102 protein-coding genes and 1 pseudogene (1 of these 103 running past the window's edge) are annotated in these 115,343 nt (G+C 48.3%); 47 read left to right on the top strand and 56 right to left on the bottom strand.

Features of this window, described 5'->3' with window-relative positions; translation table 11 throughout:
• The 3 genes in view from JYJ62_RS00515 to JYJ62_RS00505 are tightly spaced (at most 45 nt apart) and all read left to right on the top strand, a layout consistent with a single transcriptional unit that may run on beyond the window.
• Window positions 1–249 carry the 3' portion of a phage holin family protein gene (locus JYJ62_RS00515; protein WP_205340231.1) on the top strand. The gene continues 120 nt to the left of window position 1, outside the view, so only the last 249 of its 369 coding nucleotides appear in the window; its start codon lies off the left edge, out of view; it ends in the stop codon at window positions 247–249.
• The gene (locus JYJ62_RS00510) at window positions 246–599 is read left to right on the top strand and encodes a hypothetical protein (RefSeq protein ID WP_205340230.1); all 354 of its coding nucleotides are present in this window, start codon (window positions 246–248) and stop codon (window positions 597–599) included. The genes JYJ62_RS00515 and JYJ62_RS00510 overlap by 4 nt, the downstream gene beginning before the upstream one ends.
• A gap of 45 nt (window positions 600–644) precedes the next feature.
• Window positions 645–1,976: a deoxyguanosinetriphosphate triphosphohydrolase gene (locus tag JYJ62_RS00505; protein ID WP_205340229.1), complete on the top strand. Its 1,332-nt coding sequence runs from the start codon at window positions 645–647 to the stop codon at window positions 1,974–1,976.
• Window positions 1,977–2,026: 50 nt separating this feature from the next.
• Here JYJ62_RS00505 and JYJ62_RS00500 read toward each other — a convergent pair whose 3' ends face one another.
• The 8 genes from JYJ62_RS00500 to aroC all read right to left on the bottom strand — a co-directional run bounded on the left by JYJ62_RS00500 (window position 2,027) and on the right by aroC (window position 7,997).
• Window positions 2,027–2,368 carry a LapA family protein gene (locus JYJ62_RS00500; RefSeq protein ID WP_205340228.1) on the bottom strand — a complete coding sequence of 114 codons (342 nt, stop codon included), beginning with the start codon at window positions 2,366–2,368 and terminating at the stop codon, window positions 2,027–2,029.
• 38 nt (window positions 2,369–2,406) lie between these two features.
• Window positions 2,407–2,688: an integration host factor subunit beta gene (gene ihfB, locus JYJ62_RS00495; RefSeq protein WP_205340227.1), complete on the bottom strand. Its 282-nt coding sequence runs from the start codon at window positions 2,686–2,688 to the stop codon at window positions 2,407–2,409.
• Between the two features lie 351 nt (window positions 2,689–3,039).
• Window positions 3,040–3,621: a Fe-S biogenesis protein NfuA gene (nfuA, locus tag JYJ62_RS00490; RefSeq protein ID WP_205340226.1), complete on the bottom strand. Its 582-nt coding sequence runs from the start codon at window positions 3,619–3,621 to the stop codon at window positions 3,040–3,042.
• A 129-nt stretch (window positions 3,622–3,750) separates the two neighbouring features.
• Complete coding sequence (gene mtnC / locus JYJ62_RS00485) at window positions 3,751–4,434, bottom strand: acireductone synthase (protein WP_205340225.1); 684 nt, start codon at window positions 4,432–4,434, stop codon at window positions 3,751–3,753.
• On the bottom strand, window positions 4,431–4,982 hold the full coding sequence (locus JYJ62_RS00480) for a 1,2-dihydroxy-3-keto-5-methylthiopentene dioxygenase (protein ID WP_205340224.1): 552 nt from the start codon (window positions 4,980–4,982) through the stop codon (window positions 4,431–4,433). Before JYJ62_RS00480 ends, mtnC begins: the two co-directional genes overlap by 4 nt.
• 52 nt (window positions 4,983–5,034) lie before the next feature.
• Complete coding sequence (locus tag JYJ62_RS00475; RefSeq protein ID WP_205340803.1) at window positions 5,035–5,655, bottom strand: methylthioribulose 1-phosphate dehydratase; 621 nt, start codon at window positions 5,653–5,655, stop codon at window positions 5,035–5,037.
• Window positions 5,639–6,844, bottom strand: coding sequence for an MFS transporter (locus JYJ62_RS00470; RefSeq protein ID WP_205340223.1), 1,206 nt, complete (start codon window positions 6,842–6,844; stop codon window positions 5,639–5,641). Before JYJ62_RS00470 ends, JYJ62_RS00475 begins: the two co-directional genes overlap by 17 nt.
• Before the next feature lie 61 nt (window positions 6,845–6,905).
• Window positions 6,906–7,997 carry a chorismate synthase gene (gene aroC, locus JYJ62_RS00465; protein WP_205340222.1) on the bottom strand — a complete coding sequence of 364 codons (1,092 nt, stop codon included), beginning with the start codon at window positions 7,995–7,997 and terminating at the stop codon, window positions 6,906–6,908.
• Between the two features lie 159 nt (window positions 7,998–8,156).
• Between aroC and JYJ62_RS00460 the strand changes: the two genes are divergently transcribed.
• Window positions 8,157–8,948 (top strand): hypothetical protein, encoded by a 792-nt coding sequence (locus tag JYJ62_RS00460; protein WP_232365681.1) that lies wholly within the window; start codon window positions 8,157–8,159, stop codon window positions 8,946–8,948.
• Between the two features lie 37 nt (window positions 8,949–8,985).
• Here JYJ62_RS00460 and prmB read toward each other — a convergent pair whose 3' ends face one another.
• From prmB to icd, 3 genes are all read right to left on the bottom strand, one after another.
• On the bottom strand, window positions 8,986–9,873 hold the full coding sequence (gene prmB / locus JYJ62_RS00455) for a 50S ribosomal protein L3 N(5)-glutamine methyltransferase (RefSeq protein ID WP_232365680.1): 888 nt from the start codon (window positions 9,871–9,873) through the stop codon (window positions 8,986–8,988).
• 56 nt (window positions 9,874–9,929) lie between these two features.
• Complete coding sequence (locus JYJ62_RS00450; protein ID WP_205340221.1) at window positions 9,930–10,490, bottom strand: Smr/MutS family protein; 561 nt, start codon at window positions 10,488–10,490, stop codon at window positions 9,930–9,932.
• Window positions 10,491–10,587: 97 nt separating this feature from the next.
• Window positions 10,588–11,841 carry an NADP-dependent isocitrate dehydrogenase gene (gene icd, locus JYJ62_RS00445; RefSeq protein WP_205340220.1) on the bottom strand — a complete coding sequence of 418 codons (1,254 nt, stop codon included), beginning with the start codon at window positions 11,839–11,841 and terminating at the stop codon, window positions 10,588–10,590.
• Between the two features lie 334 nt (window positions 11,842–12,175).
• Here icd and JYJ62_RS00440 point away from each other — a divergent pair, with 334 nt between their 5' ends.
• The 9 genes from JYJ62_RS00440 to JYJ62_RS00400 all read left to right on the top strand — a co-directional run bounded on the left by JYJ62_RS00440 (window position 12,176) and on the right by JYJ62_RS00400 (window position 21,464).
• Complete coding sequence (locus tag JYJ62_RS00440) at window positions 12,176–12,619, top strand: NUDIX hydrolase (protein WP_205340219.1); 444 nt, start codon at window positions 12,176–12,178, stop codon at window positions 12,617–12,619.
• A gap of 79 nt (window positions 12,620–12,698) precedes the next feature.
• Window positions 12,699–13,817: a tRNA 2-thiouridine(34) synthase MnmA gene (mnmA, locus tag JYJ62_RS00435; RefSeq protein WP_205340218.1), complete on the top strand. Its 1,119-nt coding sequence runs from the start codon at window positions 12,699–12,701 to the stop codon at window positions 13,815–13,817.
• Window positions 13,814–14,431: a high frequency lysogenization protein HflD gene (gene hflD, locus JYJ62_RS00430; RefSeq protein ID WP_205340217.1), complete on the top strand. Its 618-nt coding sequence runs from the start codon at window positions 13,814–13,816 to the stop codon at window positions 14,429–14,431. The genes mnmA and hflD overlap by 4 nt, the downstream gene beginning before the upstream one ends.
• Complete coding sequence (locus JYJ62_RS00425; RefSeq protein ID WP_205340216.1) at window positions 14,428–15,285, top strand: DMT family transporter; 858 nt, start codon at window positions 14,428–14,430, stop codon at window positions 15,283–15,285. The genes hflD and JYJ62_RS00425 overlap by 4 nt, the downstream gene beginning before the upstream one ends.
• A gap of 66 nt (window positions 15,286–15,351) precedes the next feature.
• Complete coding sequence (gene purB, locus JYJ62_RS00420) at window positions 15,352–16,722, top strand: adenylosuccinate lyase (protein WP_205340215.1); 1,371 nt, start codon at window positions 15,352–15,354, stop codon at window positions 16,720–16,722.
• A gap of 82 nt (window positions 16,723–16,804) precedes the next feature.
• Window positions 16,805–17,989 carry a cupin domain-containing protein gene (locus JYJ62_RS00415; protein WP_205340214.1) on the top strand — a complete coding sequence of 395 codons (1,185 nt, stop codon included), beginning with the start codon at window positions 16,805–16,807 and terminating at the stop codon, window positions 17,987–17,989.
• The gene (locus tag JYJ62_RS00410) at window positions 17,982–18,407 is read left to right on the top strand and encodes a GNAT family N-acetyltransferase (protein ID WP_205340213.1); all 426 of its coding nucleotides are present in this window, start codon (window positions 17,982–17,984) and stop codon (window positions 18,405–18,407) included. Before JYJ62_RS00415 ends, JYJ62_RS00410 begins: the two co-directional genes overlap by 8 nt.
• Window positions 18,408–18,553: 146 nt before the next feature.
• The gene (locus JYJ62_RS00405; RefSeq protein WP_205340212.1) at window positions 18,554–19,369 is read left to right on the top strand and encodes a secretin N-terminal domain-containing protein; all 816 of its coding nucleotides are present in this window, start codon (window positions 18,554–18,556) and stop codon (window positions 19,367–19,369) included.
• Window positions 19,370–19,859: 490 nt separating this feature from the next.
• Window positions 19,860–21,464 carry an isocitrate lyase gene (locus JYJ62_RS00400; protein ID WP_205340211.1) on the top strand — a complete coding sequence of 535 codons (1,605 nt, stop codon included), beginning with the start codon at window positions 19,860–19,862 and terminating at the stop codon, window positions 21,462–21,464.
• A gap of 320 nt (window positions 21,465–21,784) precedes the next feature.
• Here the strand turns inward: JYJ62_RS00400 and JYJ62_RS00395 are convergent, their stop codons facing one another.
• Genes JYJ62_RS00395 through JYJ62_RS00370 form a run of 6 tightly spaced genes read right to left on the bottom strand, consistent with a single transcriptional unit; the run spans window position 21,785 to window position 26,654 of the window.
• The gene (locus JYJ62_RS00395; RefSeq protein WP_205340210.1) at window positions 21,785–22,879 is read right to left on the bottom strand and encodes a tetratricopeptide repeat protein; all 1,095 of its coding nucleotides are present in this window, start codon (window positions 22,877–22,879) and stop codon (window positions 21,785–21,787) included.
• A gap of 1 nt (window position 22,880) precedes the next feature.
• Entirely contained in the window at window positions 22,881–23,573 is a 693-nt protein-coding gene (locus tag JYJ62_RS00390) for an energy transducer TonB (protein ID WP_205340209.1), read from the bottom strand.
• The gene (locus tag JYJ62_RS00385; protein ID WP_205340208.1) at window positions 23,573–23,986 is read right to left on the bottom strand and encodes an ExbD/TolR family protein; all 414 of its coding nucleotides are present in this window, start codon (window positions 23,984–23,986) and stop codon (window positions 23,573–23,575) included. Before JYJ62_RS00385 ends, JYJ62_RS00390 begins: the two co-directional genes overlap by 1 nt.
• 10 nt (window positions 23,987–23,996) lie before the next feature.
• Window positions 23,997–24,551, bottom strand: coding sequence for a MotA/TolQ/ExbB proton channel family protein (locus JYJ62_RS00380; RefSeq protein WP_205340207.1), 555 nt, complete (start codon window positions 24,549–24,551; stop codon window positions 23,997–23,999).
• Window positions 24,544–25,887 (bottom strand): MotA/TolQ/ExbB proton channel family protein, encoded by a 1,344-nt coding sequence (locus JYJ62_RS00375; protein WP_205340206.1) that lies wholly within the window; start codon window positions 25,885–25,887, stop codon window positions 24,544–24,546. The genes JYJ62_RS00380 and JYJ62_RS00375 overlap by 8 nt, the downstream gene beginning before the upstream one ends.
• Complete coding sequence (locus JYJ62_RS00370) at window positions 25,884–26,654, bottom strand: DUF3450 domain-containing protein (protein WP_205340205.1); 771 nt, start codon at window positions 26,652–26,654, stop codon at window positions 25,884–25,886. Before JYJ62_RS00370 ends, JYJ62_RS00375 begins: the two co-directional genes overlap by 4 nt.
• 334 nt (window positions 26,655–26,988) lie before the next feature.
• Here JYJ62_RS00370 and cydD point away from each other — a divergent pair, with 334 nt between their 5' ends.
• Window positions 26,989–28,728 (top strand): thiol reductant ABC exporter subunit CydD, encoded by a 1,740-nt coding sequence (cydD, locus tag JYJ62_RS00365; protein ID WP_205340204.1) that lies wholly within the window; start codon window positions 26,989–26,991, stop codon window positions 28,726–28,728.
• Entirely contained in the window at window positions 28,722–30,368 is a 1,647-nt protein-coding gene (gene cydC, locus JYJ62_RS00360; protein WP_205340203.1) for a thiol reductant ABC exporter subunit CydC, read from the top strand. Before cydD ends, cydC begins: the two co-directional genes overlap by 7 nt.
• A gap of 36 nt (window positions 30,369–30,404) precedes the next feature.
• Here cydC and JYJ62_RS00355 read toward each other — a convergent pair whose 3' ends face one another.
• Window positions 30,405–30,659, bottom strand: a complete 255-nt coding sequence (locus JYJ62_RS00355; RefSeq protein WP_205340202.1) for a DUF1289 domain-containing protein — start codon at window positions 30,657–30,659, stop codon at window positions 30,405–30,407.
• 361 nt (window positions 30,660–31,020) lie between these two features.
• Here JYJ62_RS00355 and nrdA point away from each other — a divergent pair, with 361 nt between their 5' ends.
• From nrdA to tal, 5 genes are all read left to right on the top strand, one after another.
• Entirely contained in the window at window positions 31,021–33,297 is a 2,277-nt protein-coding gene (nrdA, locus tag JYJ62_RS00350) for a class 1a ribonucleoside-diphosphate reductase subunit alpha (protein WP_205340201.1), read from the top strand.
• Window positions 33,298–33,303: 6 nt separating this feature from the next.
• Window positions 33,304–34,443, top strand: coding sequence for a class Ia ribonucleoside-diphosphate reductase subunit beta (gene nrdB / locus JYJ62_RS00345; protein ID WP_232365679.1), 1,140 nt, complete (start codon window positions 33,304–33,306; stop codon window positions 34,441–34,443).
• Window positions 34,444–34,455: 12 nt separating this feature from the next.
• Window positions 34,456–34,722 (top strand): class I ribonucleotide reductase maintenance protein YfaE, encoded by a 267-nt coding sequence (gene yfaE / locus JYJ62_RS00340; RefSeq protein ID WP_205340199.1) that lies wholly within the window; start codon window positions 34,456–34,458, stop codon window positions 34,720–34,722.
• A gap of 342 nt (window positions 34,723–35,064) precedes the next feature.
• Window positions 35,065–36,039 (top strand): tRNA dihydrouridine(20/20a) synthase DusA, encoded by a 975-nt coding sequence (gene dusA / locus JYJ62_RS00335; protein ID WP_205340198.1) that lies wholly within the window; start codon window positions 35,065–35,067, stop codon window positions 36,037–36,039.
• Between the two features lie 83 nt (window positions 36,040–36,122).
• Entirely contained in the window at window positions 36,123–37,040 is a 918-nt protein-coding gene (gene tal, locus JYJ62_RS00330; RefSeq protein ID WP_205340197.1) for a transaldolase, read from the top strand.
• A 64-nt stretch (window positions 37,041–37,104) separates the two neighbouring features.
• Here the strand turns inward: tal and rssC are convergent, their stop codons facing one another.
• From rssC to JYJ62_RS00305, 5 genes are all read right to left on the bottom strand, one after another.
• Complete coding sequence (gene rssC / locus JYJ62_RS00325) at window positions 37,105–37,593, bottom strand: anti-sigma factor antagonist RssC (RefSeq protein ID WP_205340196.1); 489 nt, start codon at window positions 37,591–37,593, stop codon at window positions 37,105–37,107.
• Window positions 37,590–38,399, bottom strand: a complete 810-nt coding sequence (locus JYJ62_RS00320) for a PP2C family protein-serine/threonine phosphatase (protein ID WP_205340195.1) — start codon at window positions 38,397–38,399, stop codon at window positions 37,590–37,592. The genes rssC and JYJ62_RS00320 overlap by 4 nt, the downstream gene beginning before the upstream one ends.
• A gap of 150 nt (window positions 38,400–38,549) precedes the next feature.
• Window positions 38,550–39,299, bottom strand: a complete 750-nt coding sequence (locus JYJ62_RS00315; protein ID WP_232365678.1) for a VacJ family lipoprotein — start codon at window positions 39,297–39,299, stop codon at window positions 38,550–38,552.
• Window positions 39,300–39,382: 83 nt separating this feature from the next.
• Complete coding sequence (cysS, locus tag JYJ62_RS00310; RefSeq protein WP_205340194.1) at window positions 39,383–40,771, bottom strand: cysteine--tRNA ligase; 1,389 nt, start codon at window positions 40,769–40,771, stop codon at window positions 39,383–39,385.
• A 2-nt stretch (window positions 40,772–40,773) separates the two neighbouring features.
• Window positions 40,774–42,453, bottom strand: a complete 1,680-nt coding sequence (locus JYJ62_RS00305) for a glutamine--tRNA ligase/YqeY domain fusion protein (RefSeq protein WP_205340193.1) — start codon at window positions 42,451–42,453, stop codon at window positions 40,774–40,776.
• Between the two features lie 123 nt (window positions 42,454–42,576).
• On the opposite strand from JYJ62_RS00305, the gene JYJ62_RS00300 reads away from it, so the two are divergent.
• Both JYJ62_RS00300 and JYJ62_RS00295 read left to right on the top strand, forming a co-directional pair.
• Complete coding sequence (locus JYJ62_RS00300; RefSeq protein ID WP_205340192.1) at window positions 42,577–43,071, top strand: peptidylprolyl isomerase; 495 nt, start codon at window positions 42,577–42,579, stop codon at window positions 43,069–43,071.
• On the top strand, window positions 43,068–43,799 hold the full coding sequence (locus JYJ62_RS00295; protein ID WP_205340191.1) for a UDP-2,3-diacylglucosamine diphosphatase: 732 nt from the start codon (window positions 43,068–43,070) through the stop codon (window positions 43,797–43,799). Before JYJ62_RS00300 ends, JYJ62_RS00295 begins: the two co-directional genes overlap by 4 nt.
• On the opposite strand, the gene JYJ62_RS00290 is transcribed toward JYJ62_RS00295, so the two are convergent.
• Complete coding sequence (locus JYJ62_RS00290; protein WP_205340190.1) at window positions 43,796–44,437, bottom strand: tRNA-(ms[2]io[6]A)-hydroxylase; 642 nt, start codon at window positions 44,435–44,437, stop codon at window positions 43,796–43,798. The two genes, JYJ62_RS00295 and JYJ62_RS00290, sit on opposite strands and share 4 nt — an antisense overlap.
• Window positions 44,438–44,594: 157 nt before the next feature.
• Here JYJ62_RS00290 and JYJ62_RS00285 point away from each other — a divergent pair, with 157 nt between their 5' ends.
• From JYJ62_RS00285 to JYJ62_RS00275, 3 genes are all read left to right on the top strand, one after another.
• Window positions 44,595–45,455 carry a universal stress protein gene (locus JYJ62_RS00285; protein ID WP_205340189.1) on the top strand — a complete coding sequence of 287 codons (861 nt, stop codon included), beginning with the start codon at window positions 44,595–44,597 and terminating at the stop codon, window positions 45,453–45,455.
• 374 nt (window positions 45,456–45,829) lie between these two features.
• Window positions 45,830–48,439 carry a bifunctional aconitate hydratase 2/2-methylisocitrate dehydratase gene (gene acnB, locus JYJ62_RS00280; RefSeq protein ID WP_205340188.1) on the top strand — a complete coding sequence of 870 codons (2,610 nt, stop codon included), beginning with the start codon at window positions 45,830–45,832 and terminating at the stop codon, window positions 48,437–48,439.
• Between the two features lie 156 nt (window positions 48,440–48,595).
• Window positions 48,596–49,516, top strand: coding sequence for a ZIP family metal transporter (locus JYJ62_RS00275; protein ID WP_205340187.1), 921 nt, complete (start codon window positions 48,596–48,598; stop codon window positions 49,514–49,516).
• A 24-nt stretch (window positions 49,517–49,540) separates the two neighbouring features.
• Here JYJ62_RS00275 and JYJ62_RS00270 read toward each other — a convergent pair whose 3' ends face one another.
• Window positions 49,541–49,846 carry a DUF1883 domain-containing protein gene (locus JYJ62_RS00270; RefSeq protein WP_205340186.1) on the bottom strand — a complete coding sequence of 102 codons (306 nt, stop codon included), beginning with the start codon at window positions 49,844–49,846 and terminating at the stop codon, window positions 49,541–49,543.
• Window positions 49,847–50,080: 234 nt separating this feature from the next.
• Here JYJ62_RS00270 and JYJ62_RS00265 point away from each other — a divergent pair, with 234 nt between their 5' ends.
• Both JYJ62_RS00265 and alaC read left to right on the top strand, forming a co-directional pair.
• On the top strand, window positions 50,081–51,223 hold the full coding sequence (locus JYJ62_RS00265) for an MFS transporter (RefSeq protein ID WP_205340185.1): 1,143 nt from the start codon (window positions 50,081–50,083) through the stop codon (window positions 51,221–51,223).
• 117 nt (window positions 51,224–51,340) lie between these two features.
• Window positions 51,341–52,546, top strand: a complete 1,206-nt coding sequence (alaC, locus tag JYJ62_RS00260) for an alanine transaminase (RefSeq protein ID WP_205340184.1) — start codon at window positions 51,341–51,343, stop codon at window positions 52,544–52,546.
• A 325-nt stretch (window positions 52,547–52,871) separates the two neighbouring features.
• On the opposite strand, the gene hrpA is transcribed toward alaC, so the two are convergent.
• Window positions 52,872–56,783, bottom strand: a complete 3,912-nt coding sequence (hrpA, locus tag JYJ62_RS00255; protein ID WP_205340183.1) for an ATP-dependent RNA helicase HrpA — start codon at window positions 56,781–56,783, stop codon at window positions 52,872–52,874.
• A 183-nt stretch (window positions 56,784–56,966) separates the two neighbouring features.
• Between hrpA and yaaA the strand changes: the two genes are divergently transcribed.
• The 10 genes and pseudogenes from yaaA (at window position 56,967) to JYJ62_RS00205 (ending at window position 68,788) form a co-directional block, all read left to right on the top strand.
• The gene (gene yaaA / locus JYJ62_RS00250; RefSeq protein WP_205340182.1) at window positions 56,967–57,746 is read left to right on the top strand and encodes a peroxide stress protein YaaA; all 780 of its coding nucleotides are present in this window, start codon (window positions 56,967–56,969) and stop codon (window positions 57,744–57,746) included.
• A gap of 3 nt (window positions 57,747–57,749) precedes the next feature.
• Window positions 57,750–58,214 carry a multidrug transporter gene (locus JYJ62_RS00245; protein ID WP_205340181.1) on the top strand — a complete coding sequence of 155 codons (465 nt, stop codon included), beginning with the start codon at window positions 57,750–57,752 and terminating at the stop codon, window positions 58,212–58,214.
• A gap of 82 nt (window positions 58,215–58,296) precedes the next feature.
• Complete coding sequence (locus tag JYJ62_RS00240; RefSeq protein WP_205340180.1) at window positions 58,297–58,473, top strand: hypothetical protein; 177 nt, start codon at window positions 58,297–58,299, stop codon at window positions 58,471–58,473.
• Window positions 58,457–61,426: a sensor histidine kinase gene (locus JYJ62_RS00235; protein WP_205340179.1), complete on the top strand. Its 2,970-nt coding sequence runs from the start codon at window positions 58,457–58,459 to the stop codon at window positions 61,424–61,426. The genes JYJ62_RS00240 and JYJ62_RS00235 overlap by 17 nt, the downstream gene beginning before the upstream one ends.
• 52 nt (window positions 61,427–61,478) lie before the next feature.
• Window positions 61,479–62,660 (top strand): annotated as a pseudogene (locus JYJ62_RS00230) (sigma-54-dependent transcriptional regulator); the annotation flags it as partial.
• A gap of 290 nt (window positions 62,661–62,950) precedes the next feature.
• On the top strand, window positions 62,951–64,282 hold the full coding sequence (locus JYJ62_RS00225; protein ID WP_205340177.1) for a TAXI family TRAP transporter solute-binding subunit: 1,332 nt from the start codon (window positions 62,951–62,953) through the stop codon (window positions 64,280–64,282).
• 87 nt (window positions 64,283–64,369) lie between these two features.
• Window positions 64,370–65,377, top strand: coding sequence for a nucleoid-associated protein YejK (gene yejK, locus JYJ62_RS00220; protein ID WP_205340176.1), 1,008 nt, complete (start codon window positions 64,370–64,372; stop codon window positions 65,375–65,377).
• A 1-nt stretch (window position 65,378) separates the two neighbouring features.
• The gene (locus JYJ62_RS00215) at window positions 65,379–66,209 is read left to right on the top strand and encodes a polyphosphate kinase 2 family protein (RefSeq protein WP_205340175.1); all 831 of its coding nucleotides are present in this window, start codon (window positions 65,379–65,381) and stop codon (window positions 66,207–66,209) included.
• Entirely contained in the window at window positions 66,191–67,060 is an 870-nt protein-coding gene (locus JYJ62_RS00210) for a DUF4344 domain-containing metallopeptidase (RefSeq protein ID WP_205340174.1), read from the top strand. The genes JYJ62_RS00215 and JYJ62_RS00210 overlap by 19 nt, the downstream gene beginning before the upstream one ends.
• Window positions 67,061–67,225: 165 nt before the next feature.
• Window positions 67,226–68,788, top strand: a complete 1,563-nt coding sequence (locus JYJ62_RS00205) for a methyl-accepting chemotaxis protein (protein WP_205340173.1) — start codon at window positions 67,226–67,228, stop codon at window positions 68,786–68,788.
• A 62-nt stretch (window positions 68,789–68,850) separates the two neighbouring features.
• On the opposite strand, the gene JYJ62_RS00200 is transcribed toward JYJ62_RS00205, so the two are convergent.
• Both JYJ62_RS00200 and JYJ62_RS00195 read right to left on the bottom strand, forming a co-directional pair.
• Window positions 68,851–69,435, bottom strand: coding sequence for an RBBP9/YdeN family alpha/beta hydrolase (locus JYJ62_RS00200; protein WP_205340172.1), 585 nt, complete (start codon window positions 69,433–69,435; stop codon window positions 68,851–68,853).
• A gap of 66 nt (window positions 69,436–69,501) precedes the next feature.
• The gene (locus tag JYJ62_RS00195; RefSeq protein WP_205340171.1) at window positions 69,502–70,140 is read right to left on the bottom strand and encodes a peroxiredoxin; all 639 of its coding nucleotides are present in this window, start codon (window positions 70,138–70,140) and stop codon (window positions 69,502–69,504) included.
• 363 nt (window positions 70,141–70,503) lie between these two features.
• Here JYJ62_RS00195 and JYJ62_RS00190 point away from each other — a divergent pair, with 363 nt between their 5' ends.
• The 4 genes from JYJ62_RS00190 to JYJ62_RS00175 all read left to right on the top strand — a co-directional run bounded on the left by JYJ62_RS00190 (window position 70,504) and on the right by JYJ62_RS00175 (window position 74,240).
• Window positions 70,504–71,508, top strand: a complete 1,005-nt coding sequence (locus tag JYJ62_RS00190; protein ID WP_205340170.1) for a sulfate ABC transporter substrate-binding protein — start codon at window positions 70,504–70,506, stop codon at window positions 71,506–71,508.
• A 71-nt stretch (window positions 71,509–71,579) separates the two neighbouring features.
• Window positions 71,580–72,398: a sulfate ABC transporter permease subunit CysT gene (gene cysT, locus JYJ62_RS00185; protein WP_205340169.1), complete on the top strand. Its 819-nt coding sequence runs from the start codon at window positions 71,580–71,582 to the stop codon at window positions 72,396–72,398.
• A 9-nt stretch (window positions 72,399–72,407) separates the two neighbouring features.
• Window positions 72,408–73,268 (top strand): sulfate ABC transporter permease subunit CysW, encoded by an 861-nt coding sequence (cysW, locus tag JYJ62_RS00180; protein ID WP_205340168.1) that lies wholly within the window; start codon window positions 72,408–72,410, stop codon window positions 73,266–73,268.
• Window positions 73,269–73,271: 3 nt separating this feature from the next.
• Window positions 73,272–74,240, top strand: a complete 969-nt coding sequence (locus JYJ62_RS00175; RefSeq protein ID WP_205340167.1) for a sulfate/molybdate ABC transporter ATP-binding protein — start codon at window positions 73,272–73,274, stop codon at window positions 74,238–74,240.
• A gap of 94 nt (window positions 74,241–74,334) precedes the next feature.
• Here the strand turns inward: JYJ62_RS00175 and JYJ62_RS00170 are convergent, their stop codons facing one another.
• From JYJ62_RS00170 to JYJ62_RS00140, 7 genes are all read right to left on the bottom strand, one after another.
• Window positions 74,335–75,789, bottom strand: a complete 1,455-nt coding sequence (locus JYJ62_RS00170) for an FAD-dependent oxidoreductase (RefSeq protein ID WP_205340166.1) — start codon at window positions 75,787–75,789, stop codon at window positions 74,335–74,337.
• On the bottom strand, window positions 75,779–76,018 hold the full coding sequence (locus JYJ62_RS15870; RefSeq protein WP_205340165.1) for an FAD-dependent oxidoreductase: 240 nt from the start codon (window positions 76,016–76,018) through the stop codon (window positions 75,779–75,781). Before JYJ62_RS15870 ends, JYJ62_RS00170 begins: the two co-directional genes overlap by 11 nt.
• Window positions 76,019–76,284: 266 nt before the next feature.
• A complete protein-coding gene (wrbA, locus tag JYJ62_RS00160) occupies window positions 76,285–76,884 on the bottom strand; it encodes an NAD(P)H:quinone oxidoreductase (RefSeq protein WP_205340164.1) in 600 nt (199 codons plus the stop codon).
• A 157-nt stretch (window positions 76,885–77,041) separates the two neighbouring features.
• Complete coding sequence (locus JYJ62_RS00155) at window positions 77,042–77,740, bottom strand: pirin family protein (protein ID WP_205340163.1); 699 nt, start codon at window positions 77,738–77,740, stop codon at window positions 77,042–77,044.
• Between the two features lie 48 nt (window positions 77,741–77,788).
• Window positions 77,789–78,748 (bottom strand): quinone oxidoreductase family protein, encoded by a 960-nt coding sequence (locus tag JYJ62_RS00150; protein ID WP_205340162.1) that lies wholly within the window; start codon window positions 78,746–78,748, stop codon window positions 77,789–77,791.
• A gap of 85 nt (window positions 78,749–78,833) precedes the next feature.
• Window positions 78,834–79,805, bottom strand: a complete 972-nt coding sequence (locus tag JYJ62_RS00145; protein ID WP_205340161.1) for a glutathione S-transferase family protein — start codon at window positions 79,803–79,805, stop codon at window positions 78,834–78,836.
• Window positions 79,806–79,899: 94 nt separating this feature from the next.
• Complete coding sequence (locus JYJ62_RS00140) at window positions 79,900–80,307, bottom strand: DoxX family protein (RefSeq protein WP_205340160.1); 408 nt, start codon at window positions 80,305–80,307, stop codon at window positions 79,900–79,902.
• Between the two features lie 179 nt (window positions 80,308–80,486).
• On the opposite strand from JYJ62_RS00140, the gene JYJ62_RS00135 reads away from it, so the two are divergent.
• The 5 genes from JYJ62_RS00135 (at window position 80,487) to JYJ62_RS00115 (ending at window position 84,008) form a co-directional block, all read left to right on the top strand.
• Window positions 80,487–81,407: a LysR family transcriptional regulator gene (locus tag JYJ62_RS00135; protein ID WP_205340159.1), complete on the top strand. Its 921-nt coding sequence runs from the start codon at window positions 80,487–80,489 to the stop codon at window positions 81,405–81,407.
• Window positions 81,408–81,627: 220 nt separating this feature from the next.
• Entirely contained in the window at window positions 81,628–82,416 is a 789-nt protein-coding gene (locus JYJ62_RS00130; protein WP_269751388.1) for an AraC family transcriptional regulator, read from the top strand.
• Window positions 82,332–82,628, top strand: coding sequence for a helix-turn-helix transcriptional regulator (locus JYJ62_RS15930; protein WP_420042807.1), 297 nt, complete (start codon window positions 82,332–82,334; stop codon window positions 82,626–82,628). Before JYJ62_RS00130 ends, JYJ62_RS15930 begins: the two co-directional genes overlap by 85 nt.
• A 108-nt stretch (window positions 82,629–82,736) precedes the next feature.
• Complete coding sequence (locus JYJ62_RS00120; protein WP_205340156.1) at window positions 82,737–83,072, top strand: class II aldolase/adducin family protein; 336 nt, start codon at window positions 82,737–82,739, stop codon at window positions 83,070–83,072.
• 9 nt (window positions 83,073–83,081) lie between these two features.
• Window positions 83,082–84,008, top strand: coding sequence for a TauD/TfdA dioxygenase family protein (locus tag JYJ62_RS00115; RefSeq protein ID WP_205340155.1), 927 nt, complete (start codon window positions 83,082–83,084; stop codon window positions 84,006–84,008).
• A gap of 139 nt (window positions 84,009–84,147) precedes the next feature.
• On the opposite strand, the gene JYJ62_RS00110 is transcribed toward JYJ62_RS00115, so the two are convergent.
• The 3 genes from JYJ62_RS00110 to JYJ62_RS00100 all read right to left on the bottom strand — a co-directional run bounded on the left by JYJ62_RS00110 (window position 84,148) and on the right by JYJ62_RS00100 (window position 86,806).
• A complete protein-coding gene (locus JYJ62_RS00110; RefSeq protein ID WP_232365677.1) occupies window positions 84,148–85,083 on the bottom strand; it encodes a 2-hydroxyacid dehydrogenase in 936 nt (311 codons plus the stop codon).
• A 73-nt stretch (window positions 85,084–85,156) separates the two neighbouring features.
• The gene (locus tag JYJ62_RS00105) at window positions 85,157–85,927 is read right to left on the bottom strand and encodes a class II aldolase/adducin family protein (RefSeq protein ID WP_205340154.1); all 771 of its coding nucleotides are present in this window, start codon (window positions 85,925–85,927) and stop codon (window positions 85,157–85,159) included.
• Window positions 85,928–85,966: 39 nt separating this feature from the next.
• The gene (locus JYJ62_RS00100; RefSeq protein WP_205340153.1) at window positions 85,967–86,806 is read right to left on the bottom strand and encodes a TauD/TfdA dioxygenase family protein; all 840 of its coding nucleotides are present in this window, start codon (window positions 86,804–86,806) and stop codon (window positions 85,967–85,969) included.
• Window positions 86,807–87,043: 237 nt separating this feature from the next.
• On the opposite strand from JYJ62_RS00100, the gene JYJ62_RS00095 reads away from it, so the two are divergent.
• The gene (locus JYJ62_RS00095) at window positions 87,044–87,697 is read left to right on the top strand and encodes a TetR/AcrR family transcriptional regulator (protein ID WP_205340152.1); all 654 of its coding nucleotides are present in this window, start codon (window positions 87,044–87,046) and stop codon (window positions 87,695–87,697) included.
• 43 nt (window positions 87,698–87,740) lie between these two features.
• On the opposite strand, the gene JYJ62_RS00090 is transcribed toward JYJ62_RS00095, so the two are convergent.
• From JYJ62_RS00090 to JYJ62_RS00005, 18 genes are all read right to left on the bottom strand, one after another.
• Window positions 87,741–89,582: a DUF294 nucleotidyltransferase-like domain-containing protein gene (locus JYJ62_RS00090; protein ID WP_205340151.1), complete on the bottom strand. Its 1,842-nt coding sequence runs from the start codon at window positions 89,580–89,582 to the stop codon at window positions 87,741–87,743.
• A gap of 72 nt (window positions 89,583–89,654) precedes the next feature.
• Window positions 89,655–90,170, bottom strand: a complete 516-nt coding sequence (locus JYJ62_RS00085) for a hypothetical protein (protein WP_205340150.1) — start codon at window positions 90,168–90,170, stop codon at window positions 89,655–89,657.
• Window positions 90,171–90,268: 98 nt separating this feature from the next.
• Entirely contained in the window at window positions 90,269–92,074 is a 1,806-nt protein-coding gene (locus tag JYJ62_RS00080) for a sodium:solute symporter family protein (protein ID WP_205340149.1), read from the bottom strand.
• A 4-nt stretch (window positions 92,075–92,078) separates the two neighbouring features.
• A complete protein-coding gene (locus tag JYJ62_RS00075; protein ID WP_205340148.1) occupies window positions 92,079–92,339 on the bottom strand; it encodes a DUF4212 domain-containing protein in 261 nt (86 codons plus the stop codon).
• Between the two features lie 454 nt (window positions 92,340–92,793).
• Window positions 92,794–96,219, bottom strand: coding sequence for an exonuclease subunit SbcC (sbcC, locus tag JYJ62_RS00070; RefSeq protein ID WP_205340147.1), 3,426 nt, complete (start codon window positions 96,217–96,219; stop codon window positions 92,794–92,796).
• Entirely contained in the window at window positions 96,219–97,436 is a 1,218-nt protein-coding gene (sbcD, locus tag JYJ62_RS00065) for an exonuclease subunit SbcD (RefSeq protein ID WP_205340146.1), read from the bottom strand. Before sbcD ends, sbcC begins: the two co-directional genes overlap by 1 nt.
• A gap of 101 nt (window positions 97,437–97,537) precedes the next feature.
• Complete coding sequence (locus JYJ62_RS00060) at window positions 97,538–98,965, bottom strand: dihydrolipoyl dehydrogenase (protein ID WP_205340145.1); 1,428 nt, start codon at window positions 98,963–98,965, stop codon at window positions 97,538–97,540.
• A gap of 141 nt (window positions 98,966–99,106) precedes the next feature.
• On the bottom strand, window positions 99,107–99,760 hold the full coding sequence (locus JYJ62_RS00055) for a DUF799 domain-containing protein (protein ID WP_205340144.1): 654 nt from the start codon (window positions 99,758–99,760) through the stop codon (window positions 99,107–99,109).
• Window positions 99,757–100,110, bottom strand: a complete 354-nt coding sequence (locus tag JYJ62_RS00050; protein WP_205340143.1) for a DUF4810 domain-containing protein — start codon at window positions 100,108–100,110, stop codon at window positions 99,757–99,759. The genes JYJ62_RS00055 and JYJ62_RS00050 overlap by 4 nt, the downstream gene beginning before the upstream one ends.
• Window positions 100,107–100,781 (bottom strand): CsgG/HfaB family protein, encoded by a 675-nt coding sequence (locus JYJ62_RS00045; RefSeq protein ID WP_420042806.1) that lies wholly within the window; start codon window positions 100,779–100,781, stop codon window positions 100,107–100,109. The genes JYJ62_RS00050 and JYJ62_RS00045 overlap by 4 nt, the downstream gene beginning before the upstream one ends.
• A 349-nt stretch (window positions 100,782–101,130) precedes the next feature.
• On the bottom strand, window positions 101,131–101,799 hold the full coding sequence (locus JYJ62_RS00040; protein ID WP_205340142.1) for a thiopurine S-methyltransferase: 669 nt from the start codon (window positions 101,797–101,799) through the stop codon (window positions 101,131–101,133).
• A gap of 135 nt (window positions 101,800–101,934) precedes the next feature.
• Window positions 101,935–103,344: an efflux transporter outer membrane subunit gene (locus JYJ62_RS00035; RefSeq protein ID WP_205340141.1), complete on the bottom strand. Its 1,410-nt coding sequence runs from the start codon at window positions 103,342–103,344 to the stop codon at window positions 101,935–101,937.
• Window positions 103,328–106,423: an efflux RND transporter permease subunit gene (locus JYJ62_RS00030; RefSeq protein ID WP_205340140.1), complete on the bottom strand. Its 3,096-nt coding sequence runs from the start codon at window positions 106,421–106,423 to the stop codon at window positions 103,328–103,330. The genes JYJ62_RS00035 and JYJ62_RS00030 overlap by 17 nt, the downstream gene beginning before the upstream one ends.
• Window positions 106,420–109,494, bottom strand: a complete 3,075-nt coding sequence (locus JYJ62_RS00025; protein ID WP_205340139.1) for an MdtB/MuxB family multidrug efflux RND transporter permease subunit — start codon at window positions 109,492–109,494, stop codon at window positions 106,420–106,422. Before JYJ62_RS00025 ends, JYJ62_RS00030 begins: the two co-directional genes overlap by 4 nt.
• Window positions 109,491–110,744, bottom strand: a complete 1,254-nt coding sequence (locus JYJ62_RS00020) for an efflux RND transporter periplasmic adaptor subunit (RefSeq protein ID WP_205340138.1) — start codon at window positions 110,742–110,744, stop codon at window positions 109,491–109,493. Before JYJ62_RS00020 ends, JYJ62_RS00025 begins: the two co-directional genes overlap by 4 nt.
• Before the next feature lie 192 nt (window positions 110,745–110,936).
• Window positions 110,937–112,526, bottom strand: coding sequence for a GGDEF domain-containing protein (locus JYJ62_RS00015; RefSeq protein ID WP_205340137.1), 1,590 nt, complete (start codon window positions 112,524–112,526; stop codon window positions 110,937–110,939).
• A gap of 165 nt (window positions 112,527–112,691) precedes the next feature.
• Window positions 112,692–113,192, bottom strand: a complete 501-nt coding sequence (tpx, locus tag JYJ62_RS00010) for a thiol peroxidase (protein ID WP_205340136.1) — start codon at window positions 113,190–113,192, stop codon at window positions 112,692–112,694.
• 207 nt (window positions 113,193–113,399) lie between these two features.
• Window positions 113,400–115,253 carry a trypsin-like peptidase domain-containing protein gene (locus JYJ62_RS00005; protein ID WP_205340135.1) on the bottom strand — a complete coding sequence of 618 codons (1,854 nt, stop codon included), beginning with the start codon at window positions 115,251–115,253 and terminating at the stop codon, window positions 113,400–113,402.
• Between the last annotated feature and the right edge of the window lie 90 nt (window positions 115,254–115,343).

Below are 115,343 nucleotides of genomic sequence, written 5' to 3'. Positions count from 1 at the left end.
CAGCAATTATTCTGGATAGGTCTTATTGCTGCCTGTGGCTTTATGCTCTTTTTATTATTAAACGGCTTGCTGATTGTCTTGCTGTGGCAGCAGTACGAACACTGGCTATTAGTTGCTATGTCTGCTTTTTATACTGTCTCAGGCTTACTTTGTATCTGGCGAATGAAATCTGCACAAAGCCATATACAAGCGCCTTTTAGCGCCTCATTGCAGGAGCTTAAAAAAACCAAAGAGCGACTGTTACCATGACAATACAAAAATATAAAAAAGACAATCCCATCGCTCTACGAAAACAGCTTATTCAGATGCGTCTCGAGTTAAATAGACAAAAAATCTGTCACGAAAGTATTGTTTTACTTGAGCCGATTGAGAAAATACGTAGTTACAAAAACCGTCTTATGCAGGGCTCAACACCTTTATTAGCTGTAGCTGGGGTAGCTCTAGCAAGCTTCTTTCTTACTCGTCAGCGACGCTCAGCAAGCGCTCTATTACCTATAGTACGAATTGCTAGCAGCCTATTACCATTTTTTATGGCAACGCCCCGCGCAGAAACCGCCACAGCGGCTACACGAACTAATAATCTAAACAAAACGTACTAGATGATTAGCGGTGCATATCTTCAATTAACAGGTTGAGAGCGCTCAGTGGATTGGCATCAATTATTAAATCGTGAACGCTTAGGCAAAACCTCACACAGCGCTGAAGAATTAGGTCGCAGTCCTTTCCATAAGGATCACGATCGAATTATTTTCTCAGGCGCTTTCCGCCGTCTGGGCCGCAAAACACAGGTGCACCCTGTATCCAGCAACGACCATATCCATACGCGCCTAACTCACTCCTTAGAAGTCAGCTGTGTGGGTCGCTCTTTAGCGATGCGTGTCGCAGAAATGATCCGCCCAGCGCTACCACAATGGTGTGAACCCAGTGATTTAGGGATGATTGTGCAGTCGGCTTGCTTAGCTCATGATATTGGCAACCCACCCTTTGGTCACTCGGGCGAAGATGCAATTCGGCACTGGTTTCAACAGGCCGCTAGCAATGGTTGGCTGGATAGTATGAGCGCAGCGCAGCGCCAAGATTTCTTAAATTTTGAAGGTAATGCACAAGGCTTTCGTGTACTGACACAACTTGAATACCATCAATTTGATGGCGGTATGCGTTTAACCTATGCAACCCTTGGTGCTTTTTCTAAATACCCTTGGAGCTCAAAGCACGCGAGTGCTCAAGGTTATAAAAAACATAAGTTTGGCAGCTATCAAAGTGAATTACCTTTGCTGGAACAAATCGCTAATAAATTAGGTATCCCCAAGATTGATGATGAACACTGGGCTCGCCATCCATTAGTCTATTTAGTCGAAGCTGCTGATGATATTTGCTACGGTTTAATTGATCTGGAAGATGGTATTGAAATGGAGCTTCTGGAGTACCGCGAAGTTGAAGCCCTACTCCTCGATTTAGTGGGCGATGATCTACCGGAAACTTACCGTCAATTGGGGCCTAAAGATTCACGCCGCAGAAAGCTAGCCATCTTGCGCGGCAAAGCAATTGAGCATTTAACCAATGCCGCAGCGCACGCTTTTGTTGAGCAGCAGCCTGCACTGATGGCCGGCACCTTGCAAGGTGACCTGGTTGAGCACATGCACGGCCCAGCCAAGACCTGTGTGATCAACGCGAAAGCCTTAGCCCGCGAAAAAATCTTCCAAGACAAGCGTAAAACATTACATGAAATTGGCGCTTACACCACTTTAGAAATTTTACTTAATGCTTTTTGTGGTGCCGCCCTAGAACAACACACGCATGGCACACTGTCATTTAAAAATAGACGTATTTTTGACTTGCTTGGACATACAGCGCCCCAGCCAGACTGGACGCTCTACACATCCTTTATGCGCATTATCGATTTTATTGGTGGCATGACAGACAGCTACGCAACGGAAATGGCGCGAGAAATGACAGGCCGCTCCAGCCCTATGTGATCGCCTGCAAGGTTTTGGCGCTAAACAGCCCCAACCTTGCTCGATATGATTTAGGATGCGTGGGGCAACTCTGCAACAGCTGGAGTGGCTGCATCCTGCTCAGCCGCTGCTTTTTCTAAGGCACTGATGCGCTGCTCATAAACTTTTAACTGCTTAACTTGCTTGTTATAGCGCATGCGCATGCGTTGATGTGGCCACCATGACACCAGCGGGCCAATAATCAGACCTAAAACAAAAGCACTCAGCACATACAGCGCCATAGGTAACTCAGGGGTTAGCCAGCCAAAAAATACCAACTGAGTTGTAGTGCGGTTTTCTAAGGTAAAAAACACTACGCCAGCGGCCAGCGCTAAAGCAATAATAACTACCAGTAGACGTTTAAAACTTCGCATAAGATCCTCTGCGCTCACTCTCTCTATTTAGTATTAGCTTAGCCATCATTTACCCTATCGCGCAACTCTTTACCGGGTTTAAAGTGCGGCACATATTTACCTTGTAATTCAACCGTTTCGCCAGTTTTTGGATTACGGCCGACTCGAGGCGCTCGGTAATTTACTGAAAAGCTTCCAAAACCGCGAACTTCAATACGCTCTCCAGAAGACAATACTTGCGTCATATGTTCCAACATAGTTTTCACTGCCAACTCAACATCACGCACAGACAGTTGTTCTTGTCGGTCAACAATACGCTCGATCAATTCGGACTTATTCATTATTTTCCCTTTTTTATCAAGCAGCTAGCTATTTTTTAGCATGCTTGCTGAGCTTTGAACAGGGTCAATTTATGAAATACTAAAAGAATGTCAGTTATCTTAACTTTTAAGCAAAAAAACCGATAACAGCTTGTGGCTGATATCGGTTTTTTTAAGATTCTTAGCAAAAACAGCCTAAGAATATAGAGAAGTTATTTTGTTTAAGTTGGGATCATCCAACTTAAACATATGCAGTCGAGCTGCACCAAAAAGCTCTTGCAGGGTAATGTTCAAGCTTGTTCAGCGCGCATTATTTTATAAGCTAGAACGCGCTGAATCTATTTGACTAAAGTCCCCTGAACAGCAACTTGATTAATAGTAAGCGTTTTCAGTCACACTGTGGTCTGTCACATCACGCACACCTTTGACTTCAGGAATACGTGCCATTAGCGTTTTTTCGATACCTTCTTTTAAAGTGTAATCTGCCTGGCCACAACCTTGGCAACCACCACCAAATTTCAAAATTAAAATACCATTATCAATATCAATCAGGCTCACTTCGCCACCGTGACTGGCCAGTCCTGGATTGATTTCTGTTTGCAGATAATAGTTGACTCGCTCTGATAAAGGACTGTCTTCACTGACCATCGGCACTTTAGCGTTGGGTGCTTTAATCGTCAGTTGCCCACCCATACGGTCGGTTGCATAATCAACCACCGCATCCTCAAGATAGGGCTCACTCAGTGCATCAATCCAAGCAGTAAAGGCTGGCAATACCAGTGGGGTATCTTCAACTTTTTGCTCTTCAGGTTTGCAGTAAGCAATGCAGGTTTCTGCGTAGCTGGTACCAGGCTGGGTAATAAATACGCGAATACCAATGCCGGGTACATCTTGGCCTTTTAATAAATCACTTAAATAGACTTGTGCAGCTTCTGTAATATTAATAGTGCTCATAGTAACTCCTCGCAATCATGGTTGCAGTGTACGCTAGTTAGCCCCTACGAATAAAGACCTAGTAAAGCAGTCAGGTTAAATTATTCAATAAAAAAGCAAACGTCTCACCTCAGCTAGATCTATTTATTGCTAAAAAGTCATTGGATCAATAGCGTTAAAGCTTGCAACAGTGGTATGCCCTAACAAGGAACCCTGTGTCCGCGCCAAACCACAGGTACGCATACCGCTGGCTTGCGCCGCATCCAACTCTTCGACCACATCAGACAAAAATAAAATCTGTCCTGCAGGCAAGCCGATGGCTTGTGCAATACGTGCATAAGAGGCCGCTTCGCGCTTGTGCCCAGAGGTGGTATCAAAGTAATCGGAAAACAAGTGGGTTAAATCGCCGGCGACGGAATAAGCAAATATCAGTTTTTGCGCTTGCACCGAGCCTGATGAATACACATACAGACGGTAGCCCTGTTGCTGCCAGGCCTGCAGCATCTCAACCGCATCAGGATAGACATGCCCTTTAATTTCACCACTGGCATAGCCGTGCTGCCAGACTAAGCCCTGTAGAGCCTTCAGCGACGTAGCTTTAACATCCTGCTCCATCCACAACGCCAGAATGTCGATCAAACGCTCAGCGTCTGCTTGCGGCTCTTGCACTTCATCGCGCACAGCCTGCAACAACGGCGAGTTGGGGTCTTGCTCAGCGCAGGCGCGGACATAAGCAGGCAAATGCTTTTGAGCGTAGGGAAATAACACCTCAAAAACAAAAGCAATGGAGCTGGTGGTGCCCTCAATATCAGTCAAAATCGCTTTGACACTCATAGCAAATCATCCAGAGTAGGATACTGCTGAGCAATTTTATCTCCGCTGAACTGAGCCACCCAGCCGTCTGGATTGTTAAACAGGCGCAGCGCAGTAAAGCGTGGACGCTCCCCCATATCAAACCAATGCTTGCTACCGGCAGGAACAGAGATCAGCGCGCCTTTTTCGCACAATACCGCATAGATATGCTGATCAATATGCAAACTAAATAAGCCTCGCCCAGAAACAAAGAAGCGCACTTCGTCTTCGCTATGCACATGTTCATCGAGAAACTTCGCGCGCAGCTCGACTTTTTGCGGATGCGTTTCGTCTAAACTGATGACATCAACTGTCGCATAGCCACCTTCTTTTTGTAAGCGAGCAATATCGTCAGCATAAGCGGCTATCACATCCTCAGAGGAGGACTGTGCAGTAATCGGCTGATTGGCTTGCCAATGCTCAAAACGCACGCCAACTTGAGCTAAAGTGCTGCTAATATCTTCTAAATGATTTAATACCTTAACCGCCTGCTTAGGCTGGCTGGTGTGGTACACAAACAGCTGACTCATAGTTATCATTCTCTATAAAATTCAATCAAATCGCTTAGCCAAATATAGCAAATCAAAGTGTCTTGCAAGCTCGCACCTTTAATTCACACTCAAGCAAAAATTCAAAGGCTTCAATATGACGCAATGCATCCTGCATTGATACGCCCCAAGTGTATAAACCATGACCTCGAATTAAGTAGCCTGGACAGTCTGGATGGCTATCAAGCCACTGCTGTACCTGCACGGCTAAACGTGACATATCCTGATCATTATCGAAAATAGGCACCAACAAAGGCTGCTCATGACTTTCGATACCGTTAAAAGCTTTTTGTAGCTCGTAGTCGGTAAATTCAATCTGCGCTGCTTGCTCAATTCGAGATAACACCGTGGCATTCACTGAGTGAGTGTGCAAGACCGCTTGAATAGAAGACTGCCAGTTATACAGCTGCGTATGCAGTAAGGCTTCTGCGGACGGCTTTTTATGCGGCTCAAGGCTCTTCGCCTGTAAGTCTGTCGCAAGAATATCATCCTCGCTCAGCTGCCCCTTATGTTTACCTGATACGGTTAACAAGACTTGATTGGTTGATAGACGAGCGGAGTAATTACTACTGGTGGCCGGAGACCAGCCTCGAGCATATAAAAACTGTCCGGCTTGAATAATTTGCTCAGTAAGCTGCTCACGAGTGAATGTCATCATTACCGCCCTTTTTCAATATTGATTGAGGATTTTCGATACTTTTCAGTCCAAACAAAACCAGCAATGCAGCCACTAAAGCGGCAGCACTAGCTAAAGTAAAGGTCATGCTTGCGCCCAGCGTTTGCCATGTATAGCCTGCGTAGAGCGCGCCTAAAGCACCTCCAACACCGGAAAACGACACATACAACCCCTGCCCTTGGCCTTGTTTATGTGCAGAAAAATAACGCTGTACAAAGTGAATCGCGGCAGCATGAAAACTGCCAAAAGTGGCGGCATGCAACACTTGCACAAATAACAACAGCCATAAAGTATCTGCATAAAAGCCAAGCAACCACCAACGCAGTACGGCTAAGCAAACGCTAACCAAAATAATACGTTTTAAGCAAACTCGCCGTAGCAACCAAGGCATTATGACAAATAGACCAATTTCCGCCAGCACACCAAGCGCCCATAGCCACCCAATTACCCTACGCGAGTAGTCTAAATCAATCAGGTACAAGGTCAAAAAGGTGTAATAGGGTCCATGTGATAACTGCATTAAAGTCACACAGGCTAAAAAAACAATGATAGGTAGCATCTGCGTTTTGTCTGGTGATTGATTTACCCTAGGTGCCAACGCAGTGTGTGTCTGCACTCTAACAGGCTGTGCCGGCACCCAAAAGCTACTGAGTACAATCCCGCTCATAACCGCTAAGATAGCCCAAGGATAATAATTCAGACCTACCTGATCAAATAAATAACCAAAGCCAATCACCACCAGCATAAAACCCACTGAACCCCATAGCCGCAGTTGGCTATAACGTTCACTCTGAGTATCCAGATGCGCTAGAGTAATCACTTCGAATTGAGCTAAAATCGCATGCCAAAAAAATGCATGCAACACCATAATCAAAGCCATCCAGGCAAAGCTTTGACCAACAAAAATGAGGGCGAATGAGAGCATGGTGCAAACGGCAGCAAAACGCACAATCGCCAAACGCTGCTGAGTACGATCAGCCAGCCAAGCCCATAGATTAGGTGCGATACAACGCATCAGCATCGGGATCGCGATCAGTTCACCAATACGCGCTGCGGAAAAACCTAGATGGTCGAAATATAACGCCAGAAAAGGCGCCGTGGCGCCCAGTAAGGCAAAATAAAAAAAGTAAAAACCCGATAAACGCCAATACGGCAAACCCGTGCTCATGATTCAGTCGGCCTCAACAGGTCGCTGCCTTTAGACAGCGACCTGTTTATCAAGCAGTCTCTTAGAGCTGAGCAAGTACGGGTGTGCTGACCTGCACATCAGCATTTTGACCACGATGGCGCAATAAATGATCCATCAACACAATAGCCATCATCGCTTCAGCAATCGGCGTAGCACGAATACCCACACAAGGATCATGGCGACCTTTAGTGATCATCTCAACCGGCAGGCCTGCTGTATCAATCGAACGGCCCGGGGTAGTAATGCTTGAGGTTGGCTTCAGTGCCAAATGAGCAATAATCGGTTGTCCCGAAGAAATACCACCCAGCACGCCGCCGGCATGGTTCGAGGTAAAACCTTCCGGAGTGAGTTCATCACGGTGCTCTGTACCACGCTGAGCAACACAGGCGAAACCCGCACCGATTTCCACACCTTTCACCGCGTTAATACTCATCAAAGCATGCGCCAAATCAGCATCGAGACGATCAAATACTGGCTCGCCCAAGCCAGGCATTACACCTTCAGCAACAACCGTGATTTTTGCACCAACGGAGTCTTGATCACGACGTAATTGATCCATGTAGGCTTCAAGTTCCGCAACCTTGCTTGGATCAGGACTAAAAAAAGCATTGTCATACACTGCATCCCAGCTCTTAAATGGGATTTCAATGGGGCCTAATTGGCTCATATAGCCGCGTACGACAATACCCTGGGTGGCGAGATATTTTTTCGCAATAGCACCCGCCGCAACCCGCATCGCGGTTTCACGAGCCGAGCTACGACCCCCACCACGATAATCACGCAGACCGTATTTATGGTGATAACTGTAGTCAGCATGCGCGGGACGGAAAATATCTTTAATAGCCGAATAATCTTTTGATTTTTGATCGGTATTACGAATCAACAAACCAATTGGACAGCCTGTCGTGAGCCCTTCAAAGACGCCCGATAAAATCTCAACCTGATCAGGCTCTTGACGCTGCGTGGTGTGACGGCTGGTGCCTGGCTTGCGGCGATCAAGATCATTTTGTAAGTCTTCAGCAGTCAATGGCAAGCCTGGCGGACAACCATCAACAATGGCAACTAATGCGGGACCGTGGCTTTCTCCAGCGGTAGTAACGGTAAAAAGCTTGCCAAAAGTATTGCCGGACATACACACTGCTCCGAAATTATTAAAATAATTGTGCAGTATACCTGTACCTAGCAGTTTCTGGCACCTTGCATCGTAATGCACTGGCAGTTCGCCACCCTATAGAACCTGCTTTAACTGCCGATAGACTGAGCTATACAGCAACGGATAAAGTGATTCGATATGACACTCTCTGCAAATATAGCGGATACGCCGCAGACAACCAGTGAAATAGAGGTTGAAAGTGTACATCCTTGGCTCAATTTAAGCGCTGAACGCTTTCAGTTGGTGCGTCTCGCGCCATTGCCTGCCGATCGTGAAACAGGCTTAAGACCTTTACGTTTTGCCAGTTTGGATCGTGTTGAACGTCACAGTGAAGCAGAAAGCTTCCTGCGCTTAACGATCAGCTTACCAGGGCAAAACACTCATAATGAATTCAACACTTTGGAGGTCTGGGTCGATCATCAAAAGTTGGACGTTCGTATCAACGCCGATTTCCCGTTACGTACCGAGCCGGCTAACCGCGGCTTAGGACGGTTTTTATTGGCGCAAGCCGTACTATGGGCGAGTAAACGTTGGAATCACTACACAGTCGCTAGCCAAGCACTGCTGATTAAACATGCCGCAAACGATGCTGCGCGCTTACGTCGTGACCATGCCTTACAAGCACAAGGTTTCAAGGTTAGCTATGAAGATGCCGTGCAAATGCGTGCGCTATGCACCGCTGGACGCATCAGCGAACTGCACAGTGACTGGAATGAGAATAAAGTCAGCATCATCAGCACCCTTGATAGCGCGGCAATGCTGGAAAAAGCCGATCAATCATTGCACGAACAAAGTTTACAACTGAAGAAGCGTGATGGTGAGATTGATCGCTTAAAAAGAGAAGACAATACGTTACGTTTTACTATCGCAATGCTGGCTATTTTCGCTGTCTTTCAAGCCGCCTTATTGATCTGGATTGCAACGCGCTAAATAGATTTTATCATCCTGCAATCCAGACATAATGAGCCTACTGACAAGCAGCACACTGCTGTGCAGTTAGCGCCAAGACTGCCGACCCCACTTGCGAGTGCTCCAGCCAAGTAAAATCAAGCATAGGGTAGAGTTCTATTAGTTTTGAACGATGCTGCCCCACATCAAGAACTAATAATCCTTTATTGCTCAAGTGTTGGCTGGCTTGCTGTAAAACCTGATGAATAAACTCAAGTCCTGTGCATCCAGAGCGACTGCTCTGTCGCGGTTCATATTGAAATTCTCGCGGTAATTGCGCCCACTGCTCTGTTTGTAAACTGGGCGGATTGCAGACAATCAAATCAAAGCGTTGCCCTGCTAGCTGGGCAAAGATATCGCTGCGCAAGGTATAAACTCTTTCACCCAACTGGTGCAAAGCGATATTCTCATCAGCCACTTGCAAGGCCTGCTCAGACATATCAGCCAAAATCACCTCAGCATCGGGAAACTCAAGTGCACAAGTAATTCCCAAGCAGCCTGAACCGGTACCTAAATCTAAAATACGCTGTGGCACTTTAATCAGCCAAGGTGAAAAGCGCTGCGGGATTAGCTCAGCCATAGGTGAGCGAGGAATCATTACTCGTTCATCCACTTTAAAAGGCAAGCCTGCAAACCAAGTCTCACCAAGTAAATAGGCTGCAGGGATACGCTGCTCAATACGCTTTTTTAAAATACTCTGCACTATTGCATGCTCATCGGTATGCAGATTGCAATCTAAATACTTATCATGCAACTCGTAAGGCAAATGTAAACTGCCCAGCACCAAAGTGCGTGCCTCATCAAAAACACTGTCGCTGCCTTGTGCAAAAAACACTTGAGCCTGACTAAATTGACTGATGGCCCAACGAATATAATCACGCAGTGTTGCTAACCCAGAATCACTCACAGACTGTCTCCGCACTGTTATTTATAGTTACTTACGGTATCAGTTTATTCGCCGTTTTACTCATCATCACGACCTTCCAACATGTGACGCTTAAGCAACACATAGACTGCGCCGGCACCACCATGTTTAGCCACGCACGAGGTAAAACCTAAGACTTTATCATGTTGGCGTAACCATGTATTAACATGGCTTTTAATCATCGGTTTTTTACCGTCTAGACGTGCGGCTTTACCGTGAGTCACACGCACACAACGGACTTCAAGACGTAGCGCTTCAGTCAAAAACTCTCGCAACGTCGAGCGCGCTTTCTCGACACTCATACCATGTAAATCCAGACTGCCTTCAAAAGCTATTAGCCCAGATTTCATGCGACGTAACTGGCTATCTTGTACACCGTCGCGCGCCCAATACAGTTCGTCTTCAGCACCGACATCAATGACAAACTGGTCAGATAAACCATCAACCGTAATAGCTGCAATCGTTTGCTGGGCATTTTCTCGGCGCACGCGTTGCTCTGCGCGGTTAGGCTTGGCTTTACCGATATCGGCTTGATCGACATAAATACGGCGTACGCCCTGCATTTGCTGAGCAAATAAAGAAAATTCATCATCAGGCATAACGCTCTCCTCTGTTCTTCATGCATTGTACCTGTTCTCACCAAATACCAACAAAAACGCCCCAACAAGTGGGGCGTTTTTTAAGCGTCAGCTTTGATTACATTTTTGCAATCATGGCATCGCCAAACTCAGAGCAAGACAACAATTTAGCGTCGTCCATCAAGCGCTCAAAGTCATAGGTCACAGTCTTAGCAGCGATAGCACCGTTGATGCCGTCGATGATTAAGTCAGCGGCTTCTAACCAGCCCATATGACGTAGCATCATTTCTGCAGAAAGGATCAGTGAACCTGGGTTCACTTTATCCAGACCAACATACTTAGGTGCAGTACCATGCGTTGCTTCGAACATTGCAATGTTGTCTGACAAGTTAGCGCCCGGTGCAATACCGATACCACCGACCTGTGCCGCCAATGCGTCAGAGATGTAGTCGCCATTCAGGTTCAAAGTAGCAAGGACGTCATACTCTGATGGGCGCAGGATGATCTGCTGCAGCATTGCATCAGCAATCGCATCTTTAACGATAACGTTTTTGCCAGTTTTAGGGTTCTTGAACTGCATCCAAGGACCGCCATCCAGCAACTCAGCACCGAACTCATCACGTGCAACTTCGTAGCCCCACTCTTTGAAGGCACCTTCGGTGAACTTCATGATGTTGCCTTTGTGTACGATAGTCAGTGACTCACGATCGTTATCCACAATGTACTGCAGTGCTTTACGGACTAAACGCTTAGTACCTTCCTCTGATACTGGCTTAACACCAATACCACAGTTTTCAGTAAAGCGGATTTTGGTAACGCCCATTTCTTCAGTGAAGAACTTGATTACTTTTGTAGCTTCTGGCGTACCTGCTTGCCACTCAATACCTGCGTAGATGTCTTCAGAGTTTTCACGGAAGATCACCATATCAACGTCTTGTGGACGCTTAACAGGGCTTGGTACACCGGTAAACCAGCGTACTGGACGCAAGCAAACGTAGAGGTCTAATTGCTGACGTAGGGCAACGTTCAATGAACGAATACCGCCGCCAACTGGCGTAGTCAAAGGACCTTTGATAGAAACAACGTAGTCACGTACTGCGTTAAGTGTCTCTTCTGGCAACCAAGTTTCTGAATCATAAACCTGAGTTGCTTTCTCACCAGCGAAAACTTCCATCCAAGAAATTTTACGCTTACCTGCGTAAGCTTTTTCTACAGCGGCATCGACCACTTTAATCATTACTGGACTGATATCCGAACCAATACCATCACCCTCGATGTAAGGAATGATTGGATTGTTTGGTACAGTTAAAGTCATATCTGCATTAACGGTGATTTTGTCACCGGCTGGCACTTGGATCTTTTGGTATCCCATGCTGGACTCCGTCATTTACGTGGTCTTTAAAAAGCTGTCACGCGTGTGGCATGACAGCGATAATTCAAACTCAATCGGCATGTATGACCTCTGTACTATAAAAAAAGTCACACATGCTATCTATTTGACCCGCTTGAACGCTTTTAACGCTGTAGCGCAGTCAGTGCAGCGCGTATCATACACTCTTTAAACGATCGCCGAATAGATTGCTGTAGTCAAACTATTCATTCACTACAGCTATTTCTACGTCTAACATCGTGCATTCTCGAACATTTCACACAAATATGTATCGATAATCCGAACTCTGTAAGCCTTTCCCTTAAAGAGGTTACGTATGACACGCTTTACTCCACATATCACCGTTGCCACTGTGATCGAAAAAGATGGACGCTTTCTATTCGTTAAAGAGCATGCTGAAAGTCGCACTGTATTAAACCAGCCTGCAGGCCACTTAGAAATGGACGAAAGTCTAATTCAAGCAGCAATTCGTGAAACTTTAGAAGAAACAGGCTGGGATATTGAGATTTCCCATTTAATTGGCATTTATCTCTATACAGCACCCAGCAATAACATCACCTATCAGCGCGTCTGCTTTGCCGGTCAAGCTTTACGGCAGCGCGAAAATCATAAACTCGACGAAGGTATTATTGGCCCAGTGTGGCTCAGTCGCGATGAGTTATTGGCACAATCTGAGTTATGGCGCAGTCCCATGGTGTTACGCAGTGTTGATGATTATTTAAACGGCGCCCGCTTTTCTTTGGATCTATTTAAAAGCTAAAGCCATCAGCCTCTGTTCTCCCTAGAATCTAGCAATTCTGCTAGGATAGCGTTCTTTTAACTAGCTTATTTAAATTGCCATGCATACTCCTTCTGAAACCCGTGTAATTGTCGGCATGTCCGGCGGTGTTGATTCTTCTGTTGCGGCGTTGTTGCTGATCCAGCAAGGCTATCAAGTGGAAGGGTTATTTATGAAAAACTGGGAGGAAGATGATGGCACTGAATATTGCACCGCCAAAGAAGACCTCGCCGACGCGCAAGCCGTGTGTAACACCCTAGGGATTAAATTACATACAGCTAACTTTGCTGCCGAATACTGGGATAACGTCTTTGAACATTTCCTTGAAGAGTATAAGGCTGGGCGCACACCCAACCCCGACATCCTCTGCAATCGTGAAATTAAATTCAAAGCCTTCCTAGATTATGCCGAGCAGTTGGGCGCGCACTTAATTGCCACAGGTCACTATGTGCGTCGCCGTGATATTGATGGTCATAGTCAATTGCTTAAAGGTGTCGATACCAATAAGGATCAAAGCTATTTCTTACATGCGGTGGGTGGTGAGCAAATTCATAAATCACTGTTCCCAGTCGGCGAATATGAAAAACCTGCGGTACGTGAACTGGCCGAGCAGCACGGCTTGATTACCGCCAATAAAAAAGACTCCACTGGTATCTGTTTTATTGGTGAGCGGCGCTTTACCGACTTTCTTAAGCAATACTTACCAGCACAACCTGGTGTGATTGAAACCACTGACGGCACCAAACTGGGCCAGCACAATGGTTTGATGTACCACACCATTGGTCAGCGCCAAGGTTTAGGTATTGGTGGATTAAAGAATGCGAGCGAAGACGCGTGGTATGTCTTGGCTAAAGACCTCGCGCGTAATGTACTCATCGTTGGTCAAGGTAACGAGCATCCGTGGCTATTTTCACGCACTTTGCTGACCCGCGATGTCAACTGGATTAACCCTGTTGATATTGATGCTCTGAACAATCTGACCGCCAAAGTACGCTATCGCCAAAGCGATCAAGCGTGCCGTATTGAACGCACTGATGACGGCTACTTGGTCACCTTCGAGCAGCCACAGCGCGCTGTTACTTTAGGCCAATCCATTGTCTTTTATAGCGATGATGTGTGCTTAGGCGGCGGCGTCATCGAAGCCTGCAGCCCTTGGAATGAGAGTATTCAACGACCATGACACCACTTCAAGAACAAATGACCGCTCTAGGCGGTGTCTTTCAAGCGTCAGCATTGGTCAACAAGCTCGCACACAGCGGCCAAGTCAGTGATGCGGCGCTCGCCTATATGCTGAAAACGCTATTAGTACGCAACCCTGAAAGCACTCTTGATGTGTACGGCGGTGATGATCTAGGTCTGCGCGAAGGCTATAAGTTACTGCAAGCCACTTTAGAGCGCGAAACAAATAACCTGCCGCGCGAAAGCTTGCGCTATGTCGTCTCGATGCTGAGTCTCGAGCGGCAGTTTTCACGTCGCGATGACTTACTGGAAATTGCCGGCCAGCGTCTGCCAAAAATCGAGCAACAAGTTGAGCTCTACGGCTTATCCAGTGACACTATCGCCTCTTCTTTTGGTGCGCTGTACCAAGACACTATTAGCACTTTCAAACAACGTATTCAGGTGCATGGTGATATGCGTTTTTTACAGCAGGAAGCTACTGCCGCAAAAGTGCGCGCACTGTTATTTGCCGGCATTCGTTCCGCACGCCTATGGCGACAATTGGGCGGTCGGCGCTGGCACTTGCTGACCAAGCGTGGCGCGATGCTAAATGAGTTGCATGCGCGCAACTTATGAATCAACGCAGTGTTCGCCCTTTACAAGGCGCGGCCCTACTCGCCCTTTCTGCACTCTTATTCTCGTGCATGGGTGTACTGATTCGCGAAGCCTCGGCCACCGTTAATAACGAAAATATTGTCTTCTTTAGAAATATCGTTGGCGTTATTTTCTTTTTACCACTGCTGTTAAGCAAGGGCCTCAAGCCCTTTAAAACCAAGCGTTTAAAATCGCACCTGATGCGCACCAGCTATGGCTTAGCAGCGATGTACTGCTTTTTTTATGCCATTGCTCACTTACCTCTGGCCGACGCCATGGTCTTTACCTATTCAGCCCCGGTATTTACCCCAATTATTGCCTATTTATGGCTGAAAGAGCCGCTCACCCGTCGGATGCTCGCTTTCTCATTGCTAGGTTTGATTGGTGTGATCTTAGTCGCCAAACCCAGTGATGCATTATTTAGCAACCTATCACTGGTCGGGCTTGCTGCCAGCCTGCTGGCCGCCACCGCGTTTGTTTCGATCCGAGAAATGAGTGATACCGAACCGGCGTACCGCATGGTGTTTTACTTTGCGTTATTCAGCAGCCTAATTTCTGCCGTGCCGCTACTCTGGGCATGGCAACCGTTAAGCTCGGAGCAATTGCTTTTACTCTGTGCGGCAGGCTTAGTCGCCGCTTTAGCGCAAATTATCATGTCACGTGCTTACTCATTAGCCCCACCCGGTTTAATCGGCCCTGTCGCCTATTTGGCTATTGTTTTTGCCGGCGTACTCTCGCTATTACGTTGGGGTGAAGTGCCTGACCTCACCTCAATATTTGGTGCTGTGCTGATCTTTACTGCCAGCATGTTGTCGGTGTTCTGGCGTAAACACTAAAACCTAGCGTGCATTTGATGTACACTACGCGCCTTATTTTATTCATTAATTGTTAGAGAACGCATCATGCAGCTTACCTCGCTTACCGCGGTTTCCCCCGTTGACGGCCGTTACGGCAGCAGAACCACCGCCCTGCGCCCTATTTTTAGTGAATACGGTCTTATTCGTAACCGTGTCTTGGTTGAGGTTCGCTGGTTACAGCGCTTAGCCGCCCATGCCAGTATCACTGAAGTCACGCCTTTTTCTGACACTGCTAACGCTGCTTTAAATGAATTAGCTGAGAACTTCCAGCTCGAGCATGCTGAGCGTGTTAAAGAGTTTGAACGCACCACCAACCACGACGTTAAAGCGGTTGAGTACTTACTAAAAGAACAAGCGCAAAAACTACCTGAGCTGGCCAAAGTTACCGAGTTCATTCACTTTGCCTGCACCAGTGAAGACATCAATAACCTCTCGCACGCTTTAATGCTGCGCGAAGGCCGCGACGATGTATTACTGCCATTGATGCGTAAACTGGCTGAAAGCCTACGTGCATTATCCGTTGAATTTGCTGATGTGCCAATGCTCTCGCGCACCCATGGCCAGCCTGCATCACCGACCACGTTGGGTAAAGAGTTTGCCAACGTAGTGTACCGTCTGGAGCGTCAAATCGCTCAAGTTGCGGCGACCCCATTACTCGGCAAAATGAATGGTGCCGTCGGTAACTACAACGCCCACCTGTCTGCCTACCCTGAGATTGACTGGGAAGCCAATGCCCGTGAGTTTATTGAAGGCGATTTAGGTCTAACCTTTAACCCTTACACCACGCAAATTGAGCCGCATGACTATATTGCTGAGCTGTTTGATGCGGTTGCGCGTTTTAATACCATTCTGATCGATTTTGACCGTGACGTATGGGGCTATATTTCTATCGGCTACTTTAAGCAAAAAACCATTGCCGGTGAAATTGGTTCATCCACCATGCCGCATAAAGTTAACCCGATTGACTTCGAAAACTCCGAAGGCAACTTAGGTATTGCTAACGCTATTTTCCAACACTTAGCCAGCAAATTACCGATTTCACGCTGGCAGCGTGACCTCACTGACTCCACCGTCTTGCGCAACCTCGGTGTTGGTATGGCACACAGTGTGATTGCCTACGAGGCGACACTTAAAGGTGTCAGCAAGCTCGAGCTCAACGCAGCGAAAATCGCCGATGATTTGGACAACTGCTGGGAAGTATTAGCTGAGCCAGTACAGACCGTCATGCGTCGCTACGGCATTGAAAACCCGTACGAAAAGCTTAAAGACCTCACCCGCGGTAAAGGTATCAGCGCCGAGGTTTTGCAAACCTTTATTGAAACGCTAGATTTGCCTGAAGAGGCGAAAGTGCAATTACGCGCACTGACGCCAGCCAACTATATTGGTAATGCCGATGTACAAGCTAAGCGTGTCTAACGCTACTTTAGCTGTTTGAGTGTTTTGACGCCCGGCTAAACCCGGGCGTTTTATTTTCAGTATTTATTTTGGAATCAACCACTTGTCTACCCCATTTAATACACCACTTGAGATTCTAGGTGGCATCAGTGCCGACGTTTTTTTACGCGATTACTGGCAAAAAAAACCACTTCTGATCCGTCAAGCGATACCTGATTTTGTCAGTCCTCTGGATGGTAATGATTTAGCTGGTTTATCGCTGGAAGAGATGGTTGAGTCACGTATTGTGCTTGAACATGGTGAAACGCCTTGGCAGCTTAAGCAAGGTCCATTCGATGATGACACCTACAGCACCCTTCCTGAGCGTGACTGGACGCTGCTGGTACAAGCAGTTGATCAGTTCAGTCCTGAGGTCGCCGAGGTGCTTGAGCACTTTACCTTCCTGCCGAACTGGCGCATTGATGATGTGATGATCAGCTTTGCCGTACCCGGCGGCAGCGTCGGCCCACACTATGATAATTACGATGTATTCTTGCTGCAAGCCGAAGGCAAACGCTCGTGGAAAATCGGCCAGATGTGCGATAACGAAAGCTTAATTCTCAACCATCCTGATCTGCGCATCCTCGAAGAATTCGAGCAGACCGATGAATGGGTATTAGAGCCGGGCGATATGCTGTACTTGCCGCCCCGTCTCGCCCATTGGGGTATTGCACAAACCGACTGCATGACTTGGTCGGTGGGTTTTCGCGCACCCTCAACAGCAGAAGTTGTTACCAATTATGCTGACTTTGTTGCACGCTTTTTACCAGACGAACAGCGTTATGGCGATGCTGATATGTCGCCCGTGCAGAACCCAAGCTATATCCGCCCAGAAGATATCAAGCGCTTACGTCAATTGATTAGCGAGCAACTCGATGATGATCGTATGCTGCTCACCTGGTTTGGCCAGTATATGACCGAACCGCGCTACCCTGATCTATTAGTCGGTAGTGACATCAGTGCCGATGACTTGCAAGATACACTTAATCAAGGCGCTGTCTTTACCCGCAATCCAACTGCACGCTTGGCCTGGAGCCATATACAGCTGGATACCGAGACTGCTGTGGTATTTTTTGTCAGTGGTAACAGCCGTATTTTAAGTGAGCATTTAGTGCCATTACTTGATTTACTCTGCTGCGCCGATGCGGTGTATATAGATAACTTAGAACCTTGGCTCAATGATGCAGAAGCAACGACTTTGCTCTGCGAACTGATTAAACACGGAAGCCTGGAGTGTATCGATGAGTGACTTGCAAATTCGAAGAGCCGACTGGCACAAAGACAATACGGATTTACGACGCATTCGTGAGAGTGTTTTTATCCAAGAGCAAGGTGTTACACCTGAGCAAGAGTGGGATAGCGACGATGTTACTGCAACTCATTTTCTTGCCTATGAAGGTGATTTTGCCATTGGTACCGCGCGCTTATTAGCTGACGGCTGCATTGGTCGCGTGTCTGTTTTAAAAGACTGGCGCGGTCTGCATGTCGGCGAACAATTGCTGATGGCTGCAGTCAAAGAAGCAGAAAGTAAAGGTTTAAAACAACAAACCTTAACCGCGCAAGTGCATGCGGCAGGTTTTTATGAGCGCTTAGGTTTTACTGCTATTAGCGATGAGTTTCTTGAAGCGGGTATTCCACACATTGAGATGCTGCGTAATAGCCAATAAACCCTAGTCGATTCTGCTCAATATCAAGCCGAGTAACAGTGTCAAACGCGAGTATGTGCAATCGCATACCTCGCGTACTGTACAATCAGCAGCACCAGAATGCAGGCGATGACGTTGAGCGATGTCAATCTATGGAGAGTGCTGCTATGAACGCCCTAACCCGCTTTTTCGTACTTTTTTTACTACTATGTGGCTCTACGCTAACACACGCGGCCAGTGAAGTGATTCAACTCAACTTTCGCATGGCGCAAGATGTTCTGCCCGTCGCTCAGGCTGTATTAGGTAGCGACGGCCGAGTAACCGCCTATGGCAACCAACTCATTGTTAATGCCAGTAACGATAAAATTGCCGAGTTACGCTCGGTGCTTGAGCGTATTGATATCCAGCCACGGCGTTTATTGATCACGGTCGATACTCAGGGCAATCAATACAATCGCGAGCGCGGCTATCAAGTTGACGGCACGATCGGTGACCGGCATAGCGAAGTTGTAATTGGCCAGGGTGAGCAGCAAGGCCAGGATCAAATTCGCATTATTCGCAACACTACACAAAGTCGTGACGGTTCACTGCAGTCTGTACAAACACTAGAAGGCTCTGCCGCCTTGGTGCAAATAGGTCAAGATATCCCACTGCGCTCAACCGGCTACGGCCACTATGGTCAACGCCAAGAACACATCGAATACCGCTCAGTCAACCAAGGTTTCTATGTCACTGCGACAGTACATGGCGATAATGTGCAGATTGAGATCGACAGTCAAAATGATCAGCGTAGCCAGCAATACAATGATGTCATTGATACAAAAAACACCTCCAGCCGTGTTAGCGGTCGCTTGGGCCAGTGGATTAATGTCAGCACCAGTCATCAAGATACGCAGCAGCGACAGGATGGGTTTATACAAAAGCGTCATAGCACAGGACAAGAAGGCAGTCAGCTACAGATTAAAGTTGAAGTACTCGATTAGCTTGACTGTCCTCAGCCATTGGCTTTTATGTAGTGAAAATAAAACAACACTACAAAACATTTGACGAACGCGTTTCTAAAGCGCATCATAGCCCCCGCTCCCGCTAGCCAGAACGCTTTAACCAGTGTTCCAAAGCCAACTTAAGAGTACTTCCTAAGTGGTTTTGTGTTAACAACATCCAAAAGATGCTGTGACGAGGTTGCGACCAGTATGTTGTTGTCCTGAGGGACGGGGAAGCAGTATGCATCAATGATGCATCAGATAGCTCACTACAGTGAGATGCGTTTGCGGATGTTAAGTTGTCGATATCACAGCTTAATGCAGCAGCCTTATTTATCTGATCGCGCCCCTTCGTTTCAAGACACAGTGTTATGGTCAATTATCGGCACTACAGCGGAAGCTAACCCGCAATTTAAACTTCCAGCGATAGCAGGTTGTGTGTGGGCAGTCGGTACTCAAACTCACTCCACTCTTCTTTGAAGGATTGACCATGTCAACTTATCAAAACGAAATTAAGGCAATTGCCGCTCTTAAAGAACAAGCCGGTAATGGCTGGAGCGCAATTAACCCCGAGTCTGCCGCTCGTATGCGCATTCAAAACCGTTTCAAAACAGGTCTAGACATCGCGAAGTACACTGCAGCCATCATGCGTAAAGACATGGCTGAGTACGATGCCGACTCTTCTGTATACACCCAGTCGCTGGGTTGCTGGCACGGTTTCATCGGTCAGCAAAAACTGATCGCTATCAAAAAACACCTGAAAACCACGAACAAGCGCTACCTCTACCTGTCAGGTTGGATGGTTGCTGCGATGCGTTCTGAGTTCGGCCCACTGCCTGACCAGTCAATGCACGAAAAAACCTCTGTTGCTTCATTGATTGCAGAGCTGTACACCTTCTTACGTCAAGCTGACACACGTGAACTGGATCTTCTGTTCACTGCGTTAGATAAAGCACGTAAAGCAGGTAATACTGCTGAAGAAGAGTCGATCTTAGATCAGATCGAAAACTTCGAAACTCACGTTGTACCCATCATTGCTGACATTGATGCTGGTTTCGGTAACGAAGAAGCCACCTACTTGATGGCTAAGCAAATGATCGAAGCCGGTGCTGCTGCGATTCAGATCGAGAACCAAGTATCTGATGAAAAGCAATGTGGACACCAAGACGGTAAAGTAACAGTTCCACACGCTGACTTCTTAGCAAAAATCAATGCTGTACGTTACGCGTTCCTAGAACTCGGCGTTAACGACGGTGTGATCGTTGCACGTACTGACTCCTTGGGCGCAGGCTTAACTAAGCAAATCGCAGTAACCAATGAGCCAGGCGACTTGGGCGACCAATACAACAGCTTCCTTGATGGTACGTACATCAACGATGCAAGCGAAATCGAAAACGGTGACGTTGTTGTTAAATCAAACGGTAAACTGCTGAAGCCAGCACGTTTAGCCAGCGGTTTATTCCAGTTCCGTGAAAACACCGGTGTTGAGCGCGTTATCCTTGACTGCATCACCTCACTGCAAAACGGTGCTGACTTACTGTGGATCGAAACTGAAAAACCACACGTTGGCCAAATCGCAGAAATGGTTAACAAGATTCGTGCAGCAGTTCCAAACGCTAAGCTGGTTTACAACAACAGCCCATCGTTCAACTGGACGCTGAACTTCCGCCAACAAGCGTTTGATGATTGGGCTGCGGAAGGTAAAGACGTTTCTGCTTACGATCGTGCTCGCTTGATGAGCGCTGACTACGATGGTACTGAACTGTGTAACGAAGCGGATGCACGCATCCAGAGCTTCCAGAAAGATGCATCGCGTGAAGCGGGTATCTTCCACCACTTGATCACTCTACCTACGTACCACACTGCTGCGTTGTCGACTGACAACCTAGCTAAAGGCTACTTCGGTGAAGAAGGTATGCTGGCTTACGTTGAAGGCGTTCAGCGTAAAGAAATTCGTCAAGGTATTGCGTGCGTACGTCACCAAAACATGGCGGGTTCTGATATCGGTGATAGTCATAAAGAGTATTTCTCTGGCGACGCAGCACTGAAAGCAAGCGGTGAAGACAACACTATGAGCCAGTTCGATAACGTTTAATCGTTAACATGGTTTAGCAGTTTCTGACTGCGTGTTGTAGAAAAACCCCAGCCTAGGCTGGGGTTTTTTATTGCCTACAGAAAAGCAGCCGATACGAACAAAGCATGCCGGCTGCTTGTGTGCATGAACTTGAATACTTAGCCTTTGTTTTAAAAGCCAATTAAATAATTACCATCGATATTATATACTTTTAAAAATATTCGAAACTACTCACTTATGTTATCGATGCTAAAAACGATATTAGCGTCTAGCGCTCATTTCTATATCCCTTGCACGCGCTGAACGATAAATAGAGAGGATGACTTTTCTGTGGATCAAGGTTATTTTTTAGCGAGCTGGGTGCTGTTTTTCTTTTCAAGCACTAAACGGCTTTGCGCCCAATCACGCCAGGCCTGTACCTGTTGTTGATTCGCACCGGCTTTCTCAGCGGCGCTGAGTGCTTGTAAACCCGCATCCCAACGGCCTTGTTGTATTTCTAACTGAGCAACATTAAGCCAGTGCTGGCCTTTACCGGTTTGCTTGGCCAGTTGCGTGTACTGCTGCGCAGCACGTGGGTAGTCTCGGGCTTGCCAGTGCAGTTGCGCCAAACGTTCTTGTGTCGCTGGACTGGCACTGAGTAAACCGTGTTGCAGCATACCTGCCAATAAACGAGCAGCTTGCCAGGGTTGATCTGACGCAGAGGCAAGAGCAATTAGACGATCGAGATCTGCCTGCTTAAAGTTGATACCTTTGCTGTAAGCAGTGCGTAATGTCGCCAAGGCTTTACTGTGTTGACCAGCCAATTGTTGTAGGACTGCTAGCTGCTTCCAAGCCGTTAATTGATCAGGACTGCGCTGCAGCACTTGTTTTTGCCATTGCTCAGCTTGGGGGTAACGTTTTAACTCAGCATTCGCACCGACCATAAATTGCAGCCAACTATCACTGATCGTACGCTTACCTTTTACATACTGCTCAGCCAGAGGTAAGGCTTTATCTAAACGCCCTAAACCTTGCCAAGCCTGGATGCGCATCTCTAGGGTTTCATCAGTTTGCGCAATATCTTGCAGGTAATGTAAAACCTGTTGGTAGTTTTTGATTGCAAAACTCAGCTTAGCTAAATTAAGGCGATCCTCGGCAACTTGCTCCGTTGTTAACTGACCACTTTTCAACGCTTTAGCAAGTAGATCGATCGCATGCTTATTATGCCCTTGCGCCCAGACCAAGTAGCCTTGGCTACGCCAAATAAGCACCTGCTCTAAACTATTGGGTTTAACCTGCACTGCGCGCAGCGCCTGCTCTGCTTCGGCGTATTGACCGGCCTGCTGCGCTGCTTGCGCGGTTTGCAAGGCTCGGAATACCTGCGGCGCAATACTTTGCGCCGAGACAGCTTGAGTACTCAGCGCACAGACACAGGCAGCCAATAACAATCGACGCATCCTATCGCCCTCTTTTTTCTAAACGAAACTGCAAGGTTTTAACCGCTTCACGGGCCACTAAACGACCCTCTTCGCTGCGTGGTGAAAAACGCCAGCGTACTGCAGCGCGTCGTGCTTCACGGTCAAACACATTGGCTGGCGAAGACTCTACCACGCGCACATTTTCCACCTTACCATCCGGCGTAATGGTAAACGCTAGCTTCACGTAGCCTTCAATACCGCGACGGCGTGCGCTATCAGGATAAACAGGTAGCACTTCATTTAAAGGAATCACTTCAGCATCATTACTCGGTGCACTGTGTGCGGCGCTGGCCGCAGGCGCTGAAGGCGCAGCCGGTGCTGCAGCTTGCGCAGTTAAACCTTGTAGACTCGGCGCCGAAGCAACAGCCACACTAATACTGCTGGACAACTGCGGCACAGCCAAATCAAGCGTCGCCATTGGCGGGGTACGCGGCGGTTGCGGTGCCTGCTGTACGGGTGGTGTCTCAGGTTGGGGCTCCACAGGTTTTTCTGGCATTTGCTGGCGAGAGCGACTTGGGTCGCTTGACTCTTGCTGCAACTTCGGCATAAAGCGCCCAATTTGTAATGCTGATTCATCCGCTTTATTTTTGGGTGGAAAGATCATCACCAACATTAAAATAAAGCTGCCGATGACAATCGCAATAGCGGCTAAAAAAGACCACAACCAACGCATCAATGCGACTCCGTAGAAGCCGCTAAGACCACGTCTTGCACACCGGCTAAACGCGCTTGATCCATCACTTTCACGACCAGTCCGGTGCGCGCCTCTTGATCAGCTTGCACCACCACTACGCCCTCAGGTTGCTCTTGACGCATACGCTCAACATGCGCGCGTACACTACGTACATCCACCACTTGCTTATCTAACCAAACCTGGCCATCAGCAGTGACCGCAATTAAAATATTACCTTTATCTTGCGCACTGGCCGTATCAGCTTGTGGGCGATTGACCTCAATGCCCGACTCTTTAATAAATGAACTGGTCACAATAAAGAAAATTAGCATAATAAACACCACATCCAACATGGGTGTTAAATCAATTCCAGCCTCTTCTTCAGCTTGCTGACTGTAGCGGCGCATTCTCATCGTCTAATCCTTATCCGTGACGCAGTTGATCAGCCAACCGCCCAATTGCTCGCCGTGCATTACGCTCTAAACGGGCCAAACTAAATAAACCACCAATGGCGAGGACCATCCCCGCCAAAGTGGGTAACGTGGCTTGCCAGACGCCGCCAGCCATGGCCCGAGGATTACCACTGCCGCTGACCGCTAAGACTTCAAAGACTGCCACCATACCGGTGACGGTCCCCAGCAAACCCAACAGCGGAAACATCGCCACTAAGGTGCGAGTGACAGACAAAGGCGTAAGCAATTGCTCTCGCGCTTGTGCCAGCCATGCCGCTCTCACCGCTCGCTGCCAGCCATTCTGCGCGCTGGCATTAAAGTTAAGTGTCTGCCAGTCGGCACGACGCTCTTTGGCCCAACGCGGAAAATAGCAATGCATATACCAAAAGCGCTCCAAGACTAGCGTCCAAAACAACACACACAGGGCGGCGAGCAGCCACATTACGATGCCGCCAGCGCTCATCAGATCCAGCAAGGCATGGCTGCTATCAATCAACCAAAACCATGCACTTTGCCAGTTATTCACTGCGCTTACTTCCTGTCATATGTAGCGCGAGTAGCCCCACACATTGTTGTTCCAGTAATTGCACAACTGTCTTACTGCGCGCACTAAGAATGCTGTGTAAAAACAACAAAGGAATCGCAACCACTAAGCCTTCAACCGTAGTGACGAGCGCTTGCGAAATACCGTCGGCCATCAAACGCGAATCACCGCCACCGCTTTGGGTAATGGCTTGGAAGGTAATAATCATTCCCGTCACAGTACCGAGCAAACCAAGTAAAGGCGCAACCGCAGCTAACAATTTAAGTAGACCTTGGCCTTTCTCCAACTGCGGTACTTCTTGCATCACGGCTTCATCGAGTTTCAGCTCCAGGGTTTCTAAGTCAGATAGTTGTGGATTAGGTCCTAGCACGCTCAACACACGTCCGAGCGGATTATTGCTATTGGGCTGTGATAAGTTGCGCATTTGGGCACGAACACTACCAAGCACTTGCATCAAGCCCAGCAAACGCCATGCGGCTAGAGCAAAACCAAAAACACCCAGCGCAACAATCACCCAACCGACTAATCCACCCTGCTTCAGACGATCCAACACCGAGGGTTGACGTTGTAATTGCTCAATCAACGCACCACGGGTTGGGTCCAGAGGAATCATCACGACAGCGTCGTTACTGCCGATCCACTGCTTAACTTGGCCAATAGCAGAAGGCTGCTTCGGCAAAGCGCGGTAAGCATTATCACCTTCACTAAAGGTTAAAAAGGCTTGTTCACTGTAGGCTGAGAAAGGCCCAACACGGAAAACATCCTGAGTTTGACGCTGGCCGTCGGCACCAATCACTGGTGCCGCAACACGCTCAACACGCCCGGTTGCGATCATATCTTCGAGTACTGTGAGCCAGAAACTCTCAACTTGCGCGGCGCTTGGCAACACTCGGCTTTTAGATAAACGGTCAAGTTGTTCAACACGCTGTGGAAACTGCACATTGAGTAGACTGCTGCGCCATTGACCGGCTAAATCACCGGCACTTTGTCGTACCACGGCAAACAACTCACCGAGATCACCGACTTGCTGTTTAAGTAGTTGCTCTTGATCGGCCAATTCCTGTTCATTGGCTGTAAAGGTCGATTTCAACGCAGCGGCACGAGACTCTTGTTGCACTAAAGCTTTTTTTGCATCTGCTAATAACTGTGCCTGTTGATTGCGCGACGCTAAAAAACGCTGCTCGCGCTCTTGCATTAATTGCTCTTCAGTATTTTTTTCACTGCGTATGCGCTCAAGCAACTGATCGGGTGTTAAAACATTAGCCTGCACAGAAAGACTAAACAGCGCGGCACAGGTGACCCATAACAAGCGTTTCATGGCTGCACCTCCAGCGCTAGAGTCTTAATCGGCAGCTCTAACCAATCGGCAGTTTTTTGTTGACGAGCAATGGCAATGGCTTTTTGTAAAGGACGGCGCACATTATTATCCAAAACTTGCCAGCTATGCGTTTGTGCATTCCAATAGCCACTTTCATGGCCATTTGGAGTTTGGTAATACAGCATTACTCGACCCAGGCGTAAAAACTCAACACTGCGCTGCTCTGCACCTTCGCCGAGCTCACCACGCCATGCTTCGAGGGTATAGCCGTAGTCACTTTCAATTTGATAGGCTTCAAGAATGCGACGGTATTTTTCTGCCATACTGACATCGGCACGGGGCATCAACTCTTGCAGTGCGGCTAAGCGATCCTCGCGCTCATGTGGCAAAAATGGCACATCCGCTCCAATAAACTCAGCGAGAACTTCCACCATACGACGCATTTGCGGCATCACTGCAGCCTCAGTGTCCTGCAACTCATCAAGCTGCTCTTGGTAGCTGACTAACTCTTGATGTTGCGCAGCAACCAGCTCACTGACTTGCTCGTTATAACCTTCCAGAGCTTTAGTTTTAGCTAAAGTGTTACTGTATTCCTCTAACATCGCCTGACTGGCATCATCAAGACGCTCGATGCGTTTCTGAGAACTTTGCGCGGTTTGGCTGAGTATTTCGCTTTCGCTCAGTGACTGCTCTATAGTCGCAGCACTGATAACAGGACTCACCACCACACAATACAAAAGCAGTGAGCGCAAAGTTGTTGCTTGCATGAATACAGTTTCCTTGTATTTAGTTGGCTTTAATCGAAATGATTATCATCTACGACGACTAACAAATCAAGCCTCCAAAGCGTTTAAAAAAGCTATGTGATTATATTACATATTCGTTTTTTATTTGTGCGTATGTCCTTAATAGATGAAATATGCGCCCAATCACAGATACTATGCGATTTAATAATGTTTTTACATTGACCAGAATCAGAACAGGACAACATGTCGCACAGCGAGCACCTGCGTATGTGCGATTATTGAGAAATATTCGCGCTACGTTGCTGTTTATAGACAGCCACTTTACAGCCATCACTTTATAGGCACGGTTTAATCAGTGGATAAAGCTCTAGAAAACCCCGAGAAACAGCTGAAACGTAAATTACGTCATCATTTAAAACAAATTATTGCTCCAGAAGCACAGCGCTTACGCTGGGCTCTTATTTTTGCCGTTGTTGGCGCCCTGCTCTTTATTGGACAAAGTTGGCTGCTGGCGCAACTCTTTGTCGGTTTACTCGAGAATTCGCAAACCACAACCGAGTTGCAGCAAACCTTTGATAGACGCTATATCCTAGGCTTAGCGCTATGCTTTACCTTACGTCCAACGGCTCAGTTTATTCGTGAACGTCTCTCGCAAGCTGCCAGCCTGAAGGCACGAAAATCCTTACGTCAGCAGCTACTAGGTACATTAGCCAACTTAGGACCGGAGCGGCAGATTCTGGGCGCTGACGGCGCGTTAAGCTCACAATTACTGGAACAAGTCGATGCTTTAGATGGCTACATCAGCCGCTATTATGTACAACTCTATTTAGTCCTGATTGTTCCGTTAATGATCAGTATCGCCGCCTTTTACTACAGCCCCCTGGCGGCAGTTTTAATGTTGCTGACCGCACCTTTAGTGCCGTTATTTATGATTCTAGTCGGCAGCGCTGCGAGCCGTAGCAGCCAACAGCAAATGGCCGCGATGAGCCAACTCAGTAGCCGTTTTTTAGACTGGGTGCGTGGCATGCCCACTTTGCAACACCTGAAAGCCATCTCACAAGCTCAATATGATGTCGATAATTCAGCCTCGAAATACCGCGACACCACGATGAAAGTTCTACGCTTAGCCTTTTTATCAGGTGCAGTACTGGAGCTGTTCTCATCATTGGCGATTGCTCTCGTCGCCCTTTATTTAGGTTTAGGTTTACTGGGTGTTTTACCTTGGGCCAAAGGTGTGATCCCTGTGCCCTATGCCGGTGCACTGTTTATTCTGTTATTAGCACCTGAGTTTTACGCACCGTTACGCCAGCTGGGAACTGACTATCACGCGAAAGCAGAAGCGGAAGGTGCCATTGAAGAGTTACTGCCTCTATTAGAACAACACACTTGGCAACACCCCGGTCAACAGCCTTTGCAATTAAACGCGGCTCCAGCAATATCTCTCAGCAAGACCAGTATCACCGCGCAAAATGGACGAATACGTCTACCCAGCATTGATCTGCAGATTGCCGCCGGTGAACGGATTGGCTTGCACGGCGCAAGTGGCAGCGGTAAGTCCAGTTTACTACTGGCGCTATTAGGTTTTGTACCCTACAGCGGTCGTATTGAAGTCAACCAAACTTCACTGCTTGCTAGCTTGCGCAGTGACTGGCATCGACAGCTCGGTTATTTATCACAACAGCCTAACTTTAAGCGCGGCAGCCTGGCGGACAACTTGCGGCTCGCTAATCCAGATGCCAGCGAAGAAGATCTTTACGCTGCGTTGCAAGCAGTGGATTTATTAGCTTTAGTTGAAAAACTCCCACAGGGTTTAAATGCCCCGCTGGGCGAGCGTGGTTTAGGTCTGTCTGGCGGTCAGCTGAGTCGTCTAGCGATTGCGCAATTATTACTGCGTGATGCGCATATCTGGTTATTGGATGAACCCACCGCGCACCTTGATCCCGAGACCAGCGCTATTATTCACGCACTCTTAGAGAAACTTAGTGTCGGCAAAACCTTAGTTTTGATCAGCCACCAATGGCAAGGACTACAATGGCTGGATCGCCATATTGATTTACATGCCCTGCAAACGCCAGAGGAGCAGCCTTTATGCTAACCCCTATTCGTTTGCGCAATTTACTGCGCAGCCGCCAAGCCAACTGGAGCTTAGCCTTGTTGTTAGGCTCGCTCACCCTATTCTCTGCGATTGCTTTATTAGCAACCTCAGGCTGGTTCATTACCGCATCCGCAATTGCCGGACTAGTATTGAGTAGCTCATTTACTTTCGATTACTTTCGTCCTGCAGCATTGATTCGCCTGTTTGCCATTGTGCGCACCGCTGGCCGCTATGGCGAACGTGTCACCTCACACCATGCCACCCTGTCCTTGCTGAAAGATCTACGTAGCCAAGTGTTTAGTGCTCTAACCTTGCGCAAGGCAGCGGTCAATCAAGACAGCACCGGTTCTGCCGCTACCATGCACCGCTTGGTCGCGGATATTGATCGCTTGGATCGTTTTCCCTTGCAGTTTATAGCACCGTGGTTTTGGGCCTGTTTAATCATCTTAGCGTACTGGATATTTGCCTATTGGTTACAACCACAGTTGGCTTACGCCGTCACGCCCGCACTGCTTGTGGCGCTATTCATTGTGCCTGCGCTAGGTTTTTGGCGGGGTCGCACGCTTGCTCTGACAGATGTGCAAGCGGCAGAACTGCGTCGTGAGCACTTTTTAGAGTCATTATCGCTATTGACCTCGCTCACCCTTTGGCAAGGTTGGCAAAAACAGCAAGCTGACACTTTAAAAGCAGATGAGTATTATCAGGAACAACACTATCAACAACAGCAACTGATTAGTCTGCTGGCGCTATTGCAGCAGCTTGCTCTGGCTGCCAGCTTAGGTTGTCTATTATGGTTTGGCGTACCCTTAGTCTCCGCGAGTCTAATCAACGTGCCTTGGCTATTGGCCGCTGCGCTTGCGCTATTGGGTATTCACGAAGCCTTAGTACCTTTAGCGGGTAGCTTTATTGGTTTAGGGCAAAGCCAAGCGGCACGTGACCGGATTAACCAACTGATGCAAGTGAATGGAGCGCCGAACGACGTTGACGAAGATGCTGATAAACCACGTCCTAGCGCACCTTTTCAGCTACAAACGCAACATCTCTACGCTCGCATTCCAGGGGCACTGAATGGTCCAGAACATATCAATATTGATCTGCACAGTGGCCAAGTGTTATTAGTAACTGGCGCCTCAGGAATTGGTAAAACCACTCTATTAAAAGTATTGGCCAACGCTCTAGCACCCAGTAGTGGTGATTATCTGATCAACCAGCGTCCAGCTAGCACATGGCAATTGGATGAATGCATTGGCTATTTACCACAGCAGCTGGATATCTTCGATCGTAGTCTAGCCGGCAATTTACGCTTAGCCGATCCAAAAGCCAGTGACGAGCAACTCTGGCAGGTGTTAGCCGATGTAGCGCTGGCGGATTGGGCAAGAGCACAAAACGGTTTAGATACTGCACTCGGCGAATACGGCGCACAAATTTCTGGCGGTCAAGCACGACGCATTGCTTTAGCGCGCCTTTTGCTTGCTCAGCGTCCAATTTTATTAGTGGATGAGCCCTTTGCCGGTCTTGATAGTGTCAGCAGTTACCAAGTCTTAGCGGCCTTACGCGAGCGCCAAGCCAATGGTTTGCTGATTATTGTCAGTCACCATGAGATGGATATTCCTGACGCCCAGCGCTTGCATCTATCCTAGCCATGAAAGGCGCGCACTGAAATGATATCTGCGCGGCTAAAACATACTGGGTTGTTCGGGCTGTTCAGACTGTGGTTTGGCAGCCTCTAAAGCCGCTTCTTTAGCTTTTAGGACGCGCGCTTTACGTTGCTGACATAAGCGCACGACATGGCGCTTATCCGTCTCACTGAACTTAAGCCAATACAAACGTTCATCACGTGAGCGAAAGCAGCCTTTGCAATAGCCTCTGTTATTCGCCTCGCAGACACCAATGCAAGGGCTGGGGATTTCAAAAAACTCAAGCTGCTGCATAGAAAATATAGCCTTTAAAATACACACTCAATATGACAATTATGCTAGAGCTAGACGACAATTGATTACTTTTTAAACGACTTAATGTTACCCGAGAATTACCCTCTTGAAATCAAAAACGCAAGCAAATTAATTGTATAAATTTTACAGCTCTGCAAGCCTACAGAGCATCAGGCTTACAGCGTAAAACAAGCAAGATCACCTCGTTTTAGCAGGTTGATCTTAATCAACCAATACCCTATATTGCGTCTTTCTTTTAGCACAAACACTATATGATGTGTTTTGCATACAAAATCCGCTCTACAATAGTACTCGCAAATATTCAAGCCCTATTGCGCACAAACACCTTAAGGATCTTATTATGACAGACTTTAACGCCATTAAAGTAACCAAGCGCGATGGTCGCCAAGAACCGATCGAGTTAGACAAGATCCATCGTGTTCTTGATTGGGCTGCAATGGGCTTGAAGAATGTCTCGGTCTCGCAGGTCGAGCTGAAATCACATATCCAGTTTTACAACGGTATCCGCACTAAAGATATCCACGAAACCATTATTAAAGCTGCAGCGGATTTGATCTCTGAAGACACGCCAGATTATCAGTACTTGGCAGCGCGCTTGGCGATTTTCCACTTACGCAAAATTGCTTATGGTGAATTTGAGCCGCCACATCTGTTTGACCACGTCACCAAGCTGACTAACGAAGAACGTTACGACAGCCATATTTTACGTGACTACGATAAAGCTGAGTTTGACGAGCTTAATGAGTATATGGATCACGGCCGTGATATGTCTTTCTCATATGCCGCCGTTAAACAGCTTGAAGGTAAATACTTAGTCCAGAACCGCGTCACTAAAGAAGTCTACGAAAGTCCGCAAATGCTCTATATTTTGATCGGCATGTGTTTGTTTGCAGATTATCCAAAAGACACGCGCCTGAACTATATCAAACGTTTTTACGATGCGATTTCGTTGTTCAAAATTTCTCTACCGACGCCAATTATGGCCGGTGTACGTACCCCGTCACGCCAGTTCAGTTCTTGCGTACTGATTGAGTGTGGTGACAGCTTAGATTCAATCAGTGCCACCACCTCAGCGATTGTTAAATATGTCTCGCTGCGTGCGGGTATTGGTATTAATGCGGGCCGTATTCGTGCAGTGGGTAGCCCCATCCGTGGCGGTGAGGCGCAGCATACCGGCTGTATCCCCTTCTTCAAGCTGTTCCAAGCGGCGGTTAAATCCTGCTCGCAAGGTGGTGTACGCGGTGGTGCAGCCACGCTGTTCTACCCAATGTGGCACTTAGAAGTTGAATCTCTGCTGGTCCTGAAGAACAACCGCGGTGTCGAAGAAAACCGTGTGCGTCATATGGACTACGGTGTGCAACTGAATAAACTGATGTATCAGCGCCTGATTCAAGGCGGTAAGATCACTCTGTTCTCTCCGCATGAAGTGCCCGGTCTATACGAAGCATTCTTTGCTGACCAAGTTGAATTCGAGCGTCTGTACGTGCAATACGAGCAAGATGAAAATATTCGCAAACGTAGCATGCCTGCGGTTGAGTTGTTCTCACTGATGATGCAAGAGCGTGCCAGTACCGGCCGTATCTACATCCAGAACGTTGACCACTGCAACACGCACAGCCCGTTTGATCCAAAGGTTGCGCCGATTCGCCAGTCTAACCTGTGTCTAGAAATCGCACTGCCCACCAGCCCGCTGGAAAACATCAACGAGACCGACAAAGAAATCGCGCTGTGTACCCTGTCAGCATTTAACTTAGGTGCGATTGAAAGCCTTGATGAACTGGAAGACTTAGCTGATCTTGCTGTGCGCGCGCTGGACTCCTTGCTGACTTACCAGGACTACCCTCTGGAAGCCGCTCGTAACGCAACCATGAAGCGCCGTACGCTCGGCGTAGGTGTGATCAACTACGCTTACTACTTAGCTAAGAACGGTTTGAAGTATTCTGATGGCTCAGCCAATGCGCTAACCCACCGTACCTTTGAAGCGATGCAGTACTACCTGCTGAAAGCATCGAATAATCTGTCGAAAGAGTTTGGTCCGTGCACTGCGTTTAATGAAACAACTTATGCGCAAGGCATTTTGCCAATCGACACCTACAAGAAAGATTTGGATGTCATCTGCAGTGAGCCTCTGCATTTAGACTGGGAAACATTGCGCGCTGATATCGTTAAACACGGCCTACGCAACTCTACTCTGTCTTCATTAATGCCTTCGGAAACCTCCAGTCAGATTTCCAACGCCACCAACGGTATTGAGCCGCCACGTGGTTTAGTTACAATCAAACAATCGAAAGACGGCATCCTCAAGCAAGTGGTGCCAAGTTATGACGAACTGAAAGACAAATACGAATTACTCTGGAGCATGCCTAATAACGAAGGCTATTTACATCTCGTTGGCATTATGCAGAAATTCGTTGACCAAGCTATTTCGGCCAACACCAACTACGATCCTCAGCGTTTTGAGGGTGGCCGTGTACCCATGCAGCAACTGTTAAAAGACTTGTTGACTGCGTACAAATTCGGTCTAAAAACACTGTACTACCAAAACACTCGCGATGGCGCTGATGACAGCCAAGGCGATATGGATGACGGTTGCGCTGGTGGCGCTTGCAAGATTTAAGGGTGAATGATTATGAAATACAGCACTTTCTCACTAACTGATAACGACCAGCTCAAAGAACCTATGTTTTTTGGCCAACCGGTTAACGTCGCACGTTACGACCAACAAAAATATCCTATTTTTGAAAAGTTGATTGAAAAACAACTGTCGTTTTTCTGGCGTCCTGAGGAAGTGGATGTATCTCAAGATCGTACGGATTACCGCAATCTGCCCGATCATGAAAAGCATATTTTCATCAGTAATCTCAAGTATCAGACGCTGCTGGATTCCATCCAAGGCCGTAGCCCTAACGTTGCCTTCTTGCCACTGGTTTCGATTCCAGAGCTAGAAACATGGATTGAAACCTGGTCGTTCTCGGAAACCATTCATTCGCGTTCGTACACCCATATTATTCGTAATATTGTCAACGATCCGGCTGTGGTATTTGACGATATTATGCGCAATGAGCACATCATTGAGCGTGCCGGTGATATCTCTAAGTACTACGATGATTTGATCCATTACAGCATGCTCTACAATAAATGCGGCCCCGGTACACACACGCTCAATGGTAGAACTCACGAAGTCAGCTTATTTGAGCTTAAGCGCAAACTGTATCTGTGCATGATGAGTGTTAACGTACTGGAAGCAATTCGCTTCTATGTTAGCTTTGCCTGCTCTTTTGCCTTTGCTGAACGTCGTTTAATGGAAGGCAACGCGAAAATTATTCGCCTGATTGCTCGCGATGAAGCGCTGCACCTGACCGGTACTCAGCACATCATTAACATTATGCAAGATGGCCACGATGATCCTGAAATGGCTGAAGTAGCACGTTCATGCCACGACGAGAGCGTTGAAATCTTCAAGCACGCAGCGCAGCAAGAAAAAGAGTGGGCTAAATACTTATTCAAAGATGGTTCAATGATTGGCCTTAACCTTGGCATTCTGAATCAGTACATTGAATACATCACTAACTTACGCATGCATGCCGTCGGTCTTGAGCCTGCGTTTAGCAATGCCTCGCACAATCCAATCCCATGGATTAATGCCTGGTTAGTCTCTGACAACGTTCAAGTCGCACCGCAAGAAGTTGAAGTCAGCTCCTACTTGGTTGGCCAGATCAATTCGACCGTGTCAGCTGAAGACTTAGGCGAATTCGAGCTTTAAGTGGACAAGTCCATGCAAGTCATTACTGAAGATCTGATTTTTCAACTGGACGAGTCAGAAACGCTACTGGAAGGCTTGGAGCGTACCGGTCACCAAGTCGAATACCAGTGCCGTAGTGGTTACTGCGGTTCCTGCCGCGTGACCCTGCGTGCCGGTAGCGTTGACTATGAAAAACCACCATTGGCCTATCTGCGCAGAGACGAAATACTTCCCTGCTGTTGCCGTGTGCTTGAACCCCTAGTGATTAAGGTGCAGTTGAAAAGCAAGTACAGTGCTTGATCTACGGCGAGCCAAGTATTCGCTCTACTTAATAGCCAGTATCTAAGCGTTCAGCAGACAACCTGAACAACTCTCAGCATTGGCAAGACGGTACTCATGCCGCGGATGACTGGACGTGGCTGATATTAACGGCACAGCCGAAGGCAAGACCTTCGCAACGGGCGGTACCCAAACGCACTGCAAGTCAGTGTTCACATCAGAACACCTGTCAGCGCCGACAGCATCTCAGCCAAGCAAACAGCGGATTTGTTTCCCCTCCTAAACAGCGCATTATTAACATACAATACGCTCATTAAATGGCCCGCAAGAGCAGCCATGCCGCTATTACAGAGCTGAATATTAATGAATACCGTAAACCGCCGCTTCTCCGTTGCACCGATGATGGACTGGACCGATGCCCATTGTCGCTATTTCTTACGCTTGATTTCTAAACGGGCGCTGCTCTACAGCGAGATGGTGACGACTGGCGCCTTGATACATGGCGACAGTGCGAGATTCTTACGTCATGCAGACTGTGAGCACCCAGTCGCTTTACAGTTGGGTGGCAGCAACCCTGCAGACTTAGCGATCTGTACGAAAATGGCCGAGGTTGCAGGCTTTGATGAGGTCAACCTCAATGTTGGTTGCCCCAGTGATCGCGTGCAAAACAATATGATCGGCGCTTGCCTAATGGCGCATCCACAGCTGGTGACTGACTGCGTCAAGCATATGCAGGATGCGGTGCAGATTCCAGTGACGGTCAAGCACCGTATTGGTATCAACGGTCGTGACAGTTATGCAGAGCTGTGTGATTTTGTCGGCAGCGTGCAAGAAGCCGGTTGCACAAGTTTTACTGTGCACGCGCGCATTGCGATTTTGGAAGGCTTATCGCCCAAAGAAAACCGAGATATTCCGCCCTTGCGTTACGACATCGCCGCACAACTGAAAAAGGACTTCCCTGATTTAGAGTTGATCTTGAATGGCGGCATCAAAACGCTTGAGGAGTGCACTGAACATCTACAAACATTTGACGGGGTAATGATCGGTCGTGAGGCCTATCATAACCCGTGGCTGCTTAGTAAAGTCGATCATCAGCTATTCGGTGATGCGCAACTTGAGATCACTCGTACGTCTATTCTTGAGCAGTTACGCCCTTACCTCGTCGAACATATGGCTCAGGGCGGCAAAGCGCCACACATTACCCGTCACATCCTCGGTTTAGCGCAAGGCTTCCCCGGTGCTCGTCGTTTTCGCCAGCTGTTATCGGCAGATATCTACAAAACTGACGAGCCAATGCGCATTTATGACAAGGCTGTTGAAGGTCTTGAAGGACGTTAGTCACTTTTAAACAATTGCATCCAATTCCACGCTCAGTTATGTTCTATGTACTATTTTTTAGCCCCATATTGCAGCCGATTATTATGACTTCCAAACTTGAACAACTGAAACGCTTTACCACAGTCGTCGCTGATACTGGTGATCTGGATGCGATTGCTCGTTTACAGCCGGTCGACGCCACCACCAATCCGTCATTGCTGTTAAAAGCAGCCACCTTCCCGCGTTATGCACAGCTAATGACGCAGATTCAACATGAGTTTTCCGGCCAGCCACAAGTCGCCTGTGAGCAATTTGCCGTGGCCGTAGGCAGTGAAATCTTATCGTTGATTCCTGGACGAATCTCAACAGAAGTGGATGCTCGCTTGTCCTTCGATGAGCAAGCCAGCTATGACTATGCCCTGCGTTTAATTGATCGCTATGAGCAGCATGGTGTTGATCGTCAGCGTGTATTGATTAAAATTGCAGCGACCTGGGAAGGTATTCAAGCCGCGCGACGCTTAGAAAAACTCAATATCCAAACCAACTTAACCCTGCTGTTTTCTTTTGCTCAAGCGGCGGCCTGTGCCGATGCGGGAGTATTTTTAATATCACCTTTTGTCGGTCGTATTTACGACTGGTACAAAAAAGACAGCGGACGTGACTATATCGGCAGTGAAGATCCAGGGGTACAGTCTGTTTCGCGAATTTATAACTATTATAAAGGCAATAACTATCCAACCATTGTCATGGGCGCAAGCTTTCGTAATCTGGGACAAATTGAGGCGCTCGCGGGGTGCGATCGCCTCACCATCAGCCCTGAATTACTAGAGCAACTCAGCAATCAAGAGGGACCGCTAGAGCGTAAGCTGCACGACAACAGCCAAGGTGAAGATCGTGTCGCTGTTGATCAGGCAAGTTTCCGCTGGGCGCACAACGAGGATGCAATGGCCACCGAAAAGCTGGCGGAAGGTATCCGGGCATTTGCGCGTGACCAAGAAAAGTTAGAAAAGTTATTTAGCTAAATAATAGCGCTCTGCGAGGTTATTTTATTCATGGTCGGCGCGGAGCATTAATAGCTCAAGTACACTATGACGGTGTGCTTTCTAAGGCGCTGACCAAATCACGAAACTCATCGCGATTGGATTCATTGAGGCTCATCAAAATATGATGGGCTTCTAAGACACGCTCCTTAACCACCGCTTCCGACTGATCCTGCTCAGGCAAGTCATCCAAGCACTCAGGGCACGGTGTTGGCGTATGTACCAAGTTAAACACCTGATTAAAGCCCATTGAGTCCAGCACTCGACTGATATCGGGATTGGTACTGGCTAAAGTTGGCAGCATGCCAAATTTACGTCTGGATAAAATTGACAGTTTAGCCAACAAACCCAAGGTCGTACTGTCGATACTGATCACTTCAGTTAAATCAATCACGATTGACTTAAAAGAATGCGCTTTCAGAATTTTCTCAATTTTCTCATTTAGCGCAGAACAAAATGTTAAACGCACATCGCCCACACACTTTAAAACAAAGGTGTCGTTGTATTCAGCACACTGAATTTTACCATCACTCATGCAAGATTCCTGCTCAGCACCAGCATGGCGATATCATCAGGCATATTGCTGCAGTTAGCCAGCCCTAGACGCTCGACAATCTGTGCATAGTCACCCTGCGCGGCACTAATCAACTTGGGCAAAGCAGCTTCACGGGTAATTAGGTGCTTTTCTGGTAGCACCTCTAAAATCCCATCGGAAAATAAGCTCAAGCTAAACGCATCTGGCAATAACATCTGCTCATCGTTGTATTTTGCATGCTCAAACAAACCAACCGGTTGCCCCTTGCCGCGTAAAAACGCTGCGCGTCCAGCACTGTATAGAACAGGCGCAGGTAAATGCCCTGCCACACTCCAGAACAACAGATTTTGTACTGTATCAACAATCGCACAAATCAGCGTTACATGCCGATCAGAGTCATAGGTGAGCAGACGCTGATTGAGATAGGCCAACACCGTCGCTGGCGTCACAGGCGCATCTGAGCGGCTCGCATGCGCACCGAAAATGAACTCTCGGACAGTATTTTTCAGCAGCATACTAATCAGCGCAGAAGCCGTGCCATGCCCAGACACATCGGCGAGATAGAGCAATAAGCGACCATCAGGCAGAACAAAATAATCCAGCGAATCACCCGTCAAATACAACGCAGGAATCACACAGTGTGCAAAATCGATGCCTTGTGCTTGCCAAGGTGTCGTTGGCCGTATTTGTTGCTGCAGTTGTCGACCAGCAAGCTGGTCTTCTAGTAGTAAGGCATGCTGCTTCTGTAATAAAAGCAGCGCCTCAGATACAGTCTGATGACTGTTCTGTTGCGAAGTCGAATGCATGACTTATAAATCATTAATAGTGTTTAGCCGCAAAAGGTACTCTTATCGCCAGTCTGATTCAAGGGGTCTATGCCTTAGCCACACAAGACAACGCAGTAGAAAGCATCACCTTCTACTACGTAATAATTAAAACCAGCAATACAAAACAGCTTAAAAGTCGTCGACTACATTGCCATCAAGCACTTTAAACTCACGGTTTTGCAAATAAGCATTACGGATAAAACGGTACTTATCACCAGCAATCAAGCGTTCAGCCGAGAGCAAGCTGGCACGTGTATCAACGATATTGAGCCCATACATGCTGTTGCGTACAGGAACATCATTAATATAACGATAGGCACTGACATACGTATCGGTATAGAGGGAGGCAGTATCACGTACCGTACTAGGACCAAAAAACGGCAAGACTAGATACGGCCCACTTTTCACCCCCCAAGAACCTAATGTCTGACCAAAGTCTTCATCATTACGCTGTAAGCCCATTTTTGTCGCGACATCAAAAAAGCCTAACAAGCCAAAGCTGGTGTTAAAGAAAAAGCGCGCCGTATCTATGCCAGCATCATGCATCTTCAGCTGTAAAAGATTATTGGTAAGGTTACGTACTTCACCTAAATTACGAAAAACATTGTGCACACCATCCTCAACCACATCCGGGGTGACCTTCTGGTACCCCTTAGCTAAAGGTTTTAGTGCCCAGCGATCAAGGACATCATTGAAACGAAAAACAGCGCGGTTAGCCTGCTCCCAAGGGTCTTCTTTTTCACCAAAATCTTGCCAGATTTCATCATCTTGCGAGTAATCAGTCTCTTGCGCAAACGCCATACTGGGCAAGCTTAAGTAACCTGCGACCAGCGCAGTACTTAACATGCAACGCACAGACGTATTTAAAAACAGCTGCATACAACTCACCACTCATATTCAGATATATCGCCGCTCGTTGATGTTGCACACAGTAGAACTCTGTACAACATCAGCACCGCGTATTATTGATCAGCAAAACGCCAACCGGTTCCGTCTTTGCCATCTTCTAAGACGATGCCCAAAGCGGTCAATTCGTCACGTATACGGTCCGATTCAGCCCATTCTTTATTCTGCCGAGCAGCTAAACGTGCAGCAATCAGCGCTTCAACCTGTGTTGCATCAACACGCTTTTCCGAGCCTGCTTGTAAAAACGCATTAGGCTCAAGCTGCAAAATACCCAGCACAGCGCCCAACTCTCTCATGCGCGCAGCTAAACCGGCAGCAACAACTGGATCCTGACTATTTAAGCGATTCACTTCGCGTGCCATTTCAAACAGCACAGAGCAGGCTTCAGGGGCATTAAAGTCATCATCCATCGCTTTGTTAAAGCGCTCAACAAAAGCTTCACCACCGACTGCAGGTGCCGTTGCAACACTTTTCAGTGCTAAGTAAAAACGCTCCAATGCTGAACGCGCCTCGCGTAAATTATCTTCTGAATAATTTATCGGACTACGGTAATGACTGGCCACGAGCAAATAACGAACCACTTCTGGATGGTACTTTTCTAGAACATCACGAATGGTGAAAAAATTACCCAAGGATTTGGACATTTTCTCGCCATCAACCCGTACTGCACCGGCATGCATCCAAGTCGTTGCATACTGTTTACCGGTTGCCGCTTCACTCTGCGCAATTTCATTTTCATGGTGTGGAAAAACCAAGTCTGGACCACCACCATGAATGTCAAAACTGTCACCAAGGCAGCAGGTGGACATCACTGAACACTCAATGTGCCAGCCTGGACGGCCTGCGCCCCAAGGTGACTGCCAACTTGGCTCACCCGGCTTGGCAGCTTTCCACAGGACGAAATCCAGTGGATCTTCTTTAGCTTCATCTCTTTCGATGCGCGCACCGATTTTTAAATCGTTGATATTGCGACGTGATAATTTACCGTAGCCAACAAACTTGGCGACGCGGTAATAGACATCACCATTGTCCGCCGCATAAGCAAAACCTTTATCAATCAAGGTTTGGATCATTTTGAACATGCCGTCAATATGACCGGTGGCACGTGGTTCCTGATCAGGACGCAGGACATTTAAACGCGCTTCATCTTCATGCATGGCGGCAATCATGCGCTCAACCAACTGCTCAAATGGCTCGTTGTTTTCTTGCGCACGACGGATAATCTTGTCGTCAATATCAGTGATATTACGCACGTACGTGACGTCGTAGCCTCGGTGACGCAACCAGCGCGTGACCACATCAAACGCCACCATCACCCGCGCATGACCAATATGGCAGAAGTCATACACGGTCATACCACAAACATACATGCGCACATGGTTGTCGTTTAAGGGCTGTAATGGCTCTTTCTGTTTGGTTAGGGTGTTATAAATTGTTAAAGTCATGCTTACCCCCACGAGTCACGTAAAGTCACTGTACGGTTAAACACCAATGCCTCTGGCGTGCTGTCGCGGCTGTCGAGGCAGAAGTAGCCTTCACGTTCAAACTGAAAGCTGTCGCCGACCTGCGCTTGCAGCAACGAAGGTTCAGCACGGCACCCTTTTAATACGACGAGTGACTCTGGGTTGACGTTATCGAGGAAAGATTCGCTGGTTTCGCCATCTTCTCCTTTATCGGGGTTAGCAGTTTTAAATAGGCGGTCGTATAAACGCACTTCGCATTCAACGCTTTGCGCCGCAGGCACCCAGTGAATCACACCTTTAACTTTACGACCTTCTGGGTTTTTACCCAAGGTTTCTGGATCATACGAGCAACGTAACTCAACAATTTTACCATCAGCATCACGAATGGCTTCATCAGCACGAATCACATAGCTGCCGCGTAAACGTACTTCACCACCCGGCACCAAACGCTTATAGCCCTTTGGTGGCGTTTCTTCGTAGTCGCTGGCATCAATGTAGATTTCACGAGAAAACGGCAATTCACGCGTACCGATATCACGCTTAGGGTGACGTGGCAGTTGTAAGCTTTGCTCTTGCTCCTGCGGGTAGTTACTGATCACTACTTTAATCGGATTAAGCACGCACATTGCACGTGAGGCGTTGGTATCTAGATCTTCGCGGATGCAGAATTCCAACATGCCTAAATCAACAATGCCGCCGGCACGGTTAACACCGATCATGTCGCAGAAATTACGAATTGATGCGGAAGTATAACCACGACGACGGAAGCCGCTGATCGTCGACATGCGTGGATCATCCCAGCCCGTGACGTGCTTTTCATCGACTAACTGTTTCAATTTACGCTTGCTGGTTACCGTGTAGTTTAGGTTTAACCGCGCAAACTCATACTGACGAGGCTTGGCTGGAACCGGCAACTGCTCTAAAAACCACTCATACAATGGACGGTGATCCTCAAATTCCAAGGTACAGATCGAGTGGGTGATCAACTCGATCGCATCAGACTGGCCGTGAGTAAAATCATAACTTGGGTAGATGCACCATTTATCACCAGTTTGGTGGTGATGGGCATGACGAATACGGTACAGAATAGGATCACGCAGATTCATATTCGCTGAGGCCATATCAATCTTGGCACGCAGCGCACGGGCTCCATCAGGGAATTCACCGGCACGCATACGGGTTAACAGATCCAAGCTCTCGCTAACGCTGCGCTCACGGAAAGGACTGTTTTTACCAGGCTCAGTTAAGCTACCACGGTATTCACGGGCTTGTTCTGGCGATAAATCACAGACATAGGCTTTGCCCTGCTCAACCAAATAAACCGCCCATGCGTATAACTGCTCAAAGTAATCCGAGGCATAACGCACATCACCATCCCACTGAAAGCCCAACCAATTGACATCAGCTTTAATAGCTTCGATGTACTCTTGTTCTTCTTTCGCTGGATTGGTGTCATCAAAACGCAGATGGCAGACACCGCCGAGTTCTTTGGCTAAACCAAAGTTAAGGCAGATAGATTTAGCATGCCCAATATGCAAGTAACCGTTGGGTTCAGGTGGAAAGCGCGTAACAATACTACTGTGCTTACCTGACTCTAAATCAGCTGCAAGAATAGGACGAAGAAAGTTCGCGGCGACATTAACGGAAGAATCAGACGTGCTCATGGGCTCTTAAATACTCATTACTGGCTATTATGGGTAGGCTGGCTCAAATAAAGTGCTTATCATACCCGAACCTGCCACCTCTCTGACAGGTCTATGACTTTTTAGCTTCTATGGATCAAATTAATGATTAAATTACATACCAATCACGGCGTGATTACCTTAAAAATGTTTGCTGACAAAGCCCCTGAAACCGTAGCCAACTTTATTCAGTACGTTAAAGATGGCCATTATGACAACACCATCTTTCACCGTGTGATCAGCAACTTTATGATCCAAGGTGGTGGTTTTGACATCAATATGAAAGAACAAAAAACCCGTGACAGCATTAAAAACGAAGCCAACAACGGTGTTTCTAACAAGCTTGGCACCATCGCTATGGCGCGCACTATGGAACCGCATTCAGCGTCAGCACAGTTCTTTATTAACGTTAAAGACAACGACTTTCTTGATCACAGTGCACCGACCACTCAAGGTTGGGGCTACACCGTGTTTGGCGAAGTGGTTGACGGTATGGATGTGGTTGATGCGATTAAAAGCGTTGCTACTACCAGCAAAGGCGGCCATCAAGATGTACCACGTGACAATGTCATTATCGAAAAAGCAGAGATCGTTGAGTGATTTTACTGATTTCTGATTTGCACTTGCACGAGGAGCGCCCGGACATTACCGGCGCGTTCCTCGCGTTTCTTGAGCAACACGCTAAGCAGGCGCAAGCGCTGTATATTTTGGGTGATTTTTTTGAAGTGTGGATCGGTGATGATGCCATCACGCCCTTTCAACTCAAGATTGCCGAGGCACTCAGTGCAGTAGCTGCAACCGGTACTGATATTTATTTAATGCATGGCAACCGCGACTTTTTAATCGGTGACGGCTTTTGTGAGCTCGCCGACTGCCAGCTACTTGAGGACCCTAGCGTTGTGCAATTGGCCGGTGAAGCGGTGTTATTGATGCATGGCGACAGCTTATGCACCAGCGATCTTAGTTACATTCGTTTGCGAAGAGTTTTACGCAACCCTTTGATTTTATTAATTCTTCGCCATTTGCCCTTGCGTACTCGCCAGCGTTTAGCCGGTGATTTACGTCAAAAAAGCAAAACCAGTACGCGACTGAAAACATCAGACATCACTGATGTTAATCCAGACGAAGTGACCCGCGTGATGGCGCAACACAAGGTGCGCACATTAATTCACGGCCACACCCACCGCCCGGCAGTACACAACCTCACTGGACAAAAACAACGTATTGTTCTCGGTGATTGGGACAGTCAGGGCTGGTTTATTAAGGCCAGCAGCAACACACTCGAGTTACACGCATTAGCCTTTACTGACCCAACAGCGGCCGATTAAGCGCCCGCTGTACTCGTCAAAGGTCTAGGGTCGCCCAACAGCTTAGGCACGCCACTATGAAACCTAAACACCGTATCCTCAGTTAAAATCGCTTCACGCTCGACGTTAGCAAAAAACGCGATACGCTCTTCAATAGAGTGCTTAGCGTAGAGCTGCGCCATACGCAAATAGCCCTCAAAATGCCGTGATTCCGACTTTAATAGCGAGCTATAAAAGCGGCCCAACTCCTCATCTAAATACGGTGCTAAACGGTAAAAACGCTCGCAGGATCGCGCTTCAATAAAAGCTAAGACAATCAAGTTATCGATTAACTTAGCAGGCTCTTGACTGGCAATGTGTTTGTGCAAGCGCTGCGCATAGCTGGAAGGACTGAGCTGACGATAACGCATACCGCGTTTTTTCATAATGGCCGTCACTTGCTCAAAATGACGCAACTCCTCGCGCGCTAAACGCGATAGATACTGTTGTAACTCTTCACGCTCAGCATAACGAAACATCAGACTTAACGCTGTGCCCGCGGCCTTCTTCTCGCAATTGGCGTGATCAAGCAATAGCTCTTCAGGGTGTTCGAGCGCACACTCAATCCAACTTTGTGGTGTTTGGCACTGTAAAAAAGCTTCAATTTCAGGTATTAACATAGACAAGTACTAAAGGCTGTGATGATTGTGCTCTATTATACGGAGCACCACTAGAACAGCCAGTCTTGTTCGTTGATAGGTATCAATACCAGCCAGCAAATAAAGCTGTCATGCTAATCAAGACAGGTTTTATATTCTAAAAAACAGGGAGAGACACATGCAAGCCATCCGTAGCATCTTGGTGGTTATGACCCCCAACCAACCAGAAGGGTTAGCACTAAAACGTGCCAAGTTAATTGCCGGAGTGACTCACTCACGCCTGCATTTACTGGTTTGTGACAAGCGCGGCGAGCACAGCCAATACTTAGCCGACGCAGCGCGCGAGCTAGAAGAGGACGGCTACGATGTCACTACTCAGCAAGCGTGGCACCAAACCTTTCATGAAACCATTATTCAAGTTCAACAAGCTGAAAGCTGTGGCTTAGTGGTTAAACAACACTTCCCTGAGAATCCACTTAAGCGTGCATTGCTCACCCCAGATGACTGGAAGTTACTGCGTTATTGCCCTAGCCCAGTACTGATCGCAAAAACCAACCGTCCTTGGACTGAAGGCACTGTTCTAGTGGCAGTCGATGTGGGTAATAGCAGCGCGGAACACAAAGCGCTACACGCCAGCTTAATCAGTAATGCTTTTGAAGTGGCGTCCATCGCCAAAGCAACCCTGCATGTCTTTACTGCACATCCATCACCGATGTTGTCGGCCTCTGATCCAACTTTCCAGCTGCGCGAAACCATCGAAGCGCGCTACCGCGAAGAATGTGCAAACTTTGTTAAAGAGTTTGAACTGGAAGAGGGTCAAATGCATATCAAAGAAGGACCTGCCGACGTTTTGATTCCAGAAATGGCTAAAGAGCTGGATGCCGTCGTCACTGTGATTGGTACTGTGGCACGCACCGGTTTATCCGGCGCACTGATTGGCAATACAGCTGAAGTGGTTCTCGATGCTGTTGAAACCGATGTACTGGTGTTGAAACCAGAACACGTTATGCGGCACCTAGAAAGCCAGCTTGAAGGTTAAGCAGTGATCCAAGAGCCGTTCAAAGTATTTTTGAACGGCTCTTTATTATCTGCACGCCTTAGCACGATAGCTGACTAAATAACGTAAAAATGATGTTAGCCCATGGTCTAACATATAAAACCCCATGTAAAACCATGAATGCCTCTTAACTTTTTAGCGCTTGTGGCTTAGAATAAGGCCGCCATTTTAGGCGTTCACGTCCAAAATCGAGGCTGTTTTCAAAGCGTGTAGAGTTTTACTCTTACCGCTGCAGCGTAAATAGTAATGATAAAAACTCAGCACTAGTCTGATTACGCGTGCCTGCAACACTTTGAAAACAGCTTCTGGATAAGCGCCCCTTCCTGTTTGGGGGCCAATGATGAGGATATAATACTGTGCTTGAAGCCTACCGCAAACACGTAGCAGAACGCGCTGAACAGGGCATTGTCCCGCAGCCACTGACTAGCGAACAAACCACTGGTTTAGTTGAGTTACTGAAAAACCCACCTGCTGGTGAAGAAGCTTTCCTATTAGAACTGATCACTGATCGCGTTCCTGCTGGTGTTGACGAAGCCGCTTATGTTAAAGCAGGTTTCTTAACAGCCATTGCCAACGGTGAAGCCACTTCACCGCTAATCGATAAAGCACAAGCTGTTAAATTGTTGGGCACCATGCAAGGTGGCTACAACATTGAAACTCTGGTTGCTTTATTAGACAACGCGGAGTTATCTGAATTAGCAGCCGCTGAACTGAAACACACTCTGCTGATGTTTGACGCGTTCCATGACGTTGCTGAAAAAGCTAAAGCAGGCAATGCCAATGCTAAAGCAGTGATGCAATCATGGGCTGACGGCGAGTGGTTCAAAGCCCGCCCAGCGCTAGAAGAAAAAATCACTTTAAGCGTGTTCAAAGTCACTGGTGAAACCAACACTGATGACCTGTCACCTGCACCTGATGCATGGTCACGTCCAGACATTCCTTTGCACGCATTAGCGATGCTGAAAATGGAGCGTGATGGTATTAATCCAGACGTTGCAGGTTCAGTCGGCCCAATCAAGCAAATGGAAGCACTGAAAGCTCAAGGCTTCCCAGTTGCCTACGTTGGTGATGTTGTGGGTACCGGTTCTTCACGTAAATCAGCCACCAACTCTGTGCTGTGGTTCTTCGGTGACGATATCCCGAACGTACCTAACAAGCGCGCTGGCGGTTTCTGCTTCGGTACTAAGATTGCACCAATCTTCTACAACACCATGGAAGATGCGGGCGCTCTGCCAATCGAATTTGATTGCACAGACCTTAACATGGGCGACGTGATTGACGTTTATCCATACAAAGGTGAAGTACGTCGTCACGACAACAATGAAGTTGTGACTACTTTTGAATTGAAAACTGACGTTCTGCTTGATGAAGTACGTGCCGGTGGCCGTATTCCATTGATCATTGGCCGTGGTTTAACTGACAAAGCACGTGCTGAACTTGGCATGGGCCCAGCAGATTTGTTCAAAACCCCTGTTGCTCCAGCTGATAGCGGTAAAGGTTTCACCTTAGCGCAGAAAATGGTGGGTCGCGCGTGTGGTTTAGCAGAAGGTCAAGGTGTACGCCCTGGCACTTACTGTGAGCCGAAAATGACCACTGTTGGTTCACAAGACACTACTGGTCCTATGACCCGTGACGAGTTGAAAGACTTGGCGTGCTTGGGCTTCTCTGCTGACCTCGTGATGCAGTCGTTCTGCCACACTGCAGCCTACCCAAAACCAATTGACGAAATTACCCACCACACATTGCCTGACTTCATCATGAACCGTGGTGGTGTATCACTGCGTCCAGGCGACGGTATCATCCACAGCTGGTTGAACCGTATGTTGCTGCCTGACACCGTTGGTACCGGTGGTGACTCACACACCCGTTTCCCAATGGGTATTTCTTTCCCAGCAGGTTCAGGTCTAGTTGCCTTCGCCGCAGCCACTGGTGTAATGCCATTGGATATGCCTGAATCAGTACTGGTTCGTTTTAAAGGTAAAATGAACCCAGGTATCACTTTACGTGACCTTGTTCATGCGATTCCTTACTACGCCATTAAAGAAGGTCACCTGACCGTTGAGAAAAAAGGCAAGAAGAACATCTTCTCTGGCCGTATTCTTGAAATCGAAGGTCTGACCGGCCTAACTGTTGAGCAAGCGTTTGAATTATCTGACGCTTCTGCTGAGCGTTCTGCTGCAGGTTGCACCATCAAACTGCCAGAAGACGTGATTGCTGAATACCTGAAATCCAACATCACCCTGCTACGTTGGATGATTGGTGAAGGTTACGGTGACGCACGTACTATTGAGCGTCGTGCACAAGCGATGGAGGCATGGTTAGCCAAGCCTGAGCTGTTAACAGCTGATGCTGATGCTGAGTACGCAACCATCATCGAAATCGATATGGCTGACATTAAAGAGCCTATCCTTTGCGCACCAAACGACCCAGACGATGCTCGTTTACTGTCTGACGTTCAAGGCCGTAAAATTGACGAAGTGTTCATCGGTTCGTGCATGACTAACATCGGTCACTTCCGCGCGGCAGGTAAACTGCTACAGAAAGTTGAAGGCACTATGCCAACACGTCTGTGGTTAGCACCACCAACCCGTATGGATCAGTACCAACTGACCGAAGAAGGTTACTACGACATCTTCAACAAAGCAGGCGCGCGCATGGAAATGCCAGGCTGCTCACTGTGCATGGGTAACCAAGCACGTGTTGAAACAGGCGCGACTGTCGTGTCGACTTCTACGCGTAACTTCCCGAACCGTTTAGGTGATAACACTGATGTATTCTTGGCATCTGCTGAGCTTGCATCAGTCGCCTCTATCATTGGTAAATTACCAACGGTTGAAGAGTACATGGTGTACGCGAAAGACATCGACAGCATGGCGAGCGATGTGTATCGCTACCTCAGCTTCGACGAAATTGCCTCTTACAAAGAAGCTGCCGCGAAAGCGTCAATTCCTGTATTAGCCGTGTAATTTAGCGTCGTTTGCAACACTGAATGCCCCGCCTCGTGCGGGGCATTTTTATTTATACGCATTTTCCAGCGCTATCCCCACTCAATACTGGCTTGACCCTCTGTTCTATCAGCGTGCAGTTTCGTACACTCAAGCTCTGTTTAAGAGGTGGCGACAATGGCGACAACTGATAAAGCACAGCAAGAACTCTTCCGAGCATGGCAAGCACAAGCCCGCAACCGACCTTGGCTCGCTCTAAGTTTTGCCGGCTGTTTGCTATTGGTTTTGATATTATTACTGATCACAACCTATCAGGGCTTACACCTTGATAACTTTCACTATGCTATTAGCGGTGGCATGGCTGGCTTGATTGCGACAACAGTCGGCGCCCTACTGATTTTCTTTACTCACGGTATTAGCGTACGCACGCAAGACAGTCTACTGGGCTTTGCCGCAGGGATGATGCTAGCTGCCAGCGCTTTCTCGTTAATTTTACCGGGTATTGAAGCAGCACAAGAGATTTTAGATCAGCGCTTTTTAGCCGCTGCGATTGTGGTGTTAGGCTTAGGCTTGGGCACTATAATGATGCTGGGTTTAGACTATTTCACTCCTCACGAGCAGGCCAGCGAAGCCCTGTCTGGCGCAGAGTTTCAGCGTCTTAGTGGGATTTGGTTATTTGTTTTTGCGATTGCCCTGCATAATCTGCCAGAAGGTATGGCGATCGGCATTTCATTTACCCACGGCGACTTGCAAATAGGTCTGCCACTGACCTTAGCCATCGCTATTCAAGATATCCCTGAAGGCTTTGCTGTGGCCTTAGCGTTACGCAGTGCTGGGTTAAGCAGCACTAAAGCTTTTTTAATTGGCACAGCCACAGGTGTGCTGGAGCCGATTGGCGCAATACTGGGTTTTGCTATGTCGAGTAGTCTGGCTTTAGCTTACCCACTGAGTATGGGTTTAGCGGCAGGCGCGATGATTTTTGTGGTTTGTCACGAAGTGATTCCAGAAACTCACCGCAATGGCTACCAAGCCGCAGCAACATCTGGACTGATGGCAGGCTTTGCGGTGATGATGTTTTTGGATACTGCGCTGGGCTAGAACAAACCAGCGCACAAGAGATATTTATCGTGGTAGCAGATTATCTTTGTTACGAACGATTTTAATTTTATGAGTAAAGGCCGGCTTGCGTGTGACGCTGACAGCACGGCGAGTCACCGTATCTAAAGTGATATTCCAATAACCCGTACTGGGCACTTTAATCTTCGCAGGAAAATCTTCAAACGCACCACCATGGTAGGTATGGCGGCCGCCATTTTTAAAGCTGCGAAAATTCGCGTCACTCATCAGACGGATATTGCAGGTTTGCGAGCATTGAATAATAACAGTATCGCCTTCTTTCAAATACTCACGCTGGTGGATAAACTTCATAATACTCATCACAAAACAATAATTTGCAGGTAATATACCACGTTCCAAACCACGAACTTATATTTCTCTTGCTCTGTCCCCAGCAATGTAAAGTACTGAACTGATAAACACTATGCATCGACTTACCGCTCTGCAGCATGCTTGGCAATTGTGCAGTTTTGATCACGGCATACTGCACCTGTGGTAATCGCACTCTTAGAAAAAACCTTCCATTTTTTTAAGAGTTGAACAGCTATGTTTACTGCACACAAAAGTAACGATTTGCAAATTTTAAATATTCTCGCTTCACGTGTTGGCTTTTTTATCGCCGGTCTCGGTTTGTCAATTTGGGCGCCGTTAGTACCTTATGTACGTTTACATATTCCCATGACCGACGCCACCTTTGGCTTGATGCTGCTATGTATCGGTGTCGGCTCACTGTGTTGCATGCCATTATCCGCAGTCTTAACCAGCCGCTTTAATATTCGCCAATGCTTGCTAACCGCCACTTTAATTTTATTAGCGACGTTACTGCTAATGGCAACTGCTACGTCATTGTCGCTATTGGGGCTGGCATTATTTTTATTTGGTGGCAGCCTTGGCGTGCTGGATATTGTTCTTAACATCCAAGGTTTAAGTATCGAAAATCGCATCAATCGCCGCATGATGTCAAACTTTCACGGCATGTTTAGCCTTGGTACTATTTTCGGCTCTGCATTGATGATTATTCTACTGATGTTAGGCTTCTCCGCTATTATCAGCACGTTGCTAGTCGTTTTACTGATGCTAATGCTGAGCCTATATGCCGCCCAAGGTTATTTAAGCGAGCGCACTCTGCGTAGCACAGACGCATTTGTTTGGCCCAACGGCTGGATCTTATTAGTCGGCTTAATGTGCTTTATTGTCTACCTTGCTGAAGGTGCTATTTTAGATTGGAGTGCTTTATTCTTAATCCAAGATAAACAGATTGCCACCGCGCAAGCAGGCCTCGGTTATGCAAGTTTTGCAGTGATGGTCACCATCGGTCGCTTTTTAGGCGATGCCTTAGTTGAGCTTTTTGGCCGTGTACGTATTATTGTTTGTGGTGGCTTACTCGCTTCTGCAGGTATTCTATTAAGCATTATCACAACACATTGGGAAGTTGCTCTAGTCGGTTATGCGCTATGCGGTCTAGGTTGCGCCAATGTCTCGCCCGTGCTGATTTCCTCACTAAGCAAGCAAACCCATATGCCCACCCACCTTGCCATCACAGCAGCCACCACCATTGGTTTTGCGGGTGTCTTAGTCGGTCCTGCGATGATGGGCGCAGTCGCTCATTACAGCTCGCTAAGTGCCGCTTTTGCTGTTTTGGCGGCTGCTTTATTACTGGTCGCTGCGTATGGCCCGCGCTTTCGCTAAAGGTTTATCCAGCCCACTTGAACTTCATAACAACTGAGCGTATTTTTGTACGCTTGACTCACGCATGAGTCGACGTCGCTCAGACGGTTCTGGGCGCTTACGTTTATAGAGGCTTACATGACTGACACTCGTCCACCCCGGCGCTTTTCGCGCATTGATCGCTTGCCACCATATGTTTTCAATATCACCGCTGAATTAAAGATGGCTGCACGCCGTCGCGGTGAGGATATTATTGACTTCAGCATGGGCAATCCCGATGGCGCAACACCGCCGCATATCGTGGAAAAACTGGTGCAAGTCGCACAACGCGAAGATACCCATGGTTACTCGACGTCACGCGGCATTCCGCGTCTGCGTCGGGCAATTACCAACTGGTATAAAAAACGCTATGCGGTTGATCTCGACCCAGAGACTGAGGCGATTGTTACTATTGGCTCGAAAGAAGGTCTGGCGCACTTAATGCTCGCCACCTTAGATCAAGGCGATATGGTCTTGGTACCCAATCCCAGCTACCCGATTCATATCTACGGCGCAGTGATCGCCGGTGCACAAGTACGCTCAGTACCGCTGATTCCCGGCGTGGATTTTTTCGTGGAACTGGAGAAAGCGATTCGCGAATCAATACCTAAACCAAAAATGATCATTCTGGGGTTTCCCTCTAATCCCACCGCACAATGTGTCGAACTGGATTTCTTTGAACGGGTGGTCGCCCTCGCTCGCGAGCACAATATTATTGTGATTCACGACTTGGCCTACGCCGATATCGTCTATGACGGTTGGAAAGCTCCTTCAATTATGCAAGTGGAAGGCGCGCGTGATGTTGCGGTGGAGTTCTTTACTTTATCGAAAAGTTACAATATGGCCGGCTGGCGGATTGGTTTTATGGTGGGCAACCACGAACTGGTTAACGCTTTAGCGCGAATCAAAAGCTATCACGACTACGGCACCTTCACCCCGCTGCAAGTGGCTGCGATTGCAGCACTGGAAGGCGATCAACAATGCGTGCTGGATATTGCTGAGAAATACCGTCAGCGCCGCAATGTTATGGTTAAAGGTTTACATGAAATCGGCTGGATGGTCGAAAACCCAAAAGCCTCGATGTATATCTGGGCGAAAATTCCTGAAGCCTATGCACACCTAGGTTCATTGGAGTTTTCTAAAAAATTACTGGCTGAGGCTAAAATTAGCGTCTCACCAGGTATTGGTTTTGGTGAATACGGCGATGATTATGTACGCTTTGCTCTGATCGAAAACCTCGATCGCTCGCGCCAAGCGCTGCGTGGTATTAAAGCCATGTTCCGTACTGACGGCTTACTCGAGTAAATCAGCTGAGCTATCGCGAGCAATCAACTCGCGATAGCTCGCTAGAAACACAATAGAGATTCACACAACGCCAATCATTTTATTTGCTAAAACGGTTTATGTAGAAGATAAGGTTTTAGACATTCGAGGATTATTTTTTTAAACAATATAGCTGTATGATGGTTTAAAATAGTCGTTAAGCAAAGGTACTGTACTGACAGAAAAATCATCACAAACGATGTATTAGCCTAAGCTTGTTGTATTCAAGCTGCCGTCATTCGCGATAAAAGCTGCTTATTTTTGCGCCTATACCCTTGCCTAGTTGGGCTCGAATACAGGCGCAAAACTAATCCTCAACTAAGCTCCACTGCTTACTTAGACGCTTATCCGACACGGGTACTTTGGTGCCCAGCTGCTGGGCAAAGAGTGACACTCGATACTCTTCTAGCATCCAGCGATATAAGCTCAAAGCCTCATCGTATTTGCCTTCTTGCTTATGCTTATTTTCACGCTTGTTGAGCTTATCTAAGTAGCTGCTTAACTCGACAGTCCAAACCCTATCCTGCTGCACTTGACTGGGTAATTTATCTAAACGTTGTTCAATCGCCTTTAAAAAACGCGGATACTCTTGCAACCAAACCGCTGGTGTATCACGGACAAAACCTGCATACAGCAAGCTGGCCAGCTGAGCTTTAATATCATTCAATGCAACTGCCATCGATAAATCAATACGCCCTTTTAAACGTTTTTTAATTTCATGCCAGCGTTGTAAAACGATCAATACCGTCTTCGCTAAATGCTCAGCCACCGCTACAAACTCGCCGCGCTTAGACTCAGCCAATTGAGCAACAGCTTGCGCATCACGTGGCAAGACCTTTAGATCCTGCAACATGCACCGATCGACAGCAGCCAAGAGAATATCTTCAGTCAGCGCCTCTACTCGACCTAAATCGCGGTACAGCAGCGACATTTCGGTGAGCCCTGGCAAACGGCTGCGCAAATACTTAGCCGGTTCGGCAACCTGTTGCAACAATAAACGCTGCAGCGCACGGCGATGTTCTTGGTCAGCTTGCTGCTGAGTAGAAAAACGGCCTTCTTGCACCTCACCCGCGTTGTCGACCAAGGCCGGATAGACCGTCATCGCCATACCCGCAACTTTATGTGTACTTTGCGCCTGCACAGTAAAGCTGTCACTGGCTACGGTATGTGGCGTCGCTTTACTCTGCTGCAGTTCAGACAACGCTTGCTGGCTAGCACCGGCAAAGCGACTACGCAACTCGGCCAGATCACGACCTTCGCCCAAACGTTTGCCGTCGGCATCGACCACCTCGATATTCATCTGCAAGTGCTCGTCCAGCTGTTCAACCGCCTGCTGCCATAATTCTTCACTGACACGCACGCCGGTCATACGTAATAATTGCTGACCCAGCGTTTCAGTCAGCGATCCTTGCGCAAATGGCATACCCTCTAAAGCCGCACCAATAAAATCAGGCACTGGGACAAAATTTTTACGCACGGCTTTTGGTAACTCGCGTACCAGCGCAATACAACGTGTCGTCAGCATACCCGGCACCAGCCACTGCAACAGTGATTCTGGAATTTGCGCCAGCAGCGGTGCTGGAATAGTTACGGTTACGCCGTCGCGCGAATGCCCTGGTTCAAAGTGATAGCTGAGAGGCAACTGAATACCCTGCCACTCTAAAACATCAGGATACTGATTGGCGGTGACCTCGGTCGCTTCACGCGCCAGCACATCCGCTTCAGTCATCAGTAAAAGTTGCGGATCACTTTCGCAGCTGCGCTTATACCAACGATCAAAGCTAGCGGTTTGGTAAATGTCGGCAGGAATATGTTGAGCGTAATAACTAAACAGGGTTTCCTCATCGGCTAAAATATCGCGACGACGCGCTTTTGCTTCGAGTTTATCGAGGGTTTTTAATAACTCTCGGTTGGCCTGTAAGCAATGTGCACGACTGAGGATTTCATTGGCCACCAACCCTTCACGGATAAAAGTTTCTCGGCTCAGGACTGGATCAATCGGTCCGTAATGCACGGCGCGACGACCGATAATAATCAAGCCATACAAACTGATTTGTTCATAAGCGACAACTTGACCACGACGCTTTTCCCAGTGTGGCTCAAGATGAGTACGCTTGAGTAAATGCTCAGCCAGTTGCTCGGCCCACTCCGGCTCAATTTTTGCCACGAGTCGGGCAAACAACTTTGTCGTTTCGACCAGTTCTGCGGCCATCAGCCATTGTGGACGCTTACGCCCTAAGGTGCTGGACGGGTGAATATGAAAACGGCGCTGCCGTGCCCCTAAGAAATCATTCTCCTCGGTCTTCTGCCCGATTTGACTGAGCAAGCCGGTCAACAAGGCCTTATGTAACTGCGCGTAATCACTCGGTTGCTGATTAAACGGCAACTGCAGCTCGCGGCAAATCAAAGTCAGCTGACGATGGGCATCACGCCATTCACGCATACGTAAATAATTAAGGAAATGCGTACGACACCAACGGCGCACACCGGAACTACCTAAGGCTAAACGCTGCTCTTCAAAACTGCGCCAAATGTTGATCAACACGGCAAAATCAGAATCGGGGTCTTTCCACTGCGCGTGTGCTTGATCGGCCGCTTGCTGCTTATCGGCGGGACGCTCACGGGCATCTTGGATGGATAAGGCACTGGCAACAATTAGCATTTCGCGCAAACTGCCTTGCTCGGCAGCGGCCAACAACATTCGTCCAACCCGAGGGTCAATCGGTAAACGCGCCAGCTGTTTACCCAAAGGGGTCAGAAGACTGTCACGATCAACCGCACTGAGTTCTTGCAGGACATTAAAACCATCGCTGATGGCTTTGCCTTCGGGCGGCTCAATAAAAGGAAAATCCTCAATGGCGCCGAGACGCAAATGCAACATCTGCAAAATCACCGCAGCCAAGTTAGTACGCAAAATCTCCGGATCGGTAAACTCTGGACGGCCTAAATAATCGGCTTCACTGTACAGGCGAATACAAATCCCTGCTTCTACGCGCCCGCAACGACCTTGACGCTGATTGGCACTGGCACGTGAGATCGCTTCAATTGGTAGACGCTGGATTTTCGCCCGATAACTGTAACGACTGATGCGCGCGGTACCGCTATCAATCACATAACGAATACCCGGTACCGTTAACGAAGTTTCGGCAACGTTAGTCGCCAGAATCACTTTGCGTGCAGGACTGCTTTGGAAGATTTTCTGCTGCTCGCTGGGCGACAAACGCGCATACAGCGGTAAGATTTCGGTATGTTTAAGCTGGGCTTTGCGCAAGACTTCCGCGCAATCACGAATCTCACGCTCACCGGGTAAAAACACTAAGACATCGCCGGGTAAGCGTTTTTCACTGCGCTCATGTTCAGCAATATCTATTAAGCTATTGAGAATGCCTTGATCAACGCTGAGGTCTTCCTCAACTGAGTTGCCATCTTCATCTTGCGTTGCCACCAAAGGTCGATACCACGTATCCACCGGATAGGTGCGCCCAGAGACTTCAATAATTGGTGCATTATCAAAATGCTTAGAAAAACGCTCTAAATCAATCGTCGCTGAAGTAATGATGACTTTAAGATCAGGACGGCGCGGTAAAATTTGTTTGATATAACCCAATAAGAAATCAATATTGAGACTGCGCTCATGCGCCTCATCAATAATGATCGTATCGTAACGCTGCAAAAACCGATCACGTCCGGTTTCCGCCAACAAGATACCGTCCGTCATTAACTTAATCAGCGTGCGCTCATGGCTCTGATCTTCATAGCGTACTTGATAACCCACTAACTCACCCAGTGGCGTGGCCAACTCTTCAGCAATCCGAGCGGCGACACTGCGCGCGGCTAAACGTCTTGGCTGAGTATGACCAATCAAGCCTTGAGTACCGCGTCCCAGCTCTAAACAGAGCTTAGGCAACTGTGTGGTTTTACCCGACCCCGTCTCACCCGCAATAATCAACACCTGATGTTTATTCAGAGCGTCTTTAATATCTTCACGGCGCTCAGCAATCGGCAAGCTATCATCGTAGCGGATACTGGGAATGCTTAAGCGACGATTGACGACCTGAGAGCAGGATTTCTCGAGATCCTGTTGCCATTGCAGCAATTGCTGTTCATGCTCTGGTGTTTTTAGTAAAGCCAATAATCGCCGACGTAAGCGGTACTGATCAACGCTCATGGCGTGTTTAATCTGTGCAAGTAATGCGTGCTGGGTGTGTTGTTTGCTCATTAACGACTAATACATATCTAAATCAGAGCCGACTATTGTCGCAGATTCACAGTGCATTTGCTGGCCAATTGGTATAACGCCAACGCCTATTCACTCTGAGAGCTTGTATACTCAGAAACATATTGTCCGCTTATCCGCTTGCTTGCCTTGCTGCTGGCAGCCGTATTACAAGGATCTAATTTTATGCTTATGGTTATTTCGCCAGCTAAAACGCTGGATTACACCAGTCCCGTAACGCTGACAGACTACACCCAGCCGCGTTATCTTGAGCAATCAAGCCAATTGATTGAGGTATTGCGTCAGCTGTCGCCCAATCAACTGGCAGAACTGATGAAATTATCAGATAAGTTAGCCGGCCTTAATGTGGCGCGCTTCACCGAGTGGCACGCTGATTTTACTGTAGAGAATGCTCGACAAGCGATCTTGGCTTTTAAAGGTGATGTTTACACAGGCTTAGATGCCGAGAGTTTAAGTGCTGATGATATGCAATACGCACAGCAGCATTTACGTATTTTATCCGGTCTGTATGGTGTCTTACGACCGCTGGATTTAATGCAGCCCTATCGTTTAGAAATGGGTACTAAACTGCACAACTCTGGCGGCAATAACCTCTATGAGTTCTGGGGTGAGCGCATAACAGACTCTCTGAACCAGTGCTTAGCCGAGCAAAAGACTGACGTGTTACTCAACCTTGCTTCGAATGAATACTTTAAAGCGGTTAAACCCAAGCAGCTCAAAGCCACCTTAGTTGAGGTTGATTTTAAAGATCTGAAAAACGGTCAGTATAAAATCATCAGTTTTTACGCTAAAAAAGCTCGCGGGATGATGGCGCGTTATGTCATTCAACATAAAGTAGATTCATTATCAGCGCTCAAAGACTTTACCGAGCAAGGCTACTATTACAATGCTGAACAGTCCAAACCCCATCACTTAGTATTTTTACGCGATCACCCTGAGGACTAGTCAATGCTACCACCTGCTTTAATTCCACTGACGTGGATTGCTCTACTGTTACGCTATCCCAAGCGCACCTTGGCTATTGGTGTGCCTGTTATTGCAGTACTGGCGAGTATTGCTGGCTGGTTGATTTTTGACGAGCGCAATAACCAACACCTACTTGATCGTTTAGATATGCAAATCAGTTATGCACCAAGTCAGTGCTCAACCGATGCCCCTCTGCGTGTGCAATTACGTAACAACACCGATAAATCACTAAAAGGTTTGCAGTGGCGTATCGCCGCCTACCGTCCCGGCGAGAATATCAATCTCGTCGAAACCCTGTTTACCGAAGCACGCTATAGCAGCTCAAGCCCCTTGGTGCCTGCTGCTGAGTGGCTCACCTGCTTACCGCTACCCAGTCTGCGAGCAGGCTATCGCGCCAGCACGCTTGAGTTTCGAATTGAACGTCGTCAAGGTCATTTTGTACGATAAATACGCAATCTGCCAAACTTAACTGTGGCAGATTGTCGCCTGCTTGGTTACTATCGGTGACACTTGTGTGTTGGATAGCATCATGTATATTTATCGTTTAGTCCTCATTTTAGTTGTTGGCATGTACCTGTTTTCACCCGCCATTATGCAATGGTGGACTGCAGCAGATAGTGTCTGGTATCGACCTTATTTACTGTGGTTGATTCTTATTGTGGTGACTTTTATTTTGCAGAGCCAACAAGATGCTGATGAGCTTTAGTCTAAGCCAGCTGATTCTAATCAGCACAATTTACTTACTGACACTGTTTGGCGTCGCATGGGCCAGTGAGCGTGGTTGGGTGCCACGAGCAATTATCCATCACCCCTTGACCTATATTTTGTCATTGGGCGTCTATGCCAGTGCTTGGGCGTTTTTTGGCTCAGTCGGCTTAGCCTATCAATATGGTTATGGTTTTCTAGCCATTTACTTAGGCTTATCGGGTGCTTTTTTATTAGCACCGGTGTTGCTCTACCCTATTTTACGTCTCACCCGTACCCATCAACTCTCTTCGTTAGCAGATTTACTGGCCTTTCGCTTTCGTAGCAGCGGGGTCGGCGCCATTGCCACCATCGGCATGCTCCTTGGCGCCCTGCCACTACTGGCTTTGCAGATACAATCAGTAGCCGACACCATTGGTATTCTCACCGGCAAACCTATTCAAGATCGGGTCGCTTTAGCTTTTTGTGTGTTAATCACCCTGTTCTCAATTCTGTTCGGCGCGCGACATATTGCGACCCGTGAAAAGCACGAAGGCTTAGTGTTTGCCATTGCCTTTGAATCACTGGTAAAGCTATTCGCGTTGTTAGCTATTGGTGCTTACGCACTGTTTGTTGTATTTGACGGGCCAGGTGATCTCGATATCTGGCTTATGCACAATAGTCAGATCCTCAAAGAGCTGCAGCTTCCTTTACAAGAAGGCCCATGGCGCACCTTATTACTACTGTTTTTTGCTTCCGCGATTGTAATGCCGCACATGTATCACATGACCTTTACCGAGAATATCAATCCACGAGCAATGGTCAGTGCCAGCTGGGGAGTGCCTCTATTTCTATTACTGATGAGTTTGCCGATCTTGCCTATTTTATGGGCTGGTTTAAAACTCGGCGCTCCCACCTCCCCGGAGTACTTCACCATTGGCTTAGGCTTAGCGGTCAACAGTGAACGTTTGGCTCTGCTGGGTTTTGTCGGCGGCCTATCCGCAGCCAGTGGCGTTATTATCGTATTGACCTTAGCCATGTCTGGCATGGTTCTAAATCATATTGTATTACCGCTGTATCAACCGCCAGCTGAAGGTAATATTTATCGCTGGTTAAAGTGGACTCGACGCTGGTTAATTTTTGCGATTATTTTAGCCGGTTACAGTTTTTATCTCTTACTGCGATCCAAACAAGGACTTTCCAGCCTTGGCTTAGTCGCATTTGTCGCAACTTTACAGTTTTTACCGGGTGTACTCTCAGTCCTGTATTGGCCGAAAGCCAACCGCTATGGATTTATCAGCGGTGCGGTGGCAGGCATGCTGACTTGGGCAGTGAGTATGCTGCTACCGATGTTCAGCACTGTGCAAGAATTTTATCTGCCATTCTTTGATTACACCTACGTCTTGGATAATCACAACTGGCATTTTTCTGCGATTGCGGCGCTGGGGGCCAATTCCATTGTTTTTATTCTGGTATCACTGTTAACCCGCACCAGTCTTGAGGAGCAACGTTCAGCACAAGCGTGCGTGGTTAATAATGTACGTCGATCAGAGCGTCGTGAGCTGTACGCGGGCACACCACAAGAGTTCGCAGCAGAGTTGGCTAAACCACTCGGTGCCGTTACTGCGCAACGGGAAGTTGAACAAGCACTAAAAGACTTACGTTTCCCCTTTGATGAACGCCGTCCCTTTGCCTTACGACGCTTACGCGACCGCATTGAGGCTAACCTATCCGGTTTAATGGGCCCCAGCGTTGCTCAAGACCTCGTTAATACTTTTTTACCTTACAAAGTAGACAGCGAAACCTATGTTACCGAAGACATCCACTTTATCGAAAGCCGCTTAGAAGACTATCAGTCACGTCTAACTGGCCTTGCTGCCGAATTGGATGCCTTACGCCGCTATCATAGGCAAACCCTACAAGACTTACCGATGGGTGTCTGCTCACTGGCCAAGGACCACGAGATTCTGATGTGGAACCGCGCCTTAGAAGATCTAACAGGAATTACCGCATCACGTGTGGTTGGCTCGCGCCTAGACAGTATTGACTCCCCTTGGCGCGAACTGCTGATGGACTTTGCCCAAGGCGACAACCCTCATATGTATAAGCATGCCTTGCAAGGTCCTTACGAATCACGCTGGCTCAATCTGCATAAAGCTGCTATTGATGAGCCGCTAGCGCCAGGTAATAGCGGTCTCGTATTACTCGTGGAAGATGCGACGCAAACACGCTTGCTTGAAGATAAGCTGGTGCATTCAGAGCGTTTAGCCTCTATTGGTCGTCTCGCTGCTGGCGTCGCCCACGAAATCGGCAACCCAATTACCGGGATTGCCTGCTTGGCGCAAAACCTACATTATGAACGCGATGAAGATGCCGAGATCCGTGAAATCAGTAGCCAAATCATTGAGCAAACCAAACGTGTGTCGCGTATTGTGCAATCGTTGATGAGCTTCTCTCACGCCGGCCAACAGCAACACGATACGCATGAGCCAGTCAGTCTCTTTGATGTCGCCAGCGAAGCCATTCACTTGCTCAGTCTTAATAAACTGGGTAAATCCGTATACTATTTTAACCTGTGCAATACCCAACTTTGGGTTCTTGGTGATGCCCAACGTCTGGCGCAAGTGCTGATCAACCTGCTCTCTAATGCTCGCGATGCCAGCCCTGAGCTCGGACATATTTATATCCGTACAAAGGCCAGCCATTCTCATGTAGAGTTATCTATAGAGGATCAGGGCAGCGGCATCAGCAGTGCGAGTTTAGTACATTTATTTGAGCCTTTTTTCACCACCAAAGACCCTGGCCAAGGAACCGGTTTAGGGCTTGCAGTGGTGTACTCGATCATTGAAGAACACCATGGTGAAATCCATGTTGATAGCCCATCCGATCTTGAGCAACAGTGCGGTACGCGTTTCCGCATCACCTTGCCACGCCACACCCCATCCTCCAGCCCAGTAGTGACGGATTTGTTATGAGCCACTGCGTCATAACACTGCACGTCATTCGGTTTGTTTAGAGAGAGTGTCAATGCATCATATTTTGATTGTTGAAGATGAACCCATTATTCGCTCGGCATTGCGTCGTCTGCTTGAACGCAATCAATATAAGGTGAGTGAAGCGGGTTCAGTTCAAGAAGCACAAGAACAACACCATATTCCGTCGTTTGATTTGATTATCAGCGATTTACGCTTACCTGGCGCTCCCGGCACAGAGATGATCAAGCTGGCCGAACCAAGGCCGGTCTTGATTATGACCAGTTACGCCAGTTTGCGCTCTGCGGTTGACTCCATGCGCTTAGGCGCAATTGATTACATTGCCAAACCCTTTGATCATGATGAAATGCTGCAAACTGTGGCACGCATCATTGCCGATCATCAACACAGCGACCTCGATAGCACCGACGCCGTTGATGATGATGAGCTATCGCTGACCGATCAAGTCACCATAGACAACTCTGATATCGGTATTATTGGTAGCAGCGCAGCCATGCAAGCGCTGTACAGTAAAATCCGTAAAGTTGCACCAACCGACTCCAACGTATTGATTCAAGGTGAGTCGGGTACCGGTAAAGAGTTGGTCGCCCGCGCTCTGCACAATCTATCCAAACGCGCCAAAGCGCCGATGATTTCAGTAAACTGTGCAGCCATTCCAGAAACGCTGATTGAATCCGAATTATTTGGTCATGAAAGAGGTGCTTTTACCGGTGCTGTATCAGCACGCACGGGTTTGGTTGAAGCAGCCGATGGCGGTACTCTGTTTTTGGATGAAATTGGTGAACTGCCTTTGGAAGCACAAGCACGTTTGTTACGCGTTTTACAAGAAGGAGAGATCCGCCGTGTTGGTTCAGTGCAATCACAGAAAGTTGACGTGCGTCTGGTCGCCGCAACTCACCGTGATTTGAAAGGCTTGTCTAAAACCGGCGGCTTCCGTGAAGACTTGTATTACCGCTTACATGTTATTGCTCTGCACTTACCGGCGTTACGTGATCGCGAAAATGATGTTGTGGAAATTGCTGAAATTCTGCTGGAGCGCCAGCGTTTGCGCATGGATAAAGAACCCATGAGCTTTACCGAGCAAGCCAAACAAGCGCTGATAAAGTACAGTTGGCCCGGTAATGTACGCGAGCTAGAAAACTCTATAGAACGTGCGGTTATTCTCTGTGAGGGCAGCCAAGTAACCACTGAACTGATGGGTATTGATGTCGATTTAGCAGAAGAAAAAAGTAACCAAGATGCATTTGATGCAGCCAGTGCAGCGCAATCAAAAGCATTAGCCCAGGCTGATGCCGAGACGGAATTGGCCGCCAGTGATTTATCACTTGAAGACTATTTTCAGCATTTTGTACTTGAGCACCAAGATCAAATGACAGAAACTGACCTGGCACGTAAATTAGGTATCAGCCGTAAATGCTTATGGGAAAGACGCCAACGTTTTGGTATCCCACGTCGCAAAAGCCCAAACACACTATAATAACGACGCCTGCTGCACAGGAAGCGCCCATGAATCGTATTCTGCAAGATCTCTCTATTATGTTACGTGCCAACCTCTGGTTGGTACCTGTTTTAGCCGCTTTGGTCGCAGCCTTATTTTATTTTGTGGCGCCACCACCGCCGATGCACGCCACGATGAGCACCGGCAACGCCGGCGGCGGCTATGCCCAGTTTGCAGAAAAACTACGTTTCGAACTGGCCAAAGAAGGCTTTGAGCTTAAACTGATCAATAGCAAAGGCTCACGCGAAAACACCGAACGCTTGCTCGATAAGAACAGCGGTATACAGCTTGCTCTGATGCAAAGCGGCCAAGAGCTCGAGCTCAACCAAGCACAACGCGATCAACTCTATAATCTTGGCGCTGTCTATCAAGAGCCGCTCTGGCTATTTGTTCGTGAAGGCATTGAGATCAATACCGTCAATGACCTCATCCCCTTGCGCACAGCTGTAGGGACAGCCAAAGGCGGCATTCGCATGATGGTTGACCCGATGCTGGCCGCCAACCAAATAGACAATCACAATCTACCCGCCAACTGGCAATCTTTCAGTGGCAAAAAAGCGCTAAGGGCCCTGCTCGACCAGCAACTGGATGCCGCATTCTTTTTAGGTCCAGCCGAAAGTAGCTTAATTCAGGAGGCCGCCAGTCACGGCGCGCTACAACTGGTCAATTTTAATCAAGCCGCCGCTTATCGCGCCCGCCTGCCGTTTATTACTGAGATTGAAGTGGGTCAAGGCTTGCTTAATCTGGCGACGAATCAACCCAATCACGATACGACGACACTCAGTCCAGTTGCGATGCTAATGGCCAATCAGTCGTTTCATCCAGCACTAAGCGCATTGCTCTTAGCCGCAGCACAAGAAGTGATGAAGTACGGTACGCTGATTGATGCACCTGACACATGGCCGCAAAACTTACCGCATGATTTCACCAAGCTCAGAGAAGCAGAGTACTTTCATAATAAAGGCTTACCGTTGTTGCAACGCTATCTACCTTTTAGAATTGCTTCACTTGCCGACCGCTATATTATTTTAGTAATTCCTTTACTGGTGTTGTTATTCCCCCTGTTTAAAGTAGCCGGTCCCATCTATCGCTGGCGGATTCGTGCGCGTATTTACCGCTGGTATAAATATCTAAGAGACGTTGATAGACAGCTGACTAACGACACTTTGCCACAACATCTTGATAGCGAAATTGAGCGTCTGACGCAGATGCAAGATGAGCTGGCTAAAGTTGAAGTACCGCTGTCTTACACCAATGAGTTATATGAACTGCATTTGCATGTCCGCTATGTTTTACAGCGCTTACAGCAGCTTAAAGCGCAGACAAACACCACTCAATAGCTCAACATCACCGCTTATAGCTGCGATTTCACTGTTTGCAACGTCTACAGTGAGATCGCAGCTTTTTACCATAAAGGTTATAACCACATGCCCATTCATCACTGTATTGTTCATTTTATTGATAAAAAACCAGATGACAGCGCTGCCGTGCTGCGCACTCGCAGTGAAAGTCTGTCGCTAGGTAACGATTTAGAGCATTTATTAGCGGACATCAATGACAGCTACAACAGTAAACCGAGCAAAGCATGGGGCTTTTTCCAAGCAGATAGCTCTGCAGCGCCATTACAAAATTGGCTGGCCGACTATCTCGCGGAGAAAATTGATTTCACCCAGTTTAGCCAACACGCTATTGAACACCTAAAAAAACATCTGGACGAGGCTGATATCACCCTCTCTGGGCACGTGTTATTTGCCCATTATCAGCAAGGAATGACTGACTACTTAAGTATCGTCATCCTGCAACACAGCGAAGGCATGGTCATCACTGAGGGCCTTGAGATTAACTCAGCACGCCACCTTGATCTTAGCCAGATCCATTTAGGCACACGGATCAACCTGTCTGAATGGCAAAACAATAACCAGTCCAAGCAGTATATTTCATACCTTAAGGGCAAAAACGGTAAAAAAGTCATCGATGGCTTTCGTGACTTTTTAGGCTGCGAAGACGGCGTCGACGGCCCAGGTGAAACCCGTACACTACTGAAAGCCTTTAGTGACTTTGTGGAAAGTGAAGACTTACCCGAAGAACAAGCTCGGGAAAAAACTAACAGCCTAATCAGCTATGCCAATAGTCAAACCAAGCGGGGTGAAGGGGTGAGTATTGAAGGTTTATCGGAAGTTCTCGATGAAGATAACCCGAAAGCCTTTTACAACCATATTCGTAATAAAGATTACGGCTTATCCCCAGAAATCCCTGCTGACAAGCGCACTTTAAATGCTTTCCATCGTTTTACTGGTCGTGCCGAAGGCATCTCGATTAGCTTCGAGTCGCACCTGCTTGGTTCTAAAGTTGAATATGATGAAGCCCGCGATATGTTAATTATTCGTCAACTGCCAACCCAGCTTAAAGATCAACTCCAGCGCAATAAGGATTAATATGCGGCTCGCCGATTCCGTACTACAACAATGTTTTTACCGCTCCGACACAGGACTATCGCTCGATCCTGCCCGCGATTTCGACTTGAGCACGCAAGAATCCGATATTCGTCTAAAAACAGTACGTAACGGCTTAGATCGCCAGCAACAACTGCTCTGGGCCAATAAAAACCAGGCTATTTTAGTCTGGCTACAAGGTCCAGACTGCTCAGGAAAAGATGGCGTGATTCGAAACAGCCTACGTGGCCTTAATCCGCAAGGTGTACGTGTCAGTGACTTTCAAAAACCCACTGAGCTTGAGCGTCGTGAAAACTTTTTAGCGCGTTACCGCGAACAATTGCCCACGCCAGGCACGCTCACTGTATTTAACCGCACCCCCTATGAAGGCTTAGTCAGTGATTTAGCTGATGGCTATATTGATGACAGCCAAGCCGCTGGACGCTTGCAACAGCTACTTGAGTTTGAAGCACAATTGGCTGAAAAAAATATCCATTTGCTTAAAGTCTATTTACATATTTCTAAAGATGAACAAAAAAGTCGTCTACAGCAACGCTTTATTAATCCAGAAAAACACTGGAAAGTATCGGTCGCAGATTTAACCGGTCACCAGTGTTTTGACGCCATTCAAAGTAACTGGAATCAAGCCTTTATGCAAAGTAGTACAGCCTCGCACCCTTGGCATATTTTACCAGCCAATAATAAACCGCTACGCAATTTACTGTTTTGCAGTTTAATGGCTCAAAAACTCGAGTCACTGGACCTACAATGGCCACAGCCCAAACTTCCTTTTGCCTTGGAGGATCTTGATAAATTATGCCCGACTCTTGGCTGACGTCTCTTTGCAAGCAACTGCGTTTGCGCCTATTGATAGCGCTATGCGTAATACTCAGCCCGTCTTTAACGCAGAGTGCAGTATTAGAGGTACCCGCCAGTATCGAGCAATTGCGTTTTATCACTACCAATGCTGAGTTCACATTGTTGCATGAAATGGGTCACCTGCTGATTCACGAATTAAAGCTGCCGGTGCTCGGGCGCGAGGAGGATGCTGCCGATCAGTTAGGCTTCATTGGCTTGTTTTTAATTTACGATCGCCAGCAAATACCTGATTTTCCATTACGCCTGCTCGATGTAGCGGATTACTGGCGTCTAGAGTGGCAACGTGCGAAACAACCTGCAGAAGAAATATACGCCTGGGACAGTCATGCGCTTGATGAACAGCGTTTTTATAATATCGCCTGTTTAGCCTATGGCAGTGACCCTAAAAACCTTGAATGGATTATCGAGGTCACTGGGCTCCCAGAAGAGCGAGCCTTTTATTGTCAAGACGAATACGAGCAAGCCAAATATGCAGCGTTATGGTTTCGAGAGCACTTTAAACGTGAGCCCAATCAACCCGTTCAACACCGTATCCAGGTGATATACGACACTCCGCCTGAGCATTTGGAGGGGGGTAAAGATCTATTAGATAAAGTCAAAGCCAGTGGCGAACTGGAAGCGTTGGCCAAACGGGCCAGCGAGTTTTTTGCCTTACCGCGCGAGCTCAGCTTGCGTATCACCGCCTGTGGCACACCCGACAGTTGGTACAATATGCACAGCGGTGAGATCACGTTGTGCTATGAGCGTCTAGCCTACCTCAAAACACTGTCCAATAAATTGCCACGTCTTAATCGCTCGTCAAACTGATAAAACGCTGCGCTCAGCCCTCTTCAAGACTAAAGTGCGTCGACTAGCAACTAAAGTGCAATGGCATTTAGCCACTCACTATGACGCAATACGATTCAGCAATTAAACAAAATACCAACAACTATAACTTTTGTTTTACCTGTCCGAATAAGGCCCATTGCGCTCATGAATTATTGCAAATCTATCACCCTTGCTTTACAAATTAGCAGTGTTATTGCTCTTGCCGTTTTATGGCGGCTGGATGCACCGCTGTGGGCCAGCGCTCTCTTATTAATTCCTATTTTTGTACTCCCTTTGCTGCAACGCCCAGCTGCATTGATTGCGACCTCGGGCAACGACGATAAGACCACCGAGTTAGCGCGGCACTTATCCCATGCCACTACCGCCAGCGCATTAACAGCAGCCGGTGTCAGCCATGCGGCTCAACAGCTCAAACAAAAACTGATTTCCCTCGTCAACTCAGCGCAACGCATTGAAAGCAACGCAGGGCAAATGATCAGCACTGAAGAAGCGACGGCACAACTGAGCGAGCAAAGCCTAAGCGCCGCCAGCGCGGTGCGCAGCAACAGCCAATCGGGTCAAAGCGGTCTAGAAAAAGCCACATTTAGTATTCAAGCGCTAGCACAGCAAGCCAATAACAGTCGTGCCTTAATTGATAACCTCAGCCAACGCAGCCGTGAAATCCAGCAGGTGGCGTCTGTCATCCAAGGAATTGCTAGCCAAACCAACTTACTCGCCTTAAACGCCGCCATTGAAGCAGCACGTGCCGGTGAATATGGCCGCGGCTTTGCCGTAGTCGCTGATGAAGTGCGCGGCTTAGCCAGCCGTACGGCGACAGCGACCAAAGAAGTGGAAAGCATGGTGCAAGATATTCAACAACACACCAATGATGTCGCCGCTCAGCAACATAAACTCATTACCGACCTAAACAGTAGCGTGCAATTAGTCGAGAATGCCGGTGCGCAACTGATTAATATCACCGAACTGGCTATCAAGGTTGAGCAGCAAGTCGCCAATATTGCTAGCGGTACACAAAGCAACCGCTTACAGCTTGATGAACTTTTCAAAGAAGTGGCGCAAATCCGCCAGAATCTTTCTGACAGTGATCAGCAAACAGCCCAGCTGAGCAAATCAGCCGTATTACTAGAAGGCCAAACAGAAGACATCAGTGAAAAGCTTTCTGAGGTCAGCCTCTCAGACTACCACCAACAGATTTACAACTTAGCGCAAGATGCGGCGCAAAAGATTAGCGCGCAATTTGAGCATGATATTGAACTGGGCAGCATCAGCCAGTCGGCATTGTTTGATCGCAACTATAAAGAGATTGCCAATACCAATCCCAAGAAATACAGCACTGCCTTCGATAAATATACCGACAAGGTGTTCAGCGCCATTCAAGAACCCATCCTCAAGCACAATAGCAATACCGTCTTCGCTATTGGCATCACCCCCGAAGGTTATATTCCGACCCACAATCTGGTCTACAGCCAGCCGCTGACCGGCGATTACCAACACGACTACTTACATAACCGAACCAAACGCATTTTTAATGATAGGGTCGGTGCGCGCTGTGGCAACCATCAAAAGCCTTTGCTGTTGCAAACCTACATCCGTGAGACTGGTGAGCATATGCATGATATTTCTGTACCTATTTACGTGCATGGTAAGCACTGGGGCGGTTTTAGAATCGGCTATCGCCCAGAGACGGCAATCTCTGCATTATCCTAATGCGCGAGCAACGGTAGGCTTAGCAGAAGTTTAACGCGGCCCATAGGCTTGTGACTCTAAGGTCAAGCTCGACGCTGGTCGCCAAGGTCACTACGCTCTTGCAACTGATATAACCAAGCAAACCCTTGTTCCCAGCGCTGATGACCTGAGCACACATTAATGTGGCCAACGTTAGGCAAGATAACCGCTTCACTGCCCCACTGCTGGGCAAACTGTAAGGCTCGCTGTGCATCGGCGGCATGATCATTACTGGACCCTACCAGCACGCTTGGAAAGGGCAAATCAGCATTTGGTATAGGCGCAAAGTTACGCAAGGCGGCCGGACAATCTTGGCGCTCGACATCAGCCGGTGCCACCAATAAAGCACCACGTACCCGCGCCAGCAAATCAGAAGAGGCCTGCGCCGCCCAATGCGCAACCGTGACGCAGCCTAAGCTATGGGCAATCAACAGCACTGGGCGTTGATCGATCGCAATCTGCTGTTCAAGCTCGGCAACCCAAGCGTGGCGTTGCGGCAGCAGCCAATCATCTTGCTCAACCCGCGCACATTGCGGCAACACCTGCTGCCAATGCGACTGCCAGTGTTCAGCAGGCGAGCCTTGCCAGCCCGGCACGATCAAATAACGCAGTTCAGTGTTATTGCGCATCAGCGCTCTCCTTATCAAGATACCGCGGCCGCACAGTGCTTGTGTGCAGCCGCGCGACTGACTAACTTAACGGTTGGGTTGTGGAGTCAGACGCAGGTAAGGTTTGACTGCACGATAGCCTTTAGGGAAACGCTCCTCCAACTCGGCTTTATCTTGAATCGATGGCACTATCACCACCTCTTCCCCGTCCTGCCAGTTGGCTGGCGTTGCCACTTTATAGTTATCAGTCAGTTGCAGTGAGTCGATCACTCGTAAAATCTCGTGGAAGTTACGACCCGTGCTGGCTGGATAAGTAATGGTTAAACGCACTTTTTTATTGGGATCAATAATAAACAGTGAGCGTACGGTTAAAGTATTGCTGGCATTTGGGTGAATCAGATCATAGAGATTAGATACTTTACGATCGTCATCAGCCAAGATCGGGAAATTCACTCTAGTGTTTTGCGTCTCATTGATATCTTTAATCCACTCATGATGCGAATCCACTGGATCAACCGATAAAGCAATCGCCTTAACATTGCGTGCCGCAAACTCATCTTTAAGCTTAGCGGTAAAGCCCAGCTCAGTGGTGCATACCGGGGTGAAGTCGGCGGGGTGCGAGAACAACACGCCCCAGCTGTCGCCCAACCACTCATGGAAACTAATCAATCCTTCGCTTGAATCTTGTTTGAAATCGGGTGCGGTATCGCCTAATTGAATACTCATGGGTGCTTCCTCAGTAATGTGTCAGTGGCAATTACTATGCTACAACCCTGATCATCAATAAAAGAATATAAAATCATTTATCTATAACTAAAAAGAATAAGCAATCTTTTACTCTCTAATTCAATTAAAGAATAAGAGAATCACAAAACAGTATTTTAAAGAATAAGCGATAGCGCCTATGATAAGCACCCTAACGCCAACACTAACCGGCGTATTGGTATTAAGGACGCATCATGCTTCTCTCTATTTCAAGTCATGGTAATCACTATCTGTCTGAGCCGGCACTGACATGCTGCTGTTGGCGAATGCGCGAGTCCTTTGTGTCAATTTTTTTTAGTGAAGGTTTTATTTAGGAAGTACAGCATGTCAATTTATCGCCGCCGTTTAAGTTTTTTTACAGGTTTATTATTAGCGACTGTCGCTGTTACTGCGCAGGCACAAACCTTACTCAATGTCTCGTACGACCCCACTCGTGAGTTCTATAGCGATTTTAATCGTGCCTTTAATCAACACTGGCAAGCGCAAGGCCACGAGGCCTTACAGGTTCAACAATCCCACGCAGGCTCAGGCAAGCAAGCACGCTCAGTGTCTGAAGGTTTACGCGCTGATGTCGTGACTCTCGCGTTAGCCGTTGATATTGATGAGCTGCACCGTAGCGGTAATTGGCTCGCTAAAGACTGGAAAAACCGCTTACCTAACGACAGCACACCCTATACCTCTACGATTGTGTTTTTAGTACGCAAAGGCAATCCCAAACAGATTCAAGACTGGGGTGATTTGGTTAAACCTGGGATTAGTGTGATCACACCGAACCCAAAAACCTCAGGCGGCGCACGTTGGAACTTTTTAGCCGCTTGGGCCTATGCCAAGCAAGCATTCGGCAGCGAGCAACAGGCGCAGGACTTTGTGCAACGTCTGTACGCCAACGTGCCAGTCTTAGATAGCGGCGCACGGGCAGCAAGCAATACCTTTACCAATAACGGCATGGGTGATGTGCTACTGGCATGGGAAAACGAAGCTTATTTAACTTTGAAAGAGCACGGTGCTGACAGCTTTGAGATCATTGCTCCATCCATCTCAATTTTAGCTGAGCCGCCGGTAGCGGTGGTTGATCGCAACGTCGATCGCAAAGGCACCCGTGTGGTCGCTGAAGCCTATCTGCAATACTTGTACAGCGATGTTGGCCAACGCATTGCTGCAGAACATTTTTATCGTCCACGTAATGCCGCGATCGCTAAAGAGTTTGCTGAGCAATTTGCACCGTTAAAACTGGTCACTATTGATGGTTTTTTTGGGGGTTGGCAGGCAGCGCAAACGCAATTCTTTAATGATGGTGGCGTGTTCGATCAGATCTATCAAGAGCAATAATTTTGTAAGATTCACAACAGCCTATGTTCTGCAATAGGTTGTTTTTTTAAACAAGCATAAGGCCTGTCACTATGTCACGACGCACCTCCCCCGTCATTCCAGGTTTTGGTCTGACTCTCGGTTACACCTTGGTGTACCTCAGTTTGCTGGTGTTTTTACCACTGGCCGGCATGTTTATTTATGCATCGCAGCTGAGCTGGTCCGAGTTTTACACCATTATCAGCGCGCCACGAGTACTGGCGGCGCTCAAACTCAGCTTTGGTACGGCCTTTATCGCCGCCTTACTCAATGGTGTAATTGGTACGCTGTTTGCCTGGGTATTGGTGCGTTATCGCTTCCCAGGTCGCAAGGTAATTGATGCCATGATCGACCTGCCATTTGCCTTGCCAACGGCAGTCGCCGGTATTGCGCTCACTGCACTGTATGCGCCAAATGGGTTTGTCGGTCGTTTTGCCAACGACCTAGGGATCGCCATTGCCTACACACCCTTTGGTATCACCTTGGCCCTGACCTTTGTCACCTTGCCTTTTGTGGTTCGCACCATTCAGCCCGTGTTAGCTGATATCCCACGTGAGTTGGAAGAAGCAGCCACTTGCTTAGGTGCGCGTCCGTTACAAGTATTTCGTTATGTCCTGTTGCCCGCTTTACTACCCGCATGGTTAACCGGCTTTGCCTTGGCCTTTGCCCGCGGTGTTGGCGAGTACGGTTCAGTTATTTTCATCGCCGGCAACATGCCTGGCAAGACTGAAATATTGCCGCTACTGATCATGGTAAAGCTCGATCAATACGACTATGTCGGCGCCACTGCCATTGGCGTAATGATGCTGGTGGTTTCTTTTGTGCTACTGCTATTGATCAACATTCTGCAGCGCTACGTTGCTAAAGGCTAAGGAATACACATGTCTACTACATCAACCAGTCCACAACAAAACTCACGTAATGCGCCAAGCTGGTCACGCTTAGCTCTGATTCTTAGCGCTTGGGCGATGTTTATTATCTTTCTAGTACTGCCACTGGCTATCGTGCTGATTGAAGCGCTAAAAATGGGTGTCGCTCACTTCTTTGAATCAATGATTGAGCCGGATGCGATTTCAGCACTTAAACTGACCTTATTAGCCGTCGCCATTTCGGTGCCGCTAAACTTGGTGTTTGGCGTAGCCGCCGCGTGGTGCGTGAGTAAGCATGATTTCTACGGCAAAAGCGTCTTAATCACTTTGATTGATCTGCCCTTCTCAGTCTCGCCGATCATCGCTGGTTTAGTCTATGTGTTGTTGTTTGGCGCGCAAGGCTTCTTTGGTGAATGGCTGATAGAGCATGATATTCAAATCATCTTTGCTGTACCCGGTATTGTCTTAGCCACCTTGTTTGTCACCGTGCCTTTTGTCGCCCGCGAGCTGATTCCATTGATGCAGCAACAAGGCACCCAAGAAGAAGAAGCGGCGCGTTTGCTTGGCGCCAGCGGCTGGCAGATGTTTTGGCATGTCACCGTACCCAATATTAAATGGGGTTTAATGTACGGCGTAGTACTCTGTACCGCCCGCGCTATGGGCGAGTTTGGTGCGGTATCGGTGGTGTCTGGGCATATCCGTGGTTTTACCAACACCCTGCCCCTGCATGTCGAAATTCTTTATAACGAATACAACCACGTTGCGGCCTTTAGTGTTGCCAGCCTGCTATTAATTTTGGCGTTGATTATGTTGCTGCTCAAGCAGTGGAGCGAATCGCGGATCAACCGTCAGCTAAACAATGGAGACGAATAAGTCATGAGTATTGAAGTCCGCCAAGTCCATAAGCAGTTCGGCAACTTTACTGCATTAAACAACATCAATTTAGATATCCAAGCCGGTGAACTGGTGGCCTTACTCGGCCCATCCGGTTGCGGTAAAACCACGCTGCTGCGTATTATTGCAGGTTTAGAAACACCCGATACCGGCAATATTCTATTTAACGGTGATGATGTCTCACGCCGCGATGTGCGCAAACGCAATGTCGGCTTTGTCTTTCAACACTACGCCTTGTTTCGCCACATGACAGTGTTTGATAACGTGGCTTTTGGTCTGCGGATGAAATCACGTCGTGAACGTCCCAGCGAAGCGGTGATTGCCGAGAAAGTGCAAGAACTGCTGCGTATGGTGCAACTCGATTGGCTCTCAGACCGTTATCCTGAGCAGCTATCTGGTGGTCAGCGCCAGCGAATTGCTCTGGCCCGCGCTTTGGCGGTTGAGCCGCAGATTCTACTGCTGGATGAGCCCTTTGGTGCGTTGGATGCCAAGGTGCGTAAAGAGTTGCGTCGTTGGTTGGCCGATCTGCACGAGGACATCAACCTGACATCAGTGTTTGTCACCCACGACCAAGAAGAGGCAATGGAAGTCGCTGACCGTATTGTGGTGATGAATAAAGGTGTGATCGAACAGATCGGCACGCCCGCTGAAGTCTATGAAAACCCAGCCAGTGAGTTTGTTTATCATTTCTTAGGCGATTCCAACCGTCTTAAAGTGGCCGATCAAGATATCCAATTCCGCCCGCACGAAGTGCTGTTGTCAAGCGTGGCGCTGGCTGATCACCAAGCCGGTATCGTGCGTGATATCCGCCCTCTAGGTGCGATTACGCGGGTGACGATGAAAGTCGCTGGCCAAGACGAGACGATCGAAGCTGAAGTGCCGCGTGATGACATCAATCTGCAAGGTTTAGAGCGCGGCGCGACTTTGTATTTCAAGCCGAAAACACCCTAGTCAGATACGCAAAAGGATTAGAAGACTAGTAGCGGGTAACGCCAGTCAAGGCCAGCAGTAGTGGGCCTTGACTGGTGTGCAATGAAGGACAGGTCTAGACAGCAACTCCTAGCGCGTGATGACCGGCTTTAAATGCGATGGTCATGGCTGGGCCTAAAGTACAGCCTGCACCTGGGTACTTACTGCCCATAATAGAGGCACTGGAGTTACCTGCGGCATACAAGCCTTGAATCGGCTCATCGTTTTGCCTCAGTACTTGACCGTCCAGGTTAATCACCAAGCCGCCCTTAGTGCCTAAATCACCAAGCAAGAGTTGGGTGGCGTAGTAAGGTCCTTGATCCATCGGTCCCCAGCAGGGGTTCGGCTTCACCTCGGGGTCACCATATAAGGTGTCATGTGCATCGCTACCACGATGGAACTCTTCATCCACACCGCTAGCCGCATACTTCTTCACCTTGTCCATGGTGTCTTTTAATCCGTTGTAGTCGATGCCCATTTTCTGCGCAAGCTCTTGCAAGCTATCGGCTTTAATCAGCATTTTCCCTTCGCCGATCATTTGCTTGCTCATAAAGTCCGGCATGGCTTCGCCTTGTACCACGCCGCCAAACATATACTTTTTACGGTAGTGCGCATCCAAAATACAGTAGGCGGGAAATACATCATGGCCCTTTTGGTCCGCTGCGTAAAAACAATCACCATAAGAATTATAGGTGATGGATTCATTCATAAAACGTTGGCCTTTCTTATCAACGATGATAAGACCCGGCTTTGATTTTTCCGAGAATAAAACTGTAGGCCCAAAGGGTGTGATGGCGGTTGGTGCCCACCATGCCTCATTCATTAATCCGAACTTTGCGCCAATTTTTTCCGCAGCTAAAATCAGATCACCCGTATTGCTGGTTACCCCAGAGGAATGACCAAAGGTGGCCGGTTGTGGCAAGTATGTCTCGCGCATGGCTTTATTATGCTCAAAGCCGCCAGCGGCAATAATTACAGCTTTGTTCGCTGTGATTTGCGTATGACCTTTAACAACGACACCTGTTACGCGATTATTTTCATATATTAAGTCGGTGACTGGCGATTCCAATACCAACTCTACGCCCTTATCCATCGCAGCAAAATACAAGCCTGCGACTAAGGCGTTACCTTGGGTCAAACGTCTATCTCTAGGACCTTTGAGGCGTCCTGGAATGTCTTTAAAATAGCCGGCAATAATGCCCATAAAGATTTTTTGCCAACCGGGTGTTTTCGCTAGAATTTGCACGCCTTCGAGAATACTCATCGAAAAACGGCTAAAAGCCTTAGACGCGCGCGGTGATTCCACCAAGCGACTGAGCATCTCGTAGTCCATTTTACGGCCATCCACGGGCGATGGATCCATGGTACGCCCACCGGCTTTCCAGCCTTCGATGTCAGGATAATAGTCAGCATAACCTTGTACGGGGGTGCAGGTTAAGCAGGTCTGTTGCTCTAAAAAGTCGATCATTTTAGGCGCATAAGTGATGTAGTTATTGATACTTGCAGCACTGACTTCGTTTTCAGGAATCACATGCACGCATGTATTTGAATGCCTCTTCCGCGCTATCGCTAACACCGGCCTGGGCAATATTGCGGCTATTAGGCACCCAAATACCACCCCCTGACTTTGCACTGGTGCCACCCCATTGACTGCCTTTTTCCAGCATCAATACCGCAGCACCTTGATTGGCCGCCGATAAAGCGGCCATAAATGCGCCAGCGCCGGAACCGACGACGACCACATCATAATTATTTCTCATGCGTATTCCTCAGCCTGCATACGCTCGCCATGGTAGAGAGGTATGGGTCTTTTATTGTTGTATGTTAAAACCCTGCAAAGGTATCAGACGCAAGCGCAGCATAGGAATATTTTTGACATTTTCTGTCTGCTAAAACATCGGGCGCGATTTATATCACTAAGGGCACAGCAACTGGTGCCAGACAAAACAGCTGAATCGCACAATAAAAAAGAGCCATACCCCCCATTAAAGGAGTACGGCTCTTCTCAAGCTGCTAAGTCAGCGTATTAGGCGTTAAGCTTAGCGGCAATTTTAGCCACATGCGCGCCCTGATGACGGGCGATCGCTAACTCACGTGGATCAGGCTGACGCGAGCCATCACCACCGGCAAGCGTCGATGCACCGTAAGGTGTGCCGCCGCCCACTTGTGAGACATCAAACAATTCTGGCGTGGTGTAACCGATTGGCACAATGATCATGCCGTGGTGTGCGAGCGTGGTCCAAGTTGAGGTAATGGTCATTTCTTGGCCACCACCGGTACCTGTTGAAGTGAATACGCTAGCGACTTTACCGGCCAGCGCGCCTTTCGCCCACAGCCCTCCGGTTTGGTCGAAGAAGTTGCGCATCTGCCCGCTCATGTTGCCGAAGCGCGTTGGTGTACCAACGATAATAGCATCGTAATCAGCCAACTCTGCTGGTGTCGCCACTTCTGCAGCTTGATCCGCTTTACCACCGGCATTCTTAAAAATCTCGGCACTCATGGTTTCTGGCACACGCTTAATCGTCACCTCAACCCCAGCCACACCACGCGCGCCTTCAGCGACCGCATTAGCCATGGTTTCGATATGGCCGTACATTGAGTGATAAAGAACCAGTATTTTAGTCATATTTGTTTCCTCTTTTAAGACTTAACTTTGTTGATCTGTTAGCTAATCGAGGCAAATCACTTGCCAAGCATCCCCTATGGGGAAGTTTCTGTTAAACGTTCAATTTTAAGGTCAGCACAATTCACTGCATATTTATTCTGCACAGGGATAGCATGTTTTATGCGACATCCACTAACACAATTTCGCTGTCCTGCTGAGCACTCACTCTGAGTAAAGATTCATCACTGATTGCCACGCCATCACCGGCTGCAGCAACAACACCGTTGATCTCGATTTGGCCACTGGCTGGCACTAGATACACCTTGCGTCCAGGAGCAATTTGATATTCGGTGCTTTGCCCAGCCTTTAGCGTTGCCGCGACTAAACGGGCATTGGCACGAATCGCTAGCGCGTCAGTATCTCCGGATAAACCACTGGCCAGAGTGACAAAAGAGCCACTGCGCTCGCCCTTAGGGAAAGGCTTAGTACCCCAACTTGGCGGTAGGCCCTTTTCATCAGGCATGATCCAAATTTGAAAAAGTTGTGTCGCTTCACCCTCTTCATTCATCTCGCTGTGAGTAATGCCGGTGCCGGCACTCATCACCTGCACATCACCGGCTTCAGTACGGCCACGGTTGCCCAAGCTGTCTTGGTGGGTAATCGCACCGCTACGTACATAGGTGATAATTTCCATATCTCGGTGTGGATGCGCTGGAAAGCCCGAGCGCGCGGCAATAGTGTCATCATTCCAGACACGAAGATGGCCCCAGCGCATGCGCTTAGGATCGTAATAATCCGCGAAAGAAAAATGGTGGCGCGTATCCAGCCAGCCATGTTGAGCACCGCCAAGCTCGCTGTAAGGTCGTAATTCAATCATAGTAAAACCTCCTGCTGATATTTAATTCTTATCAGCCAAACATGTTGGTTATGGAATCAATACAATCTTTTCTGCCGCGCCAGCGCTAACCTGTTGATAGGCTGTCACGGCTTGCGACAAGGGTAATTCGATAAAACCGCTGGGTGCGGGCAGTCCCGCATCAAATGCTTCGCCGATACGCTTAAGCATCTGCGCACATTCCTCTAGGCTGTAGAGCAGCGAATTAATCCCCACAATTGAGCCGCCACGGCGATACAGATTCAAGGACGACAAACTGATCACGCCATCCTTGGGTGCGGCAATAATCGCGACACGACCAAAGGTATCGACTGTATTGACGGCTGCTGCAAGCCAGAAACCTGTGGTTTCAAAAATCACTTCAGGCGCTTGCTGCTTAAAGTGCTGGCGCGCCTGTTCTGGCAACTGCTCTTCTGCGCTTAACTGAAAAGCGTTAATACCTTGGGTTTGCAGGCTTTGCACAACATCGGCACGACGTGCCGCCATGACCACCTCGGCACCGCGCGCCTCGGCTAAAACCTGTGTCGCTTTAGCTACTGCTCCAGCACCGATAATCAGCAAGCGCGTTCCCGCTTTAACGTGGCTGCGTTCAAGCGCATCCCAAGCGGTGATAAAAGGCACGCCGCAGGTGGCCGCTTGGGCAAAGGTCAGTGACTTGGGTAGCGGCGTGACTGCGTTGACTGGCACCGTGACATACTGCGCATGGCAACCATCACGATAAAAACCAAAACCCTGACCGCTACCGCCCCACACGGCTTGACCCAGCAACTGTTCAGGCCCTGCAACCACTACGCCAGCAAAGTCTCGGCCAGGTATACGCGGCGTGGTGGTGTAAGGAAACAAGCCCAATACATTCTTAATATCGCTAGGATTGACGCCGGTGGCACGCACCTCAACCAATACCTCGCCCGCGGCTGGCACGGGCTTTGCCAAGTCATGTAATTGCAACGTATCTAAAGAGCCGGTGGCAGAAAATTGTAGCGCTTGCATAAGACACCTCAATCACTGGGTAAAGCGATACCGAGCTGAGCAGCGAGTCAATAGCCACTCAGCCGGCTTGGTTGTGTAGCAACAATCACTTACGGCCATGTGGCCGAGCAAAATCCAACACTGGACCCGCTGGCACCACACCGGTGGGGTTAATGGTGTCGTGACTGCGGTAATAGTGCTCTTTGATATGTTGCATATTGACCGTCTCAGCCACGCCAGGCCACTGGTACAGCTCGCGCATATAACCGGCCACATGCGGATAATCTTCAATCTGCTTAAGATTGCACTTAAAGTGACCGTGATACACCGCATCAAAACGAATCAGCGTGGTAAACAAACGCCAATCCGCTTCGGTGATCTGGTCGCCCACTAAGTAGCGTTGCTTGGAGAATCGGTGTTCAAGCTCATCCAGTGCTGCAAACAAGGGGAACACTGCCAGCTCGTAAGCTTTTTGGCTGGTGGCGAAACCGGCCTTGTAAACACCGTTATTGATGGTGTCATAGACATGCTCGTTGACACGATCAATCTCAGCACGTAACGCTTCTGGGTAATAATCGCCAGGCTTCGCGCCAATCTCATCAAAAGCTGAGTTGAACATACGAATAATCTCAGATGACTCGTTGCTCACCATCACATTGTGCTGTTTATCCCACAGCACTGGAACTGTGACACGCCCACTGTACTTAGAGTCTGCCGCCGTATAAATCTGGTGCATATAGGTGGCTTGAAACAACGGGTCAGCAACGACGCCTGTATCTTCGATAAAAGTCCAGCCATGCTCTCGCATAAAAGGGTTGACCACTGACACTGAAATCATCGACTCAAGCCCTTTGAGCTTACGAAAAATCAGTGTGCGGTGCGCCCAAGGACAGGCCAAAGACACATATAAGTGATAGCGTCCGGCTTGCGCTTTAAAGCCTGCTACGCCGCTTGGTCCAGCGCTGCCATCAGCGGTGACCCAGTTACGAAATTGTGATTCACTGCGCTCGAATTTACCGTCAGTGGAGTCAGTGTCATACCATTGGTCATGCCATTGACCGTCTACTAATAAGCCCATGTTAGAGCCTCCATTTGTCTGTGAGAATCGTGCACGAAGGAAGACCATCTGCCTGCGTGCTTATGTTATGTAGGTTGGCGATAGACGCCGAAACTTAGAATGAATCAGCGCGGCCGTTGCCTAAGCGTGCACTGAGCATACTGTCCAGCGAAAGCTTACCGCCGCCGTTTAAGACTAAAGCACCAGTGATGGCCAGTAACGCCAGGCCAAATTCATAGCCGTTGTTACTCAAAAACAATCCGTTAGGCAGGTGCACTGTGATGACTGCAACCAGCATGGTCATTGCCAGCACAAATGCAGCAGGTCGCGTCAGCAGTCCAAGCAGCAGTGCGATACCACCAAAGAACTCTGCACTGCCGGCGGCCAGCGCCATTAAGTAACCCGGCTGCAAACCAATCGAAGCCATCCACTGCGCCGTCCCTTCCAGACCGCCGCCGCCGAAACTACCGAATAACTTCTGTGCACCATGCGCTGCGAAAATAGCCCCAGCGCTAAGGCGCATGAGCAAGCTGCTCAAGCTGTTGTCAGTGGTCAGTGGTCAGTACGCGCTGAATTAAAGCTTTGCTCATGATGTTGTCTCCAAGTAGTATCAGTTATGTTGTTTGATGTAACTACTATATTGCAAAGGCCAAACAGATAATAACGGAACGTTTTGACCTTTATGGTCAGGAAAACTGAACTATGACGTTGCTTATCACTTTAGATGCCTTGCAAACTCTTGACGCAATCGAGCGTCGTCACAGTTTTGCCGCTGCGGCAGAAGAGTTGCACCGTGTGCCATCCGCCGTTTCTTACACTATCAATAAACTCGAAGAAGATCTGGGCGTTGAGCTGTTTGATCGCAGCCGTCGTAAAGCCGAACTGACCGCCATTGGCCGCCTAGTCCTCGAACAAGGCCGACACATTCTCAAGGCTTCGCACGCGTTAGCGGCACAGGCCCGTCAAGCCGCGAATGGCTGGGAAGTTGAGTTGCGCATTTGTATTGAGAGTGTACTGAGCTGCGACGCTATCTATGATCTGATTGAAGAGTTCCAGCACGTCCAGCCCAAAACCCAGATACGCCTCAGCGAAGAAGTCCTCAGTGGCAGTTGGGATGCACTCATCGATGATCGCTGTGATTTAGTCATCGGCGCCGAAGGTGCGGCCCCAGCGTCAGGTTTTGCCCAACATGCACTGGGCCAAGTGATCTTTGATTTTGCAGTTGCCGCTGGGCACCCCTTAACGCAACTGCCCACGCCTCTGCCCGCCAGCGCGATCTTGGACTACCCGACCGTGATTGTCTCCGACAGCTCACAGCGGTTAGCCACGCGCTCCGCTGGGCTACTGGATGGCCGTAGCCGTATTTATGTGCCCAGTATCGAACACAAAATAGCTGCACAACGCAAAGGGCTTGGTGTGGGCTATTTACCGCGCCATCGCATTATGCAGCAATTAGCACAAGGTCAATTAGAGATCTTAACCTTGGATGTGCCGCGCCCGCCGGTCGATATATCAGTCGCGTGGCAACGCAACAATAGCGGTAAAGGCTTACAGTGGTTTGTCGAGCGACTGCAACGCATGCAGTTTGACCCCGTCCTCGGTGGTCTGATGCAGAAGTTCTAGAGTCTGCTCCATTGCGGCGGTGATGAGTGCTGTCACCGCTCGCCTAACGCGGATAAAAACCCGTCGCCCACGCGCATCAGTGCACAGCGTGCTTGGCGCTTCAATACGAGCATCTGTTACCACGCAGTCTCTTACAGCATAAGCGAATCGTTCTGTACTATTATTAGCGATTTTGCTAGATTCAACGACCTCATTAACCCTCTGACAGGAGTGCTTCCCGATCAACACCGATGCTCGATATGTAGCTTGGCTTCTCGACTTTTTATCTACACAAGGGGTCGACACGCAGTCTTTGGCGCAAACTCACCGACTGACCGATCTGGAACAACTCAACACTCCTATTAGTCGTGCAACCCATAGGGCCTTGCTATCCGATGCGTTACGTATCACCGGTAACAGTGGGCTCGGATTAGAACTGGGCTTTCATCGATCACTGGCGACCTATGACCAACTCGCTTATCTGCTGATGAGTTCCTCAACGTTGCGCGAAGCAACAGAAAACGGCTTGCGCTACCAGAATTATCCAGGCCGTTTTTCAGGAAGAGAAATCATTACCACCTTCAGTGAAATAGATGGCCAAGGCTGCTATCAGGTCAGCGTCAAAGAAGGCTTAGACGCGTTTAGATTGCTGGCGGTAGAAGATGTGCTGAGCAGTATCATGACCACTGTTCGCTGGGTACTCGGACGGCCATTGCCCGTGACAAAACTACGCTGTGATTACCCTATGCCACCTCATTTCGCCGCCTACAAGGCCATTTTTAACTGCCCCGTACAGTTTGATGCGCCAGTCATTCAACTCTTCTTTGATGCAACCGTGCTCGACCAACCGCTACCTCATGCCAGCCCGCAAAGTGCGAGACTCTACGCGGCGCTGTGTGAAGAAAAAAGTATTGCCCGTCAGCAGGGTGATGTGGCCTGGCGGCTGTGTCAGTTAATCATCCACGACCCCGCCAACCCTCCGAGCATGACGGATGCTGCCGATATCCTGCATTGCAGTCCCGCACCCTAAGGCGCAAATTAAGCTCAGAAGGGTGGCACTACCAGCAACTGATTGACCAAGTCAGAGTGATTCGCGCACGCCGAGCACTGAGTGATCCGACGCAATCGGTGACCCAAGTCGCCTTGCAGGTGGGGTACGCAGATCACTCAGGCTTTCTGCGAGCCTTTAGAAAATGGACCGGTCTGACCCCTTCTGAGTTTCGCAGCAAATTGTTTGATTAATCGCAAGATTGTCCCTTAAGGCTTGTTTTATGGCCGCATTATCCTATCCACTAGCCTTTCCTCGGCGATAGAATCGGTCGTCATAATAATAGCAAAAGGATCAAGGCCGTGTTAAAGACCGATTACGTCAATGCCGCTATGCTGGCGAAGAACGAGGCCTGCGCGACGCTGATCGATGCCTTAGGCGATGCTAAGTGGGCGCTGCTTGCTCAACATGGTGCTCTAGTTGTTGGGCGTGACCTTCGCCAAGCCCACCTGCGTGCTGCGACCTTAGAATGGCGTTGCCGACGTGCTTATGAAGCACGCCTCGCCGGCCGCGCAGAGCCACTACCGAACGAATTGGTCGAAGAAGTCAGTCTTCCTGATCCAAACGGTTTCCCGTTTCTCTGGGAAGCCATGGCACGTCGCGAATTGCGTCGTGACCCCACAATCCTTGGCGCTTGAGGTAACCACATGTCACTGAATATAAAACCACTAAAAAACATTGGCATTGAGATTTTAGATTTTGATATTAGCCAGCCCTTTACCGATGAGGTAAAAGAGCAATTGCGCGCACTTTGGTACGAATACGGCGTTTTAGTCTTTCGCAATCAAGATATGAATCCTGAGCGGCAAATTGAGTTCAGTCGAATTTTCGGCCCATTGGAACTGCACCCGCTCAAGGCCACCACTTCAGATAAATATCCAGAGTTATTCGAACTGGAGAATGGTGGCGACAAAGATAAGCATATGACTGCCCTCTATAAAGGCGAAACTGTTGTTGGCCGTCTCGACTGGCACATCGACCTGCATTACACCGGTAAACCCAACCACGGCGCAGTACTCACCTCGGTTGAAGTGGCCGGTGAAGGTGGCTTAACCGGTTTTGGCGATCTGGCTAAAGCCTACGAGGCGCTGGATGATGAAACCAAAGCCCTACTAGAGAACATCGAAGTTGCCTACGCTTTCAGCATGCAACGACGCAATATGCGCTACGTCGACCTAGAGGGCTATGAGCCAGGTCCTTACAGCCCCAAAAAACCTTCAGACGTGCGTTTCCCTAATTTCCCCGAGTCCGTCTACCCTGCGGTGATGACACACCCAATCAGCGGCATGAAAGTGCTCGGCATTGTCGAGCAGTTCCTCGATCGCGTTGTGACACCACACAAAGTCGGACTGTCAAATGATGAATCAATTGATTTACTCAAACGCTTAGTTGCGCATACTCGTGACCCTCAATTCCATTACTTCCACCAGTGGCAAGTTGGCGATATGGTGCTGTGGGACAACTGGCGCGCGATGCATTGCACCACAGGAACGCCACCCGGTGTTCGTCGCCGTATCAACCGTACAACCATTGAGGGCAAGCACACCTTGGGTAGAATTTTACTCGATGAGTGAGCCAGAGACGTATCGCATAGCTAGCCTACCAGCACGATTAAGGCTGAGTGTCGCAATAGACTGAGAACTGCAATAACAGGCATGCCCCGACGACACAAACATGTGCTGTCGGGGTAGCAGTGGTGCCAGATCGCTGAAGTTAAATCACTGGGGTTAAAACCGGCTGACCTGCAAAATAAGCCGCTAAATTAGTAAAAGTCAAATCCAGCATCGCCGCTACGCTAGCCTCTGTCGTACTCGCCATATGTGGGGTCAAAACCACATTAGGTAAATCTTTTAGCGCTTGCGAAACATGCGGCTCATCACAAAACACATCCAGTCCAGCAGCAAGAATAGTTCCATCACGTAAGGCCGTCACTAACGCGTCTTGGTCGACGATCGAGCCACGTGCAATGTTAATCAACACACCGCGCGACCCCAGTGCGGCCAATACAGCCTGATTGATCATGGCATGCGTTTGCGCATCTGCACTTGCACAGACCACCAGATAGTCCACACTGGCTGCCAGTGCGAGTGCATCATCACACCAGCGGTAAGGCACATCAGTCTTTGGCGTACGCCCAGTATAGGCAATGCTCATCCCGAACGCTTGTGCACGCAAGGCGACCGCTTGACCAATACGGCCTAGACCAATAATACCCATACGCCCACCAAACACCCTCGCCGTCATCGGGTAACGCCCGGTCTCCCATGCACCGCGACGGACAAATTGATCAGCCGTATGGATCTGACGCGCGGCACACAGCAGCAATCCCATGGTAAAATCGGCGATATCTTCGGTCGATAATCCTGGGGTGTTGGTCACGCAAATATTGTGTTCACGCGCCGCCTCAAGATCGATTCCATCGTACCCCACCCCCATGATCGAAATCATTTCCAGCGCAGGCAATTGTTTGATCAATGCGCGAGGCACACTGGATTGAGCCGTGGCAACGATAGCGCGCACAGTAGGCGCCAGCAGCATAAACTGATTCGCATCCAGTGAGGCATGCAGGTGGCAAACGAAATGCTCATGCAAACGCTGCATCAAACTGTCAGGCAAGTAGGATAAGAGTAATAAAGTCGGCTTCATCATATTCTCAGTTCTCAGAATATATTAAATATCAGCAGCATGGCTGTTGGCCATGCTGCTCCAAATATGAAAAAGCTTACTCAAGCACCGTTGCATCACGGCGGATTTCTTCACGCGCCATGGCTTCCCAAAGGAAGGGGAAACCATGTGCATCGGTACGCTCGCCAGTTGCCACGACAACATCGGCAGGCAAAGGAGTGCCACCGCCAATCGCTTCAACACGCCATGCCAGGCGGCTGCGCCACTCTAAGGTGATGGCGCGTAAGTGCGCTTGGCGAATACCGTTACCGACCACGAGCACACCATGGTTAGCCAGCAGCGCCCATTTTGCTGAACCCAGTGCATCGACTGCAGCACGGCCAAACTCGAGATCCTCAACTGTACCGCGATACTCGTCATAGAGTACCGGATCAGTATCCACCAAGGCTGAGGTTTGGTCGTACACCGGCGGAATACGTCCAGCGGCTGACCAAACCGATCCCCAGACGGGGTGATTGTGAATCACCACATCCACATCATGCCGTGCATTATGGATATCCATATGCAGATTGATGGCTGGGGTGATATTCCACTCGCCTTCAATCACCTTGCCTTCTTTATCAAGGCGCACAATATCTGAGGCGGTGACTTCACCCCACGTCAGTTCCCACGGGTTAGCTAAGTAGGTGCCATCGTCCAGGCGCACGGTGATATGACCGGCAATATGGTCGTTGTAACCTTCGCGGTACAACACTCGGCACAAGAGCGCCACAGTCTGCCGCGCGCTCAGCTCAGGCAATAACGCATGACGGCCGGGTTTGGGCGCATAACTGGCAAGCAACTCGTGGTTCAGCGTATCTTTCAACATAGTTATTCCTCTTAAATTATTGTTATAAGTGTCGATTCATCACAGGTAAAAAGGCCCGCGAGAAAATACCGAGGCACGCTGCATACGTCGCTGGTGTGGCTTGTAATCGAGGATGGCGTTGTGCAGAACACTGCGGTTATCCCAGATCACCATGTCACCCACGCTCCAGCGATGGCGAAAACCAAAGTGGACCTGCTGACAATGTGCATGCAAGTAAGCCAGGATGGCTGAACTTTCCGCACAAGGCAGTCCGTCAATATGCGTGGTATAGGTCGGGCTCAAATACAAGGCCTTACGACCTGAATCAGGGTGCTGAATCACTAACGGATGCAGGTGCCGGCGGTTCATATTAATCACTTCAAGATAGCGCTCGTGCGTGACAAAATTCTGCCGCAGCGCTGCTGACATCGGTCCAATCATATCATGCCAAGCAGACAGACCATCCAGATAGTCCTTCATCCGCTGAGACAGCGCATCGTACGCCGTGGTCATACTGATCCAGCACGTATCACCACCAGCGGGTGGTAAAATCTGTGCGTGTGTCATGGTCACGCTTGGAGGGCTGGGCAGAAAGCTCTCATCGTGGTGCCACATATCAGCTCGATCGCCCAATTTGGAATCAATCACAGTGATCTGCTCAAACCCTTCGCCCAGATTGGGATAAAAGGTGTGAACTTCCGGCTCACCAAAATGCAGAGCAACCGCCAAATGTTGCTCAGGCGTGAGCTCTGGTACATGCAGTACAACGGCCTCATGCTTGGTGAGTACCGCCTCAAGTGCCGCCAGCGTTTCTGGCAGTAATAATGAAGCACAATCCAATTCAAGTACTTCGGCACCAATGCTTGGACCCAGCGGTCGAACGGTGAAAGATGAGGTCATGGGTAATCTCCCGATAGGGTCGGAACATCCGATTTTGTGGGGCGTATCACTACGCTCTTAGACATTGTTTGATCAACGAAAATAAGTATACTCAGGTTACAAAAATTGAGGTATTCGCATTCCAATGGCGCTCAGGTACACTCGTAACCACTTGATAGAATTGATAAAAATCAAATATAAAACATACCAACAAAGACAACACTCGTATTTCCATCAATAAAAAAGCGGTACACAAGCATGAGCACCAAGCCACCCAAAAAACAATTACCCAGCTTACGTAAACACCCCACTCAGTCACGCTCGCGGGCCTTAGTGGATGCCGTGGAGCAAGCCTGCTTAAAGATTTTGGATGAGTCAGGCGAGGCGTCACTGACCGTTGCCCATATTGCGGAAATATCAGGGGTAGCCGTCGGCTCAATCTATCAATACTTCCCCAACAAGGATGCGATCATCGCCTTGTTGTACGAACGGATTTTAGATGAGGAGTCTGCCGAGGTATTAGAGATGCGCAAAAAGCTGGTTGGCATACCCTTGAAGTCTGCCCTGCGGGATATTTTTGCCAATATTATTCGGGTTGAAACACGACTGTCTAAATTGAATAAGGCCTTTCATTTGCGTTACCACTCGGCCCTTCACCTCGGTATGTGGCGTGGCGAATACCGCAGCACTGGCGAATTTATCGAAGCGACATGGCTACCCTTGCTACACATCTACGCACATGAGGTCACCACCGAGCATCCTGCTCTAGCGGCGTATTTACTCGGGCAAGGCTTACGCAGCATGATCCGCTCGGTACAAGACGATATTCCAGAGCAACTGCAATCCCCTGCCTTACTCGACAGCTTGGTCGCCATGGCGATGGCTTGCTTACGCCCATCAGACCTCGACTAACCTCGCGCAATATAGAGCACTCAGCACAGCATGTAACCACCTCTTAAAAAGTCAAGTGGTAACGCTGAACAAGATACTTTTTAAAGTCCTTCACCACCGACAATGCATCGCGTAACAATTGACGTTCAAGCGCAGTTAACAGCTTAATATTCACCTCATTGGGGGTCTCATCTAGCTCGGTTGGATCACCACTATAACGCTCAATCTGCTGCTGCAAGCGCACTTGCACAAAGTAGCTCAGCGCCTCAGATAAGTTATCCGCCAGCTCTTTTTGTAACACACCGGTTTCGACTAACTGCTCAAGACGTTTAAAAGTATTGGTTTCCGCAACTTTACTTTCCAAAGCAATACTGCGTACACCATGCACGATGGGAAACACCCCGGCTTTTTTGATATCCAAGCCGGCACTGTCTTTCAGGCGACCAAAAAAAGTCAAGGGCGTATCAAAGCGCAACGCTGCTTTAGCAAAATGGGCAAAGAAGATTTCATTATCTTGAATACGTCGAAAGAAGGTATTACGCGCGACTTTAAACAACGCCGTATTGCCGGCTACAGGCTTACTGTCGCTGGCAATCGCCAAGTTCATGGTTGCCTCACCTTCGAAGCTTTGACTCCAGCGTGTCAACTTCTCGGCCCACTGCTTAGTCGAGTTCACCCACTCTGGATTAGACACCATGATATTGCCCGGGCATGGGGGAAAACCAAAGGAAATCAATGTCTCACTAAAGGTATTCATTACCTTATGCATCTGCGGCCAATCTAAACCGTCACGATAAATCAAACCATTATCCTGATCGGTTTTCATGATTTGCTCACCACGACCTTCCGAGCCCATCACAATTAGACACACATGTGGATGCATTTCCTGAGGCACAATCAAATCAAACAACTTACTTAAAATGCGGCTATTGAGCGCAGCTAATAACTCCATAACAAAGCGTGTTTTTACTCCAGTAGAAATCAACGCTTTAATCAAATCAGTTAAGCCAAAGGAAGCCTCACGCAACTCTTCAACCGTTTGCGCTCGCTCCACACGCAAACCAATCACATGCGAATGACTGGAAAACTGACTGAGTACATCAGTCAGTTCAATCACGCCAACTAGAGTGCGCTTAGCATCCATCACTACCACTCGCTCAATACGCTGCTGGGTCATAATAATCAGCGCGTTAAACAAATAATCATCAGGGTGGATAGTGATCAAACGGTAACTGGCAATTTGTGACACATCAGTGCTCAAGGATCGATGTTGCAGAATCACCGCATCCAGCAAATCCGTACCGGTCACCATGCCGTAGCGATTACCTTTTTTAGCCAATAGACAATCGGCTTTATGCTCACGCATTAAACGTGTGGCATCCTCAATCGAAGTGCCTTCTTCAACGATTAATGGTTCACGAATCGTACTGTCAGCAATACGTGCCAACATAAACTCGGCCATATCCTGATTGGGTGCATGCTGAGCAATAATTTCACGTTTAGCGGTTAAACTTTGTTGAAAATAGTCAGCAAATAACGAGTTGCTATCAATTAACTCCAGCAAGGTTTGGGTTGGAATCAGATGGCAAACAGTGGCTTCCACGGCAATAAAGTTATGAATTGCTTTGCCATTAAAGACGGACCAACTACCAAAATACTCACCGGCTTGGTAATGCATAAAAGCGGCTTGCTGTTGGATTAACTGCTCGCCGGGCTGCGTACTACACTCACTCTCAGCAATACGTCCTTGATAAATAACAAACACCCCTTGCGAGGGCTGACCTGCTGCGAGGACAATATCCAAAGGTTGGTATGCTTTATATTGCACATGACTAAGTAGCAGTATCTTTTCATCTTCAGTTAAGAAGCGAAAGGGGACTTGATCTACGTTGAACGTATCCGGCATGAGTGCAACTCCTGTTGCTTAATCCAATCAAAGATACTTTAGCCTGCCGCTGAAAGCATAACAACGCTATGCTCATTTAGATGTAGAGCACACCGTTAAAAACAATGCACTGTCACGATCAACAGATCGTGGTTGCTTAGACAGCACCTGATGCTCATCCGAGATCGCAATGATCTGCGCCTCTGTACAATTTAAAACATAGCTTTGATGGGTGACGACATCAATGTACTTCTTCTCAAAACGGTACTCAATAAACTCCACCAAGGTTAAACCATCAGCATCAAGCACTTTGAGATTATTGGTGTCCACCACGGTAAATACTGTGGTGACAGGGTAAAAATACGTCCATGGCCGCCAAAATACTTCGCCCTTATAGCTCGAGGTCACAACAGTGCCTGCAGGTTGGCGTGAACTTTGGTGATCAAACCAGTTGTACTCAAAATAAATCTGATAACCCAGCATGCCGATACCAGCGAAGGCAGGAATAATCCACTTGGGTAATGCCTGTCTAGAGATTGAGCGCAGTAAAAAAGCAATACCTGCTGCGCCCAAACCTGCACTGAATGTTGCAATTAAATGCCAAATCATAAACATCTCTTCTTGTTAGAAAAAAAACGGGCCTCAATTAAGAAGCCCGCTGTGTTACGTGCCTCAGTTGCTAATGCGACCGAGGTATTACTTGGTCATCAATGATCAATTGCAGCGCCCGCACCTTTTGGTGAGCGTACGCTTTCAACTAGATCTTGAATGTATTGTGGTGTTGGCGCAGTAACACTGCACACTGCGTAAGCAACCACGAAGTTAATCACCGCACCGATTGCACCGAAGGACAGAGGTGAAACACCCATGATCCAATGCTCTGGTGTGTTTGGCAACATCGCCGTGCTTGCTACGAAGAACCAGCCTAAGTAAGTGAAGATATACAGCAAGGTGCAGCCTAAACCAGCAGCCATACCAGCAATAGCGCCTTTATCATTCATTTTCTTAGAGAAGATACCCATCATCAGTGCAGGGAAGATTGACGCGCCAGCAATACCGAAGGCCAGTGCCACAACCTGTGCCGCAAAGCCTGGAGGATTGAGTCCCAACCAGGTTGCAAACACAATCGCTGCTGCCATGGAAATCCGTGCCGCTAACATTTCGCCTTTCTCTGTAATGTTTGGATTGATGGTTTTCTTAATCAAGTCATGACTGATTGCTGCAGAGATCGCCAACAGCAAACCCGCTGCTGTTGATAACGCTGCGGCAATACCACCAGCGGCAATCAAACCAATCACCCATGAAGGCAAGTTAGCAATTTCAGGGTTAGCCAATACTAAGATGTCGTTGTTTACCGTCAACTCGTTGCCAGCCCAACCACGTGACTCTGCTTCAGTAGCAAAGGTGGTGTTGGTGTCATCGTAGAACTGAATTTGACCATCATTGTTTTTGTCTTCAAACTTGATCAGGCCAGTGCCTTCCCACGTTTTAACCCACTCTGGACGATTCTCATACTTGATAGAGTTACCAAGAATTTGATCGTACTCAGCTTTATCAACCACTTGTGCTGCTGCATCTGGGTAAACCGTAGTCAGCAAGTTCAAGCGCGCCATAGAAGCAACCGCAGGCGCTGTTAAGTAAAGAAGTGCAATAAACACTAATGCCCAACCGGCTGACCAACGTGCATCAGCTACTTTAGGTACAGTGAAGAAGCGAATGATGACGTGTGGCAGACCGGCAGTACCGACCATCAGAGACAAGGTGAACAACACCATGTTCAAGTGGCTTGGTACATCGGCAGCGTAGTCACGGAAGCCGAGCTCAACCAATACTTCACTCAGTTTTTGTAGCAGTGGCGCACCTGATTCAGCGTGCGTACCGAACATACCAAACATTGGAATAGGGTTGTTGGTCAGTTGCAGTGAAATAAACACCGCAGGAATGGTGTAAGCAACGATCAGTACCACATACTGCGCAACCTGCGTGTAAGTAATACCCTTCATACCACCGAATACCGCGTACAAAAATACGATTGCCGCTGCGATCCAGATACCCGCTTCACTGCTCACTTCTAAGAAGCGTGAGAATGCCACACCGGCACCGGTCATTTGACCGATAACGTAGGTCACAGAAGCTAGAATCAAGCACAGTACCGCCATCAGACGTGCACCACGGCTGTAAAAGCGCTCTCCGATGAAATCAGGTACGGTGAACTTACCGAATTTACGCAGGTAGGGCGCCAGCAGCATCGCCAAAATAACGTAGCCACCGGTCCAACCCATTAAGTAGGCCGAACTGGCGTAACCGGTTGCCGCAATAATACCGGCCATTGAAATGAACGATGCAGCTGACATCCAGTCCGCCGCTGTTGCCATACCGTTAGCAATTGGGTGAACACCACCGCCAGCCACGTAGAACTCTTTAGTTGAGCCTGCACGGGCCCAGTATGCGATACCGATGTAGAGGATAAAGGAGCCCCCCACAAACAGCATATTAATCATAAATTGACTCATGCTGTTACTCCTCTAAACCAAATTTTTTATCAAGTCTGTTCATTCTCCAAGCATAGTTGAAGATCAACACGATAAAGGTTAGCAACGCGCCTTGCTGGGCGAACCAGAAACCTAAGTCAGTTCCACCAACCGAGATTCCGGACAGTAGAGGTCTGAGTAAAATGCCAAAGCCGTATGAAACTAAAGCCCATATAAACATCGAGCCCGCGATTAAGCGTAAGTTTGCCGACCAATAGGCAGCAGCATTTGTTTTGTCGTCTTGCATAATGCTCACCGTTGTTTTTATTTATGAATTGAAATGCAGCGTGGCAGCGCAAATTTAACAAGCTAATTGCCTGCAAGATAACCCCCTGCTTTAGTCTATTCACCGTTCGTAGACGCTTTTAATCATTCGAAAATAAGCTATTTTTTCCGAATTTTATCGAATTTAACTGTATTTTTACGAATTTAGCCGAAATAAATAAAAACAGCAGTCCATAAAAATAAACTTCAAGTGATAAAATATTTCTAATTGTGACCAGAAAACACAGCCACACAGAGGCTTCTCAAGAATTTGACCCGTCAGTCAGAATGTAAAAACAGCCTTTAAAAGCAGCACTACTGGATAGATCAATCAAAAAAAAGCGGTCAATCCAGCACAGTAATCTGCACAAGGTTGACCGCTACTGTTTTTCAATACGTCATTGAAAAACGTGGAGACGAAAACAATTGTGTGTCGGCTAACTCACTCGATAACACTCATCCAAAGTGCTATACCCCATGCCAGCGCTTTTACGCACTTTAATTTGTACTGGAATACGTTCTTTAAGAGCCTCAACGTGACTGATAATACCAATTGTTTTACCGTCAGCATTGAGGTTATCCAAGGCAGTAAGTGCCATCTCTAGGGTTTCGCTATCAAGAGTGCCAAAGCCTTCATCCAGAAACAACGAGTCAATGCGGGTTTTATGACTGACCAATTCAGACAATGCTAACGCTAAAGCAAGACTGACCAAGAAACTCTCACCGCCAGATAAGGTGCGCGTATCACGCTGAATATCCGCTTGCCACGTATCCACCACTTGAATCGCTAGCTCACCATGCTGGCTGCGACTGAGCTGATAGCGATTATGCAAAGTCAACAATTGTTGGTTAGCAAGAATCACCAAGTGATCCAGGGTTAAGCCCTGCACAAATTTTCGGTATTTACTGCCATCAGCTGAACCAATCAGACTATTGAGTTGTTGCCATTGGTCATAAACCACACGCTGCTGGGTGATGGTATCGAGTAAGGCTTGCTGAGCTTGGCGGTTGTAGCGATCGGTATCTAATCTGTGTTGTAAACTGCCGATCAGACGATTTAATTCCGCTTGCTGTGTATCGAGGTCTGCACGCTGCTGAGTTAACTCGGTATTGCTGAACTCGGTTTGTGGCTGCTCATTCAGTTCAGCAATACGCTGCGTCACCGCACTGAGCAAAGTCGCAGCATCTTGCGACTGAGCATCAAGCTTTGTTTTAAGCGCTTGTAATTGCTGCGCCTGCTGCTCAGGTAATAACGCCTGCAAAAATCCTGCTTCATCGACAAACACACTCAGTGCTAAGCGATTCAGCCAATCAGCTTGCTGGACACTAAACGCAGCCTGCGCCTGTACTAAACGTTCGGTTAGGCTATGAATCTGCCCTTGCAACTGTGCACGCTGACTTTCGGCGAGTTGCAGTTTACTGTGCATATCAGCACGTGCGTCCGTCAGATTTACAGCAGGCGCGCAGGTACGCCTAGGACTCACACCTAAGTCCTGCCAGTGCTGCTGTGCAATGTGCAATAGTTGCTCAGCAGCGACAAACTGACTGCGTAACTCAGCTATCCGCAGACTCAATTCCGCCAGTTGCGCAGTCCCTCGCTGCCACTGCTGCGACTCGTGTTCGCGCTCGATTAACCACTGCTGCGGATCCTCTGGCCAAGCGTAGCCAAGGTCAACCAACTGTTCAGCAAGTTGCTGCTGACGTTGTTCAATATCACTGTTTTGCGCAGTGATACGCTCAGCTATTTCTGCAAGCTGACGCTGCTGGTGCGCGAAGTGACTTTCTTCAGTATTGAGCTGTTGTTGCATGTCGTCCACAGCTTTTTCAGCCACAGCAAAATGCTGTTCACTACGTTTTAACGCCTCTTGTGCTTGGGTAATGGCAGTTAGGCGCTGCTGACAGGCAAGCAATGCCTGCTGGTGTGCGATTTGTGCAGCAGTAAAGTCAAGCTCACTCAATGTGTTGGCTAATTGTAAAGCCGTGAGGCGTTGCACTTTTTCAGTGTGCAGTTTGCCTCTCTCCTGCTCAGCGTCCGCTTGACGTTGTCGCAACAGTTCCTGCTCAGTTTTAAGCTGAGCCAGTGCCGTTGCACAACCTTGGCCTTGCTCGGTGAGCGCGTCCAATTCAAGCTTTTTATTATTCAGTACTTGCTCGGTCTGCGACACGTCCAGCGCTTGATAGGCGCTGACTGCGGGGTGTTCATGTGAACCACAGAGCGGGCACGCTTCTCCCGTTTGCAACAACGCACGTTGCTGCTCAAGGCTACTGATGCGGCGTTCTTGGTGCAGCAGTTGGGTTTTATCATCCACCTGCTCTTTCAGGCTTTTATACTGAGCACGCAAAGTGTCACGCAGTTGTTCTGCCGTTGTCATCTCAGCAGCCAGCTCAGTACTGCGCACAAGCCAACCTTGACTCGCGGTCTGCTGCGTGTGTTCTGCACTGTACAGGTGCGTGAGACGCTGGTAATGCTGATTGTTGTCATACAAGGTGTTGAGCTGCTGCTGCCACTCATTGACGCTGCGTTGCGCCAGCACCTCGGTCAGTCTGTGCTGTTGTGCCTGTAACGCGCTGTACAGTGGCTTAAGGGCGTCTTGTTGCTGTTTTAAGAGCGTGCCCTGGCTGTTCATTGCAACGGTCAAACGTTGCATTTGAGTGGCTAACGTTACCTGTTGTGCTTGCTCTTTTTCTAGAGTGACGTGCTGGCGAGCCACTAAGGCAAACTCACTGCGCCAACCAGCCATGTGCTCAGCCAGCTGTGCATGCGTTGCTGTTTGTTGACGTTGTCCTTGCAGCTGCTGCTGTGCGTGCTCAGTATCGTACAGTTGCGTGCTAACACCCTCTAAAGATTGCTGAGCATACTGGTAGCGCTGCCACGATAACTGCTCTATCTGCTGCACGCACTGGCGCTCTTGGTCTTGAGCAATCACTAAGCTGTGCTGACTCGTAGCGACAGTCTGCTGCGCCGCTTGCAGAGCTTTATAATCCATATGTAACTGTGCGGCAGGAGCATGTTCAGCTAAACGCTGTAAATCATCAGCATGCTGTTCTCTCTGGGCATGCACACGCTCCAATTGTATTTGCGTCTGCTGCTGCTCGGCCTGTGCCCGATCTAAACTAATACGCCACTGCTGCTGTTGATGGAGCTGATGTTGCTGTTGTTTTAACGTTTTTGCTTGTTCCTCAGCGCCAAGCAACTGTGCTTGCGTAGCATTCAGTTCCTCTACACTGAGTAGCTGCAAACCTTGCGCTCGACTGCTGAGGTTATCCAATTTTTGCCGTTGATCTCTTTGTTCTTCAAAGACTTGCGCAGAGATTTTGCCGTAAATCTCAGTACCGGTCAGCTGTTCTAATAACTCAGCACGATCTTTACCATTGGCTTCTAAAAACGCAGCAAAACCACCCTGCGCCAGCAACATTGACTGAGTAAAACGCTGATAATCTAAGCCCGTCAGTTCTTCAACGGCTTTGGCTTTTTCACTCAGTTTGTCGGTGAGAATATTACCTTCTAGATCGGCCAATTCAGCTTTAGCTTGCTGTAAAGCACCATCGGCTTTGCCACGCGCACGGCGCTGACTCCAAAAAGCGCGATAGCTCTTATCTTTAACAGCGAACTCAACCTCCACCAAGCAGTCGCTGGTGTGCCGTGTCATCAACTCATTGCTGGTTTGCGAGATCGTACTGATGCGTGGTGTACGGCTATACAAGGCTAAACAAATGGCATCTAGCAACGTTGTTTTGCCTGCGCCTGTCGGCCCAGTAATGGCGAATAAACTGCTGCCATTGAACGGCTCTTGAGTGAAATCAATCTTCCACTCGCCTTTTAAGGCATTGATATTTTTGAGGCGGATACTGAGAATTTTCATCACTCAGCCTCCTGCAAGCGGGCTAACACTTGGTTATGCAGACCGTGCAACACACTAACCTGCTCTGCGCTGAGTTCTTCTTCATGCAAGCGCTTGGCAAACACCTCTTGCGGGGTTAACTCCGCTAATATCTCGCCTTTTTCAGCGGTTAATCCAGCCACTTTAGTACCACGCATACGGCGCACGCGTAACACCTCAACCGGTAATTCAGCACACAGCGCAGTGACGCGTTCTTCTAAATCATTATAGTAATCATCCGCCTGAACTTGAATTTCCAGCCACGTTATCGCGTCTTGATCAAGCTGCTCAGCCAACTCAGCAAACTGCTGTTCCAGCTCGTTTAAATTACCTGCTAAAGAGATTAAACGCTGAAAGCATGGGATATCGAGTACCGTCACCGCCTGTAAGCCTGCAACATTGAGGTCAACTACCAGCAACTGCTTTTGCTGCTTGGCCTCATCAAAACTTAAAGCAATCGGTGAGCCGCTGTAACGAATATGCTCCAGCCCAGCGACTTTTTGCGGGCGATGAATATGTCCCAGCGCCAAATAATCAAAGGCAGGAAAAGCATCGGTTGGAAAAGCTGTCAGTGTGCCAACATAAATCTCGCGCACTGACTCGGTCAGACTGACACCCACCGTAGTTAAATGGCCGGTACCAATAATCGGCACAGCAATGCCCTGCTGCGTACGTATGGCCTCAGCCTTAGCAAACAACTGTGCATAATGAGCGGCAATCGCCTGCTGTAAATCACTTTGCTTATCTTCAGCGCTTTGCCCTGCTCGGCTGCGCTGCACATCACGCGGGCGGATATAAGGAACCGCACAAACAATCGCCCCGACTTGACCATCACGCTGTTTAAGTACTACTAGCTGTTCATCAAGGTTGTCTGTTACAGCGCTAATTACATGGGTATTGAGGCGCGCCAGTAAGTTTTTGCTTTCATTGAGCATGGCCACTGAGTCATGATTCCCGGCAAGAATCACCAACTGGCAATCGCTGGCCTGCATTTGTAAAATAAAATCATGGTATTGCTCACGGGCATAGCTCGGTGGCGTTCCCGTATCAAATAAATCGCCAGCAATAATCAACGCATCCGCTTGCTGCTCTTGCACGGTTTGCACCAACCAATGACACCACGCACGATGCTCAGCTTGACGAGTCCTGCCCATAAAGTGCTGGCCTAAATGCCAATCGGAGGTGTGTAAAATGCGCATTGCGGTGGCGTCCTTTTGCTGTATCGATCGAATAAAAATGCCCTCGGCCTGTTCAATCCTTTATCGTAGGATTCAACAGGCCGAGGGCATAGTGTAGACGATTATAGGTCTGCTAAAACCAAGCCAAAGGGTAAGCCAGCAGGATCAGGGATATGTCGCGCGATATCTTGCAAGGCGCTCTGTATCGTTTCCTCCACTACCGGATGGTAAAACGGGATTTGTAAGAGGCTATGCGCGGTCTCTTCACGCTCAATCGCCAACGCCAAAAACTGCGCCACATGCTCGGCGCGCATCCCCAACATACTGGCACCCAGCAGCGTGCCACTGACTTTATCGGCATACAGTCGCAGCAGTCCTTTATGCTCAGATAACACCTGACTACGACCATTACTCTGGGTATAAGCCGTGCCAATCAAAATCGCATCCTGATCGAGTTTATCAAAGCGCGCACCAACACTGACTACATCAGGATTGGTAAAGGCAATAGCAATCGGCGTTTTGCGTTTAAAGGCCACCGGCGTGCTTTGCACCGCGTTATAACCGGCCATCGCACCTTCATCAGCGGCTTCATGCATCAAGGCACGCTGGCCATTAACATCACCAGTGATAAAGACGGGATGCTGTCCCATTTGCATGGTCTGTGGATTAAACAGCGGCTGCCCACGCTCATCCAACGCAAAACCCGCTTCGGCTAAATTAAGCTGATCTGTATTGGGACGACGACCTAAAGCGACAAGGATTTTATCGACCTGAACCTGTTTGTCACCGGCTTGCAACACAACACCTTCACCTTGCTCCGCCTTGACAAGCTCAGCAGGCGCACCTAAATACAGCTGCATCTCTTTGCTAAACTCATCCAGTGCGTGCTGACTGACCTCAGGATCACTGATACCGCCAACGCTGGTGGCCATATCGGCGCCATACACTGCAACGCCTAATCGCGCCAACGCTAAGCCCATCTCCAAACCAATCGCACCTAAGCCTAAAACACCAATGGATTTCGGCAGAACCTCCATTTCAAAGAAGTCATCAGTGGTGATGCAGTGCTTGGCAAAGGGCTGTAAAAAATCAGGCATCACTGGGCGCGAGCCGGTGGCAATAATCACTGCTTTGGCTTGAATTTGCTGGGTACCGTCAGCGTGCTCAACTTCGAGTAAGGTGGGTGTTAAAAAGCGCGCCCGGCCCATTATTAATTGTTCACCAGCGGCGCGCTTAGCACTTGCAACAGCACCTCCAGAAAAGATATCGCGCTGTTCACGCAACGCCTGCCAAGCAACAGCACTATCAAGACGTAAGTGTTGCGCACCACTGATACCATAGCGAGGAAACTCTTGTCGGCTATGCCAAAAGTCCGCTATATGTAGTGCAACTTTCGACGGCATACAGCCCACTCGTGCACAAGTAGTGCCCAACGGCCCCGTATCAATTAAAACAAAGCTTTTCTTCGCACGTCGCACTTCCCGTAACGCGTACAATCCTGCGGTGCCTGCACCAATGATCGCCACATCAACACTGATTTGCTTAGACATTCCATACTCCACTTCTCAATATGATTGTTACGCTAGCATAAAAACAACTGCAGTTACCGCGAAAACAATACTTAACTGTAGAGTATGGATTCAGCAAGCAGTCTAATCATCAAGCTGACATGCACGGTTCAGTCTCAAAACCTAGGGTTCTTGCTGTTGCGAACGTGGGCCGTACAGCAAACGATTTGGACCACCGGCGTGTAACAAACGCGCGCTGGTGATTCCTCCAACCTCATGCCCCTTATTGCTCAGCGTATTAGCCACCTGATCAATCACCGCTATCAGCAACATCGCCAACACATCACTGCTAGACCCTTGCTGCTCAGCAGTTGATGCCGTCGCCGAGCCCTGCCACAACTCCTCTCCCGTTTTTAACGAGACCAAACGCGCTTGCGCCGTCACTCGTGTCTCACTGCTTAAGACTTTATAGCTGGTACCGTACTCAGTAATCTTTAAATACACCACCGCATCTGCAGCAAAAATCTCACGCAACTTCTCCATGGGTACCGCATGAATCTCACCGGGCTCAGTCATACCATTGTGCTTAAACAGATCATTGACCATTGCCACCGGAAAAACATAATAGCCCGACTCAGCTAATGGATAAGTCACCTGCGACAGAAAGCTGTAACTGGCATTAACCTCCAAGCTTTCATTGAGTGGCGGCAAGACTAAAATCGATAAAGGATTTTCCGCTTTGAGTTTACTGTAATCGTAAACAGCACTGGGAGTCGATGCACAGCCAGCCAATAGCACCATTGCTAATACTGCGTAGGCACGCCTTAATGTTTTCATGGCAACAGTCCCTGTTTCTCAAGCATAAAATTAACAAACTCAGTTGCCTCAGGAAACAGTTGCTTCTCCGTCAGCAGGTGACCCACACCCTCCTCATCACGGCCCACATTAAAATACAACAAGGCTAAGTGAGCATGCAGTCCTGGGGCGGTACGTGAGTCCTTACTTTGTGCTGTATCAATAGTCTTTTCAAGGCTGGCAATTTGTGCCTGAGCATCTTCATTGCTGGGCACTAAATAGCTATAAATCGAGGACTGATACCCTCCCCACTCATACAGTGTGGCGGGTTTCTGCACGCAACCTTGTAGACCGACAACAATGATAACAACGCTAAATAGTAATTTAATCATTGCGTTACGGGCCTCCATGCTCGGCTATCTACGCCCTCAACTAAGTGATTGACGGCCTCACGAATGGCTAAATCCAATACTTTTCCATTCAACGTTGAGTCATAACTAGCTGTACCACCAAAGCCAACAACTTCACGGTTAGACAAGGCATACTCACCTGCACCTTGCACTGAGTAGACCACCTCAGAGGTGTTGACATTGACAATATTAAGATTCACTTTTGCGTAGGCTATTTGCGATTTAGCACGCCCTAAAATTCCAAACAGCTGATGATCACCCACTTCTTTACGACCAAACTCAGTGACATCACCCGTCACCACATAGTGAGCGCCCTGCAAAGTTTGTGCCTGACCTTTGATGTCAGCTTCGGCTTTAATTTCGTCCATATTGGTACGATCCAATACGCTAAAACGATTACTTTGTTGTAGATGAGTGACTAATGTGGTTTTTGCCTGATTACCCAAGCGATCCACCCCATCAGAAAAAATACCGCGCTGATAGCTGGAACGGTTATCAAACTTGCCCACGGCAATCGGTGTGCGAGGGCCCTGATAATAGCTGGCGGAACTCTTAACGGTTGGCGATTCGATAGTGCGTGAAGTCTCAGTGGCGCAGCCTGTGAGCAATGCCATCGAAAGTCCTAAAGTTGCAAATAATCCTTTTTTCATCATTATTCAAATCCATCGTTGGATATTAAAAGAGTGGCATGGAGTGCCGATCATTTTTAAACATCCAAAGCTTAGCTCAAGATAAGAGCTAGACCTTTGATCGACAGTGGCTTTTAGCTGAAAAAAGACGACATAAATGACGGGATGCCAAGTGCATCACATAACAATGCTTAGAAAAAGTTCAAGAGGTTATTCAACAAGGTAAACCGCCATGACCGACCAGGCAGCGCTGCCGGTTGCAGCAGCTGCCAAGCGATCTTGTCGTTGCGATTGCGACGGTGCTGGCGGCCGCTGGTTAAGCACACTGGACCTGAAATGAGCGAGCGAAAGTAAGTTTCGCTGACACGCGCTCTTAATTAGTTAAACAACGAGATCTGACGCAATACACATAATCAAACATACGCGTAATACCTACCGCTTTAAATCGCCACTCTTGCTCAAGAATATCGCGCTCTTCAGTGCACTCAACAGTAAAGGCTTCACCCAGTAGCTGTTCCACTTGCTCAGGCGGTACCGCGAAAGGAGGTCCTTTCATCTGCTGTTGCGGATAGTCCATCGTCAACAACAAGCCCTTACAGGGTTTAGGCATAATATTACTTAAATGATGCGCATATTGTTCGCGTAAGCCACTGGGTAATGCGATTAAAGCAGCTCGGTCATAAAACACAGGGTAATCAACTAAATCCTCTGCGGTTAAATTGAAAAAGTCACCGCACAAAATAGTAATTGCGCCAGCGCTATATTGAGTGAAAGATCCTTGTTGAGTGATCACAGGTGTTAAGTTTTGCTCAACAAAAAAATCAATCACAGCTTTTTCAATCAACTCAATACCCAATACGCTATAGCCTTGATCCGCCAACCAGCACATATCCACACTCTTACCACACAAGGGCACAAACACCTTGCTGCCTTTCGGTATAGCTAAGCGCGACCAATAAGCAGCCAAACCTGGATTCACTTGATTGAGATGAAAGCCAATCTGATCACGCTGCCAACGCGTTTGCCAAAACCCTTCTTCCATTGTTTTTATCCTTATTTTTAGAGAAATGGCAACAGCCATGCTTTACGTTAACGTCAGCATACAAACAAAACGACTGACTCGACCAGTCAATTGTGCATAAACTTTAGATAAACAGATCGAAACGTTGTCTCATTTCTACAGCTGAGGTGACTTCTCGTCGTCGGAATCCACTTGCCAACCACCACCGAGCGCGCTAATCAATTGCACGCTGGCAGTCAGTTGCGTCGCCAGCAAGTTAAGCAGCGTACGCTCGCTATTCAGCGCGGTGGTTTGTGCGCTACTCACTGCGAGATAATCCACCATACCGGCGGCATATTGGTTTTCGGTTAACTGTAACGAGTCTTGTGAGGCGGCTAATGCTTCACGTTGCACCAGTATTTCCTGTTCTAAAACATTCAATTGCACCAGTGCATCTTCCACTTCAGCAATCGCCTGCAAAGTGGTTTGACGATAACGCGCCACCTGCTGATCATAACGCGCTTCTGCTTGCTCAGTTTTCGAACGCCGTAAACCGGCATCAAACAAGGTCATAGCAAACTGCGGCCCAATCGACCAAAAGCGATTCGGCATGCTAATCCAATCCGCTAAATTACTGCCGCGGTAACCACCGCTGGCACTCAAGGTTAAATCAGGAAAATATGCACTCTTGGCCACACCAATCTCGGCATTAGCGGCGATCACCCGGCGCTCAGCCGCAGCAATATCAGGACGGCGCTCTAATAAGGCGGAAGGCACCTGCATTGGCAGTGCCGGCAGCCTAGGCAAGGTCTCGACACTGGCGACCTGCAGCGCATTAGGCGTACTCCCAACCAACAAGGCTAGCGCATGCTCATAACGCGCGCGCTGCCAATCCAAGTCCAGCCGTTGCGCTTGGGTGTTTTTCAGTTGCGTGAGTGCCTGACTGACATCCGTTCGCGTTACCATGCCGGCTTTATAACGATTCTCGGTTAACTGCAATGAGCGTTGATACGCCACAAGCGTGGCATCAAGCAAGCGCATCTGTTCATCAATCACCCGCAGCTGCAGATAGTTCTGCACCAACTCTGCTTGCTGACTTAAGCGCACCCCTGCCCACTCCGCAGCACTGGCCTGGGCGCTGGCTTCACTGGACTCCACTTGACGACGCACCTGCCCCCAAATATCCAACTGCCAACTCAGGCCCAGCGCCAGTTCATTGTTCTTACCGACACTCACATCATTACCACTGCGCGACGTGCCCACTTGACCAGTAGCTTTAGGGTACAGCCCCGAACGACTGCCACCAACTAAGGCCCGTGCTTCACGCCAAGCGGCCTCGGCCGCACGCAGGTTTTGGTTGGAGGACTCCAACTGCTTGAGCAAATCCAGCAACGGCGCATCCTGATACAACGACCACCAGGCTACCGACGCCTGTAGATCAGCTGGCTGCGCCACTTTCCAGCCCGGCGTATGACGAAACTCAAGCGGCAGCGGCGTCTCAGGACGTTGGTAATTGGGGCCCAGCACACAACCGCTTAACAGCATTGCAGCGATGCTAAAGGCACTGAATTTAACGATCTGTTTCATGAGCTACTTCCATCGTCGTTGGCGTTTTTTTACGCCGTACACGGGCGCTTAAACGGTCAAAAAATAAATAAACCGCCGGCGTACTGTACAAGGTCAACAGCTGACTGAGCAGCAAACCACCGACAATCGCCAAACCCAACGGCTGCCGTGCTTCTGAACCTTCCGCACTACTGATCAACAACGGTACTGCACCTAAAATAGCCGCCATGGTAGTCATCATAATGGGCCGGAAACGTTGCAAGCAGGCCTGCTGAATGGCTTGTTCGGCACTCATTTTCATTTCCCGCTGTAACTGCAGCGCCAAATCAATCATTAAGATCGCATTTTTCTTCACCACACCGATCAGCAAAAACAAGCCCAGCAACGAAATCAAACTGAACTCACCGCCCGTCAGCTGAATTGCCAGCAACGCGCCAACCCCCGCCGAGGGCAAGGTTGAAAGAATAGTCAGCGGATGAATATAGCTTTCGTACAATACACCCAGCACCAAATACACAATGGCAATCGCCATCAGCAACATCAGACCTTGCGCGCCTTGGCTTTGCTGGAAGACTCCAGCAGTACCGCCTAAACGTCCCTGCACTTCATTGGGTAAATTAATCCGCGCCATCGCTTTCTCAATGGCCAAGTTGGCCTGCTCTAGGCTCACGCCCGGCGCTAAAGCAAAGCCAATGCTTTCCACTGCAAATTGACCGTCATGCTGTATGCGATCCTGCTGCAAACTGGATTCCCAGCGGGTAAACGCTGATAAGGGAATCTGCTCGCCATTCGCACCGATCACCTGCATTTGCTCCAGAACCTCTGGTGACCCAACAAACTGTGGATCAATTTCTAACACCACGCTGTATTGATTAAGGCTTTCATAAATTGTTGAGACTTGACGCTGACTAAAGGCGTTATTCAGCAGCGAGGTCACCATCGCCATATCCACACCTAAACGTGCAGCCGTGGCACGATCCACTTCCAAGGTCACCTGCTGCGCACCGCGACCTTCTTTACTGTCAATATCGGTCAGCTCCGGCAGCGCTTTTAGGGCATCACGCACTTTCGGTTGCCAAATCCGCAAATCATCTAATTCACTGGCTAGCAGTACATACTCATTATCCGTATTACCGCCTTCGCGCCGCCCCATATTTAAATCTTGCTCAGGCATTAGAAACAGCCGCGAACCGGCTACTTTGGGCATCTGACCACGCAAACGATCAACGATTTCCTGCGCAGAGTGTTTACGCTCGGTAATCGGTTTTAAGCGCACAATTAAAAAAGCATTACTGCCGCCACCAATAAAACCCGCGACTGTTTGCACATCTTTATCTTTCAATAACGCTTGACGATAGGCTTCCATTTTTGGCTGCATTGTATGGTAGGACAAACCATCATCGCTGCGAATCATGCCCATCAGTTGGCCGGTATCTTGTTGCGGCATAAACGTCTTCGGCACCATGATAAACAGCCAAGCATTTAAGCCGATCGTCAGCAGCAAGCCAAATAGCATCCACCGTTGGTAATTAAGCGTCCAGGCCAGCGAACGCTGATAACCGGCAGCCACCCACAGACCAAAGCGTTGGATAACGTTAGGTTTATGCTGTTCAGCCGCCACCGCGGGCCGCAACCAGCGGGCTGACAGCATCGGGGTTAAGGTTAGCGACACGACTAATGAAATCAAAATCGCCACAGTCAAGGTAATGGAAAACTCGCGGAATAAACGCTCAATTAAGCCGCCCATAAACAAGATCGAAACAAACACCACCACCAACGACAGATTCATCGACAGCAAAGTAAAACCCACTTCACGAGAGCCATCAATGGCGGCCTGCAGCGGTTTTTTACCGTTATTGATATGCCGAGCGATATTTTCTAACACCACAATGGCGTCATCAACCACCAAACCCGTGGCAATAATTAGCGCCATTAGCGACAGATTATTCAGCGAAAAATCCAGTAGGTACATCGCCGCAAAGCTACCAATCAAGGATACCGGTACCGCCAAAGCAGGAATAATTGCAGCACGCCAATGACCTAAAAACAGCATCACAACGATAATCACCAGCGCGGTAGCAATCAATAACGAGCGCTCAGCCTCGTGCAAAGTGGCACGAATCACCGAGGAGCGATCCATCGCCACCTGCAATTGTGCGCTGGCGGGTAATACAGCTTGTAAGGCCGGCAACTCCGCTTGAATGGCTTCAATAGTCGCAATGATGTTGGCACTGGCTTGACGGTTAATCACCAGTAGCACTGCATCTTTATCATTAAAAAAACCACTGTTATAACGGTTTTCGACACTATCGGTGACAGTCGCTACATCACGCAAACGCAGCGCTGCACCATCGCTATAACGAATAATCAGTGGCGCATACTCGGCGGCGCTATACAGTTGATCATTACCTTGAATTTGCCAATGACGATTGCCTTGTTCAAGCTGTCCTTTAGGCTTTTGTTGGTTAGCATTGGCAATAGTTTGACGCACATCATCTAAGGCAATACCGTATTGTTCTAAACGGCGCGGCTCCAACTCCACGCGCACCGCAGGCAAAGAACTGCCACCAATTTGGACATCCCCAACACCCTGCACTTGTGACAGTTTTTGCGCAACGATACTGGAAGCCAAGTCATACATCTGACCTTTCTCAAGTACTTCACTGGTCAGGGATAACACCATAATCGGTGCTTGTGTAGGATTCACTTTACGGTAAGTTGGCATACTGCGCATGCCACTGGGCAACATTTCATGCGCGGCATTAATTGCCGCCTGCACCTCACGCGCGGCGGCATTAATATCATGGCCCAAATCAAATTGGATCATAATCCGCGTACTGCCTTGGCCGCTGCGGCTACTCATTTGACTGATCCCAGCAATACTACCCAGCGAACGTTCCAACGGCGTAGCGACCGTGGCAGCCATTACTTGTGGGCTGGCACCGGGCAAACTGGCCTGCACAGTAATCATCGGAAAATCCATATCCGGCAACGGTGCTACGGGTAAAAGTCGAAACCCCAGAATCCCCAGCAAGATAATCGCCAGACTGAGCAGCATCGTGGCAACCGGCCGCTGAATAAAAGGTGCCGACAGGTTCACGACGTAGAACTCTGCTTAAAGCGCGCTTTAGTGCGTGTGCTTAAACGGTCAAAGAATAAATAAATCACTGGCGTGGTAAATAGCGTCAGCACTTGGCTGAGCAATAAACCACCGACCATCACCAAACCTAAAGGCTGGCGCAGCTCAGCTCCAGAACCGCTGGCAAACATCAATGGCAAGGCCGCAAACAGTGCCGCTAGCGTGGTCATTAAGATCGGTCGGAAACGTAATAATGCGGCTTGAAAAATAGCATCTTCCGGACTTAAACCCTGATGGCGCTCAGCATCCAAAGCAAAGTCGATCATCATAATTGCGTTTTTCTTCACAATACCAATCAGCAAAATAATCCCGATAATCGCAATCAGACTCAGATCATTGCCGGTGATAAATAACGCCAATAACGCGCCAATTGCCGCCGATGGCAAGGTGGAGAGAATGGTCAGCGGATGGATATAGCTTTCATACAGCACGCCCAGCACCAGATACATGGTCACTACAGCCGCGAGAATCAGCAGCAAAGTACTGGAGAGCGACGCCCTAAATGCTGCGGCCGCACCTTGAAAGTCACTTTGTATCGATGCTGGCATGACTAAGTCCAACTGTGCTTGCTCAATCAACTCCACCGCTTCACCCAGCGATACACCAGGCGTGAGGTTAAACGACACAGTCACCGCCGGAAACTGACCGATATGATTCAATAACAATGCTGCGGATTGCTCTTCAACCTTGACCAAGCTGGCCAAGCGTATGGCCTGCCCATCGCTGCCACGTACGTGCACATCATGCAACGCTGCCAAAGCATCGTTTGGATTACTGATACTTTCCAGCACCACACGGTACTGACTGGTTTGGGTAAAAATTGTGGAGATCTGTCGCTGGCCAAAAGCGTCATACAGCGCATCAGTTAACGTGGCGATACTGACACCTAAACGCCCAGCTAAATCACGGTCAATATTCAGGTAATACTGCAAACCGCTAGCCTGCAAATCACTGGCGACATCACGTAACTGCGGCAAGCTTTGCAAATGCGTGACCAAGGTCGGCACCCAGCGATGCAACGCCTGCTCATCGGCCGATTCTAGGCTGAACTGAAACTGGGTACGACTAACACGATCCTCAATACTTAAATCCTGCACCGGCTGCATAAACAACTGGATGCCTAACACCTGACTCAACTCTGGGCGCAAACGATCAATCACATCAGCGGCCGAGACATCACGCGAGCTAAAGGGTTTCAGATTGATCAGCATACGTCCGGTATTGAGCGTGGGATTATCGCCATCCACACCAATCTGCGAGGAGACGCTTTGCACCGCAGGATCTTGCAAAATCACCGCACTGAGGCGTTGCTGGCGCCCACTCATCGCAGCAAAAGAAATACTTTGTGGCGCTTCAGAAATACCCTGAATAACGCCAGTGTCTTGTGCAGGAAAAAAGCCTTTTGGTACCCATATCCACAGCAATGCGGTCAGCACAAAGGTCGCCACCGCAAACCACAAAGTCAGTGCCTGATGATTCAAAACCCAACGTAAACCATTACTGTAGTGTTCAATCGTACGGTGCAGCCAATCATCTTTATTCTCTTCGACAGCACCGCCACGTAATAAACGCGCACACATCATTGGCGTTAACGTCAAAGAAATCACCAGTGAGATTAAAATCGCCACCGCCAAGGTGATAGCAAACTCACGAAATAAGCGCCCGACCACATCCGCCATAAACAATAAGGGAATCAGTACAGCAATCAGTGAGAAGGTCAGCGAGACTAAAGTAAAGCTAATTTGTTTGGCGCCCTTCAGCGCGGCATTCATGGGTGTCTCGCCTAACTCAATATGCCGAGCAATATTCTCCAGCATCACAATGGCATCATCGACCACAAAACCGGTTGCAATGGTCAAGGCCATCAAGGTGAGGTTATTCAGTGAGAAACCCGCTAAATACATCACGGCAAAGGTACCAATTAACGACAAAGGCACCACGATTGATGGAATGAGCGTCGCGGTCAGGCGCTTTAAGAATAAAAACGTCACTAACACCACCAATACCACCGCCAGCATTAACTCAAACTGCACATCACTGACTGCGGCACGAATGGTTTGCGTACGGTCGGTGAGCACTCTGACTTCAAGACTGGCCGGTAAACTGGCAATAATACTAGGTAGCAAGGCTTCAACGCTTTCTACCACCTCAATCACGTTGGCACCGGGCTGGCGTTGAATATTCAGCAAGACCGCTTGGTTGAGATCGGCCCACGCCGCTAAACGGTTATTTTCTGCGCCCTCAATAATCTCAGCGACATCAGCGAGCTTTAAAACGCGACCATCATCATGCGCGACAATCAGCTGAGCATAATCCTCAGCTGAACGCAGTTGGTCGTTCGCATCCAGTTGGGTAATACGGGAGGGGCCATCAATGCTACCTTTGGGCTGATTAACGTTGGCGCGAGTAATCACGCTGCGCACATCAGCTAGCGTTAAACCGGCTGCGGCTAAAGCCTGCGGATTGGCACGTATACGCACCGCTGGGCGCTGACCACCACCGACACTGACTAAACCCACACCACTGATTTGCGCAATCTTTTGTGCCATGCGCGTATCAACTAAATCATTCACCTGCGGCAACGGCATACTGGATGAAGTAATAGCTAAAGTCAGCACTGGGCTGTCGGCCGGATTCACCTTGTTATAGACCGGCGGTGCAGGTAAATCATTGGGTAATAGATTGGTCGCAGCATTAATCGCTGCCTGTACTTCTTGCTCGGCCACATCCAGTTTAATATCTAAACTAAAGCGTAAGCTAATCACTGACGCGCCACCGGAACTCGTGGATGACATCTGCGCTAAACCTGGCATCTGCCCAAACTGCCGTTCTAAGGGTGCGGTTACCGCACTATTCATCACCGTTGGACTGGCACCCGGATATAACGTCAGCACTCGGATCGTTGGGTAATCCACTTGCGGTAAGGCTGCCACCGGCAATAAACGGTAGGCAATCGCACCGGCCAAAAAAACCGCTAACATCAGCAGTGTGGTAGCGACCGGCCGCAGAATAAAGAGACGTGAAACGTTCATTTGTCAGACTTCTGTGGCGACTTTTTAGTGGCAGAGGCTGATGATTTATCAGGCGTAGGTATTGTTTTATCGCTAGGGATCAGCTCGCCAGCTGCCGTCACACGTTCAACTTTACTACCCGTGCGTAAACGATCGACACCTTCCACAACCACCCAATCACCCGCCTCTAAACCTGAACGCAACATACTTTGCGTACCATCGCTGGTAATAATTTCAATCGGCTGAATTACCACGCTATCGTCATCTTTAATCTGCCAAACAAAGCGGCCATTCGCACCAAACTGAATCGCATCTGCTGGCAACAACAATGCGTGCTGATGCACCATGACCTGTAGATGGACATTGACGAACTGATTAGGAAACAAGGCATGATCTTGGTTTTCAAAGCGTGCTTTTAAACGCACACTACCGGTACTGACATCCACTTGGTTATCAATACTGTCGAGCACGCCTTCTGCGAGCAACTGGGTTTCATCACGATTCCACGCCTGTACAAGCAAAGGCTCACCCAACTGATAGGCTTGCAATACCGCCTGCAACTCGTGTTCAGGAATTGTAAAGTTAACTGCGATAGGGTTGTCTTGGGTAATGCTGACTAAGACGGTGGACGCTGCAGAGACATAGTTACCGGCATCCAAGGCACGTAAACCTAATCGTCCCGAAATCGGTGCAACAATACGCGTGTGCTCAACATCTAAGCGTGCATTATCACGCTGAGCTTCACGCACCTTTAAAGTACCTTTGTATTGGGCAACGGTAGCTTGTTGCTGCTCTAAGGTTTGTCGAGCAACTGAATCCTCTTTAAATAAGCCCTGATAGCGTTTTAGATCCAGCTCAGCACTGGCCAGCTGGGCACGGGTTTCTTGCAATGCACCCTCGGTCTGCAATAACGTCGCTTGGTAATTACGCGGATCGATTTGTGCCAGTAGCGTGCCCTTCTCGACAAACTGTCCTTCGCTAAATAACACCTGATCCAGCTCACCACTGACCTGGCTGGTGACACTGACCGCATTCCAAGGGGTCACCGTACCCAATGCTTTCAATTGCACGGCAAAACGATCAACACGCACTTGCTGAGCATTGACCGGAACCGCTCCCATAAAGCTACCGCCCATACGCGAGCCTTGTTTAGCTGGCTCGTCGTTATTTTGCCACCACCAGCCAGCACCTACTGCGCCACACAGCAATAGAGTAATAATAAATAGCTTTTTAGAGAATTTTTTCGGGGCGCGTACAGAAGTATCAGGCATATCAATTATTCACAGTCCGTGGGAGCATGAAAGATAGCAGCCTTCGCGTGGCTTAGCAGCGTCTTTACTATCAATTTACCTTTGTTGACAGATTAATCGGCATGCGGTTTTTATCACGACACGGCCATAACCGATAACACTGCAAGACTGATGCATTCTGTGTCAACAACGCAAAAGTACACTCAAGACCCACTAGGACAACTGTACTGCAAGCTCAGCTTCGCAACACTGGGCATGCTGATCCAATAAAATACCGCAAACACGGTTACGCCCACTGTTTTTTGCACGATAGAGCTGCTCATCTGCTTGCACTATCAGCTGATGAGCCTTGCAATGCGCACCTTGTAAAGTGGCCACACCCACGCTCACTGTCAGCGGTCGCGACTGCGCGTTGGCATTATCTAAATTGAGCGCAATAACCGCTAAACGAATTTTCTCTGCGATGTGAAGAGCCCCCGGAAAATCAGTGCTCGGCAAGACACAAACAAATTCCTCACCGCCATAGCGGGCGACAAAATCTATCGACCGCGTCAACACAGCAGTCAGCACCGTCGCTATGTCATACAGATAGGTATCGCCAACCCCATGTCCATAATGATCATTAATGTTTTTAAAAAAATCAATATCGATCATCAGTACCGATAATGCAGCACCGCTGCGCTTATGGTGCGAATACTCTATCGCCATCCTTTGATCAAAGTGGCGACGGTTGGCAAGTCCAGTTAATGCATCGGTCTGGCTTAAGTATTCCAACTGCCTATTCGCCTCTTGCAACTTCTGATGTTGATACACAATACGTTCGTGACTCCCAGCAAGCTTCGTAAGGATGCGCTGACGAGAGCGATACACAATAAACAGCACCACAAACATCAGCGTACCGACAATAATCGTCACCCATAACAGCTGCTGTCGACTTTTTTGTTGAATGTATTTTTCAATTAAACGCTGCTCACCATCAGCATAGTTGCGCACCGACTGACTGTTATCAATTGCCTCGATATAGCGATTAAAAATATTAACTAAACGCTGATTATTCTCAGTCTTGGTAAATAAAAAACCATAGTTACGCGGGTACTCGTACAAGGTGTAAATGTCCTCAAGATCAAACAGCTCAAAACGATAGCGATCCTGAGCAAAAACACCTTGATTAAAGATGGCCAGATCAATTTTATTGTTCAGCAGCGCGTCGTACAGTACGCCATTACTAAAACCAAACATGTGTACATCATCAACCAGCGTCTGCACATAAGGAACAGCCGCTGCTTTATTGATCATACCCACTCGATACTGATTTAATTGGCGAATATCGGAGATATGCACCTGATCTTTTTTACGCGCAATAACTGAGTAAAAGCCTTTATAGTGAGTATCGGTAAACAACCCTAAATCAGCACGCTCAAAGATATAACTGACCGGAAGCAGCACATCAACTTCACCGCGCTCAAACTGTTCGAGCTTTTTGTCAACATAAAAACCATCATCGTCAACAAACTGATAAGACAGACCCATTTGCTCGGCGATAAAACGAAAAGTATCGACACTGACACCCTGATACTCAGCCGCTTGCTGATCGTAAAATGATAAGGGTGGGATGTGCTGGTATGCACTGACTTTGAGCTTAGGTAACGAACGCACGAAAGCTCGATCTTCAGCGCTCAACTCGACAGGATGACGTAAGGTGATCTTTGCATCAACGGAGTGTGAGGCATGCACGGCAAAAACAAAGGCAGCACTCATTGCAAGTGCGAATAGGATACTGAAGGAACGATAACGTTTAGACATACATCGCATCTCTCAAGTCAAATAGTGAGTCTATGCCCATCTATTACACTTGATTTATACTGCGATTGAGTCAGTGGATACAAGAGCAAAATGATATTAAATTGCCATCATCTATTGATAAAGCGCAGCAATGATCATTTAAACCACTGCTGCACCCAAAGCAGCTTAGCTTAAGACCGCTAATGCACTGTCATAATCTGGCTCATTGGCAATTTCAGAAACCAACTCGCTGTACAGTACTTTATCGTTTTCATCTAAAACGATCACTGCTCGCGCCGCCAAACCTGCTAACGGGCCTTCGGCAATATCAACACCATAAGCCTGGAAAAAATCAGGATCACGCATGGTGGACAAGGTCAGTACGCGATCTAAACCCTCGGCACCACAAAAACGTGCGTGAGCAAAAGGTAAGTCAGCAGAAATACACAGAACACGGGTATTTTTTAAACCGGCCGCTTTTTCATTAAAACGACGCACTGAAGTCGCGCAGGTGGCCGTATCAATACTTGGGAAAATATTCAAAACTTTGCGCAAGCCAGCCAGGCTCGACAAGCTCACCTCATCCAAGGTGTTATTCACCAAGCTAAACGTCGGCGCTTGCTCGTCTTTTTGTGGAAAATGGCCATCAACGCGCACTGGTGTGCCTTTAAAAGTAACGGTCGTCATTTATATTTCCTTTACATGATTAATACAGAAATCAGTCTGGTGTGATACCACGCATGATTCTACGTGGAGCAGCTCAAGGTTGCGAGAACTGTCCGCAGATCGAGGCAACACAGCAGTCAGCCTTTAAAACAATACTCAGCGTAGATCATGCTATTTTATAGTTAGTAAAAATAAATTTGATTTACTTATCATGAGTTTATTTATATATTATTTTTTAACCCACACATGATAAGCAATGCCCTCATAAATATAAGAGGCATATTTATTGATGATGCTATCTTTCTCTTGAGTGTTGACGGTGTAAAAATGAGTCCCCGTTTTAGTATTGTAAAAACGGTACAAGGCCGTTGATCCTGGCACAGCTGCCGGTGCGGCATACCAAGCAATACCCTCATAGATATAATCAGGGTATGTTCTTTCAACGTGCTCTTTCTCACTTTTACTGATCGTATAAAAATGCGAACCAAGAACTTTATGATAGAAACGATAGACAGGACTTAATGCTACACCTGATGCTTGGTGCGCATAAAACGCTTCACCCTCATAAATAAAGGAAGCATATTTATTTATGACATTATCGCGCTCTGCTTCACTGTTAGTGAAAAAGTGTGTACCCGTTTTTGTATTATAAAAACGAAACACACCACTTCTATTATCAGAAGAGCCTATCGGTTTATCACTGGTAAGCCATGTCGTTAAACCAGCCTTAAATGCCAATTCAAACCTGCCATAGTAATCAGTGCCATAACGATTACCACAGGATGAATCACCACCGTATAACTGACCTGCGATATACCATTGCCCTGTCGAACTTGAAGGACTGCCTCTTTCTACAAAAAGCCCAGCACCACTACTACCACTTGCGGTAGCACTGTTCGTATAGCCAACCTGAAGATAACCGGCACTAGAGCTTCTGGACGCCGTACAAAAAAAGCTCTCGTAGTCGAGCTCTTTGCAGTCTGCGTATGCCGAACTAACAGAACCCTTAGCTATCTTTTGCGGCTGACCATCTGGGTGATGAATAACATTAGCTGTTGAGCGAACGACTGACGCTGTTGTCCAACCAGCGTAGGTTGCGCCAAGGGGTGCTGGCTCACGCAAACGTAACAAGACAGTGTCAGTTGCCCCTTGACTGAATAAAAGATCCGCCCCTTTAGTCAGTTTCTTATAGTTACTCGGTGTACTATCAAAAGAGCAAAAACTGGATTTATAAAACCAAAAAGTCTGTAATGTCGAAGCTTCTTGCCTAGATTCAATACAGTGATTTGCTGTTAAAAAATAAGGGGTACTTGAGTTTTGTGTATCATTTATTAGCGTCCCAGTGCACATATAAGAATCGCCATATGCATCTGTAAACACCATTTTAGCAACACTATCGCTACGCGTTTGTGCAGTAGGTTCACATGCAGCATTAGGCATGCAACTGAGATCACTATAACGACTACTTGTCTGTTGATACTCAACAGGATCTATAAACATGTGCGACAAGTACGGAATTGAAATTTTCGTATCTATTGTAGATATTTCTTTTGGCAATAATATTTCTAGTGTGATCTGTTCTCCTTCAAGATAAGGACCAACATATAGATCATTACCCGAGTCGAGACCTTCTTGTTTGTTAACAAAAATAGAATTTATAACGTCCTCGCCTGAGACAATAAATACTTCATCGCTGACAGGGCTGCTGAAGCGCAACTGAGCTCTAGGATGCAACTGCTCAACATTTAAAACAAATCGACTGCCGACGGCTTGAGGTGAAACCACACTTAATGCAGCAAGATGACGGCCATCAGCAAACATTTCCCAGTCTAAATAAGAGGCAAATTTCTCAATTGTTTCGACTGCGGGAATGGACCGTTTGAAGCCAGCCTGCAAAGGATTGCCAAGCGTTGTTGAGCGTTGCGCACGATGAGAACGCGTTTCTAAGACCTCTTGCGAGTCGCTCAGAGGCTCCAAAGTAATAACGGGAGTTTTTTTACTGTAGTAAAGCGTCGTACTTTCATCTGTAACGGCTGACTTGATTTCCATGATAACTGCGGGCGTATAAGAATCAACCCACATATCCGCTGGCTGCGAGACTGTAATTAAATCTGTGTAACTGTTTATCATTGACCCCTAACGGGAAGGATAGACAGACGATGAACAAAAAAG

It is taken from the genome of Denitrificimonas caeni, assembly GCF_905120345.1.
GTDB lineage: Bacteria > Pseudomonadota > Gammaproteobacteria > Pseudomonadales > Pseudomonadaceae > Denitrificimonas > Denitrificimonas caeni_A.
Note: the sequence above shows the minus strand (reverse complement) of the source record. Positions and strands in the feature narration are given on the sequence as shown.

Coding starts and splice junctions, on each gene's coding strand:
- JYJ62_RS00510 (WP_205340230.1), top strand. CDS start 246: ATGACAATACAAAAATATAAAAAAGACAATCCCATCGCTCTACGAAAA.
- JYJ62_RS00500 (WP_205340228.1), bottom strand. CDS start 2,368: ATGCGAAGTTTTAAACGTCTACTGGTAGTTATTATTGCTTTAGCGCTG.
- ihfB (WP_205340227.1), bottom strand. CDS start 2,688: ATGAATAAGTCCGAATTGATCGAGCGTATTGTTGACCGACAAGAACAA.
- nfuA (WP_205340226.1), bottom strand. CDS start 3,621: ATGAGCACTATTAATATTACAGAAGCTGCACAAGTCTATTTAAGTGAT.
- mtnC (WP_205340225.1), bottom strand. CDS start 4,434: ATGAGTGTCAAAGCGATTTTGACTGATATTGAGGGCACCACCAGCTCC.
- JYJ62_RS00480 (WP_205340224.1), bottom strand. CDS start 4,982: ATGAGTCAGCTGTTTGTGTACCACACCAGCCAGCCTAAGCAGGCGGTT.
- JYJ62_RS00475 (WP_205340803.1), bottom strand. CDS start 5,655: ATGACATTCACTCGTGAGCAGCTTACTGAGCAAATTATTCAAGCCGGA.
- JYJ62_RS00470 (WP_205340223.1), bottom strand. CDS start 6,844: ATGAGCACGGGTTTGCCGTATTGGCGTTTATCGGGTTTTTACTTTTTT.
- aroC (WP_205340222.1), bottom strand. CDS start 7,997: ATGTCCGGCAATACTTTTGGCAAGCTTTTTACCGTTACTACCGCTGGA.
- JYJ62_RS00460 (WP_232365681.1), top strand. CDS start 8,157: ATGACACTCTCTGCAAATATAGCGGATACGCCGCAGACAACCAGTGAA.
- JYJ62_RS00450 (WP_205340221.1), bottom strand. CDS start 10,490: ATGCCTGATGATGAATTTTCTTTATTTGCTCAGCAAATGCAGGGCGTA.
- icd (WP_205340220.1), bottom strand. CDS start 11,841: ATGGGATACCAAAAGATCCAAGTGCCAGCCGGTGACAAAATCACCGTT.
- JYJ62_RS00440 (WP_205340219.1), top strand. CDS start 12,176: ATGACACGCTTTACTCCACATATCACCGTTGCCACTGTGATCGAAAAA.
- mnmA (WP_205340218.1), top strand. CDS start 12,699: ATGCATACTCCTTCTGAAACCCGTGTAATTGTCGGCATGTCCGGCGGT.
- hflD (WP_205340217.1), top strand. CDS start 13,814: ATGACACCACTTCAAGAACAAATGACCGCTCTAGGCGGTGTCTTTCAA.
- JYJ62_RS00425 (WP_205340216.1), top strand. CDS start 14,428: ATGAATCAACGCAGTGTTCGCCCTTTACAAGGCGCGGCCCTACTCGCC.
- purB (WP_205340215.1), top strand. CDS start 15,352: ATGCAGCTTACCTCGCTTACCGCGGTTTCCCCCGTTGACGGCCGTTAC.
- JYJ62_RS00410 (WP_205340213.1), top strand. CDS start 17,982: ATGAGTGACTTGCAAATTCGAAGAGCCGACTGGCACAAAGACAATACG.
- JYJ62_RS00405 (WP_205340212.1), top strand. CDS start 18,554: ATGAACGCCCTAACCCGCTTTTTCGTACTTTTTTTACTACTATGTGGC.
- JYJ62_RS00400 (WP_205340211.1), top strand. CDS start 19,860: ATGTCAACTTATCAAAACGAAATTAAGGCAATTGCCGCTCTTAAAGAA.
- JYJ62_RS00395 (WP_205340210.1), bottom strand. CDS start 22,879: ATGCGTCGATTGTTATTGGCTGCCTGTGTCTGTGCGCTGAGTACTCAA.
- JYJ62_RS00390 (WP_205340209.1), bottom strand. CDS start 23,573: ATGCGTTGGTTGTGGTCTTTTTTAGCCGCTATTGCGATTGTCATCGGC.
- JYJ62_RS00385 (WP_205340208.1), bottom strand. CDS start 23,986: ATGAGAATGCGCCGCTACAGTCAGCAAGCTGAAGAAGAGGCTGGAATT.
- JYJ62_RS00375 (WP_205340206.1), bottom strand. CDS start 25,887: ATGAAACGCTTGTTATGGGTCACCTGTGCCGCGCTGTTTAGTCTTTCT.
- JYJ62_RS00370 (WP_205340205.1), bottom strand. CDS start 26,654: ATGCAAGCAACAACTTTGCGCTCACTGCTTTTGTATTGTGTGGTGGTG.
- cydC (WP_205340203.1), top strand. CDS start 28,722: ATGCTAACCCCTATTCGTTTGCGCAATTTACTGCGCAGCCGCCAAGCC.
- JYJ62_RS00355 (WP_205340202.1), bottom strand. CDS start 30,659: ATGCAGCAGCTTGAGTTTTTTGAAATCCCCAGCCCTTGCATTGGTGTC.
- nrdA (WP_205340201.1), top strand. CDS start 31,021: ATGACAGACTTTAACGCCATTAAAGTAACCAAGCGCGATGGTCGCCAA.
- nrdB (WP_232365679.1), top strand. CDS start 33,304: ATGATTATGAAATACAGCACTTTCTCACTAACTGATAACGACCAGCTC.
- yfaE (WP_205340199.1), top strand. CDS start 34,456: ATGCAAGTCATTACTGAAGATCTGATTTTTCAACTGGACGAGTCAGAA.
- dusA (WP_205340198.1), top strand. CDS start 35,065: ATGAATACCGTAAACCGCCGCTTCTCCGTTGCACCGATGATGGACTGG.
- tal (WP_205340197.1), top strand. CDS start 36,123: ATGACTTCCAAACTTGAACAACTGAAACGCTTTACCACAGTCGTCGCT.
- rssC (WP_205340196.1), bottom strand. CDS start 37,593: ATGAGTGATGGTAAAATTCAGTGTGCTGAATACAACGACACCTTTGTT.
- JYJ62_RS00320 (WP_205340195.1), bottom strand. CDS start 38,399: ATGCATTCGACTTCGCAACAGAACAGTCATCAGACTGTATCTGAGGCG.
- JYJ62_RS00315 (WP_232365678.1), bottom strand. CDS start 39,299: ATGCAGCTGTTTTTAAATACGTCTGTGCGTTGCATGTTAAGTACTGCG.
- cysS (WP_205340194.1), bottom strand. CDS start 40,771: ATGACTTTAACAATTTATAACACCCTAACCAAACAGAAAGAGCCATTA.
- JYJ62_RS00305 (WP_205340193.1), bottom strand. CDS start 42,453: ATGAGCACGTCTGATTCTTCCGTTAATGTCGCCGCGAACTTTCTTCGT.
- JYJ62_RS00300 (WP_205340192.1), top strand. CDS start 42,577: ATGATTAAATTACATACCAATCACGGCGTGATTACCTTAAAAATGTTT.
- JYJ62_RS00290 (WP_205340190.1), bottom strand. CDS start 44,437: ATGTTAATACCTGAAATTGAAGCTTTTTTACAGTGCCAAACACCACAA.
- JYJ62_RS00285 (WP_205340189.1), top strand. CDS start 44,595: ATGCAAGCCATCCGTAGCATCTTGGTGGTTATGACCCCCAACCAACCA.
- JYJ62_RS00275 (WP_205340187.1), top strand. CDS start 48,596: ATGGCGACAACTGATAAAGCACAGCAAGAACTCTTCCGAGCATGGCAA.
- JYJ62_RS00270 (WP_205340186.1), bottom strand. CDS start 49,846: ATGAAGTTTATCCACCAGCGTGAGTATTTGAAAGAAGGCGATACTGTT.
- JYJ62_RS00265 (WP_205340185.1), top strand. CDS start 50,081: ATGTTTACTGCACACAAAAGTAACGATTTGCAAATTTTAAATATTCTC.
- alaC (WP_205340184.1), top strand. CDS start 51,341: ATGACTGACACTCGTCCACCCCGGCGCTTTTCGCGCATTGATCGCTTG.
- hrpA (WP_205340183.1), bottom strand. CDS start 56,783: ATGAGCAAACAACACACCCAGCACGCATTACTTGCACAGATTAAACAC.
- yaaA (WP_205340182.1), top strand. CDS start 56,967: ATGCTTATGGTTATTTCGCCAGCTAAAACGCTGGATTACACCAGTCCC.
- JYJ62_RS00245 (WP_205340181.1), top strand. CDS start 57,750: ATGCTACCACCTGCTTTAATTCCACTGACGTGGATTGCTCTACTGTTA.
- JYJ62_RS00240 (WP_205340180.1), top strand. CDS start 58,297: ATGTATATTTATCGTTTAGTCCTCATTTTAGTTGTTGGCATGTACCTG.
- JYJ62_RS00235 (WP_205340179.1), top strand. CDS start 58,457: ATGCTGATGAGCTTTAGTCTAAGCCAGCTGATTCTAATCAGCACAATT.
- JYJ62_RS00225 (WP_205340177.1), top strand. CDS start 62,951: ATGAATCGTATTCTGCAAGATCTCTCTATTATGTTACGTGCCAACCTC.
- yejK (WP_205340176.1), top strand. CDS start 64,370: ATGCCCATTCATCACTGTATTGTTCATTTTATTGATAAAAAACCAGAT.
- JYJ62_RS00215 (WP_205340175.1), top strand. CDS start 65,379: ATGCGGCTCGCCGATTCCGTACTACAACAATGTTTTTACCGCTCCGAC.
- JYJ62_RS00210 (WP_205340174.1), top strand. CDS start 66,191: ATGCCCGACTCTTGGCTGACGTCTCTTTGCAAGCAACTGCGTTTGCGC.
- JYJ62_RS00205 (WP_205340173.1), top strand. CDS start 67,226: ATGAATTATTGCAAATCTATCACCCTTGCTTTACAAATTAGCAGTGTT.
- JYJ62_RS00200 (WP_205340172.1), bottom strand. CDS start 69,435: ATGCGCAATAACACTGAACTGCGTTATTTGATCGTGCCGGGCTGGCAA.
- JYJ62_RS00195 (WP_205340171.1), bottom strand. CDS start 70,140: ATGAGTATTCAATTAGGCGATACCGCACCCGATTTCAAACAAGATTCA.
- JYJ62_RS00190 (WP_205340170.1), top strand. CDS start 70,504: ATGTCAATTTATCGCCGCCGTTTAAGTTTTTTTACAGGTTTATTATTA.
- cysT (WP_205340169.1), top strand. CDS start 71,580: ATGTCACGACGCACCTCCCCCGTCATTCCAGGTTTTGGTCTGACTCTC.
- cysW (WP_205340168.1), top strand. CDS start 72,408: ATGTCTACTACATCAACCAGTCCACAACAAAACTCACGTAATGCGCCA.
- JYJ62_RS00175 (WP_205340167.1), top strand. CDS start 73,272: ATGAGTATTGAAGTCCGCCAAGTCCATAAGCAGTTCGGCAACTTTACT.
- JYJ62_RS15870 (WP_205340165.1), bottom strand. CDS start 76,018: ATGAGAAATAATTATGATGTGGTCGTCGTCGGTTCCGGCGCTGGCGCA.
- wrbA (WP_205340164.1), bottom strand. CDS start 76,884: ATGACTAAAATACTGGTTCTTTATCACTCAATGTACGGCCATATCGAA.
- JYJ62_RS00155 (WP_205340163.1), bottom strand. CDS start 77,740: ATGATTGAATTACGACCTTACAGCGAGCTTGGCGGTGCTCAACATGGC.
- JYJ62_RS00150 (WP_205340162.1), bottom strand. CDS start 78,748: ATGCAAGCGCTACAATTTTCTGCCACCGGCTCTTTAGATACGTTGCAA.
- JYJ62_RS00145 (WP_205340161.1), bottom strand. CDS start 79,805: ATGGGCTTATTAGTAGACGGTCAATGGCATGACCAATGGTATGACACT.
- JYJ62_RS00140 (WP_205340160.1), bottom strand. CDS start 80,307: ATGCGCCTTAGCGCTGGGGCTATTTTCGCAGCGCATGGTGCACAGAAG.
- JYJ62_RS00135 (WP_205340159.1), top strand. CDS start 80,487: ATGACGTTGCTTATCACTTTAGATGCCTTGCAAACTCTTGACGCAATC.
- JYJ62_RS00115 (WP_205340155.1), top strand. CDS start 83,082: ATGTCACTGAATATAAAACCACTAAAAAACATTGGCATTGAGATTTTA.
- JYJ62_RS00110 (WP_232365677.1), bottom strand. CDS start 85,083: ATGATGAAGCCGACTTTATTACTCTTATCCTACTTGCCTGACAGTTTG.
- JYJ62_RS00105 (WP_205340154.1), bottom strand. CDS start 85,927: ATGTTGAAAGATACGCTGAACCACGAGTTGCTTGCCAGTTATGCGCCC.
- JYJ62_RS00100 (WP_205340153.1), bottom strand. CDS start 86,806: ATGACCTCATCTTTCACCGTTCGACCGCTGGGTCCAAGCATTGGTGCC.
- JYJ62_RS00095 (WP_205340152.1), top strand. CDS start 87,044: ATGAGCACCAAGCCACCCAAAAAACAATTACCCAGCTTACGTAAACAC.
- JYJ62_RS00090 (WP_205340151.1), bottom strand. CDS start 89,582: ATGCCGGATACGTTCAACGTAGATCAAGTCCCCTTTCGCTTCTTAACT.
- JYJ62_RS00085 (WP_205340150.1), bottom strand. CDS start 90,170: ATGATTTGGCATTTAATTGCAACATTCAGTGCAGGTTTGGGCGCAGCA.
- JYJ62_RS00080 (WP_205340149.1), bottom strand. CDS start 92,074: ATGAGTCAATTTATGATTAATATGCTGTTTGTGGGGGGCTCCTTTATC.
- JYJ62_RS00075 (WP_205340148.1), bottom strand. CDS start 92,339: ATGCAAGACGACAAAACAAATGCTGCTGCCTATTGGTCGGCAAACTTA.
- sbcC (WP_205340147.1), bottom strand. CDS start 96,219: ATGAAAATTCTCAGTATCCGCCTCAAAAATATCAATGCCTTAAAAGGC.
- sbcD (WP_205340146.1), bottom strand. CDS start 97,436: ATGCGCATTTTACACACCTCCGATTGGCATTTAGGCCAGCACTTTATG.
- JYJ62_RS00060 (WP_205340145.1), bottom strand. CDS start 98,965: ATGTCTAAGCAAATCAGTGTTGATGTGGCGATCATTGGTGCAGGCACC.
- JYJ62_RS00055 (WP_205340144.1), bottom strand. CDS start 99,760: ATGAAAACATTAAGGCGTGCCTACGCAGTATTAGCAATGGTGCTATTG.
- JYJ62_RS00050 (WP_205340143.1), bottom strand. CDS start 100,110: ATGATTAAATTACTATTTAGCGTTGTTATCATTGTTGTCGGTCTACAA.
- JYJ62_RS00045 (WP_420042806.1), bottom strand. CDS start 100,781: ATGATGAAAAAAGGATTATTTGCAACTTTAGGACTTTCGATGGCATTG.
- JYJ62_RS00040 (WP_205340142.1), bottom strand. CDS start 101,799: ATGGAAGAAGGGTTTTGGCAAACGCGTTGGCAGCGTGATCAGATTGGC.
- JYJ62_RS00035 (WP_205340141.1), bottom strand. CDS start 103,344: ATGAAACAGATCGTTAAATTCAGTGCCTTTAGCATCGCTGCAATGCTG.
- JYJ62_RS00025 (WP_205340139.1), bottom strand. CDS start 109,494: ATGAACGTTTCACGTCTCTTTATTCTGCGGCCGGTCGCTACCACACTG.
- JYJ62_RS00020 (WP_205340138.1), bottom strand. CDS start 110,744: ATGCCTGATACTTCTGTACGCGCCCCGAAAAAATTCTCTAAAAAGCTA.
- JYJ62_RS00015 (WP_205340137.1), bottom strand. CDS start 112,526: ATGTCTAAACGTTATCGTTCCTTCAGTATCCTATTCGCACTTGCAATG.
- tpx (WP_205340136.1), bottom strand. CDS start 113,192: ATGACGACCGTTACTTTTAAAGGCACACCAGTGCGCGTTGATGGCCAT.
- JYJ62_RS00005 (WP_205340135.1), bottom strand. CDS start 115,253: ATGTGGGTTGATTCTTATACGCCCGCAGTTATCATGGAAATCAAGTCA.